The sequence below is a fragment of the Aureimonas ureilytica DSM 18598 = NBRC 106430 genome (assembly GCF_000382705.1).
In the GTDB taxonomy this organism is placed as follows: domain Bacteria; phylum Pseudomonadota; class Alphaproteobacteria; order Rhizobiales; family Rhizobiaceae; genus Aureimonas; species Aureimonas ureilytica.
The window spans coordinates 399416-511008 of sequence record NZ_ARQE01000003.1 but is presented as its reverse complement, the minus strand read 5'-3'; the positions used below and the strand labels follow the sequence as shown (position 1 = coordinate 511008).

General features: G+C 69.1%; 109 protein-coding genes and 1 tRNA gene (2 of these 110 running past the window's edge). 53 read left to right on the top strand and 57 right to left on the bottom strand.

The features are described from left to right. The 4 genes in view from cbiE to cobM are tightly spaced (each overlapping or abutting the next) and all read left to right on the top strand, a layout consistent with a single transcriptional unit that may run on beyond the window. Window positions 1-668, top strand: the 3' portion of a protein-coding gene (gene cbiE / locus B146_RS0109580; RefSeq protein ID WP_019996219.1) for a precorrin-6y C5,15-methyltransferase (decarboxylating) subunit CbiE. It extends 550 nt beyond the left edge of the window; 668 of the gene's 1218 nt are visible here — the last part of the coding sequence; its start codon lies beyond the left edge, outside the window; it ends in the stop codon at window positions 666-668. Beyond that, window positions 665-1381, top strand: coding sequence for a precorrin-2 C(20)-methyltransferase (cobI, locus tag B146_RS0109575; RefSeq protein ID WP_019996218.1), 717 nt, complete (start codon window positions 665-667; stop codon window positions 1379-1381). Before cbiE ends, cobI begins: the two co-directional genes overlap by 4 nt. Continuing rightward, the gene (cobJ, locus tag B146_RS0109570) at window positions 1378-3192 is read left to right on the top strand and encodes a precorrin-3B C(17)-methyltransferase (RefSeq protein ID WP_019996217.1); all 1815 of its coding nucleotides are present in this window, start codon (window positions 1378-1380) and stop codon (window positions 3190-3192) included. The genes cobI and cobJ overlap by 4 nt, the downstream gene beginning before the upstream one ends. After that, window positions 3189-3971 carry a precorrin-4 C(11)-methyltransferase gene (gene cobM, locus B146_RS0109565; RefSeq protein WP_019996216.1) on the top strand — a complete coding sequence of 261 codons (783 nt, stop codon included), beginning with the start codon at window positions 3189-3191 and terminating at the stop codon, window positions 3969-3971. Before cobJ ends, cobM begins: the two co-directional genes overlap by 4 nt. Here the strand turns inward: cobM and B146_RS0109560 are convergent. Then, entirely contained in the window at window positions 3946-4695 is a 750-nt protein-coding gene (locus B146_RS0109560; protein WP_019996215.1) for a cobalt-precorrin-6A reductase, read from the bottom strand. The genes cobM and B146_RS0109560 overlap by 26 nt on opposite strands. A gap of 1 nt (window position 4696) precedes the next feature. Continuing rightward, window positions 4697-5812 carry a cobalt-precorrin-5B (C(1))-methyltransferase gene (locus tag B146_RS0109555; protein WP_019996214.1) on the bottom strand — a complete coding sequence of 372 codons (1116 nt, stop codon included), beginning with the start codon at window positions 5810-5812 and terminating at the stop codon, window positions 4697-4699. 296 nt (window positions 5813-6108) lie between these two features. On the opposite strand from B146_RS0109555, the gene B146_RS0109550 reads away from it, so the two are divergent. Genes B146_RS0109550 through cbiB form a run of 3 tightly spaced genes read left to right on the top strand, consistent with a single transcriptional unit; the run spans window position 6109 to window position 9411 of the window. After that, window positions 6109-7434 (top strand): cobyrinate a,c-diamide synthase, encoded by a 1326-nt coding sequence (locus B146_RS0109550; protein ID WP_051091539.1) that lies wholly within the window; start codon window positions 6109-6111, stop codon window positions 7432-7434. After that, window positions 7431-8447, top strand: coding sequence for a threonine-phosphate decarboxylase CobD (cobD, locus tag B146_RS0109545; protein WP_040408372.1), 1017 nt, complete (start codon window positions 7431-7433; stop codon window positions 8445-8447). Before B146_RS0109550 ends, cobD begins: the two co-directional genes overlap by 4 nt. Before the next feature lie 4 nt (window positions 8448-8451). Then, window positions 8452-9411 (top strand): adenosylcobinamide-phosphate synthase CbiB, encoded by a 960-nt coding sequence (cbiB, locus tag B146_RS0109540; protein ID WP_019996211.1) that lies wholly within the window; start codon window positions 8452-8454, stop codon window positions 9409-9411. Between the two features lie 7 nt (window positions 9412-9418). Here cbiB and B146_RS28975 read toward each other — a convergent pair whose 3' ends face one another. From B146_RS28975 to B146_RS0109520, 4 genes are all read right to left on the bottom strand, one after another. Beyond that, entirely contained in the window at window positions 9419-9580 is a 162-nt protein-coding gene (locus B146_RS28975) for a hypothetical protein (RefSeq protein ID WP_019996210.1), read from the bottom strand. Window positions 9581-9676: 96 nt separating this feature from the next. Continuing rightward, window positions 9677-9859, bottom strand: a complete 183-nt coding sequence (locus tag B146_RS0109530; protein WP_019996209.1) for a hypothetical protein — start codon at window positions 9857-9859, stop codon at window positions 9677-9679. Next, window positions 9856-10053 (bottom strand): CsbD family protein, encoded by a 198-nt coding sequence (locus B146_RS0109525; protein WP_019996208.1) that lies wholly within the window; start codon window positions 10051-10053, stop codon window positions 9856-9858. Before B146_RS0109525 ends, B146_RS0109530 begins: the two co-directional genes overlap by 4 nt. Before the next feature lie 71 nt (window positions 10054-10124). Further along, window positions 10125-10748 carry a ribonuclease D gene (locus B146_RS0109520; RefSeq protein WP_019996207.1) on the bottom strand — a complete coding sequence of 208 codons (624 nt, stop codon included), beginning with the start codon at window positions 10746-10748 and terminating at the stop codon, window positions 10125-10127. A gap of 220 nt (window positions 10749-10968) precedes the next feature. On the opposite strand from B146_RS0109520, the gene B146_RS0109515 reads away from it, so the two are divergent. Both B146_RS0109515 and B146_RS0109510 read left to right on the top strand, forming a co-directional pair. After that, a complete protein-coding gene (locus tag B146_RS0109515; protein ID WP_019996206.1) occupies window positions 10969-12012 on the top strand; it encodes a zinc-dependent alcohol dehydrogenase family protein in 1044 nt (347 codons plus the stop codon). An 8-nt stretch (window positions 12013-12020) separates the two neighbouring features. After that, window positions 12021-12719, top strand: a complete 699-nt coding sequence (locus B146_RS0109510; protein WP_019996205.1) for a CHASE3 domain-containing protein — start codon at window positions 12021-12023, stop codon at window positions 12717-12719. Window positions 12720-12881: 162 nt separating this feature from the next. On the opposite strand, the gene B146_RS25605 is transcribed toward B146_RS0109510, so the two are convergent. The 6 genes from B146_RS25605 to treS all read right to left on the bottom strand — a co-directional run bounded on the left by B146_RS25605 (window position 12882) and on the right by treS (window position 18971). Beyond that, complete coding sequence (locus tag B146_RS25605) at window positions 12882-13541, bottom strand: endonuclease III domain-containing protein (protein WP_019996204.1); 660 nt, start codon at window positions 13539-13541, stop codon at window positions 12882-12884. 421 nt (window positions 13542-13962) lie between these two features. After that, window positions 13963-14325, bottom strand: a complete 363-nt coding sequence (locus B146_RS0109500; protein ID WP_019996203.1) for a hypothetical protein — start codon at window positions 14323-14325, stop codon at window positions 13963-13965. Between the two features lie 216 nt (window positions 14326-14541). Next, window positions 14542-15270, bottom strand: coding sequence for an LrgB family protein (locus B146_RS0109495; protein WP_019996202.1), 729 nt, complete (start codon window positions 15268-15270; stop codon window positions 14542-14544). After that, entirely contained in the window at window positions 15267-15641 is a 375-nt protein-coding gene (locus B146_RS0109490; protein ID WP_019996201.1) for a CidA/LrgA family protein, read from the bottom strand. Before B146_RS0109490 ends, B146_RS0109495 begins: the two co-directional genes overlap by 4 nt. Window positions 15642-15786: 145 nt before the next feature. Next, window positions 15787-16800 carry a DUF4424 domain-containing protein gene (locus tag B146_RS0109485; protein WP_019996200.1) on the bottom strand — a complete coding sequence of 338 codons (1014 nt, stop codon included), beginning with the start codon at window positions 16798-16800 and terminating at the stop codon, window positions 15787-15789. A gap of 104 nt (window positions 16801-16904) precedes the next feature. After that, a complete protein-coding gene (treS, locus tag B146_RS0109480) occupies window positions 16905-18971 on the bottom strand; it encodes a maltose alpha-D-glucosyltransferase (RefSeq protein ID WP_019996199.1) in 2067 nt (688 codons plus the stop codon). A gap of 217 nt (window positions 18972-19188) precedes the next feature. Between treS and B146_RS25600 the strand changes: the two genes are divergently transcribed. Continuing rightward, window positions 19189-21141, top strand: a complete 1953-nt coding sequence (locus B146_RS25600) for a putative bifunctional diguanylate cyclase/phosphodiesterase (RefSeq protein ID WP_019996198.1) — start codon at window positions 19189-19191, stop codon at window positions 21139-21141. Between the two features lie 46 nt (window positions 21142-21187). Here the strand turns inward: B146_RS25600 and B146_RS25595 are convergent, their stop codons facing one another. Together B146_RS25595 and B146_RS0109465 are read right to left on the bottom strand one after the other, a co-directional pair. Beyond that, on the bottom strand, window positions 21188-22225 hold the full coding sequence (locus tag B146_RS25595) for an HD-GYP domain-containing protein (protein WP_019996197.1): 1038 nt from the start codon (window positions 22223-22225) through the stop codon (window positions 21188-21190). A gap of 303 nt (window positions 22226-22528) precedes the next feature. Further along, entirely contained in the window at window positions 22529-22717 is a 189-nt protein-coding gene (locus tag B146_RS0109465; protein WP_019996196.1) for a helix-turn-helix domain-containing protein, read from the bottom strand. 368 nt (window positions 22718-23085) lie between these two features. Between B146_RS0109465 and B146_RS0109460 the strand changes: the two genes are divergently transcribed. Further along, on the top strand, window positions 23086-24219 hold the full coding sequence (locus B146_RS0109460; protein ID WP_019996195.1) for a site-specific DNA-methyltransferase: 1134 nt from the start codon (window positions 23086-23088) through the stop codon (window positions 24217-24219). A gap of 101 nt (window positions 24220-24320) precedes the next feature. On the opposite strand, the gene B146_RS29360 is transcribed toward B146_RS0109460, so the two are convergent. Genes B146_RS29360 through B146_RS0109445 form a run of 3 tightly spaced genes read right to left on the bottom strand, consistent with a single transcriptional unit; the run spans window position 24321 to window position 26273 of the window. After that, window positions 24321-24917, bottom strand: coding sequence for a DUF1007 family protein (locus tag B146_RS29360; protein ID WP_019996194.1), 597 nt, complete (start codon window positions 24915-24917; stop codon window positions 24321-24323). Then, window positions 24914-25687 (bottom strand): hypothetical protein, encoded by a 774-nt coding sequence (locus B146_RS29355; RefSeq protein WP_019996193.1) that lies wholly within the window; start codon window positions 25685-25687, stop codon window positions 24914-24916. Before B146_RS29355 ends, B146_RS29360 begins: the two co-directional genes overlap by 4 nt. Then, window positions 25674-26273 carry a HupE/UreJ family protein gene (locus B146_RS0109445; RefSeq protein WP_019996192.1) on the bottom strand — a complete coding sequence of 200 codons (600 nt, stop codon included), beginning with the start codon at window positions 26271-26273 and terminating at the stop codon, window positions 25674-25676. Before B146_RS0109445 ends, B146_RS29355 begins: the two co-directional genes overlap by 14 nt. A 565-nt stretch (window positions 26274-26838) precedes the next feature. On the opposite strand from B146_RS0109445, the gene B146_RS0109440 reads away from it, so the two are divergent. Beyond that, window positions 26839-27987 carry a M24 family metallopeptidase gene (locus B146_RS0109440; RefSeq protein WP_026358482.1) on the top strand — a complete coding sequence of 383 codons (1149 nt, stop codon included), beginning with the start codon at window positions 26839-26841 and terminating at the stop codon, window positions 27985-27987. 37 nt (window positions 27988-28024) lie between these two features. Here B146_RS0109440 and B146_RS0109435 read toward each other — a convergent pair whose 3' ends face one another. From B146_RS0109435 to B146_RS0109420, 4 genes are all read right to left on the bottom strand, one after another. Then, the gene (locus tag B146_RS0109435; protein ID WP_019996190.1) at window positions 28025-28795 is read right to left on the bottom strand and encodes an inositol monophosphatase family protein; all 771 of its coding nucleotides are present in this window, start codon (window positions 28793-28795) and stop codon (window positions 28025-28027) included. Window positions 28796-29053: 258 nt separating this feature from the next. Continuing rightward, window positions 29054-31306, bottom strand: a complete 2253-nt coding sequence (locus tag B146_RS0109430) for a xanthine dehydrogenase family protein molybdopterin-binding subunit (protein ID WP_019996189.1) — start codon at window positions 31304-31306, stop codon at window positions 29054-29056. A 7-nt stretch (window positions 31307-31313) separates the two neighbouring features. Then, the gene (locus B146_RS0109425) at window positions 31314-32372 is read right to left on the bottom strand and encodes an FAD binding domain-containing protein (protein WP_019996188.1); all 1059 of its coding nucleotides are present in this window, start codon (window positions 32370-32372) and stop codon (window positions 31314-31316) included. Next, window positions 32369-32881: a (2Fe-2S)-binding protein gene (locus tag B146_RS0109420; protein WP_019996187.1), complete on the bottom strand. Its 513-nt coding sequence runs from the start codon at window positions 32879-32881 to the stop codon at window positions 32369-32371. Before B146_RS0109420 ends, B146_RS0109425 begins: the two co-directional genes overlap by 4 nt. Window positions 32882-33051: 170 nt before the next feature. Here B146_RS0109420 and B146_RS0109415 point away from each other — a divergent pair, with 170 nt between their 5' ends. The 9 genes from B146_RS0109415 to B146_RS25585 all read left to right on the top strand — a co-directional run bounded on the left by B146_RS0109415 (window position 33052) and on the right by B146_RS25585 (window position 41994). Next, a complete protein-coding gene (locus tag B146_RS0109415; RefSeq protein ID WP_019996186.1) occupies window positions 33052-33639 on the top strand; it encodes a TetR/AcrR family transcriptional regulator in 588 nt (195 codons plus the stop codon). 323 nt (window positions 33640-33962) lie between these two features. After that, window positions 33963-35012, top strand: a complete 1050-nt coding sequence (locus B146_RS0109410; RefSeq protein WP_026358481.1) for a LacI family DNA-binding transcriptional regulator — start codon at window positions 33963-33965, stop codon at window positions 35010-35012. Between the two features lie 91 nt (window positions 35013-35103). Continuing rightward, window positions 35104-36159 carry a sugar phosphate isomerase/epimerase family protein gene (locus B146_RS0109405; RefSeq protein ID WP_019996184.1) on the top strand — a complete coding sequence of 352 codons (1056 nt, stop codon included), beginning with the start codon at window positions 35104-35106 and terminating at the stop codon, window positions 36157-36159. After that, window positions 36159-37301, top strand: coding sequence for a Gfo/Idh/MocA family protein (locus tag B146_RS0109400; RefSeq protein ID WP_019996183.1), 1143 nt, complete (start codon window positions 36159-36161; stop codon window positions 37299-37301). The genes B146_RS0109405 and B146_RS0109400 overlap by 1 nt, the downstream gene beginning before the upstream one ends. Continuing rightward, on the top strand, window positions 37286-38803 hold the full coding sequence (locus B146_RS0109395; protein WP_040408371.1) for a sugar ABC transporter ATP-binding protein: 1518 nt from the start codon (window positions 37286-37288) through the stop codon (window positions 38801-38803). The genes B146_RS0109400 and B146_RS0109395 overlap by 16 nt, the downstream gene beginning before the upstream one ends. Then, complete coding sequence (locus B146_RS0109390; RefSeq protein WP_019996181.1) at window positions 38800-39786, top strand: ABC transporter permease; 987 nt, start codon at window positions 38800-38802, stop codon at window positions 39784-39786. The genes B146_RS0109395 and B146_RS0109390 overlap by 4 nt, the downstream gene beginning before the upstream one ends. A 25-nt stretch (window positions 39787-39811) precedes the next feature. Further along, window positions 39812-40759, top strand: a complete 948-nt coding sequence (locus B146_RS0109385; RefSeq protein ID WP_019996180.1) for an ABC transporter substrate-binding protein — start codon at window positions 39812-39814, stop codon at window positions 40757-40759. Between the two features lie 80 nt (window positions 40760-40839). Next, entirely contained in the window at window positions 40840-41337 is a 498-nt protein-coding gene (locus B146_RS0109380) for a ribonuclease H family protein (protein ID WP_019996179.1), read from the top strand. 234 nt (window positions 41338-41571) lie between these two features. Continuing rightward, entirely contained in the window at window positions 41572-41994 is a 423-nt protein-coding gene (locus tag B146_RS25585; protein WP_081630949.1) for a DUF4267 domain-containing protein, read from the top strand. A gap of 274 nt (window positions 41995-42268) precedes the next feature. On the opposite strand, the gene B146_RS0109370 is transcribed toward B146_RS25585, so the two are convergent. Then, complete coding sequence (locus B146_RS0109370; protein ID WP_019996177.1) at window positions 42269-42526, bottom strand: hypothetical protein; 258 nt, start codon at window positions 42524-42526, stop codon at window positions 42269-42271. A 266-nt stretch (window positions 42527-42792) separates the two neighbouring features. On the opposite strand from B146_RS0109370, the gene B146_RS0109360 reads away from it, so the two are divergent. After that, complete coding sequence (locus B146_RS0109360; RefSeq protein ID WP_244498172.1) at window positions 42793-43734, top strand: cation diffusion facilitator family transporter; 942 nt, start codon at window positions 42793-42795, stop codon at window positions 43732-43734. A 237-nt stretch (window positions 43735-43971) separates the two neighbouring features. On the opposite strand, the gene B146_RS0109355 is transcribed toward B146_RS0109360, so the two are convergent. From B146_RS0109355 to B146_RS0109330, 6 genes are all read right to left on the bottom strand, one after another. Beyond that, complete coding sequence (locus B146_RS0109355; protein ID WP_019996175.1) at window positions 43972-44736, bottom strand: inositol monophosphatase family protein; 765 nt, start codon at window positions 44734-44736, stop codon at window positions 43972-43974. Continuing rightward, the gene (locus B146_RS0109350; RefSeq protein WP_019996174.1) at window positions 44733-45608 is read right to left on the bottom strand and encodes a glycerophosphodiester phosphodiesterase family protein; all 876 of its coding nucleotides are present in this window, start codon (window positions 45606-45608) and stop codon (window positions 44733-44735) included. Before B146_RS0109350 ends, B146_RS0109355 begins: the two co-directional genes overlap by 4 nt. A 57-nt stretch (window positions 45609-45665) precedes the next feature. Then, the gene (locus tag B146_RS25580; protein ID WP_019996173.1) at window positions 45666-46619 is read right to left on the bottom strand and encodes an ABC transporter permease; all 954 of its coding nucleotides are present in this window, start codon (window positions 46617-46619) and stop codon (window positions 45666-45668) included. Next, on the bottom strand, window positions 46616-47473 hold the full coding sequence (locus tag B146_RS0109340; protein ID WP_019996172.1) for an ABC transporter permease: 858 nt from the start codon (window positions 47471-47473) through the stop codon (window positions 46616-46618). Before B146_RS0109340 ends, B146_RS25580 begins: the two co-directional genes overlap by 4 nt. Next, window positions 47470-48534, bottom strand: coding sequence for an ABC transporter ATP-binding protein (locus tag B146_RS0109335; protein WP_019996171.1), 1065 nt, complete (start codon window positions 48532-48534; stop codon window positions 47470-47472). Before B146_RS0109335 ends, B146_RS0109340 begins: the two co-directional genes overlap by 4 nt. A gap of 78 nt (window positions 48535-48612) precedes the next feature. Beyond that, entirely contained in the window at window positions 48613-49863 is a 1251-nt protein-coding gene (locus B146_RS0109330; protein ID WP_019996170.1) for an extracellular solute-binding protein, read from the bottom strand. A 161-nt stretch (window positions 49864-50024) separates the two neighbouring features. Here B146_RS0109330 and B146_RS0109325 point away from each other — a divergent pair, with 161 nt between their 5' ends. Both B146_RS0109325 and B146_RS27690 read left to right on the top strand, forming a co-directional pair. Beyond that, window positions 50025-51185, top strand: a complete 1161-nt coding sequence (locus tag B146_RS0109325; RefSeq protein ID WP_244498173.1) for an ROK family transcriptional regulator — start codon at window positions 50025-50027, stop codon at window positions 51183-51185. Between the two features lie 379 nt (window positions 51186-51564). After that, window positions 51565-53556: a methyl-accepting chemotaxis protein gene (locus B146_RS27690; RefSeq protein ID WP_162141935.1), complete on the top strand. Its 1992-nt coding sequence runs from the start codon at window positions 51565-51567 to the stop codon at window positions 53554-53556. Window positions 53557-53652: 96 nt separating this feature from the next. On the opposite strand, the gene amaB is transcribed toward B146_RS27690, so the two are convergent. The 3 genes from amaB to hglS all read right to left on the bottom strand — a co-directional run bounded on the left by amaB (window position 53653) and on the right by hglS (window position 58046). Next, window positions 53653-55200, bottom strand: a complete 1548-nt coding sequence (gene amaB, locus B146_RS0109315) for an L-piperidine-6-carboxylate dehydrogenase (RefSeq protein WP_019996167.1) — start codon at window positions 55198-55200, stop codon at window positions 53653-53655. Between the two features lie 41 nt (window positions 55201-55241). Next, window positions 55242-56525, bottom strand: a complete 1284-nt coding sequence (locus tag B146_RS0109310; protein ID WP_019996166.1) for an NAD(P)/FAD-dependent oxidoreductase — start codon at window positions 56523-56525, stop codon at window positions 55242-55244. 120 nt (window positions 56526-56645) lie between these two features. Further along, a complete protein-coding gene (gene hglS / locus B146_RS0109305) occupies window positions 56646-58046 on the bottom strand; it encodes a 2-oxoadipate dioxygenase/decarboxylase HglS (RefSeq protein WP_019996165.1) in 1401 nt (466 codons plus the stop codon). Between the two features lie 171 nt (window positions 58047-58217). Here hglS and B146_RS0109300 point away from each other — a divergent pair, with 171 nt between their 5' ends. From B146_RS0109300 to B146_RS0109285, 4 genes are all read left to right on the top strand, one after another. After that, a complete protein-coding gene (locus B146_RS0109300; RefSeq protein ID WP_019996164.1) occupies window positions 58218-59111 on the top strand; it encodes a LysR family transcriptional regulator in 894 nt (297 codons plus the stop codon). Between the two features lie 311 nt (window positions 59112-59422). Continuing rightward, a complete protein-coding gene (locus B146_RS0109295) occupies window positions 59423-59824 on the top strand; it encodes a VOC family protein (protein WP_019996163.1) in 402 nt (133 codons plus the stop codon). Between the two features lie 159 nt (window positions 59825-59983). Beyond that, window positions 59984-61606, top strand: coding sequence for an ABC-F family ATP-binding cassette domain-containing protein (locus tag B146_RS0109290; protein ID WP_019996162.1), 1623 nt, complete (start codon window positions 59984-59986; stop codon window positions 61604-61606). 122 nt (window positions 61607-61728) lie between these two features. Further along, complete coding sequence (locus tag B146_RS0109285) at window positions 61729-62061, top strand: hypothetical protein (protein WP_019996161.1); 333 nt, start codon at window positions 61729-61731, stop codon at window positions 62059-62061. Between the two features lie 41 nt (window positions 62062-62102). Here B146_RS0109285 and B146_RS0109280 read toward each other — a convergent pair whose 3' ends face one another. The 8 genes from B146_RS0109280 to B146_RS0109245 all read right to left on the bottom strand — a co-directional run bounded on the left by B146_RS0109280 (window position 62103) and on the right by B146_RS0109245 (window position 71515). Next, window positions 62103-63041, bottom strand: a complete 939-nt coding sequence (locus B146_RS0109280) for a phosphatidate cytidylyltransferase (RefSeq protein ID WP_026358477.1) — start codon at window positions 63039-63041, stop codon at window positions 62103-62105. Between the two features lie 8 nt (window positions 63042-63049). Next, window positions 63050-63646 carry a lysophospholipid acyltransferase family protein gene (locus tag B146_RS0109275; RefSeq protein WP_020665175.1) on the bottom strand — a complete coding sequence of 199 codons (597 nt, stop codon included), beginning with the start codon at window positions 63644-63646 and terminating at the stop codon, window positions 63050-63052. Next, on the bottom strand, window positions 63643-64185 hold the full coding sequence (locus tag B146_RS0109270; protein WP_019996159.1) for a CDP-alcohol phosphatidyltransferase family protein: 543 nt from the start codon (window positions 64183-64185) through the stop codon (window positions 63643-63645). Before B146_RS0109270 ends, B146_RS0109275 begins: the two co-directional genes overlap by 4 nt. A 748-nt stretch (window positions 64186-64933) precedes the next feature. Beyond that, the gene (locus tag B146_RS0109265; RefSeq protein ID WP_019996158.1) at window positions 64934-66379 is read right to left on the bottom strand and encodes a D-alanyl-D-alanine carboxypeptidase; all 1446 of its coding nucleotides are present in this window, start codon (window positions 66377-66379) and stop codon (window positions 64934-64936) included. A 397-nt stretch (window positions 66380-66776) separates the two neighbouring features. Then, entirely contained in the window at window positions 66777-67220 is a 444-nt protein-coding gene (locus tag B146_RS25570) for a Zn-ribbon domain-containing OB-fold protein (RefSeq protein ID WP_019996157.1), read from the bottom strand. Next, window positions 67217-68395 (bottom strand): thiolase family protein, encoded by a 1179-nt coding sequence (locus B146_RS0109255; protein ID WP_019996156.1) that lies wholly within the window; start codon window positions 68393-68395, stop codon window positions 67217-67219. The genes B146_RS25570 and B146_RS0109255 overlap by 4 nt, the downstream gene beginning before the upstream one ends. A 94-nt stretch (window positions 68396-68489) precedes the next feature. Beyond that, the gene (locus B146_RS0109250) at window positions 68490-69830 is read right to left on the bottom strand and encodes an MFS transporter (protein WP_026358474.1); all 1341 of its coding nucleotides are present in this window, start codon (window positions 69828-69830) and stop codon (window positions 68490-68492) included. Between the two features lie 50 nt (window positions 69831-69880). After that, entirely contained in the window at window positions 69881-71515 is a 1635-nt protein-coding gene (locus B146_RS0109245) for an ATP-dependent acyl-CoA ligase (RefSeq protein WP_019996154.1), read from the bottom strand. A 227-nt stretch (window positions 71516-71742) separates the two neighbouring features. On the opposite strand from B146_RS0109245, the gene B146_RS0109240 reads away from it, so the two are divergent. From B146_RS0109240 to B146_RS28965, 4 genes are all read left to right on the top strand, one after another. Then, window positions 71743-72660: a LysR family transcriptional regulator gene (locus B146_RS0109240; protein WP_019996153.1), complete on the top strand. Its 918-nt coding sequence runs from the start codon at window positions 71743-71745 to the stop codon at window positions 72658-72660. Window positions 72661-72818: 158 nt separating this feature from the next. Continuing rightward, window positions 72819-73301 (top strand): GNAT family N-acetyltransferase, encoded by a 483-nt coding sequence (locus B146_RS0109235; RefSeq protein WP_019996152.1) that lies wholly within the window; start codon window positions 72819-72821, stop codon window positions 73299-73301. A 420-nt stretch (window positions 73302-73721) separates the two neighbouring features. Continuing rightward, a complete protein-coding gene (locus tag B146_RS0109230; protein WP_019996151.1) occupies window positions 73722-74849 on the top strand; it encodes a gluconeogenesis factor YvcK family protein in 1128 nt (375 codons plus the stop codon). Window positions 74850-75151: 302 nt separating this feature from the next. Further along, the gene (locus B146_RS28965) at window positions 75152-75301 is read left to right on the top strand and encodes a lmo0937 family membrane protein (protein WP_019996150.1); all 150 of its coding nucleotides are present in this window, start codon (window positions 75152-75154) and stop codon (window positions 75299-75301) included. A gap of 259 nt (window positions 75302-75560) precedes the next feature. Here the strand turns inward: B146_RS28965 and B146_RS0109220 are convergent, their stop codons facing one another. From B146_RS0109220 to B146_RS0109195, 6 genes are all read right to left on the bottom strand, one after another. Beyond that, on the bottom strand, window positions 75561-77066 hold the full coding sequence (locus tag B146_RS0109220) for a tripartite tricarboxylate transporter permease (protein WP_019996149.1): 1506 nt from the start codon (window positions 77064-77066) through the stop codon (window positions 75561-75563). A gap of 11 nt (window positions 77067-77077) precedes the next feature. Further along, window positions 77078-77545, bottom strand: coding sequence for a tripartite tricarboxylate transporter TctB family protein (locus tag B146_RS0109215; RefSeq protein ID WP_019996148.1), 468 nt, complete (start codon window positions 77543-77545; stop codon window positions 77078-77080). 89 nt (window positions 77546-77634) lie between these two features. Further along, window positions 77635-78612 carry a tripartite tricarboxylate transporter substrate-binding protein gene (locus B146_RS0109210; protein ID WP_019996147.1) on the bottom strand — a complete coding sequence of 326 codons (978 nt, stop codon included), beginning with the start codon at window positions 78610-78612 and terminating at the stop codon, window positions 77635-77637. 423 nt (window positions 78613-79035) lie between these two features. Continuing rightward, a complete protein-coding gene (locus B146_RS0109205; RefSeq protein ID WP_019996146.1) occupies window positions 79036-80406 on the bottom strand; it encodes a sigma-54-dependent transcriptional regulator in 1371 nt (456 codons plus the stop codon). Next, window positions 80403-82244 carry a sensor histidine kinase gene (locus B146_RS0109200; protein ID WP_019996145.1) on the bottom strand — a complete coding sequence of 614 codons (1842 nt, stop codon included), beginning with the start codon at window positions 82242-82244 and terminating at the stop codon, window positions 80403-80405. The genes B146_RS0109205 and B146_RS0109200 overlap by 4 nt, the downstream gene beginning before the upstream one ends. Window positions 82245-82799: 555 nt before the next feature. Then, a complete protein-coding gene (locus B146_RS0109195) occupies window positions 82800-83759 on the bottom strand; it encodes a LysR family transcriptional regulator (RefSeq protein ID WP_019996144.1) in 960 nt (319 codons plus the stop codon). Window positions 83760-84070: 311 nt separating this feature from the next. Between B146_RS0109195 and B146_RS0109190 the strand changes: the two genes are divergently transcribed. The 6 genes from B146_RS0109190 to B146_RS0109165 all read left to right on the top strand — a co-directional run bounded on the left by B146_RS0109190 (window position 84071) and on the right by B146_RS0109165 (window position 91110). After that, window positions 84071-85651, top strand: a complete 1581-nt coding sequence (locus B146_RS0109190) for an ABC transporter substrate-binding protein (protein WP_019996143.1) — start codon at window positions 84071-84073, stop codon at window positions 85649-85651. A 61-nt stretch (window positions 85652-85712) separates the two neighbouring features. Then, window positions 85713-86687, top strand: coding sequence for an ABC transporter permease (locus B146_RS0109185; protein WP_019996142.1), 975 nt, complete (start codon window positions 85713-85715; stop codon window positions 86685-86687). Continuing rightward, window positions 86687-87604, top strand: a complete 918-nt coding sequence (locus tag B146_RS0109180) for an ABC transporter permease (RefSeq protein WP_019996141.1) — start codon at window positions 86687-86689, stop codon at window positions 87602-87604. The genes B146_RS0109185 and B146_RS0109180 overlap by 1 nt, the downstream gene beginning before the upstream one ends. Further along, the gene (locus B146_RS0109175) at window positions 87601-88590 is read left to right on the top strand and encodes an ABC transporter ATP-binding protein (RefSeq protein ID WP_019996140.1); all 990 of its coding nucleotides are present in this window, start codon (window positions 87601-87603) and stop codon (window positions 88588-88590) included. Before B146_RS0109180 ends, B146_RS0109175 begins: the two co-directional genes overlap by 4 nt. Continuing rightward, window positions 88587-89594 (top strand): ABC transporter ATP-binding protein, encoded by a 1008-nt coding sequence (locus tag B146_RS0109170; RefSeq protein WP_019996139.1) that lies wholly within the window; start codon window positions 88587-88589, stop codon window positions 89592-89594. Before B146_RS0109175 ends, B146_RS0109170 begins: the two co-directional genes overlap by 4 nt. Window positions 89595-89631: 37 nt before the next feature. Continuing rightward, window positions 89632-91110, top strand: a complete 1479-nt coding sequence (locus B146_RS0109165) for a M20 family metallopeptidase (protein ID WP_019996138.1) — start codon at window positions 89632-89634, stop codon at window positions 91108-91110. Window positions 91111-91695: 585 nt separating this feature from the next. Here the strand turns inward: B146_RS0109165 and B146_RS0109160 are convergent. Then, window positions 91696-91785, bottom strand: a tRNA-Ser gene (locus tag B146_RS0109160). Between the two features lie 655 nt (window positions 91786-92440). On the opposite strand from B146_RS0109160, the gene B146_RS28310 reads away from it, so the two are divergent. The 4 genes from B146_RS28310 to B146_RS0109140 all read left to right on the top strand — a co-directional run bounded on the left by B146_RS28310 (window position 92441) and on the right by B146_RS0109140 (window position 95865). Then, entirely contained in the window at window positions 92441-92776 is a 336-nt protein-coding gene (locus B146_RS28310) for a hypothetical protein (protein ID WP_040408369.1), read from the top strand. Window positions 92777-92779: 3 nt separating this feature from the next. Continuing rightward, entirely contained in the window at window positions 92780-93448 is a 669-nt protein-coding gene (gene msrA, locus B146_RS0109150; RefSeq protein ID WP_019996136.1) for a peptide-methionine (S)-S-oxide reductase MsrA, read from the top strand. Window positions 93449-93784: 336 nt separating this feature from the next. Beyond that, window positions 93785-94783, top strand: a complete 999-nt coding sequence (locus B146_RS0109145) for a BMP family lipoprotein (RefSeq protein ID WP_019996135.1) — start codon at window positions 93785-93787, stop codon at window positions 94781-94783. A gap of 143 nt (window positions 94784-94926) precedes the next feature. Continuing rightward, window positions 94927-95865, top strand: coding sequence for a nucleoside hydrolase (locus B146_RS0109140; protein WP_019996134.1), 939 nt, complete (start codon window positions 94927-94929; stop codon window positions 95863-95865). 16 nt (window positions 95866-95881) lie between these two features. On the opposite strand, the gene B146_RS0109135 is transcribed toward B146_RS0109140, so the two are convergent. Continuing rightward, complete coding sequence (locus B146_RS0109135; protein ID WP_019996133.1) at window positions 95882-96091, bottom strand: SlyX family protein; 210 nt, start codon at window positions 96089-96091, stop codon at window positions 95882-95884. After that, window positions 96088-96540, bottom strand: a complete 453-nt coding sequence (locus B146_RS0109130) for an acyl-CoA thioesterase (RefSeq protein WP_019996132.1) — start codon at window positions 96538-96540, stop codon at window positions 96088-96090. The genes B146_RS0109135 and B146_RS0109130 overlap by 4 nt, the downstream gene beginning before the upstream one ends. A gap of 161 nt (window positions 96541-96701) precedes the next feature. On the opposite strand from B146_RS0109130, the gene B146_RS0109125 reads away from it, so the two are divergent. The 8 genes from B146_RS0109125 to deoA are packed head-to-tail and all read left to right on the top strand — an operon-like array spanning window position 96702 to window position 104032. Next, window positions 96702-98231: an ABC transporter ATP-binding protein gene (locus B146_RS0109125; RefSeq protein WP_019996131.1), complete on the top strand. Its 1530-nt coding sequence runs from the start codon at window positions 96702-96704 to the stop codon at window positions 98229-98231. Beyond that, a complete protein-coding gene (locus tag B146_RS0109120) occupies window positions 98228-98677 on the top strand; it encodes a VOC family protein (RefSeq protein ID WP_019996130.1) in 450 nt (149 codons plus the stop codon). Before B146_RS0109125 ends, B146_RS0109120 begins: the two co-directional genes overlap by 4 nt. Beyond that, a complete protein-coding gene (locus B146_RS0109115) occupies window positions 98674-99810 on the top strand; it encodes an ABC transporter permease (RefSeq protein WP_019996129.1) in 1137 nt (378 codons plus the stop codon). The genes B146_RS0109120 and B146_RS0109115 overlap by 4 nt, the downstream gene beginning before the upstream one ends. Further along, a complete protein-coding gene (locus B146_RS0109110) occupies window positions 99810-100778 on the top strand; it encodes an ABC transporter permease (protein WP_019996128.1) in 969 nt (322 codons plus the stop codon). Before B146_RS0109115 ends, B146_RS0109110 begins: the two co-directional genes overlap by 1 nt. Further along, entirely contained in the window at window positions 100778-101173 is a 396-nt protein-coding gene (locus B146_RS0109105) for a cytidine deaminase (RefSeq protein ID WP_019996127.1), read from the top strand. Before B146_RS0109110 ends, B146_RS0109105 begins: the two co-directional genes overlap by 1 nt. Continuing rightward, window positions 101170-101970, top strand: a complete 801-nt coding sequence (locus B146_RS0109100) for a purine-nucleoside phosphorylase (protein WP_019996126.1) — start codon at window positions 101170-101172, stop codon at window positions 101968-101970. Before B146_RS0109105 ends, B146_RS0109100 begins: the two co-directional genes overlap by 4 nt. Continuing rightward, the gene (gene deoC, locus B146_RS0109095) at window positions 101967-102722 is read left to right on the top strand and encodes a deoxyribose-phosphate aldolase (RefSeq protein WP_019996125.1); all 756 of its coding nucleotides are present in this window, start codon (window positions 101967-101969) and stop codon (window positions 102720-102722) included. Before B146_RS0109100 ends, deoC begins: the two co-directional genes overlap by 4 nt. Next, complete coding sequence (gene deoA / locus B146_RS0109090) at window positions 102722-104032, top strand: thymidine phosphorylase (RefSeq protein ID WP_019996124.1); 1311 nt, start codon at window positions 102722-102724, stop codon at window positions 104030-104032. Before deoC ends, deoA begins: the two co-directional genes overlap by 1 nt. A gap of 3 nt (window positions 104033-104035) precedes the next feature. Here deoA and B146_RS0109085 read toward each other — a convergent pair whose 3' ends face one another. The 9 genes from B146_RS0109085 to B146_RS25545 form a co-directional block, all read right to left on the bottom strand. Continuing rightward, complete coding sequence (locus B146_RS0109085; protein ID WP_019996123.1) at window positions 104036-104566, bottom strand: retropepsin-like aspartic protease family protein; 531 nt, start codon at window positions 104564-104566, stop codon at window positions 104036-104038. Window positions 104567-104915: 349 nt separating this feature from the next. Continuing rightward, window positions 104916-105116, bottom strand: a complete 201-nt coding sequence (locus B146_RS0109080; protein ID WP_019996122.1) for a hypothetical protein — start codon at window positions 105114-105116, stop codon at window positions 104916-104918. Window positions 105117-105118: 2 nt separating this feature from the next. Beyond that, window positions 105119-105307, bottom strand: a complete 189-nt coding sequence (locus tag B146_RS0109075; protein ID WP_019996121.1) for a hypothetical protein — start codon at window positions 105305-105307, stop codon at window positions 105119-105121. Between the two features lie 180 nt (window positions 105308-105487). Next, a complete protein-coding gene (upp, locus tag B146_RS0109070; protein WP_019996120.1) occupies window positions 105488-106117 on the bottom strand; it encodes a uracil phosphoribosyltransferase in 630 nt (209 codons plus the stop codon). 38 nt (window positions 106118-106155) lie between these two features. After that, a complete protein-coding gene (gene add / locus B146_RS0109065; RefSeq protein WP_019996119.1) occupies window positions 106156-107172 on the bottom strand; it encodes an adenosine deaminase in 1017 nt (338 codons plus the stop codon). Further along, window positions 107169-108362: a phosphopentomutase gene (locus B146_RS0109060; protein ID WP_019996118.1), complete on the bottom strand. Its 1194-nt coding sequence runs from the start codon at window positions 108360-108362 to the stop codon at window positions 107169-107171. Before B146_RS0109060 ends, add begins: the two co-directional genes overlap by 4 nt. A gap of 274 nt (window positions 108363-108636) precedes the next feature. Beyond that, entirely contained in the window at window positions 108637-109188 is a 552-nt protein-coding gene (locus tag B146_RS27680) for a TadE/TadG family type IV pilus assembly protein (protein ID WP_019996117.1), read from the bottom strand. Then, the gene (locus B146_RS27675) at window positions 109188-109634 is read right to left on the bottom strand and encodes a TadE/TadG family type IV pilus assembly protein (protein ID WP_019996116.1); all 447 of its coding nucleotides are present in this window, start codon (window positions 109632-109634) and stop codon (window positions 109188-109190) included. The genes B146_RS27680 and B146_RS27675 overlap by 1 nt, the downstream gene beginning before the upstream one ends. A 232-nt stretch (window positions 109635-109866) precedes the next feature. Beyond that, a complete protein-coding gene (locus tag B146_RS25545) occupies window positions 109867-110322 on the bottom strand; it encodes a pilus assembly protein N-terminal domain-containing protein (RefSeq protein ID WP_019996115.1) in 456 nt (151 codons plus the stop codon). A gap of 256 nt (window positions 110323-110578) precedes the next feature. On the opposite strand from B146_RS25545, the gene B146_RS0109040 reads away from it, so the two are divergent. The 3 genes from B146_RS0109040 to cpaB form a co-directional block, all read left to right on the top strand. Next, the gene (locus B146_RS0109040) at window positions 110579-110761 is read left to right on the top strand and encodes a Flp family type IVb pilin (RefSeq protein WP_019996114.1); all 183 of its coding nucleotides are present in this window, start codon (window positions 110579-110581) and stop codon (window positions 110759-110761) included. A 47-nt stretch (window positions 110762-110808) separates the two neighbouring features. Then, window positions 110809-111318: an A24 family peptidase gene (locus B146_RS0109035; RefSeq protein ID WP_019996113.1), complete on the top strand. Its 510-nt coding sequence runs from the start codon at window positions 110809-110811 to the stop codon at window positions 111316-111318. 145 nt (window positions 111319-111463) lie between these two features. After that, window positions 111464-111593, top strand: partial view of a Flp pilus assembly protein CpaB gene (cpaB, locus tag B146_RS0109030; protein ID WP_244498174.1) — the 5' portion only. 668 nt of this gene lie beyond the right edge of the window; only the first 130 of its 798 coding nucleotides appear in the window; it begins with the start codon at window positions 111464-111466; its stop codon lies beyond the right edge, outside the window.

The window sequence follows — 111593 nt, the reverse complement described above, 5'->3', positions numbered from 1 at the left end:
GCATCAGCGAGGCGCGGGCCGAGACCTTCGACCTCTCGAACGTTGCCGCGCTCAACACCGTCGCCGTGGAATGCATGGCCTCTGAAGGTGTTGAAGTCTGGCCGCCCGGCCCCGGTCTGCCGGACGAGGCCTTTCGCCACGATGGCAAGATGACCAAGCGCGTCCTTCGCGCGCTGGCTCTTTCCGCACTGTCACCCCGCGCGGGTGAACTCCTGTGGGATGTCGGCTCGGGCTCGGGGGCCATTGCCGTTGAATGGTGCCGCGCGGCACCCGGCGCGCGAGCGCTCGCCATCGAGCCGAACCCGGAGCGCCTCGCCTTCATCCGGGAGAACCGCATCCGTCTCGCCGCGCCCGGCATCACCATCATCCCCGCGCGCGCGCCGGAGGCCTTCGACGGGCTCGCCGCGCCGGACGCCGTGTTCATCGGCGGCGGGCTGACGGAGGGCGTCTTCGCGCCGGCTTACCACGCTTTGAAGCCCGGCGGCCGGCTGGTGGCCCATGCCGTGACATTGGAATCCGAGGCCCTACTCCTGGCCCTTCACGCCGAGCACGGCGGCGATCTCCTGCGCGTCTCGGTGGACCATGCCGCGCCGGTCGGCCCGTTTCGGGGCTGGCGGCCCTCCATGCCCGTTCTCCATTGGCACCTGACGAAGGAGGCGGGCGCATGAGCGGCACGCTCTATGGCATCGGCCTCGGCCCGGGCGACCCCGAGCTTCTGACGCTGAAGGCCCATCGCATCCTGCAAACCGTGCCCGTCATTGCCTATCCCGCGCCCGATGGTTCGCCCTCGCTCGCCCGCGCCATCGCCGCGCCGCATCTGCCGGGTGGCCAGGTCGAACTGCCGATCGGCCTTTGCATGGCGGTGGATCGCGCGCCGGGGCAGGGCGGCTATGACGCCGCCGCGCCCGAGATCGCCGCGCATCTGGAAGCGGGGCGGGACGTCGCTGTCCTCTGCGAAGGCGATCCGTTCTTCTACGGCTCCTTCCTGCATCTCTTCGCGCGGCTGGGCGCCGACTTCCCGGCCGAGATCGTGCCGGGCGTCTCCTCCGTCATGGCCGCCGCCGCCTGCGCCAAGCGCCCTCTCGTGGTGCGAAACGACCGTTTCGCGGTTCTGCCCGCGACCCTGCCCGACGCGGCGCTGCGCGCCGGGATCGAGGCGGCGGAGAGCGTCGCCATCCTCAAGCTCGGCCGCCATTTCGCTCGCGTCAAAAGCCTGATCGCGGAGATGGGGCTGACCGACAGCGCCCTTTATGCCGAGCGCGTGACGCAGGCCGGCGAGCGGGTGCTGCCGCTGGCCGAGACCGGCGACACGGCCCCCTATTTCGCGCTCATCCTTCTCTACAAGGGCCAGGAGGCCGCCATTCTTGGGCATCATCTATGAGTGAGCCGGCTTACCTTTGCCTCACGCCCGCCTCCCTCGCGCTGGCCGAGCGTCTGCGCGATGCGCTGGGCGGCGAGACCCATGGCTTCGCGCCGCGCGTTTCCAACGCCGACCAGAGCTTCGGGGATGTCGGCGCGCATCTCGGCACCCTCTTCGCCGAGGGGCGGCCGATCCTGGCGCTGATGGCGACGGGCGCGCTGATCCGCCTTCTCGCCCCCCATCTTGCCGACAAGCACGCCGAGCCGCCGGTTCTCGCCATCGCGGAGGACGGCTCGGCCGTCGTGCCGCTCCTCGGCGGCCACCATGGCGCGAACGACTGGGCGCGGCGGGTGGCGGCGATCACGGGCGGTTTCGCGGCCGTCACCACGGCCGGCGATCTTCGCTTCGGCGTAGCGCTGGACGCGCCGCCGGCAGGCTATGTCCTCGAAAATCCCGGCGATGCCAAAGCCGTCATGGCCGATCTCGTCGCGGGCGACTTCGCCTGGATCGAGGGCGACGCGCCCTGGCTCGCAAACTCCTCCATCCCCGTGTCGGATGACGCGCGCATCGCGCTGACCGTGTCGAACGCCGCGCGCGAACCGGCTGCGGCCGAACTGCTTTATCGCCCCAAAACCCTCGTTCTCGGCATCGGGGCCGAACGCGGCGCGCCCGCCGAGGAAGCCTTGGCGCTGGCGGAAGCGGCCTTGGCGGAAGCCGGCGTCTCGCCCCTTTCGCTCGCAGCGGTCGCCTCACTGGACCTGAAAGCCGACGAGCCGGCGGTTCATGCCGTGGCCGAGCGCTTCGGCGTTCCCGCCCGCTTCTTCGACGCCGCGACGCTGGAGGCACAAGCGCCTCGCCTTGCCAACCCGTCCGACATCGTGTTTCGCGAAACGGGCTGTCATGGCGTCGCCGAGGGCGCAGCGCTCGCTGGAGCGGGCGAAGGGGGCGAGTTGATCCTTCCCAAGCGCAAATCCGCCCGCACTACGGCCGCGCTCGCCCGCGCGCCGCAGCCGTTGGATGCCAATGGCATTGGCCGGGGGCGAGGCACGCTTTTCGTGGTCGGCATCGGGCCGGGCGCGGAAGGCTGGCGTTCGCCGGAGGTCTCGCGCATGGTGCAAGCCGCGACCGATCTCGTCGGCTATTCGCTCTATCTCGATCTCCTCGGGCCGCTCGCGCGCGGCAAGGCGCGGCATGATTTCGACCTCGGCGCGGAAGAAGCGCGGGTGCGTCATGCCATGGAACTCGCCGCCGAGGGCCGCCACGTCGCGCTCGTTTGTTCGGGCGATGCCGGCATCTATGCCATGGCGACGCTGGTGTTCGAGCTGATGGACCGGGGCGGCGTGTCGGACGCGGCGCGCCGGATCGAGGTTCAGGTCTCGCCCGGCATCTCGGCACTCCAGGCCGCCGCGGCGCGGGCCGGCGCGCCGCTCGGCCACGACTTCTGCACCATCTCGCTCTCCGACCTCCTGACGCCGTGGGAGGACATCCAGCGCCGCGTGAAGGCGGCGGCCGAGGGCGATTTCGTGATCGCCTTCTACAATCCCGTCTCCAAGCGCCGGCGCACGCAGCTGGCTCATGCGCGCGACGTGCTGCTTCAGCACCGCCCGGCCGATACGCCCGTCGTGCTCGCCACCAATCTCGGCCGCCCCGGCGAGAGCGTGCGCATCGTGGATCTGGCCCAGCTCGACGTGGACGAGGTGGACATGCTGACCGTCGTCGTGGTCGGCTCGTCCAACACGCGCGCCTTCACCTCGGGCGAAGGGCGCCGCTTCGCCTATACGCCGCGCGGCTATGCCGCCAAGCCCGGCACCAGCATTTCGGAAACACCATGACCGTTCATTTCATCGGGGCCGGCCCCGGCGCGGCCGATCTCATCACGCTGCGCGGCTTGAGGCTGATCGAGCGCTGCCCGGTCTGCCTTTATGCCGGCTCGCTCGTGCCGGAAGAGATCGTGAAATCCGCGCCGGAGGGCGCGCGCGTTCTCGACACCGCGCCCATGCATCTCGACGAGATCATCGCGGAAATGCAGGCCGCGCACGCTCGGGGCGAGGACGTGGCGCGTGTCCATTCCGGCGATCCGTCGATCTATGGCGCGACGGCCGAGCAGATGCGCAGGCTCGACGCGCTCGGCATTCCCTATGACGTGACGCCGGGCGTGCCGGCCTTCGCAGCGGCGGCCGCCGCGCTCAAGACCGAACTCACGGTGCCCGAAGTCTGCCAGACCATCGTCGTCACCCGCACGGCGATGAAGTCCTCCGCCATGCCCGAGGGCGAAGACCTGGCGACGCTCGGCAAAAGCGGCGCGACGCTGGCGATCCACCTTTCCATCCGCAACCTCGCCCATATCGAGCGCGAGCTGGGGCCGATCCCGGCTTACGGGCCGGACTGCCCCGTCATCGTCGCCTATCGCGTCGGCTGGCCGGACGAGCAGTTCATCCGCGCGACGCTCTCCACCGTTGCCCGCGCGGTGCGCGAGGCCAAGCTCACCCGCACCGCGCTCGTCTTCGTCGGGCGAGCGCTCGGGGCGAAGGATTTCGTGGATTCCAAGCTCTACGACGCCAGCCATCCGCATATCCTGCGCCCGGTCAGGAAGGCGAAATCAGCCAGCTAAGCGCGGCGTCAAGCGAGCGCAGGATCGGCCCGTCCGGTTCGGGCGGGCGGCGGATCAGGATGACGGGCAGTTGCAGCTTCCGCGCCGCCGCGATCTTGGCGTAACCCCGCGCGCCGCCCGAATTCCGGCAGACGAGATGGGTGACGCCGTGCTCGCGCAACAGCGCGGCTTCCTCGACGACGTCCTCCGAAGGCTTGCCGGTGACGAGCGTCGCCGCGAAAGGCAGCGGTTCGGCGGGCGCATCCACCTGCCGCAACACAGGGCGAAGGTCCGGGCGGTGGCGGAACGGGGCGATATGCTGGCTGCCCAGCGCCAGAAACGGCCGCGCCCCCAGGGGCAGCGCATCGCGCGCGGTGCGCAGGCAGGCGACCTCCTGCCAGAGGTCGCCGTCGGTCTGCTCCCAAGGGGGACGCAGGAATGTCGCTCGGGGAATGCCGGCTAAGCGTGCGGCCTCGGCCGCGTTGCGCGACATGCCGACGGCATAGGGATGGGTGGCGTCCAGGAGGCATGTGACGCCGTGCTCGCGGATGAAGCGGGCCAAGCCGTCCGCGCCGCCAAAGCCGCCGATCCGCGTTTCCACGCCCTCCGGCAGAGTGGGAGCTTTGGTGCGCCCCGCCAGCGAGAGGAGGAGCCGGATGTCCGGCCTGATCGTCCGCAACTGCCGCGCCAGAGCCGAGGCTTCCGCCGTGCCGCCGAGAAGGAGTGCGAAAGGCGCTTGCGCCATCTCAGCCACCGATCCGCGCGATCACCGCGCCCGCCCGGTCCACCACCAGCACCTCGACCGCGACCGGAGCCTCGCCCAGCGTGTCGCGGATGGTCGCGAGGGCGCGGTGCGCCACGGCCTCGGCCAGATCGATGCCGACTTGCCTCGTGAGGTCGAGCACTTCCTTGGCCGTGTTGGCGGCGAGGATACGCGGCGTCAGGGCCGGGGTGGCGGCCAGTTCCGCCAGAAAGGCGAAGTCCACCTGGCTGCGGCCGGAATGAAGGTCGAGCGAGCCCTGAGCGAGCTTGGTGAGCTTGGCGAAGCCGCCCGCCAGCGTCAGATGGGGCACGGGATGGCGGCGCAGATATTTGAGAACGCCGCCGGCAAAGTCGCCCATGTCGAGACAGGCGATGTCGGGCAGTTCGGGATGGAGCCGGCGCGCGGCGTCCTCGCTGGCCGAACCCGTCGCGGCGATGACGCGGGAGAGGTTGGCCGCGCGCGCGACGTCGATGCCGCGATGGATCGAGTGAATCCAGGCCGAGCAGGAAAAGGGATGGACGATGCCGGTCGTGCCGAGGATCGACAGCCCGCCGAGAATGCCGAGCCGCCCGTTCCAGGTCTTCTCCGCCAGCGCCGCTCCGTTGGTGACGGAAATCGTGATCTCGACATCACCTGTGCGCCCATGCGCCGCGCAGAGCGCCTCCACCACCTCGGCCATCATTCGGCGCGGCACGGGGTTGATCGCCGGCTCGCCGGGCGGGATCGGCAGGCCCGGCCGCGTCACCGTGCCGACGCCCTCGCCCGCGCGAAACACGAGGCCGGAGCCGGCGGAGCCGAGGCGAACGGTGGAGACGATTTCGGCCAGATGCGTCACATCTGGGTCGTCGCCCGCGTCCTTGACGATGCTCGCCGTGGCGGACGCCGCATCGAGGCGCGTGCGGGCGAGGGCGAAGCCGGGCCGCTCGCCCTTCGGCAGGGTGATCTCGACGGGATCGGGAAACTGGCCGGTCAGGAGCGCTTCCAGCGCGGCCTTGGTCGCGGCCGTGGCGCAGGCCCCCGTCGTCCAGCCGCGCCGGAGCGCCGCGCCGTCCCGCCGGGGCGCGCCCGTCTCCCGCCGCTTGCCGAGATTGAAGCCCATGGGAGGGCTTATAGGCCCGCCACGTTGCCGCGCAAGGCGAGGGCCAGCGCGGGTCGCCTCATCCCGCCGCGCCGTTCCGGCCGACGCCGCGATGGTTCGGCCTTGCCCTGCAACCCGGCCTTTCTTCTCGTTAGCCGGCGAAAGGGACCGGCGCCTTCGATCCTTCGAGTTTGGCAAGCCGAATCCATCGCCAGCGCGCGGCCGCGCGGTTGAAGGGGCGGCGGGAAGGTTGGTAGACCGGGCGCGACACGGTGCGGGTGGCGAGGCGACGAGTGAACGAGGGAGAGGGCGGCCAGATCGAACGCGAAGGGCTTCCAAATGGAGGCCAGAACAAGAGCGCCGGCTTCCTTCTCGCCGCGCCGCAATCGGGCAGCGGCAAGACGCTGGCGACGCTGGCGTTGCTGCGGCATCTCACGCGCGAGGGCGTCGCGCTGCGCTCGGCCAAGGCGGGGCCGGATTACATCGACCCGGCCTTCCACGCGGCCGCCACCGGCCAGCCATCCGTCAATCTCGACCCGTTCGCTATGCGCTTAGGTCTCCTGCACGCCCTAGCCTTCGCCGACACGCGTCCGCTCGTGGTGGAGGCCATGATGGGCCTTTACGACGGCGCGGCCGATGGGTCCGGCTCGGCGGCCGACTTGGCCGAGATGCTGGGCCTGCCGGTCGTGCTTCTGGTGGATTGCGCCAAACAATCCCATTCCGTCGCGGCCCTCGTGCGCGGCTTTCGCGACCACCGCCCGACTCTCCGCTTTGCCGGCTTGATGCTGAACCGCGTCGGCTCTTCCCGCCACGAGACGCTTCTGCGAGACGCGCTCGAACCGCTCGGCCTGCCCATCCTCGCGGTCCTGCTCGCCGACCCCGCGCTGACCTTGCCCGAGCGCCATCTCGGCCTCGTGCAAGCCGGCGAGCGGGCGGACCTTGCGGGCTTTCTCGACCGCGCCGCCGACTGGATGGCGAGCGGGCTTCGGCCCGGCGCATTGGAGGGCTTGCTCGGCAAAGCCTCGCCAGACCGGACGCCCGCCAAGCCGCTGGCGCCGCTTGGCGCTCATATCGCGGTGGCGCGCGACACCGCCTTCGCCTTCAGCTACCCGCATCTTCTGGACGGCTGGCGGCGGGCGGGGGCGGCGCTGTCCTTCTTCTCGCCACTGGCGGACGAGGGGCCGGCTGACGAAGCCGACGCCGTGTTCCTGCCGGGCGGCTATCCCGAACTTCATGCGGGGCGGCTGGCGGCGGCGAGCCGGTTTCATGAGGGGATGCAGGCGGCGGCGATGCGCGGCGCGCTGATCTATGGCGAATGCGGGGGCTTTATGGCGCTGGGCGAGGGGCTGGTGGATGCGGATGGTATCCGGCACGCAATGCTCGGCCTTCTGCCGGTCGAGACCTCCTTCGCGCAGCGAAAGCGCCATCTCGGCTATCGCCGCCTCCGCCCGCTGCCCGGCGCGCCCTGGGCCCATGCGCTGACGGGGCACGAGTTTCATTACGCGACGATCGTCTCCGAAGGGGCGGCCGATCGCCTGTTCGAGGCGCGCGATGCCGTGGGCACCGATCTCGGCGCGATGGGCTTGAGGCGCGGGCGCGTCATGGGCTCGTTCGCCCATGTGATCGACGGGATCGTGCCGTGAGGGAGGCGTTGCACCACGGCGGCGCGCTGGACGCGGCGCTCGCGCGCTATGGCGGCGCGCGAGCGGATTGGCTGGACCTCTCCACCGGCATCAATCCCGCGCCCCCGCCCTTGCCGGAGATCGACCCCGCGCTCTGGGCGCGCCTGCCCGAGCACGCCCTGGAAGAGCGGGCGCGCCGCGCGCTCCGGCGCTTCACGGGCGCTGGCGAGGGGGCGGGGATCGCGCTCGCGCCCGGCACGCAGGCGCTGATCGCGCTTCTGCCCCATCTCCTGCCGCCCGGCCCGGCGGCAGTGCTGTTTCCGAGCTACGAGGAGCATGGCCGCGCGCTGGCGCAGGCCGGGCATCAGGTGGCGCGCTTTGCGGACCTAAGCAACGTTCCAGCCGAGGCCAGGCTCGTCACGCTCGTCTCGCCCAACAACCCGGACGGGCGGCGCTTCGACCGCTCGGCGGTTCTGGCGCTGGCGGATCGGCTGGCGGCGCAGGGCGGGTTTCTCGTCCTCGACGAGGCTTTCGCCGATGCCGAGACGGGAACGAGCCTTGTCGCCGAGGCCGGGCGGCCGGGGCTTCTCATCCTGCGCTCCTTCGGCAAGTTCTTTGGGTTAGCCGGCTTGCGCTTCGGCGCGGCGCTGGGCGAGCGGGCGCTGACCGCGCGGATCGCGGCGCGCTTCGGCCCCTGGGCCGTGTCCGGCCCGGCGCTCGCCATCGCGAGCGCCCTGATGGAGGACGAGGCGGGCGTCGCCGCGCTGCGCGAGGGAATCAGGCAACGCGCGGGCCTGACGCGGCAGGCGCTCGCCGCAGCGGGTCTTCAGCCGGTCGGCGGCACGGCGCTCTTTTCGCTTCTGTCCGTGCCCGATGCCTCCGGGCTGTTCGAAGGGCTTGCGCGCCGGCACATTCTCACCCGGCCCTTCGCCTATCGGCCGGACTGGCTGCGCCTCGGCACGGTGCGAAACGCGCACGAGGCCGCGCGGCTGACGGCGGCTCTGCGTGCGGCTTTGGCCGAGGCGAGTGGCTGATCCGATGGTGCTTCTTCTTGCGACCCTGATCGACCGGATCGTCGGCGACCCGGACTGGCTCTGGCGGCGTTGGCCGCATCCCGTCGTCTGGTTCGGCGCGCTGATCGGCGCGGCGGATCGGGGGCTCAACCGATCTTCGTTTTCGTTCGCCGGGCGGCGCGCGCTCGGTGTCCTGTCCATTCTCCTGCTGGCGGGTCTCGCGCTCGGGGCCGGGCTCCTGATCCAGCGCGCGCTGGCTCCGCTCGGCTGGGCCGGGGTGCTGGCGCAAGCCGTGATCGCCTCGGTGTTTCTGGCGCAGAAGAGCTTGCGGGATCATGTCGAGGCGGTGCGCGCTGCCTTGGACAAGGAGGGGCTGGAGAGCGGGCGGCGGGCCGTGTCCATGATCGTCGGGCGCGATCCGAACGAACTCGATGAAGCCGGCGTCAGCCGCGCGGCGATCGAGAGTCTGGCCGAAAACGCCTCGGACGGCGTCGTCGCGCCCTGGCTGGCGCTCGCCCTGTTCGGCCTGCCGGGGCTCTTCGTCTACAAGATGGTAAACACGGCCGATTCCATGATCGGCCATCGCTCCGAGCGCCATTTCGCCTTCGGCTGGGGCGCGGCGCGGCTGGACGATCTCCTGAACCTCGTGCCCGCTCGCCTCACCGCCGCCCTCTTCGCGCTCGCCGCCGCCTGGCGCTTGCGATCCGGCCGGCGGGCGATGGCGACGGCCTGGCGCGACGCCGCGACCCATCGCTCGCCCAATGCCGGCTGGCCGGAAGCGGCCATGGCGGGGGCGCTCGCGCTTTCGCTCGGCGGTCCGCGCCGCTACGGCACGGAGGTCGTGGACGCCCCATGCCTTGGCGCGGAAGGCCGGCGCGAGGCGGGGCCCGCCGACATCGCGGCGGCGCTCGATCTCTTCCGCCTCGCCATGAACGGGCTTCTCGGCGCGGCGCTCATTGCCGCGCTTCTTGGCCTGTCGCTCTGACCTCCGGTCAAGGACGGTCGGGCCGTTCCGGCGTCGAGGCGGGGGCGGGCTGGTCCGTCTCGTTCTGCTCGTCCGGCTCGCGGGGCTGAACGAACCCGTCCTCGCCGATCGGCTCGGGCAGGATCGGGTCGGGCGCGTTGCGCTCGGGACTATCGGGAATGTTCGACATGGCCGGTTCTGCCTCCTTCAAGGGATTTGCGAAGCCGGGCCCCAAGGGATGAGGGCCGGGCGCGACCTGCAAAGGATCGGGTAAGGCGCGTTGGCGTCAGGGGCCGCCGGCGAGCGAGCCCATGACCACCATCACCAGTTCGTCGAGATCGACCGGCCCCTTGATCACGACGCGCTCCTCGCCGGGCTCGATCGTGAGCGCGCCCTCGCTGATCGCGGCCTGTCGGCCGAGTTCGTCCAGAAGCGCCTGACGGACGGTCTCTTCGGCCCCCGCGCTCATCGCTTGAGGCCTTCCTGCGTCGGGCGCGGGGCGGCGCGGAGGTCAGGCCGCGTGTCCAGGGCGGGGCTGCGCCCGTCCGCGATGTCGCGGCGGCCGTCTTCCTGAAGCCGGGCGTCGCCGGTGATCTCGGCGACGACTTCCTTGGCGGTGCCGCCGATGCGCTTGCCGAGCGCGGCGATCGGGTTCTCGCTCATGGTTTTTCTCCCTTTGTCCAAAGAGAGGAACGAGTGAGACGCCGATCGGTTCGGCGTGGGGCGGCCCGTTCCTAGCGGGCGACCGAATGCGAGAAGATGTCTTCCTCGTCCCAGCCCAGGAGATCGAGCTTGGCGCGGGTGGGCAGGAAGTCGAAGGCGGCCTTGGCGAGCTCGGTGCGGCCCTCGCGCTCCAGGCGCTGCATCAGGACGCCCATCAGGTCGTGGAGATAGAGGACGTCCGAGGCGGCGTAGTCGAGCTGCGCGGGGGTCAGCGTTTCGGCCGCCCAGTCCGAGGACTGCTGCTGCTTCGACAGGTCGACGCCGATCAGCTCCTTGGCGAGATCCTTCAGCCCGTGCCGGTCGGTATAGGTGCGCACGAGGCGCGAGGCGATCTTGGTGCAGAAGACCGGCTGCGTCATGACGCCGAACGCATGGTAGAGCGCGGCGATGTCGAAGCGGGCATAGTGGAAGATCTTGACCTTCGACGTGTCGGCCAGGAGCTTGCAGAGATTGGGCGCCTCGCGCTGGCCCTTGGCGATCTGCACGATGTCGGCCGTGCCGTCGCCGGGCGAAAGCTGCACCACGCAGAGCCGGTCGCGACGCGTGTCGAGGCCGAGCGTTTCGGTGTCGATGGCGACCGCGCCGGTGTAGCGGGACAGATCGGGCAGGTCGCCCTTGTGAACGCGAAGGGTCATGGCGCGGGAGCACTCCGAAGGCGAAGAAGCCCCGGGGCGGCCGGGGCGGGATGTCATCGGTCCGTCGCCTACAGCATCGGGACGCGAATCGGAATGGATTTTCCCGTGCGGCCTGGCATGGTTTTTCCCGTGCCGCCTGGCACAAGGCGCGGGGCTCGCGCGTTGTGCCGGCCGCGGCGCCGGGCTAATCCGGTCTGGACTCCCGCGAAAGGACCGATCGATGAAAGCCATGATCTTCGAGCGCTTCGGAACCGAGCCGACCGTGCGTCAGGTGCCCGACCCCGCGCCCGCGCCCGACGGCGTGGTGATCGAGGTCGTGGCGACGGGCCTGTGCCGCAGCGACTGGCACGGCTGGAAGGGCCATGACAGCGACATCACCCTGCCGCATGTGCCCGGCCATGAATTCGCGGGGACGATCGCCGCCGTCGGGCGCGACGTGAAGCGTTTTCGCGTCGGCGAGCGCGTCACCGTGCCCTTCATCGCCGCCTGCGGCCATTGCGGCGAATGCCGCGCCGGGCAGCAGCAGGTCTGCGAGGCGCAGTTCCAGCCGGGCTTCACCCATTGGGGCTCGTTCGCGGAATGCGTCGCCATCGAGCGCGCCGACGAGAATCTGGTGCGCCTGCCCGAAAGCCTGGATTTCGCGACCGCCGCGAGCCTCGGCTGCCGCTTCGCCACGTCCTTCCGCGCCGTGGTGGATCAGGCAAGGGTGCGCGGCGGCGAATGGGTCGCGGTTCACGGCAGCGGCGGCGTCGGCCTGTCGGCCGTCATGATCGCGGCCGCGCTCGGCGCGCGGGTCGTGGCGGTGGACGTCGCCGAGTCCAAGCTCGCGCTCGCCCGCGCCATGGGGGCGGAGGCGACGGTGAACGCGCAAGAGGTGCCCGACGTGGTGGAGGCCGTCCGCGAGATTACCGGCGGCGGCGCGCATGTCTCGCTCGACGCGCTCGGCCATTCGCAAACCTGCTTCAACTCGATCCGGAATCTGCGCCGGCGCGGCCGCCACGTGCAGGTCGGGCTGATGCTCGGCGAGCACACGACCCCCGCCATTCCGATGGCGCAGGTGATCGCGCACGAATTGGAAATCTACGGTAGCCACGGGATGCAGTCCTGGCGCTACGACGCCATGCTCGCGATGATCCTCGCCGGCACGCTCCAGCCGCAAAGGCTGATCGGCGAGCGGCTGACGCTGGAAGACGCGGTGCCCGCGCTCATGGCCATGGACGGTCGGGCGCCCGACGGCATCGCCATCATCGACCCGCGCGCCTGAGGAGGCCCATGCGCGCGCTCCTTTCCTGGCGCCACCTGCGCCGCACCTATCTGACGACGCCGACGCTGCTGCGCGTCGTGCCGACCGGAGCGGTGCTGCTCGTGGGCATCCTCGCCACGGTCTGGACGCACAGCCTTCTCAACGAGCAGCGCGATCTCGTGGTCCACACCTACGAGGTGATCGACACGACCAAGGACGTCCTGATCGGCCTCGACGACGCCGAAACCGGCCAGCGCGGCTATCTCATCAGCGGCGACCGGCGCTATCTCGCCCCCTATAACGGCGCGCTGGAACGGCTCGATTCCCTGCGCGCTCGGCTCGCCACGCAGATTTCCGACAATGCGGCGCAGGTGGCGCGGGTCGGCACCCTCTCGACGCTGATCGACGGCAAGCTCGGCGAGCTGAAGGATTCGATCGCGCTCTACGACGAGGCCGGCGCGGAAGCGGCGAGGCGGCGCGAGATCGCCATGATGGAACGCGCGACGATGGATCAGATCCGCGTCGTGATCGGCGCCATCACCGATGGCGAGAAGCAGCTCCTCAGCGAGCGCAGCGCGGAGGTGGACAGCGACGAGAACCGCGTGCGCCTCGTCGCCATCCTGATCGGCCTCGCCTCGCTCCTGACGCGCACCGGCGTCGAATTCTATCTCGCCCGAAAGGGCCTCGACGTGCGCGTCGTCACACGGCACCCCAACGCGGCGGACTGACCCGCCGTCGTCCGGCGACAGGTCGAAGGACGGCCTTGCCCCTCCGCTGGCCATTCCCCCGCAGGACGAACCCGCCCGCGATGTCCTTGCGTCTCGGCCGACCACAGGGTTCGAGAGGGACGAGCCGGGGCGCGCCGCTTTTCGCCTCAAACGGCAGATGCGTCAGAGCGTGAAGGCGCTCGGGCAGAGGTCGGTGAGGGGGCAGCGGTCGCAGGCCGGGCGGCGGAAATGGCAGATCTTCTGCCCGTGCAGCATGAGGATTTCGTGATTGTCATAGAGCGCCTGCGCGCTCCAATCCTCGGGCAACTGCGCGCGCAGGATCGGGTGCGAGGGGCCGACATCCACTTTCGGGCCGATCAGGGCGAGACGCTGGGCGACGCGGTGGTGATGGCTGTTTACCGGCAGGGCCGGCATGCGCAGGACGGAAAAGGACAGAACCGCCGCGCTGGTCTTCGGCCCGACGCCGGGCAGTGCCTCCAGCCAGCGCCGCGCCGCCTCGACTTCCATGGCGGCGAGGAAATCCAACGTCAGCGCGCCGTCCTGGCGGTCACGCAAGGCGCGCAAGACCTCCTGCAGGCGCGGGGCCTTGAGTTCGGGCCAGCGGACACCGTGAATGAGCGCCTCGACCTCGCCGGTCTCGGCCTCGATCATCGCGCTCCAGTCGGGAAAGCGGGCGCGCAGCGCCTTGAAGGCGCGGCCGGAATCGGCGTTGCGCGTCCGGTGCGACAGAAGCGAGGAGATGAGTTCGCTGACCGGGTCGAGATCGTGGAAATAGCCGATCGGGCATTCGTAGGTCCGGCACAGGCGGCGGTGGACCTCCATCGCCTTCGCGCGCAGGGCCTCGTCGGCTGGCTTGGTCTCGGCTTTGGGAGCCTTCGCGGACGGGGCCTCCGCCGCCTCCTCAGACGCGGGCGTCCGCGGGGTCGTGCGCCGCCGTCGTGTCGGCGGGGCAACGGGGAGAGGGGCGGACGGGTCTGGAGGGCGCGGGCGCATGAAGGGCGAAGGCGTGGGATGGCTCTCGCGTTCCACAGTGGCCCCCGCGTCCTTTTGACTCGGCCGTGCTGCGAAGCTCGGGCAGGCGGCGCGCCGCCTTCGAGGACGGGGCAAACCGCGCTCAATCGCGCCGCGCGCTTTCTCCTGAATGCCGAGCCCTGCCGCCGGCAGTCCCGACGCTTCGGCCGATCGAACCGGGCTCCCCGACCCTCTTCCGGCTGGGGAACCCGTCAGCCCCCGTCAGCCCCCGTCAGTTCGGCTGGGCCGGCTGGGCGGGCACGGTGCCGGGCGGGATCACCGGCGTCGTGCCGGGGTCGGCGTCGGGCACCGGCGCGTCCATCTCGGGGTCGCCGTCGGTCTGGGGCACGAGAATGCTTTCGCAGTCTTCGAGCTGATCGGTCAGCATCTGCGTGTCGCTTCCGCTCGCCCGCTCGTCGCCGGGATTGACGGCGCAATTGTCGTCCACCGGCGGGGCGGCGTCCGGCGCGGGGGCGGTCTGAGGCGCCGTCTGGGGCATGGTCTGGGCGGGCGGCGTCTGGGCCACCGCCGATCCGACCAGAAGGGCGAGCGCCGCGCAGGCGGCGAACAAAGGCTGGGTGAAGCGCGCGGTCATGGGCGAATCTCCTTCGCGAGGGGCCGAGGCGGTCTTGCGTCCGATCCGCTCCAAATTGCGGCGAAAGCGGGCGGGCCGAGCCGGGGGCGGGACTATTTCGACTGGCCCCGGCCGAGCGAGCCGCTTGTCGCGCGGCCCCGTTCGCTCAGGGAAACGAACCAGCGCGCGATCCGCTCCCCGATCGCATGAACCAGCCCGATCCTACGGATCAGGCGGTCACACGAACCAGGCGATCACCACCGGCGCGAGCACGGCGGTGACGAGCCCGTTCAGCGCCATGGCGAGGCCCGCGAAGGCGCCGGCCACGTTGTCCACCTGAAAGGCGCGCGCCGTGCCGATCCCGTGCGAGGCGAGGCCGGCGGCAAAGCCGCGTGCCGCGAAATCGCGGATGCGAAGCGCGTTCATGAGCGGCGTGACGAGGATCGCCCCGATCACGCCCGTCGCGATCACGAAGACGGCGGTGAGCGTCGGATCGGCGCCCAGCCCTTGCGAAATGCCCATGGCGATGCCGGCCGTGACGGATTTGGGCGCCAGCGCCAGCACGAGCGAATGGGGCAGATGCAGGAGAAGCGCGACCGAAACCGTGGAGGCGATGCCCGCCGCCGAGCCGACGAACAGCGCGGCCAGAACCGGCAGAAGCGTTTCGCGCACCACCTGCCGGTTGCGATAAAGCGGCACGCCGAGCGCGACCGTGGCCGGGCCGAGCGCGAAATGGATGAACTGCGCGCCAGCGAAATAGGTCGCATAGGGCGTGTCGCTGAGTTCGAGGATCGCCACCACGAAGATGATCGCCAGAAGCACGGGATTGACGAGCGGATGGAAGCCCGTCACCTCCGCCAGCCGCCGCGCCAGAAGAAAGGCGCCGAGCGTCACCGTCAGCCACAGAAGCGGGCTGGCCGACAGATAGACCCAAAGCTCGAACAGGGAATCGGCGGGACGGTTCACGAGCGGCGCTCCGACAGGAGGCGCACGAGCCGGAAGGCGGCGACCGTCGCGATCAGCGTGGCGAGCGTCGAGACGAGGAGCGTGACGAGAATGGCCGTGCCATTGTCGAGGATCAGCTCGAGCTTGCCGGCGACGCCGACGCCCGCCGGCACGAACATGACGCCGAGATAGGCCAGAAGCCCGTCGGCCGCCCCTTCCGTCGCGCGGGCGCGCTCGGTGACGCGCCTCGTCGCGAAGCGATCCGAGAGGGCCATATAGGCCACCAGAAACAGGATGCCGAGAACCGGGCCGGGCACCGGGCCGCCCGTGACATGGCGCACCGCCTCGCCCAGAAGCTGGCAGCACAGGAGAACGAAGAAGCCGTAGAGCATGATCCGCCTTCGCGAGAGGCGCCGTCGCGCCGGGTCCGGCGCGCAGGATCGAGCTTCGCGCGGGCCCGCACAAGAGCCGCCGCCCGCGCCTCACCTATGCGATATCTGCAGTTCTCCATGGTTCGATATGTGTGTCGCGCAGTCTTCAGGGGTCGCGCGGCTCCAGAAGGAGGATGTCGAGTTCCCGGCCGTAAGGGGGCGACCAGTCGGTGGCGCTCATCTGAAACGTGGTCGGCCCGATCTTGCGGACGTTCTCGCCGCAGAAGGACACGAGATTTTTCGACGAGCCCTTGTCGACCGTCAGGGTGAAGCGGCCGATCGTGCCGGCCCAGTTGGCGCCGGTGGACCAGATGTAGGAAATCCAGCTCTCGCGGAACGGGTAGTCCGTGTAATCGCCGTTCTTGATGGCCGAAGCCTTGACCCGCTTCACGATGTCGTCGTCCAGGCAGTATTTCTGGCGCACCTCCGCGAGGCGCTCGGGCGTGCCGCCGCCGTCGTTCATGAAGGTGACGCCCGTCGTGCCGCCGACGCTCGGCTTGTAGCGATGCTCGACGGTGACGGTCTTGCCGGCGGGGAAGCGCTCCTTCCATCCATAGGTCGAGCGCAGCGTCCAGATCGGAGTGTAGTCCGTCTTCGTCGCGCCGTTGTCGTCGTATTCCGTGGCCATGAGAAGGCCGAGCTGGCGCATCTCGCGCTTCGTCGCGTCGTCCAGCGCGTTCACCGCGTCCTGCGTGGCGGTGAGCTGGGGCGGCAGCGGAATCTCGTGCTGCCGCAGATAGTCCGTGCGCTCGATCCCGGCCGCGAAGGCGTAGGAATAAAGCTCGGCCTCGATCGCCTTGCCCTCGAACCGCGTCGAGAAGCCGAAGAGATTGTCCGGGTCCTCGGTCGGCACGCTGGTCATGAAATTCATGCTGCCTTCGATGTCGGGCATCGGAAAGGCCACCAGCACGTCTTCGTCGTCCTGGCCCGTGTTGCGGAACGTGTAGGTGATGCGGATCTCCTCGGGGGAGACGAACAGGTCCTCCGACTGCATCTCGATCCAGTCCGAGCGCACGAAGGAGAGCCCGCGCGTGCCGAACTCGGCCATCGTGTCGTTGCCCCAGGCGGGGGCGGCGAGGAGGAGGGCGAGAAGCCCCCCTGCGATAGGACACAAGCGCATGACCGTTCCCCTTGGCGGCGACACATTCCCTAGCGTCACCCTGCCTTCAGTTAACGGCGGGCGGCCCGTCCGCGCAAGCGGTAAACGGGCCTTCGTCTCTCCGGTCAGAGCGTCGGCAGCGCGCCGACGATGCGCAGCGACAGGCCTTCCAGCGGATCGAGCGAGATCTTCAGGCGCCCGTCTTCGCCCAGATCCCCTTCGATCGTCTCGGCGATCATGTCCACCACCGGGCCGGCGCGGACATTGGACAGTTCGATCACCTCCTCGATCGGCGTCTGGCCGAAATTCAGCGCCGTGACCTGCGTGCCGCGCCCGTCGGGAAGCTCATGCACCATGACGAGAAGACCGGGGCTCGCGACGTCGGGAATGGCGATCTGGCGCGCGGCGGCGATGCCATAGGCGTCGCGCACCTGCAGAAGGCGCTTGAGGCGCGAGGCGAAGGAGTCCGGGTTCTCCAGCTGTTCGCAGAGCGAGCCGTAGAGCGAGCGGGCGCGCGGCATGCCGCCCGCCGACAGGCGCGCGCCGGGCGCGGCGTCGGTCAGGTCGTAGGCGCCGCGCTCGATCCAGCGCGTGTCGCCGTCGCGCATCATGTCGGCCACCTGCTCGGGCTCGAGCGGCAAGGCGCCGACGAGGTCCCAGCCCGACAGGGCGAAGACGCCCGGCTGATAGGCATTGTACATGGCGAGGAGGAGATGGGCCTTCTGGATCTTCTCCAGCTCCTCGTCGCCGATCGCCGACAGGTCCGAAATGCCGAGCGCGGCGGTGACGACGCTCGCCGTGGTGCAGGCGACGCCATTGGTGACGAAGCGCAGATTGTAGGAGGCCGAGGCGCCGCTCAGCTTCTCGTACATGGTCTCGCGGATATGGGTGCGCAGCGTGCGGCCCTGCCAGGTCTGGCCCTGGAACGTGTAGATGTCGTTGGCGTGCAGGGTCCAGAAATGCACGAGCTCCAGCGTCAGCTCGTCGTGGTTCTGCAGGGCGTGGATCAGCGAGGCCGGGTCGATGCCGAACTCGTGGACCGTGCGCAGCATGAGGCGCAGGAACTCGGTGTCGCCGGTCAGGAGCGCGTGCTGATAGGCGGGGCGCGTGATGAAGTCGTAGGAGAGGTCGGCCCCGCCCTTCGACATGGCGGCGATGTCGTCCACCGTCAGGTTCAGCTCCTGGAAGGAGAAGCCGCCGGCCTTGCGGATCATGCCCGCCAGAAGCTGGTTGCCGACCACCGAAAGCGGATGGCCTTCCGACCAGGCCGGCCCGTCCGTGCGCTTTTCGACGCCCAGGAAGCCGTTGGCGTCGAGGCGCAGGCCCCGCGCGCCCATCTGGTCGATGGAGTGGAGCGCGTCGCCGATGATCATCTGCTGCGCGGCGAAGGACGGGTCGAGCCAGTTGAGGCTCGGCTGGCCTTCCTTGAAGTAGTGGAGATAGACCCAGCGGCGCGTCACGCCGTCGACGCCCGTAATCGGGCCGGTGGCGCTCCAGTCGGTTTCCTTGACGCCCGGCTCGAAGAAGATCACGCGCTGGAGCTGGCCGACGATATAGCCCTTCTCGCGCAGCGCATCGACATTGGAAGGCGGCAGGTTCACCGCGTCGCGGCCCTCGGGCACGTCGAGAAGAAGGCCCCAATCCTCCTCGGCCACTTCCACCATGTGGTAGAGGCCGGGATATTCGCCGTGCTTCATCTCGGCGAGGCGGAAGTCGGCGCCCTTGCCGGTATGGGCAGGCACGACGTCGTCGATCACCACGGCATTGTGGGCGGCGGCCATGCGGCTCAGCGCCACGAATTCCTCGCTCGTGCCGTAGGAGGGGTCGATGTCGAAGCTGATCCGGTCGAAATTGCCGTCGATCGTGGGCGAATAGCGCCCCTCCTTGTAGCCGCCGGCGCGCTTCATCGGCCCGGTGTGGATGCCGCGCACGCCGATCGAGGACAGGGCCGACCAGAGGCGCTGGTCGCCGAGCGTCGAGAGAACCGACTGCCCGTCGCGCGTGACGATGGAGGGGGGATAGGCGGTGAACCAGACGGGCGCGACGGCGGAGGCGACGCGCGGGCGCGTTTCGGCATAGGGGCGCTGCCAAAGCCGGCCCTGGCCGCCGTATTTCTCCGCCGCCATCTTGGCCTGACGCAGCATCGACATCTCGACCAGGGATTCGATCGTCTCGTTCATCGGCATCGACATGCGCTCTTGGCCCCTCGGGTTCTTTCTCGGTGCGAGGGCCAAACGTGGCCCGGACGGGAAGTTTCCGCGCGGGCGCGATCTTTCAAGGCCGGGACGCCGAGTTCGACGGCTCGGCGGAACCGCGCGAGACGCGGGTCTCCCCCAAACGAGGCGCGGACCGGAACGAAATTCCAATACTTCTTCCTTACGTTCGACCGACGTAATGGGCGGATGAATGATGGTGCGCTTTCCCTTCCTGGCGGTTCGCTCTCCGAGAAGCTCGGTTCTTCTCGCCAAGGCGCAATGCGTGGAACTCGGCAAGCAGGTGCCGCTGCTCTATGCCCTTCTCAGCCTCAACACGATCGCGGTCTCCTACACGCTGCGCCATTCGGCGCCGTTCTGGATGACGGTGATCTGTCCCGGTCTTCTCGTCTGCGTATCGATGATCCGTCTGGTCACCTGGCTGTCGTCCAAGCCGGCCACCGACGTCCGGGCCGCGCGCCGCATGCTGCGACGCGTCACCGCGCTCGCCTGCCTGATCACCTTCGCCTTCATGATCTGGGCCCTGCGCCTGCATACCTACGCGGTCGGCGAGGAGCGGGCCCATGTCTCGATGTTCCTGGCCGTCACGGTCATCGGCTGCATCTTCTGTCTGATGCACCTGCCGAGTGCCGCGCTGGCCGTGACCGGCCTCGTCGTCATTCCCTATCTCGTCTTCAGCATCTACCAGGGCGATGCGATCTACCTCGCCATCGCTCTCAATCTCACCTTCGTGACGCTGGTCCTGATCTGGGTGCTGAACACCAGCTTTCGCGGCTTCGAGGAGCGGATTCGCGCGCGCGAGCGGGCCGAGCGCCTCGGCCGCGAGAACATGCGCCTTGCCCATACGGACAAGCTGACCGACCTGCCGAACCGCCGCTTCTTCTTCGCCGAGCTGGCGCGGCGGCTGGAACGAGCCAAGCGCGACCACGCGCCGGTGGCCGTGGGCGTTCTCGACCTGGATCGCTTCAAGCCGATCAACGACACTTACGGCCATATCGTGGGCGACCATCTCCTGGAAGCCGTGGCCCGGCGCCTTCGCACGATCGCCGAAAGCGAGAACAGCGTCGTGATCGGTCGCCTGGGGGGCGACGAGTTCGGCTTCGTCGCCACGCTGGAGCCTGAGGCGGCGCTCGCCGTCGGCCGCCGCCTGTGCGGCGCCCTGTCGGCGCCCTTCGAGATCGAGGACCTCGTTCTGTCGCTCGGCATTTCCTGCGGCCTCGCCCTGTCGACGGACGGCGAGGTGGCCTCGGCGGATCTGTTCAAACGGGCCGACTATGCGCTCTACCAGTCCAAGCGCCACAGCCGCGGGCAGGTCTGCCTTTATTCCGACGACCACGAACGCGAGATCCGCTCGGAAGAGGCGCTGGAACGGGCGCTCAGCACGGCCGACCTCGCGGCCGAGACCGAGCTGCAATTCCAGCCGATCGTGGAGTTCGACACGGGCCGGGTTCAGTTCGTGGAGGCGCTGGCGCGCTGGAACAGCCCGACGCTCGGGCAGGTGCGGCCGGATCTCTTCATCGCCACGGCCGAGCGGATGGGGCTCATCCACGACCTGACGCTGGTCCTGTTCCGCAAGGCGGTGGCGGCGCTGTTGCAGATGCCCGCCGACATCCGCCTGTCGTTCAACCTGTCGGCGCAGGACGTCACCAACCCGCCGACGGTGCTGCATCTCGTGTCGATCGTGCGCCAGTCGGGCATCGATCCCCGGCGCATCGTTCTGGAACTCACCGAAACCGCCGTGATGCGCGACTTCCAGCAGGCGGACGAATCGATCGCGCTTCTGCGCTCGCTCGGCATGGGCATCGCGCTCGACGATTTCGGCACGGGCTATTCCAGCTTGAGCTATCTGCACCGCCTGCCGATCGACAAGGTGAAGATCGACCGCAGCTTCGTGCGCGCCCTTCGCGACATGTCGGGGCACAATCTCCTGCGCTCGATGCTGGCGCTGTGCCGCAGCATGAAGCTCGAATGCGTCATCGAGGGCGTGGAAACGGTGGAGCAGCTCGCGACGCTCCAGTCGCTCGGCGCGAACGCCTTCCAGGGCTATCTCTTCGCGAGGCCCATGCCCTTGCCCGAGCTCTTGCGCTGGATGAACCGGGACGCGGCAGCGGGCGTCCTCCCCGCGCGGCCGGACGGCCGAGCCGTCTGACGGGCGTCAGGCGCGAGGGGGCTTGGGCCGCGCGAGGCCGCCCGCCTCAGGCGCCGGCGGGGCGCGGGTCGGAATAGCCGTTCACGGCACGGGCGGGGCTCGGTCCGGCCGGCCCGTCCGCGAGCTCCGTCGGAATCGTGTCCTCGTAGCCGAGGCAGCGGGCGAACTCGGCGAGAAGCGGCTGGTCGAGATGCCCCTTCCATTCGAACAGGCGCCGCAACGCTTCCTCTGGTGTCCAGGCCTTGCGATAGGGGCGCACCGAGGTCACGGCGTCGTAGACGTCGCAGATCGCCGCCAGGCGAACGGGGCGGCTCAGCTCTTCGCCGGTCAACCCATGGGGATAGCCGGTGCCGTCCAGCCGCTCGTGATGATGGAGGCAGATTTCCAGAACGAGGTCGGGCATGTTCGGATAGCCCGACAGGATGCGATGGCCTTCCACCGGATGCGTGCGGATGAGGTCCATCTCCTTGTCGGTGAGGCCGGAGGGTTTCAGGAGAACGGAGGAGGGGATCAGGATCTTGCCGATATCGTGCAGCAGCCCGGCCATGCCGAGCTGGTGCAGGTCCTCCTCGTCCATTTCCAGATGCCGCCCGAAGCGCAGCATCAGGGCGCTGACCGCGATCGAATGGAGATAGGTGTAGGAATCGGTGGACTTGATCCGGGTCAGGCCGATCAGCGCCGTCGTGCTTCCGGTGAGCGAGGCGAGAATCTCGCGCGTCACCGACAGGGCGAGTGCGGGATCGGGCGTGCGGCCCATGCGCGCTTCGCCGAACAGCCGGCTCATGGCCTTCTTGCAGGTGCGCACGGTGCGCTCGGCGCGGCGCAGCTGGTCGGCCGACAGCGTGTCCGGACGGGAGGGCGCACCGCGCAGGACGGGCGCCGCGCGCGCTGCTTCCGCTGCGCTCACCGACTTGCTTTCGTCGATCGTCACGCCGGCCACGGAGCTTGCCTGAAGGCGGGCAAGGTCGCTCGCTTTCGTCAGGAGAAAGTGGGTCCGCCAGAACGGGTGGTCGATCCAGCTTCCCTCGAAGCCGACGATATACATTCCCAAACGCGCGTCCTGCGGGCGAATGAGCTTCAACATGAGGCGCGACCGTCTTGGAAGAGAGCAGAGGCTCGGCCCCCAGTTCCGGTTCAGGAGTGAGAAACGGAGGGCCTGCCTACAAGCATATAGTCTTAATTTTATTTAAGTCAGCTGTATCGCCGTTTCGGAACTCCCTCAAGATCCGTACGGAGTTGACGTAGCGTTATGCGCCGGCGCTCCCTCCTGCATAGGCGCAGGGTGCCATGCGGCGTGCGATCTGTGGGACGACCAAGAAGCAGTGTTCATTCCCTGGTAAGAGAGTTGTGTTTCACGTGAAACACGCGCCGATTCGAGGTTTTGGGCTCAGGCCAGGAGGTCCTCCGGCTTGACGCGAAAATGCTGGGCCAGGCGCTGAAGCGCGCGGGGCGCGATCTCTTCGCGGCCATTCTCGATCGCCTGGATGAGGGGGATGGGGAGCCCCGTGGAACGCGCCACGGTTTCCACCGTGTCGCCATCTGTCGTGCGCAAGCGGCGGACATTCTCCGACAACATGGTTTGATCTCCTTTGGGGATCTGGCGTGGATGGGCCAGCGCTAAGTGCGGCCGCGCGAGACGCGAAGTGGGCGTGAGAGAGGGGCCCGCGCGATTTCGGGCAGAATGGCCCGGGATTTGGCGGGCCGCGCCCCGAACGTCAAGAACCGCTCCTGCATCCAGCCGAAACGCCGAGCGCGGAGCGGGTGTCCCGCGCAATCGATACCGATCCGGAACGAACTATTAACCCTCTTCGGTAACCATGTTGGGGAAAGGTCGCGGCTTGGGTTCGCGGCTTGTGTTGGGTGTTTGAGTGGGTGTGCGCCATGGCTGGAGCTGCAGCGGTCCGGGTCTCTCGTTCGGTGGCGCGCGGAGCGGGAAGCGCGTCAGTGCCGCTCGTCGCCCCCGGTGCCGCTGGCGAGGCGCAGGCCAAGCCCGAATGGCTCGACACGATCATCAAGGGCGACTGCGTGTCCCGCATGGCGATGCTGCCCGCCGGCAGCGTCGACGCGATCTTTGCCGACCCGCCCTATAATTTGCAGCTCGGCGGCGATCTCACCCGCCCCGACCAGTCGCGCGTCGATGCCGTCACCGAGGACTGGGACCGGTTCGAGAGCTTCGAGGCCTATGACGCCTTCACCCGCGCCTGGCTGCTGGCCGCCCGCCGGCTCCTGAAGCCCAATGGCACGATCTGGGTGATCGGCTCCTATCACAACATCTTCCGCGTCGGCGCGATCATGCAGGATCTCGGCTTCTGGATGCTGAACGACATCGTCTGGCGCAAGACCAACCCGATGCCGAACTTCCGGGGCCGTCGCTTCCAGAACGCGCACGAGACGATGATCTGGGCGTCCCGCTCGGCCGAGGCCAAGAGCTACACGTTCAACTACGACGCCATGAAGGCGGCCAACGACGACACGCAGATGCGCTCGGACTGGCTGTTTCCGATCTGCTCGGGCTCGGAGCGGCTGCGCGACGAGGACGGCGGCAAGGTGCACCCCACCCAGAAGCCCGAGGCGCTTCTGGCGCGGGTGATCCTGTCCTCCACCAAGCCGGGCGACACGATCCTCGATCCGTTCTTCGGCACCGGCACGACCGGCGCGGTGGCCAAGCGCCTCGGCCGGCACTTCGTCGGCATCGAGCGCGAGGACAGCTATATCGAGGCGGCGGCCGAGCGCATCCTGGAAGTGGAGCCCCTGTCGGCGGCAGCGCTCGCCTCCAACGGCGGCAAGCGGGCCGAGCCGCGCGTGCCCTTCGCCGCGCTTCTCGACATGGGCCTCGTGCAGCCGGGCGCGGAACTGACCTGCGCCAAGGGCCGGCACGTGGCGCATGTGCAGGCCGACGGGACGATCCGCTCGGGCGAGGGCGAGCCCGCCTCGATCCACAAGATCGGCGCGCGGGTGCAGGGGCTCGATGCCTGCAACGGCTGGACCTTCTGGTACTTGCGCGAGGGCGCGCGCCTCACCCCGATCGATGCTTTCCGCCAGACCGTGCGCGAGGCGATCGCCAAGGCCGGGCTCTGAGGCGGCGGGCGCTCATGCTGTTCGGCGTCTCGGCACGGTTTCGCCCCCGTTCGGAGATTTTCCCATTCGATAAGCCGGCTAATGGAGCCTTGCGACACGTTTCATGAACAGGTGACGCTCGCCTCTTGCGGGATCACCAACCCGTCGAAATAGGCTTCCGAGGGTTTCGAGGTGATCGTGCCGCGACAGGTCGCGGGCGGATCGCCGTGGAGATAGATCGCCTGTCCCGCCCCGAAGCGCGCGCCGACCGCGTAGTCCGGGTCCTTGATCTCGACGCCGAGCCGCGCCGTCTGCGGCGCGACGGGCTGCGCGAGGCGCAGGCCGAAGGAAAAGGTGACGCGCCCGCCGTCCGCTGCCGCCCTGAAGCCGAAGGGCTCGGGAACATCCAGAGGCTGCGCGTCGAGGCTCAGGAAGGTGAAATAGTGGATCGCGGCCAGCCGCGCGAAGGTCTCGTCGCGGATCGCCCCGCTTTCGCTCTCGCTGAAGGCCCCGTCGCCGTCCGCGTCGTAATCGGCCAGAAGCTGCGCGCTGAACGTTTCGTCGAAGGTCCAGCTTTCGCCGAGACCCGTGATGATCCCGTTCTCGAAATTGAACAGGAGATGGCATTCCATCGTGATGTCGGGATGCGCGCGCGCGGGCAGGGCCGCGAGCGACAGCGCGGCGACGAGCGCAAGGCGGAGCGGCAAGGCGCGGCTCATGGCGAAGCGCCCTCCCCGAAGGGCATGGCGCGGGCGGGCGCGCGGGGAAACAATTCGTCCGCCGCCGGCCCGGCGAGAGGGTTCGGCCCGGGCGGCGCGGCGATGGGTGGGGGCGTGGGCGGCGCGACCGGGAGCACGCGGCGCGGCGCGATCGAGGCCGCGCCATAAAGCAGGCCGATCGCCAGAAGCCAGCTTCCGATGATACGCGAGCCGATCTGCAGCCAGCGCGGGTGGAAGGCGCGAGCGGTCAGCGACACGGCCAGAAGCGCCCAGAGGGCGGCGCAAAAGCCGATCGGCGCGACGCGCGGATCGTGCAGCGTCGGGTCGGTGAGGCGCATTGCGACCATATGAAGAAAGCCGGCGAGCGCGGAGAAGCCGGGCGCGACTGCGGCGCCCAGGCGGCGCGGCAGGAGCAGGAGGAGGCCCGCGCCGACCGCCGCGATCGGCCCGGTCAGGAAGAGGTGTTCGGCGGCATGGGGCACGGGCGCCATCAGCGCGAGAAACACGGCCTGCCCCTCCCAGCCCGCAAGCGCCCCGGCGGCAAACAGGGCGAGCGAGACGAGAAAGCTCGGGCGGGCCAGAAACGACAGCGCGAGGCCGAGGCCGGCGAGCGGCAGAAGCCGCTCGAAGCCGAGCGGCCCGACCAGCGCCCATCGCGTCAGGATTTCGCCGCCGTCCCGGTTTTCGAGAAGGAGAAGCGCTGCGCCCGCCGCCCCGAGGGCGAGAAGCGAAGGGCCGGCCCAGCGAAGGGCGCGCTCAGGCGGATGCAAGGAAATAGCCGCCGCCGAGCGTGATGAGGAACCCCAGCGCACGGGCGATCCGGCCATGGAAGGGGCGGTGCAGCGCGAGGCCGACACCGATGCCGAGAAGATGGATGAGGCCGGTCGCCAGCACGAAGCCGATCGCGTAATCGGCCGGATCGGCCGCGCTCGGCAATTCCGCGCCATGGGCATAGCCATGGCAGATCGCGAAGACGGAGATCAGCGCGAGCGCGGCCCATTCGGGCGGCTTCCAGGCACAGGCGACGGCGAGCCCGAGGCCGACCAGCGACAGGGCAATGCCGATCTCGATGCCCGGCAGAAGAAAGCCGGAAATGCCGAGCACGCCGCCGAGCACCATGATGAGCGGGAAGGTGACGGGCAGCGTCCAGACCGAGCGCCCGCCCATCTGCGCGCCCCAAAGGCCGACCGCGAACATGGCGAGAAAATGGTCCGCGCCACTCAGCGGATGCTCGAAACCACTGCCGAACCCCCCGGCCGCGCCTTGCAGGATATGCGCCTGCGCCAGACCCGGCGCGACGAGCACTGAAGCCAGAAAGGCGAGGGGCAGGGCGGACAGGCGAAGCGACGCACGCATGAGAACTCGCTGGGTTGAACGCGACGGACAGGACGCGCGGACCGGACTCGTTGGTTGAGTCACTCTATCACGAAAACGCGAGCGGCTCGTGATCCCGATCCGCTTCGATCATGGCGGAAACAGGACGGAGCGGCGGAGGGGGGCGAGGCGGAGGGCGGGGAGACGAACGGGATCGCCTGAAACCGTCGCCGCCGAGGCTTGTGCTTGTCCGCACCGCGCGGTGGGGGGCGCTTCCGTCGCCGGCAGGTCGTTCGCCTTCGGGGGGCTTCGATGGGGTTCGCCCGCCGGGCGCATCGACGTTCGGCCTTCGTCGCCTCGGTCGAGGACCGCAGGTAAAACGCCGCGCGTTCGGCTGGTCGAAGTTCGGCCCATCCCGAAGGCCCGGCCCCGTCAATCTCACGCCGATCCCGTCCCGCGTATCGGGCCCGGCCGAAATCGCTCGGCCATCCCCTGCCCGAAGGTCTTCTCACGGCTCCACAGGCAAAAGCCGACTCGGCTTTCGCGGGAAATGGTCTAGACAGGCGGAAAGCGCCGCGTGCGCCGCCCCGATCATCGGACGTTTCTCATGACCTCTTCCGCTTCCTGGCCCCATCCCGTTCCCCGGATCAGCGAGGCCGAGCGCCGGGAGCGATTGGAGCGCCTGCGCGCGGCGATGGACGCGGCGGGCGTCGCCGGGCTTCTCCTCGGCTCGACCGAGAGCCTTCGCTATTTCACCGGCTTCGTCTGGCATGCGAGCGAGCGGCTGTGCGGCGCGCTCGTGACGCGCGACCGGCTCGTCTACATCGTGCCCGGCTTCGAAGTCTCGCGCTTCGAGACCCTGCCGCACCTGCCCGGCGAATGCGCCGCGTGGCAGGAGGACGAGGACCCGGCGGCGCTGGTCGCAAGCCTTCTCGGACTGGGCACCCTCGCGCTCGACGAGCAGCTGCCGCTCTTCGTCTATCACCGTCTGGCGACCCTTCTCGGCCTAGTGCGCCTTTGCGACGGCGGGCCGCTCGTGTCGGCGCAGCGCATCCGCAAGTCGCCCGCCGAGATCGCGCTGATCCGCCATGCGATGGGTCTGACGCGGCAGGTGCAGGCCACGGCCCAGGCCGCGATGCGCCCCGGCGTGCGCGCTTCCGAGATCGTCGCGCTGATCGATGCCGAGCATCGCCGGCTCGGCGCGGATGGGGGCTCGACCTTCGCCATCGTCTCCTTCGGCGCGGCGACGGCCCTGCCGCATGGCGCGGACGGCGATCAGGTGCTGGAAGCGGGCGACCTGATCCTCGTGGACACGGGCTGCCGCCTCGACGGCTATCATTCCGACCTCACCCGCACCTACTCGCTGGAGGCGCCGGAGGCCGAGATCGCGCGCATCTGGGCGATCGAGCGCGAAGCGCAGGACGCCGTCTTCGCCGCCGCGCGGCCGGGCGCGCCCTCTGCCGCGCTGGACGAGGCGGCGCGAGCCGTTCTCGCGCGCCACGGGCTCGGGCCGGATTACCGCCTGCCAGGCCTGCCGCACCGCGCCGGCCACGGGCTCGGCCTCGAAATCCACGAACAGCCCTATATCGTGCGCGGCAATGCGCGCGCGCTGGAGCCCGGCATGTGCTTCTCGGTGGAGCCGATGATCGTCCTGCCGGGCCGTTTCGGCATCCGGCTGGAGGATCATGTCGTCGTCACCGAGACGGGCGCGGAATGGTTTACCCGCCCGCAAGGGAGCGTGACCGATCTCGGCTGATCGCTGAACCGCCGTCCGGCCCGCCCGCGCGGGCGGGTCAGCCGGCGATCAGAGCCAGCGCCTCGGCATGGAGCGCCCGCGTCGCGGCGGCGAGGACGCGGCCCTCGGAGCGCAGCGTCAGCGCCTCGCCCGCCCAGTCGGTGACGATGCCGCCCGCCGCCTCGATCACGGGAACGATCGCGGCGAAGTCGTAGGGCTGGAGGCCGCATTCGACGACGAGATCGCAATGGCCGGACGCCAGAAGGCCATAGATGTAGCAGTCGCCGCCATAGCGGCGGATCGCGGTTCGCTCCGTGAAGCGGCGCAAGATCGCCTCGTCCGCGCCCCGGAAGGCTTCGGGCGATGTCGTGAAGAAGCCCGCTTCGCCGAGCCTCTCGCAGCGGCTCGCGCGAGCCGGCGCGCCGTTGAACGTCGCGCCCGACGGCCCGCCCGTCCAGCGCTCACCGAGCGCCGGCATGTCGATCGCGCCGAGAACCGGCCGGTCGTCCTCGCACAGGGCGATCAGCGTGCCGAAGAGCGGCAGGCCGGTGACGAAGCTCTTGGTGCCGTCGATCGGGTCGATCACCCAGGTCGTGCCGCTGCCGGGCTTCATGCCCATCTCCTCGCCGAACACGCCATGCTCGGGAAAGCGCGCCTCGATCTCGGCCCGCAGCGCCGCCTCGATCGCGCGGTCGGCCACCGTCACCGGGCTCTCGTCCGCCTTGGTGACGATGTCGAGCGCGGTGCGGAAATGCCGGAGCGCGATCGGCCGGGCGAGATCGCAAAGCGCCTCGGCAAAGCGCAGGAGCGCGTCGGGGGAGGGGGACATGGCGGCGATCGCTCCTGAAAAAACGAAACGGGAGCTTTGTGCCGCAGGGGCGCACATCCGCGCAAGGCAGCCATGGGCGGCGATGGGCGGCGCCGCTATCGCTCGACAGGACGGTGGGGTCGACTGGCCGGAACTCGGTGTCTCGGTGTCTCGGTGTCTCGCCGATGCCGAGCGCCCGCCTTGGTCCGGCAGGAACTCGGCGCCTTCCCGGCGTGGAAAATCCCCCCGCCGGCCTTCTCGCCGGCGAGGGGGCTCGTCTCAAAGAAGGTCCGCGAGCGTGATCGGGAAGCGGCGGATGCGGCGGCCCGTGGCGTGCCAGACTGCGTTGGCGACCGCGCCGCCCGTGCCGGTGATGCCGATCTCGCCGACGCCCTTGATGCCGAGCGCGTTCACATGCGGGTCGTCCTCATGCACGAGGATCGTCTCCAGCGAGGGCACGTCGGCGTTCACGGGGATCGCATATTCGGCAAGGTCGGCATTCATCACCCGGCCCGAGCGGCGATCGACCACCGCGTGCTCGTGCAGGGCGAAGGACACGCCCCAGATCATGCCGCCGAAAAGCTGGCTCTGCACGAGCTTGGGGTTGATGACCCGGCCCGCCGCGAAGGCGCCGACGAGGCGCGTCGCGCGGATCTGGCCGAGTTCGGGATCGACCTTCACCTCGGCGAAGACCGCGCCATGCGCGTGCATGGCATAGGCCTCCTGTGCCGCGCCGTCGGCCGACGCCTGGCCCTCGGCCTCGATCTTGTCGAGCCCCGCCCGCTCCAGGATCGCCGTGAAGCTCTCGGTGCGCGAGGCGTCGTCGCGCCGCACGAGCTGCCCGCCCTGCGCGATGAAGCCGACATTGCCCGCGCCGAACAGGGGCGAGCGCTCGTCCCGCGCGGCGAGTTCGCCGAGCTTGGCGATCACGGCGACACCCGCCTGATGCAGCGCCATGCCGGCGGTCGCCGTGTGGCCCGAACCGCCGGCGATGCCGGCGTCCGGCAGGTCCGACGTGCCGGCGCGGAACTCCACCTCGTCCATGCTCAGACCGATCGCGTCCGCGCCGATCTGGGCGAGCGCCGTCCAGGCGCCCTGGCCCATGTCGTGCGCGCCGGTCTCGATCAGCCCGGTGCCGTCGCGCCGGATCGTGGCGCGCGCCTTGGCCTGGAACATCAGCGCCGGGAAGGTCGCCGTGCCCATGCCCCAGCCGACGAGCAGCCCCTGTTCGTCGCGCATGGCGCGCGGCGCCAGCGGCCGGCGCGACCAGCCGAAGCGCTCCGCCCCCTGCCGGTAGCATTCGCGCAGGGCCTTGGAGGAGAACGGCTTGCCCGAGATCGGCTCGACCTCGGCATAGTTCCGGAGGCGGAAGGCGAGCGGGTCGAGCCCCGCCGCCTCGGCGGCCTCGTCGATGGCGCTTTCCAGGGCGATCGAGCCGGTGGCCTCGCCGGGCGCCCGCATGAAGAGCGGCGTGCCCGTGTCGAGCCGCACCGCCTCGTAGCTCGTGCGGATCGAAGGCGCGGCATAGAGCGTGTGCGCGACGTCGGCGGCGGGCTCGAAGAAGTCGTCGAACGTGCTGGAGGTCGTGCGCGTGTGGTTCTCGATCGAGCGCAGCGCGCCGTCGCCGGACACGCCGATGCGGATGCGCTGGCGGGTCGGCGCGCGGTGGCCGACCGGCCCGAACATCTGCTCGCGGCGCAGGACGAGCTTCACCGGGCGGCCGGTCATCCTGGCCGCGAGAATGCCGAGGACCTGCGGCCCGGCGGGAACGCCCTTGGAGCCGAAGCCGCCGCCGAGAAACGGGCTGCGGATATGGATCTTCTCGGGCGCGATCCCGAACAGGCCGGCGAGCCGCCCTTGCGCGATGGCGAGACCCTGGCTCGGCATGTCCAGAGACAGCTGGTCGCCGTCCCAGCTGGCGACGACGCTGTGGGGCTCCATGGCGTTGTGATATTGCGCCGGCGTCTCGTAGGTCGCCTCGATCCGATGATCGGCCTCGGCAAAGCCCGCTTCCACGTCGCCGGTTTCGGCAAAGGCCGGGTTGCCGACGCCGACCGAAGGGGGCGTGAAGACCTCCGCCCCGTCGAGCCCGGTGCGGGCCGGCTCGGCCTCGTAGCGGGGCTCCAGCAGCATCGCGCCTTCGCTCGCCGCTTCCAGCGTCTGCGCAATCACCACGGCGATGGGCTGGGTCGGATAGCGCACGCGGTCGTTCTGCAGGAGATCGAGCCGGAACATGAAGGGGTTGGACTTCTCGTCCGGGTCGCTGGCGAGCGCCGGGCGGTTGGCGGCCGTCATCACCTCCACGACGCCCGGATGGGCGCGCGCGGCGGCCTCGTTCAGCGAGACGACGCGCCCGCGCGCGATGGTGGCCGTCGCGACCACCGCATAGAGCATCCCGTCCGGGTGGTTGTCGGCGGCATAGGTCGCCGCGCCCGTCACCTTCAGGACGCCGTCCCGCCGGGTCAGCGGCTGGCCGATATTGGAGCCGTGTCGGGCGCGCCGGCCGTTCTCGCTCAAACCGATCTCAGACATACCGATCTCAGACATGGAGGACACCTGCGGGGAGAGGGGCGAAGGGCGAGGCGGGAAGCGCGGGCAGGCGCTCCGGCGTGCCCTGCGCGGCCATCAGAAGCGCGCGGATGACGATGCGCCGCGCCAGCTCGATCTTGTGGGCGTTGTCGCCGGAGGGCCGCGCCTCGCCGAGCGCGGCTTGCGCGACGCGCGCGAAAAGCTCGCGCCCCGGCGCCTCGCCGGCGAGCAACGCTTCCGCCGCCTCGGCCCGCCAGGGTTTCAGCGCGACGCCGCCGAGCGCGAGGCGGCCGGCGCGGATCACGCCGCCATCCATCTCCAGCATCGCCGCGGCCGAGACCAGGGCAAAGGCATAGGACGTGCGCTCGCGAACTTTGAGATAGCGCGAGTGTGCGGCGAAGCGCTCGGCCCCGGCCGGAAGGATCACGGCCAGAATCATCTCAGCCGGCGCGAGAGCGGTTTCGCGCTCCGGCGTGTCGCCGGGCAGGAGATGGAACGCGGTGAAGGGCACGGTGCGCCGCCCGGCCGGGCCCTCGATCTCGACGAGGGCCCCGAGGGCCGCGAGCGGCACGCAGAAGTCGGACGGGTGCGTCGCGATGCAGCGCTCGCTCCAGCCGAGCACGGCATGGGCGCGGTTCTCGCCCTCGATCGCGTCGCAGCCCGTGCCGGGCTCGCGCTTGTTGCAGGCGCTGGCCGTGTCGTAGAAGTAGCGGCAGCGCGTGCGCTGGAGGAGATTGCCCCCGGTGGTCGCCGCATTGCGCAGCTGCGCCGAGGCGCCCGACAGAAGCGCTTCCGCGACGGCCGGATAGCGCGCGGCAAAGCTGGTGTCATGGGCGAGATCGGCATTGCGCACGAGCGCGCCGATGCGCGTCGCGCCGTCCGGCAGCGTCTCGATGCGGGACAGGTCCGGCAGATGCGTGATGTCGACGAGGCGCCCGGGCCGCGCCACGCCGCCCTTCATCAGGTCGAGAAGATTGGTGCCGGCCGCGAGATAGGCCGCGCCCGGCTCGGCGGCGGCCGCCACGGCCTCGGCGACGCTCGCTGGCTTGACGTATTCGAACCGGTTCATGCCGCCGTCTCCGTAAGCGTGTCCGCGCTCGTGCCGGCGATCCGCGCCTGCGCGTCCAGAACGGCCTGTGTGATCCCCGCATAGGCGGCGCAGCGGCAGAGATTGCCGCTCATGCCCTCGCGCACCCGCTCCGGATCGTCGCCCGCCTGCCCCTCGGACAGGAGGCCGACCGCGCTCATGATCTGGCCGGGCGTGCAGTAGCCGCACTGGAACCCGTCATGCTCGATGAAGGCCGCCTGCACGGGATGCAGCGTGCCGTCCGGGCCGGCCAGTCCCTCGATCGTGGTGATCGCCGCGCCGTCGAAGCTCAGTGCCAGCGCCAGGCAGGAATTGATCCGCCGCCCGTCCGCCAGCACCGTGCAGGCGCCGCATTGGCCTCGATCGCAGCCCTTCTTGGTGCCGGTGAGATCGAGGCGCTCGCGCAGGAGGTCGAGCAGCGTCACGCGCGGATCGTCGATCGCGATCGCCCGCCTTTCGCCGTTGATCGTCAGATGGATCGTCGGGTTCATGCGGTCCCCCGTTCAGTATATGTCGAATGGAATGGCGAGCGCCGCGCCCCCTGGCGAACGGCGGAGTCGTCGAGCATTGCGCGGGCGGGACGAACCAGGTCCCAAGCCTTGCATATAAATATACGGAGGGCCCCTCCGTTTACAAGTGTCGAGGAGTTCTAAACAGGAAGATGGCACCGGAGGCGACCAAGGCAACGCGCAAGCCACGCGCCGATTCCCTGAAGAACCGCGAGCGGCTTCTCGTGGCGGCGGCGGACGTGTTCCGCGCCGGCGGGGAGGGGGCGAGCCTGGAAGCGGTGGCGCGGCGCGCGGGCGTCGGCATCGGGACGCTGTATCGCCATTTTCCGACGCGCGAGGCGCTGTTCGAGGCGGTCTATCGCCGCGAGGTGGACCAGCTGACGGATCTCGCCCGGCAACTCACGGATGCCGAGGAGCCGGTCGCGGCCCTGCGGCAATGGCTTCACGCCGGGGTCGGCATGGTGGCGACGAAGCGGGGCATGTTGAGCGCGCTCGCGATCGCGATGGACGGCGCCTCCGACCTCCAGGCCTATTCGCTGCGCCATCTCACCGCCGCGATCGACCTTCTCCTGGGCCGCGCGGTCGCGAGCGGCGCGATCCGCCCCGATATCGGGCCGGACGATCTCCTCCAGACGCTGATCGGCCTCTGCCTCATGGGCCGCCAGCCCGGCTGGGAAGCCGGCACGATGCGCCTCATCGACGTGTTCGTGGACGGGCTGCGCTTGCCGAACGCCGGCTAAGAGCCGGGGACAAAACCCTTCGGGTCGATCCGCCGGGTCTTTCCGTCCCCGATCATCGTTGCCGATGCTCGCCGATGCGCTGCATCGCCTCCGCTCGGCGCCTTGCCGGGAACGAAAATCCCTCGCCGGCTCTCCGCCGCAGGGTTCTATCCTCGGCTCTAAGAGGCCTTCGGGAGCGCGCTTTCGATCAAAGCCGCGTGAGACGCCGGCGCAATCTGGTCGCGTCACCTCATTTTGGACGGGCGCGGACCGGGCCTCCTCCGCGATCATGATTGACGTCTGTCAGTCTGCCTTCGATAGTCGGCGCCGGGAGGAAATCATCCATGCGAAGCCCCACGTTGCACGACGTGGCGCGGACCGCTGGTGTCAGCTATTCGACCGCCGATCGCGTTCTGAACGGGCGTGGCGGCGTAGCGGAGAAGTCTGTCCTGCGCGTCCAGCACGCCATTCACGAACTGGGCTACATCCGGGACATCCATGCCGCGAACCTGTCGCGGCGGCGGAGCTATCGCTTTCATTTCTTCCTGCCGCGCGGCGAGCACGGCTTCTTTTCGGTCCTGCGCGAAACGCTCCTTGGCGAGGCGGCGGGGCGCGCGACGGATCGCTTTCTCGTCACCTGTCGCGACGTGCCGGCCTTCGACGCCGAACGGCTGGCGGCCGAGTTGAACCGGCTGGAGCCGGGCGAATGCGACTGCGCGGCCGTGGTCGGCGCGGATTCGCCCGCGCTGACGGCGGCCATCGCCCGGCTCGCCGCGCTTCGAATTCCGGTGGTGACGCTCGTGTCCGACACGGCGAGCGACGCGCGCAGCCTCTATGTCGGGATCGACAACCGCGTGGCCGGGCGCACCGCCGGCCGGCTCATGCGCATGGCGCATCGCGGCCGCACGGGCCGCGTTCTCCTCGTGCTCGGCACGATGGGCGTGCGCGATCACCGCGAGCGGCTGGAAGGCGCGCGCGAGGTCATGGGCGCGCCGGAAGCGGGGCTGGACCTTCTTCCGCCGATCGAGGTGCAGGACCAGCCCGACACGATGCGCGAGCGCTTGGGCGAAGCGCTGCGAAGCGACGGGGCGATTTCGGGCGTTTACTCGATCGGCGCCGGCAATCGCGCGCTGATCGATCTCGTCGGCACGCTGCCGGGGCCGCGCCCCTTCGCCATTCTGCACGAACTCACGCCCTATAGCCGGGCGGCGCTGGAAAAGGGGCTGATCGACGCCGTGATCGACCAGAAGCCGGCCGAGGAGATCGCCCGGGCGCTCGACGCGATGCGCGCGCTCGCCGACGGGCAGGCCCCGCCCGCGACCGAGATCGTGCCGACCATCTATCTCAAGGACAACCTGCCCGGCGCCGGCCGGGCGGCGGAGAAGGCCTCGTGAGCGGCGCCCGCAAGGCGCGCCCGGCGCAGGGCTCACGCGCGGCCGGATCGCTCCGGCGCGCGCTCATCATCCATCTTGCGGGGAGGACGCATTGAAGACGATCAAGGGACCGGCGCTGTTTCTGGCGCAGTTCGCGGGCGACGCCGCTCCGTTCAACTCCTGGGACGCGATCACGAAATGGGCGGCCGATTGCGGCTATGCCGGCGTTCAGGTGCCGAGCTGGGACGCGCGGCTGATCGATCTGGCGAAAGCCGCCGAAAGCCGCGACTATTGCGACGAGTTCAAGGGTGTCGCCAAGGCCAACGGCGTCGAGGTCACGGAACTCTCCACCCATCTTCAGGGCCAGCTCGTCGCCGTTCACCCGGCCTATGACGAGGCCTTCGACGGGTTCGCGGCGCCGGAAGTTCGCGGCAATCCGAAGGCCCGGCAGGAATGGGCCGTGGATCAGGTCAAACAAGCGCTCACCGCCTCGCGCAACATGGGCATCGGCGCGCATGCGACCTTCTCGGGCGCGCTCGCCTGGCCCTTCGTCTACCCCTGGCCGCAGCGCCCGGCCGGCCTCGTGGAAACCGCCTTCGACGAACTGGCGCGCCGCTGGCGGCCGATCCTCGACCATGCCGAGGCGTGCGGCGTGGACGTCTGCTACGAGATCCATCCGGGCGAGGACCTGCACGACGGCGACAGCTACGAGATGTTCTGGGAGCGGACGGGCCGCCACGCGCGGGCCTGCATGCTCTACGACCCCTCGCACTACGTGCTCCAGTGCCTCGACTATCTCGACCATATCGACATCTACAAGGACCGGATTCGGATGTTCCATGTGAAGGACGCCGAGTTCAATCCGACCGGGCGCAAGGGCGTCTATGGCGGGTTCCAGCCCTGGGTGAACCGGGCCGGACGCTTCCGGAGCCTGGGCGACGGGCAGGTCGATTTCGGCGCGATCTTCTCCAAGATGGCGGCCAATGATTTCGACGGCTGGGCCGTGGTGGAATGGGAATGCTGCCTGAAGCATCCCGAGGACGGCGCGCGCGAAGGCGCCGCCTTCGTCCGTGACCACATCATCCGCGTCACCGAACGCGCCTTCGACGATTTCGCCGATGGCGGCACGGACGACGTCGCCAACCGCCGCATGCTGGGGATCTCGTGATGGCGCGCATCAGACTGGGAATGGTCGGCGGCGGCAAGGACGCCTTTATCGGCGCGGTGCACCGCATCGCCGCGCGCATCGACGGCGAGTTCGAGCTGGTGGCGGGCGCCTTGTCCTCCACCCCCGAACGCGCGCGCGAAAGCGGCGAGGCGCTCGGGCTCGACCCCGCGCGTTCCTATGAGAGTTTCGAGGCGATGGCGGAAGCCGAGGCCGCGCGCCCCGACGGGATCGAGGCCGTGTCGATCGTCACGCCCAACCATGTCCACGGCGCGGCGGCGGCGGCCTTCCTGAAGCGCGGCATCCATGTGATCTGCGACAAGCCGCTGACGGCCACCATGGCGCAGGCGGCCGAGCTCGAAGCCGCCGTGCGCGCCTCCAAGGCCCTCTTCATCCTCACGCACAATTACACCGGCTATCCGATGATCCGGCAGGCGCGCGAGATGGTGGCGGCCGGCGATCTTGGCACGATCCGCGTCGTGCAGGTGGAATATGCGCAGGACTGGCTGACCGAGGCGAGCGAAGAGACCGGCACCAACAAGCAGGCCGAATGGCGCACCGACCCCGAGCGCTCCGGCGCGGGCGGCTCGATCGGCGATATCGGCACGCATGCCCACAATCTCGCCTGCTTCGTCACCGGCCTCACGGTGGAAAAGCTCTCGGCCGACCTGCAAAGCTTCGTGCCCGGCCGGCGGGTGGACGACAACGCCCATGTCATGCTGCGCTTTGCGGGCGGGGCACGCGGGATGCTCTGGTGCAGCCAGGTCGCGCCCGGCTGCGAGAACGGGCTGCGGCTTCGCGTCTTCGGGGAAAAGGGCGGCCTCGAATGGGCGCAGGAGGACCCGAACTATCTCTGGTTCACCCCCTTCGGCGAGCCCAAGCGCTTGCTGACGCGGCGCGGCGCGGGCGCGTCGGAGGCCGCCAACGCGGTCAGCCGCACGCCGGGCGGCCACCCGGAGGGTTATCTCGAGGGCTTTGCCAATCTCTATGCGGGCGCTGCCGCGGCGATCCGCGCGGCGCAAGGGGGCGGGCGCGATCCGGTGCTGGACGTGTTGCCGGGCCTCGAGGAAGGGCTTGCGGGCATGCGCTTCATCGACGCCTGCGTGCGATCGTCGGGAGGCGACGCGGCATGGGTGACGCTCTAGCCGCTCCGGTGCTGGAGCTGCGGCAGGTCAGCCGCAGCTTCGGCCCGATCGAGGTCCTGCACAAGGTGGACATCCAGCTTCGGCCGGGCCGCGTCCATGCGCTGATCGGCGAAAACGGGGCCGGCAAGTCCACCACGATGAAGATCCTGGCGGGCTACCAGTCCGCCTCGTCGGGCGAGGTGCGTCTCGACGGCCGGCCGGTCGCCTTCGCTTCCATGGGCGAGGCGGAGGCGCAGGGCATCTCCATGATCCACCAGGAGTTCAACCTCGCCGAACAGCTGAGCGTCGAGGAGAACATCTTTCTCGGCCGCGAGCTGAAGCGCGGCTGGCTTCTCGACAAGCCGGCCATGCGCCGGCGCGCCCGCGAACTGCTCGACCGGCTCGACTGCCGCGCCGACACGGAGCGGCGCGTCGCCACGCTCTCCAATTCCGACAAGCAGATGGTGGAGATCGCCAAGGCCCTGCTGCGCGACACGCGCGTCCTCGTCATGGACGAGCCGACGGCGGTGCTGACGCGGGCCGAGACGGCGGTTCTCCTGCGGCAGGTCCGCGCCCTGCGCGAGGCGGGAACCGCCGTGCTCTTCACCTCCCACAAGCTGGACGAGGTGGAGGAGATCGCCGACGACCTCACCATCATGCGCGACGGGCGCGTGGTCTGGACCGGGCCGGCGGCCGAGCTCGACCAGCACGCCATGGCCAATGCCATGGTCGGGCGCGAGATGTCGGACCTCTTTCCGCCCAAGCGCGGCACGCCGGGCGATCTGGCGCTGGAGGTCTCGGGCTTTTCCGTGCCCGGCTTCTCTGATGATGTCGGCTTCACGCTGCGGCGGGGCGAGATTCTCGGCGTCGCCGGCCTCATCGGTTCGGGCCGCACCGAGACGTTCGAGGGCCTGTGCGGCCTTCGCCCCGCGAGCGGCACGGTGCGCGTCTTCGACAGACCCGCGCGCATCGAGCATCCCTGGCAGGCGCAGGCGCTCGGCCTCTGCTACCTGACGGAGGACCGCAAGACGCGCGGCCTTCTCCTGTCCAAGGGGATGCGCGAGAACCTGACGCTGCAGGCGCTGGAGAAGTTCGGCCGGGGCCTCATCGACACCCGCGCCGAGGAGCGGGCGCTGACGCAGGCCATCGCAGATTTCGACATTCGCGGCCATCGCGGGGCGCTCGTCGGCAATCTGTCGGGCGGCAATCAGCAGAAGCTGCTCTTTGCCAAGCTGCTGCTCGCCGACCCGCGCATTCTCGTCATCGACGAGCCGACGCGCGGCATCGACATCGGCACCAAGCAGCAGATGTACGAGTTCATCCGGCGCCTCGCGGCCGAAGGCCGGGCCATCGTCGTGATCTCGTCGGAAATGCAGGAGGTGATCGGCCTTGCCGACCGTGTCCTCGTGATGCGCCACGGGCGGATCGTCGGGGAACTCGGGGCCGACGCCACCGAAGACAGCATCGTGCGGCTGGCCATGGGGGTGGCGCCGCTGACAACGGGAGGAGAGACCACCGCATGACCGAGCCCGCCAAGGCGCAGCGCCGCATCGCCATGAGCGTCGTCGGGCCGATCCTCGCCCTCGTCCTCCTCGTGGTGGCGGGCGCGCTCCTCAACCCGAACTTCCTGAGCTTCGACAACGTCACCAACGTTCTCGCCCGCTCGGCCTTCATCGGCATCATCGCGGTCGGCATGACCTTCGTCATCACCGCCGGCGGGCTCGACCTGTCGGTCGGCTCCATGGCGGCCTTCATCGCCGGGCTGATGATCCTCGTCATGAACAAGGCGCTGCCCGAACTCGGCGTGGGCGTGCCCATCGTGCTTCTCGGCATGGGCGTGGCGCTTCTGGCGGGTCTGGCGGCGGGGCTTCTGAACGGGCTTCTCATCACCCGGCTCGGCATCGAGGCCTTCATCGTCACGCTCGGCTCGATGGGCATCTATCGAAGCCTCGTCACCTGGCTCGCCAATGGCGGCACGCTGTCGCTCGACTTCAGCCTGCGCTCCTTCTACCAGCCGGTCTATTACGGCGGCGTCTTCGGGGTGAGCTGGCCGATCATCGTTTTCGCGGTCGTGGTGATCGTCGGCGAGATCGTCATGCGCTCCACGGCCTTCGGCCGCCATTGCGCGGCGATCGGCTCCAACGACCAGGTCGCCAGATACGCCTCGGTGCGCGTCGCCCGCGTGCGCCTCGCCACCTATGCCGCGCTCGGCCTTCTCGTCGGCGTCGCCACCATCATGTACGTGCCGCGCCTCGGCTCGGCCTCGTCGGCCACCGGCCTTCTCTGGGAGCTGGAGGCGATCGCCGCCGTGATCATCGGCGGCACGGTGCTGAAAGGCGGCTTCGGCCGGGTCTGGGGCACGGTGATCGGCGTCCTGATCCTGTCCTTGATCGGCAATCTCCTCAATCTCACGGACTTCGTCTCGCCCTATCTCAACGGCGCGATTCAGGGGGCCATCATCGTTCTCGCTGTGGTGCTGCAGCGTGAAAGCAAAGCCGGCCGATAAGCCGGCATCCTCGGGAGGAACCACCATGAAACATCTTCTGCCCGCGCTTGCGCTCACCCTTGCCCTGTCCGTGCCCGCCTGGGCGCAGGACGCGGCCAAGAAGGTGGTCGGCGTGTCCATTCCCGCCGCGACCCATGGCTGGGCCGGCGGCATGAACTACTTCGCGCAAAGCTCGATCGAGCAGATGAAGGCGACCTATCCCCAGCTCGATTTCGTGCTGGCCACCGCCTCCGACCCGGCCAAGCAGGTCAACGACATCGAGGACATGCTGGCCACCCGCAAGATCGACGCGCTGGTGGTGCTGCCCTTCGAGTCCGAGCCGCTGACCGGCCCGGTGCAGAACGTGAAGGCCTCCGGCGCCTGGGTGACGGTGGTGGATCGCGGCCTGTCGGTTCCCGGCATCGAGAATCTCTATGTCGCCGGCGACAATCCGGGCTTCGGCCGCGTGTCGGGCGAGTTCATGGCCTCGAAACTGCCCGAGGGCGGCAAGATCGTCGTCCTGCGCGGTATTCCGACCACGATCGACAACGAGCGCGTCGAGGGCTTCCAGAAGGCCGTCGAGGGCAAGAATGTCGAAATCCTCGGCATGGAGCACGGCAACTGGAACCGCGACACCGCCTTCACGGTGATGCAGGACTTCCTGTCGAAATACCCGCAGATCGACGCGGTCTGGGCGTCGGACGACGACATGGCCGTCGGCGTTCTCGCCGCGATCGAGGCGGCGGGCCGCAAGGACGTCAAGTTCGTGCTCGGCGGCGCGGGCATGAAGGAGATGATCAAGCGCACGATGGACGGCGACGCGATGATCCCCGCCAACGTCACCTATCCGCCGGCCATGATCGCCACCGCGATCGAGGTCACGGCGCTCGGCCTCGTGTCCAAGGCGCCGGTCTCCGGCAAGTTCGTGATCGGCTCGACGCTGGTGACGCCCGACAACGCCAAGACCTTCTACTATCCCGACAGCCCGTTCTGATCGGGAAGAACGACCATGGCCGGATGCGTCCGGCCATGGCATGGGGGAGGGCGCGCCCTTTTCCCATGCCGGATGACCCCATGCCAGATCCCGCCTCCGCCGCCGCTCCGGGGCGCACCGTGATCCACACGGACGGCTCCTGCGAGGGCGCGCTCGGCCGGGGCGGCTGGGCCGCCGTGATCCGCCGGACGGGGGAGGACGGGAGCAAGGGCGAGCCGGTGATCCTGACCGGCACCGAGCCCCGCACCACCAACAACCGCATGGAGATGCAGGCCGCCATCGCCGGCCTGAGAGCCGTTCCCGACGGGCCGGTCACGATCGTCAGCGACAGCCAGTATCTCGTGCGCGGCATCACCGAATGGGCAAAGCCCTGGAAGTCCCACGGCTGGAAGAACCCGGCCGGCCGCAAGGTGCGCAACCGCGATCTCTGGATCGAGCTCGACGCGCTGGTCGGCGATCGCGACATCGCGTGGACCTGGGTCAAGGGCCATGGCGGAGACGCGGGCAACGAGGAAGCGGACGGTCTGGCGCGGCTCGCCGCGAAGGCCGGGCCGAAATTGGTGAAGCCGGCGACGTGAGGAGGCCAGGGCACAGGCTGTCTCACGCCTTCGCAGAACGCCCGGCCCGACCCTTTTCGAGGGCAAGGGCAGCCCGCCCCGTAGCCGCCGAAACGCTTCGCGCTCGACCTTCGGGCCCCGCGCGGCAGGTCCCTCCCTTGGGCCGTGTGCCCGCAGGCAGAAAGGGGAAGGCGGACATGCGCGGCAGGTCCTTTTTCTGAGCCATGTGCCGGCAGGCGAAAAGAGAGGGCGGACATGCAGCGATCCGAACGAATGCGGGCGAGCGAGATCGAGACGTGGCTCGTTTTGGCGCTGGCGCTCGTCTTCGCCGGGCTCGCCTTCGCCTTCTGGGCGTTCCCGGCGGGCGGCGCGGCCTTGTTCGGCCTCGCGGCCGAGACCGAGGGCGCCCGGGCCTATCTGCGCGCGGTCGCCATTCGCGATCTGGCGCTGGCGGGCTACATGATCGCGCTCCTGCGCTTTTCCACCCGCCGCGCCCTCGCCCTTCTCGCGGCGGTGACGGTGGTCATCCCCGTCTGCGACCTCGCGCTCCTGGCGATCGAGACCGGCGGGCTGACGCTGTTCCACGCGCTCGTTCACGGCGCGAGCGCCCTGGTCTTCGCCGCCCTGTCATGGCGATTGTTCGCGATCGATCGAGCCGCGCGGCGGCTGGAGGTGTGAGGCCTCGCCGCCCTATCCGTTCGACGGAGGCGTTTCCTTCAAAAGCGCGGGAGCGAGCCTGTGTGCTGCACCCGCAAGAGCGATCCCGGCCTCCGGGGAGTGATCAGCGCCCCCAGGTGCGATCCGTCACTTCGGACACGACCCGCAACCTTACAACGATCCGCAACCTCGGAGCGATCGGCAAGCCCGGGTCCGTTCGGCAACCGCGAAAGCAATCGGCGCTCCCGCGAACTGCATGAACTCCTGCCGAGGCGTTCCGGCTCTTGCCCGCCGATCAGTTGCCCGGCCGGCCATGATCGAGCGGCGCCTCGCCGTTCACGATGCGCTGGCGCGCCGCCTCGTGGCGCTCGTGCAGGGCCTGATAGCGCAGGTCGGCGCTCATCTCCTCGCCGGCCTCGTTGCGCCGCGTCAGATCGAGAAACGCCACGCTCTCCTCCGCCGACAAGCCGACGAACACCTGCCGCCCCTCGCCATCCAGCGTGATCGCCCGCATCCCGCGCAAAAACTCCTCTTCCGCCGCCGTCAGGTCCATCGCTCGATCTCCGTTTCGTGCCGTGCCCTTCGCTTCCGGCGCAGGGCGAACCAAAGGGGTCTCCTGCCGGGAAAATGACGAAGCGATGAAAGGCGTTCCCTCGCGCGGCGGACGCGCTTCGGGTCCTCGCGATCGCATGGGCGTTCCGACGTTCGCCCTGTCGAAGATGTGACGACGGTCTCGTGCGGGCGGCAAGCCCCCCTCTTGCTGCGAAGGCGGTCTTGCGCCAAGTGGCCGGCTAACGTCCCAATCAACCGCAGGTCCCCTTGAGCGCCATCGCCAAACCATCGGAACAGGTCGTGTTGCGAAACTCGATCGTGGTCACGGCCTGTCTCGCCCTGATCGGCATCGGTTTCGGCCTGGCGGCGGGGTCGTCGGCGATCGTGTTCGACGGGTTCTATTCCCTGACCGACGCGAGCATGACCGTTCTGGCGCTGGTGGTGTCCCGGCTCATCGTGTCCTCGGGGATGACGGGCCGGCCGCCCGGGCGCTTCGCCCAGCGCTTCACGGTCGGCTTCTGGCATCTGGAGCCCATGGTGCTCGGACTGAACGGGGCGCTTCTGACCGGAGCGGCGGTGTTCGCCTTCGTGTCGGCGGTGGGCGACATTCTGGCCGGCGGGCGCGACCTCGCCTTCGGATACGGGATCGCCTATGCCGCGATCACCGTCGCGGTGGCGCTGGGAATGGTGGCCTATGTCCTGCGCGCCAACCGCGCGATCGGCTCGGCCTTCCTCACGCTCGACGCCCGCGCCTGGATGATGTCGGCGGGCCTCACCGCCGCGCTCCTCGTCGCCTTCATCGTGGGCGCGCTGATCCAGGGGACGCGCTACGCCTGGGCGACGCCCTATGTCGATCCGGCGGTTCTGATCGTCGTCTGCGTCGTGATCCTGCCGATCCCGCTCGGAACGCTGCGCCATGCGATCTCGGACATTCTCCTCGTCACCCCGCCCGATATCCTCGCCGAGGTGACGCGCGTGGCGGACGAGGTCGTGGCGCGGCACGGCTTCCTGTCCTACCGCGCCTATGTCGCGCGGATCGGGCGGGCCAAGCAGATCGAGCTTCACTTCATCGTGCCCGAAAACCTTCCGCCCCGGCGGCTGGAGGAATGGGACCATCTGCGAAACGAGATCGGCGAGGCGATCGGCGGGGAAGGGCCGGACCGCTGGCTGACCATCGCCTTCACAACCGACCCGGAATGGGCCGAATAGCGGCTTGGCACTGCGCGACGCCTCTGCGTTCAGGCCGCGAAAGGTCTCTCGATGGGCGCGGCGGGGAAGGGCCTTTCGGCCCGGACGAAGCCGTTCCGCCCGCGTTGCTCGGCGCAGTAAAGGGCGCGGCAAAGGGCGTGGTCGGCGGCGGTGGGACGGTCGGCGAGCGAGCCGGGGACACCGGCCGCGCCGTCGCCGCGCGGGGCGGCTCCTGCCTTTCGCCCCTCGCCTCTCCCGTCAGACACCGGCCGGCAGGCAGGCGTCCAGAACGGCCTTCGTGCCCGCCCAGACGCCATGGTTGCCGTTGCCCCGATCCAGCGTGCGCACGGCGAGGCCGGCTTCGCGGCAGATCGCGACGCCGCCGGCCATGTCCCAGAGGGTGGTGCGCGGCTGGAGATGGCCGTCGAGGCGGCCGAGCGCGGCGAACATCATCGAGACGCTCGTGCAATGATAGGAATGGGCGTACCAGCCGGCATGGCGCAGGCGCGAGTAGAGGGCCACCATCTCGCCGAGATCGTCGTCCGCGCCGTCGCCGAGCGAGACGACGCCAAGGCTCGGCGCGCGGGGCTCCGGCGCGAACGGCGCGCCGTTGAAGAGGAGGCCGCAGCCCGTGGCCCCCGCGAGAGACTCGCGCAGGACCGGCGCGTCCACCGCGCCGACCACGGGCTCGCCGTCCACGACATAGCCGAGCGACACGCCCCAGAGCGGCGAGCCGGCGAGGAAGTTCGAGGTGCCGTCGATCGGATCGACGATCCAGAAACGGGAGGCCGGCTCGCCGCCTTCCTCCTCGCCGAGCACCGCTTCGCCCGGAAACAGCGCGGCGAGGCGGGCCCGGACATGACGCTCCACCGTCCGGTCGGCCGCCGTCACGAAGTCGCGCGGGCGCTTGGTCTCGATGGCAAGACGCCCCCGGTCGCGGAAGAAGCCGAGCGCCATTTCTGCGGCGTCGGCCACGACGGAGGCGGCCGTCGCGCGACGGGCGACGAGATCGGCCGGGCTCATCGGGCGATCGCGCCCCGCGCGCGGGCAAAGGCGATCAGCGCTTCGGCCTGATCGGTCTGGATCGCGCCGACCCCGGCGTCCAGCAGCACGCCCCAGACGCTTTCGGGGTCCCGCAGGGCGCGGGTGTCGTTGAAGTCGAGGCTGTGCGAGCAGTCGAGACTGTTGGTCCAGTGCCGGATGCCGGCGGCCTCGCGCGCGGGGCGGGCCTCGGCCAGCGCCCGCAGACTGTCGAAATGACACTCGACGACATCGGGAGCGAGGCGCGCGATGCCCTCTACCTGCGCGCGCGACAGGCCGTCGCGAAGGCGGAAGAGCGGCATGAAGGGCACGGTGCCGAAGCCCGGCATGTCCTCCACCGGCAGGCGGGCGGCGAGCGGATCGACGCTCGCCTTGACGAGAACCTCGCCCGCCATGCCCCTGTCGAGGACGAGCTTCATGACGGCGGGCAGGTCGCGCACGTATTTGGTGTCGATGTTGAGAAGGATGCGCCCGCGCGCCGCCTCCAGCATCTCGGCCAGAAGCGGCAGCGGCTCGTCGGTGACGGGCGCCTCCTCGCCGCCCTCGCCCGCGCGAAGCCGCAGGGCCGGGCGCATGGCGTCGCGCAGCGCGGCCACCGGCCCGGTTCCCGTCGTGGTGCGGTCCAGCGTGTCGTCGTGGATCGTCACCAGCGTGCCGTCGGCATTGGACTGGGTGTCGAGCTCCATCATGTCGACGCCGAGCGCCACCGCGCGCTCCAGCGCGGCGAGCGAGTTTTCCGGCGCCCGGTCGAAGACGCCGCGATGGGCGATCACCACGAGATCCTGGTTCGCGCGGGAGAAGGTCGCCTGGACGGGGGAGGAGGCGTCGGACGCAAGGGCGCGCTGGAGGGACATGGGGCGGGCTCTATTCTTTTGGCGGGAGGAAGGGAGAGGCGAGGAAAGGGCAGGCCGTCAGACCTTGCCCATCCCCGCCGACAGGAGGTCGTCGCGCATGATCCGCCCGGCGAGAACGAAGATCACGAGCACGGGAACGAGGAGAACGAGCGCCACCACCGCGGCGGTCGGGAACTGGAGCGAGTAGGGGTCGAGAAACGTGTAGAGCTTGATCGGCAGGGTCTCCACGACGGGCGCGCCGACGATGAAGGACTTGTCGAACTCCTCGAAGGACCCGACGAAGGACAGGAGCCCGCCCGCCAGGAGGCCGGGCACGGCGAGCGGCAGGACGACGTGGAGGAGGATGCGGTGCGGCCGCGCGCCGAGCGCCCGCGCGGCATGGATGAGATCGTCCGGGATGGCCGAGAAGGCCGCCGCCATCAGGCGGATCATGAAGGGCAGCGTGCCGACGAGCTGCACCAGGATGACGCCCGTCACCGAATAGGCGAGGCCCAGAAACAGGAAGACCTGCCCGACGCCCACCGCCACGATCAGGCCCGGCACGATCACCGGCGCGAGCACCAGGATCTCCACCAGCCGCTTGAGGCGGAAGGGAAAGCGCGCGAGCGCCCAGGCCGTGGGCAGGGCGATGACGCTGGTCAGCGCCGTCACCGCGACCGCGATCAGCGTGCTGTTGAGAAGCGCGCGGAAGATGCCGGCATCGTCCGTCACCTTGTGCCAATGGGCCATCGTGTAGCTCTGGGGCACGAGATCGGGCGGCGCCCAGCGCTCGGCGACGCTCCACAGCGCCATGAGGAGCGCGGGCACCACCACCACGAGGAAGAAGCCGAGAAACAGGCCGCCGGCGACGAGCGGGCGGTCGGCCTGCGTGAAGGGGCGCCGGCGGGGCTGGTCGCTCGACGTGACGGCAGGTGCGGCGGCGGCAGGGGCGGGGGCAGCGGCGGTGGCAAGAACGGCAGCGGCGCCGCCGGGTGGCGCGGGCAGCGCCGGGGTGAGGCCGGTGGTGCTCATCGCGCGGCCTCCGAGGTGAGCTGGCCGAAGCGCGACGTCATCATGTCGTAGGCGAGGAGCACGGCGACGGCGAAGCCGGCCAGAACCATTCCCATGGCGAAGACCTCCGGAAAATTCCCCTGGTTGAAGGCCTGAACCATCAGAACCGACAGGGGGCGCGGATTGGCGGGGCCGACGAGATCGGGGATCGCGTAGGAGCCCATGGAGCCGATGAAGGTGAGAAGCACGGCGGCGGTGATGCCGGGCATGGCGAGCGGGATTTCCACGAAGAGCACGGTCCGCCAGCGCGAGGCGCCGAGCGCCCGGGCGGCGTGGGAGACTTCCTCAGGGATCGCGGCGAAGGCGCCGGTGATCACCAGCGTCATGAAGGGCACCTGCTTCCAGGTGGAGGCGAGAATGACGCCGACGCCCCATTCGTCGCGCACGAGGCGCGGGGCCGAAAACCCGATCGGGGCGAGAAGGCGCGAAAGGATGCCGCCCTGCTCGCCGACGGTCAGCAGCATCAGGGCGACGATGATGCCGGGCACCGCCATCGGGATCTTGTAGAGGCCGTTGAACCAGGCCCGCCCGACGAAGGAGCGGCGCAGGAGAAGCGCCAGCGGCAGCGAGACCGCGAGCGTCAGGAGAACCGGCATCACGCCGTAATAGATCGAGGTCGAGAGGCCGCGCTGGAGCGTCGGGCGCGTGAAGACCTCGGCATAGTTCGCCAGCGTGAAGCGGCCGGCCTCGTCGAGAAAGCTGCCATAGAGGACGTTGAGAAGCGGCCCCGCGAAGAACAGCATGAGATAGCCGAGGCCCGGCAGGAGCAGCGCTCCGATCAGGAGGCCGCGCCGGAGGGCGGGGGAGGCGCTCATGCCGCGAGCCTCCCGGCCTCGACGGGCGCGGCCTCGACCGTCTCCTTGAGGGCGTGGGGCGCCGACAGGAACCGGAGCGCGACGCGCGTGCCCGTCTCGATCAGCGCCTCGCCGCCCGGCCGCAGCACGGCGACCGATGTCGGGCCGGCGACAACCGTGTAGAGCGTGCCCGAACCGAGAAACGACACGGCCGACACCACGCCTTCGCCCTGCGGATCGGGGGCGAGGTCGAGCGTTTCGGGCCGGGCCGAGATCGTGGCGCGGCCGGGCTGGAGCTGGCGGTCGGCAGGCACGCTCGCGCCCCAGGGCAGGCGCAGATGCCCGTCCACGGTCTCGCCCTCGAAAAGGTTGGTCTGCCCGAGGAAGGTCGCGGTGAAACGCGTTTGCGGCGTGCGGTAGAGGGCGGCGGGAGTGCCGGTTTCCACGATGCGCCCGCCGTTCATCACCACGATCCGGTCCGACATGGCCATGGCCTCGGACTGGTCGTGGGTGACGTAGAGGCTGGTCGCCCCGCTTTCGCGGTGGAGCGCCACGAGGTCGGCGCGCAGGCTGTCGCGCAGCTTGGCGTCGAGATTGGACAGGGGCTCGTCGAACAGGAGAAGGCGCGGGCGCATGACGATGGCGCGGGCGAGCGCCACGCGCTGCTGCTGGCCGCCCGAAAGCTCGCGCGGCATCCGGCCGACATAGGGGCCGAGATTGCAGATGGAGACCGCATGGTCGATGCGCGCGGCGCGCTCGGCCTTCGGCACCTTCTTCATGCGCAGGCCGAAGGCGAGATTCTCGCGCACGCTCATATGCGGAAAGAGCGCGTAGGTCTGGAACACCATGGAAATGTCGCGGCGCTCGGGCGGCAGCGTGTCGATCCGCTCGCCGCCGAGATGGATCGTGCCGGCGCTCGGGCTCATGATGCCCATGAGAAGGCGCAGAAGCGTCGACTTTCCGCAGCCCGAGGGGCCGAGCACGGTGACGAATTCGGCCCGCTCGACATCGAGGTCGAGCGGATGGAGGGTGCGCGTGGAGCCGTGGTCCTTGGCCAGGCCCCGGATGGACAGTTCGATCATGACGGGTCGCGTCCTTGTCGATCGGAAGGGGAAAGCGGACGGCTCGGCGCGGGGCCGGCCGTCCGGCGGGGCGGCGCCCTACTTGTTCAGAACCTTGTCGTCCAGCGCTTCGCCGAGCGCGGTGGACATCTCCCAGAAGACCGGGCCGGCCCGGGCGGGAAGCTGGTCGGCGGGCACGAGATGGGCCTTGGCGGCCTCCGGCAGATCGGCGGTGGAGACATCCGTGCGCGGCGAGCGCGAGGCCTTGTGCTCCAGCTTCCAGAGCTGGAAGTCGCGGTCCATCGCCATGTCGATCAGGAGCAGGGCGGCGGCGACGTGCTTGGCGTTGGTGGGGATGATGAAGGCATCGCCCGAACTCGCCTCGCCCGGCTTCAGGAGCGTCAGGCGGATCGTCTCTGGAAGCTGCTTGCCGGCCAGCGCCGCCGCGACGCCGTCCTCCCAGACGGTGCCCATGGTGATCTGCTGGTTGTTCAGGAGGTTCAGCGTGTCGGCATTGCCGTTGGTGAGTTCCACCACCTTGAACAGCTTGCCCATATAGTCCCAGAGCGGCTGGAGGCAGGACGCGCCCTGCGCGAAGTCGCGCGCCTGATCGAGCGTCTGCGAATAGTCGTTCAGCGGCTTGCGGCAGGCGTCGTCGGTGAGCGCCAGCGCGGCGGAGTAGAGGAAGCCGCCGCCCGAGCCGCCCTTGGCCGGCAGCGTCACGCCGACCTTGCCGGGATGCTTCTGTGCATAATCGAGGAAGCCGGGAAAGTCCTGCGGCACCTCGTCCGGCGTCACGAAGGCGCTGTCGTAGCCGATCGCCGTCTGGTTGCGATGGACGAGGGCGAACGTGCCGCCGTGCCGGCGGCCGAAGATCTCGTCGGTGAAGCGCGGGTCCATCTTCGAGAAGTTCGGGAGGATGTGGGTCAGCGGCACGTCGCCGATGACGCCGGACTTGGACAGGAGCGGAAAGCCGCCGCCGCCGGTGAAATAGGCGTCGACCGGCGAATCCTGGCCGGCCCGGTGAACGGCGATGAGCTGCTGGTTCGCCTGGTCCCCCTTCACGTCGCTATAGGTGACCTTGATCCCGTATTTCGCCTCGAAACGGCGGATCAGCTCGGCCCAGGTGGGGCCGAAGCTGCCGGCGAAATTGTAGAAGACGACCTCGCCCTCCTTCTTCGCCGCCGGCACGACGCGCTCGTAGAACGTCTCGCGCGTCAGCTGGGACAGGTCGATGTCGCCGGCGTTCTTGAGCGGGCGCGGGTCCGCCGAGGCGGCGGCCCCTTGAGCGAGGAGAGCGAGACCTGCGGCCAGGGCCAGACAGGACGCGCGAAACCGGGAGATCGGCATGAACGGGTTCCTTTCCGTGGTCGGCTGAAGAGCCGCTTTCTCTGCGAACCCTTAATACTACGCATTGAGTGTAATATTTATGACGCCCATAGGCAGACCGGTCAAGCGGCCCGTCCGGGGCCGGATCGGGGCCGGAGCGGGGCCGGATGGGGATCGTGGCGATGGCGAGCGAGGGGATGGGCGGCGAGCCGGAACGGAGCGGAGCGGCGCGCACACCCGCCGAGGAGCGCAGCCTCAACGAGCGCGTGATCCTCGACACGGTGCGCCGCACCGGCGGCCTCGCGCGCTCCGAGATCACCGCCTTCACCGCGCTTACCCAGCAATCGGTGCATCGGCTGGTGGACGGGCTGATCGAAGAAGGGCTCCTGCGCGCCGGGAGCCCCCGGCGCGGCGGGCGCGGCCAGCCGAGCCCGCAGATCGAGCTGGTGCCGGAGGCGCGCGTATCGCTCGGCGTTTCCGTCAACACGGATTCGATCGACCTGTGCCTGTCCGACCTGTCCTGCCGCATCCTGTTTCAGGAGCGTCTGGCGATCCTGCCGACGTCCCGCGAGGCTTCGCTCGCGGCGATCGCCGCGCGCTTCGAGGAAATTCTCGACGCCCGTGCCGTGCCGCGCGCGCATGTCATCGGGCTCGGGCTCGGCATCAGCGGCTATCTTCTGGCCGACGGTCGGCGCATGAACGCGCCCGAGCCCCTGCGCGACTGGTCGCTGATGGATCTCGCCGCCAGCGTCGAGGGGCATGTGCCCTATCCCGTGCAGATCGCCAACAACGCCACGACGGGCGCCATCGGCGAAAGCCTGCAAGGGTTCGGCCGGCGCTTTCGCACCTTCGCCTATCTGTCCTTCAACGAGGGCTTCGGCGGCGGCCTCGTGATCGACGGAACGCCCTGGTTCGGCGCGTGGCGCAACGCGGGCGAGTTCAGCGCCCTGTTCTCGGAGGAGGACGGCCGCGACCGGCCGGCGCTGGGCTCGCTCGTCGAGACCCTGAACCGGCACGGCGTCGAGGTCGCCTCGGTGGCCGACCTGCGCCGCCGCTTCGATCCGGACTGGCCGGGCGTCGAGGAATGGCTCGGGCGCGTGCGCGCCATGACCGACCGCATCATCAACGCCCTGTCCGGCATTCTCGACCCCGAGGCCATCGTCTTCGGCGGCCAGATCCCGCCGGCGCTCGCCGAACGCCTGATCGCCAACGTCACCTTCTACGGCAAGGGCCGTTACGGCGAGCCGCTGCCGCGCCCGGCGCTTCTCGTGTCGCAGATGAGCAGCGAGGCGCCGGCGCTCGGCGCGGCGCTCCTGCCGATGAAGGGCCGATACCTGCCCTGAACGGATCAGAGCCAAGGCCGAGCCGGGTGCCCTCGGCCCGCTTCCTTCCCCGCTCGCTTTGAAGGACCGAACCCGTTCGGCGTTGAAACGACCGGGTTCGATCGAGTCTCCCAATACTTCCGGTCACTATTGGCGAGCGAATTTTGCCGGGAAAATTCTTTCCGTCTATTCAAATTGATTCATTCAGCCCGATCGAGAGCGGTCCATCCTTAAAATCGCATTCACGATCCCGTCATAACCATTGCCCTATCTCGGATGGGGGTCATTTATGCGCGTTTCTGTGAAAGCCAAGATTGGCGTTTCATTCGCAGCTGTTCTGGCGATGCTGGGCGGGGCCGGGTATCTTGGAGTTTCGCGCCTCGGCTATGCCAACGAAGCGATGAAGCACTTTGCGTCCGGCCCCTATGAAGCGTCCGTCAATCTCGGTCAGGCGGCGCAGATGATACAGGGCATGGGGCGCAGCCTGAATGCGCTCGTCATGGTCGATGACATCGCGCTGAAACAGGACCGCGAACAGTCCATCCAGTCGGCCTATGACACGATCGTCCCGATCCTGACGGCCTATCGGACGAAGGTCCCGCCGCAAGCGAAAGACGATGTCGCGCGGGTCGATCAAGCCCTGTCGCGTCTCGAAACCTGGTATGCCACGGCCCGCACCACGATCGACCTGTCGATGCAGAACTCGAGACCGAAAGCGCTCGATCTGGAGGCGGAGCGGGGCCGCGCGATGGGCGACGGGCTGGTCCGGTCGCTCGACAAGGCCGAAGGGGCGATGGCGGCGGCGCGATATGACGGGCCGGCGCGTGCCGTTCTGTCCGATCTCCAGCCCGCCCTGGAGCGTCTGCGCTTCCTCATGATGTCGGTCGTCGCCGAATCCGACGCCGATCGCCTCCGCGCCCTGCAGGCCGAGTTCGAGGACGGGCTCGCCCGGTTCGACGAGAGAATGAACGGGTTCGCCACCCTTGCCGGCAGCACGACCTACGGGGCCGAGGCCAAGGCGACCCTCGATCTGTGGCGCGGATTTGCCCCGGTGATGAAGGATATCTTCGCGCTCGGGACGGCCAGTGCCGACAGCAAGGCCGTGGAAATCGCGATCGATCAGGTCCGGCCCCAGACCCTGGACCTCGTCCAGAACGTTCAGGATCTGATCGGGTCCCAGAGCAAGAGGGCCGAAGCCATGAGGGGCGACATCGAGGACACCTATCTGTCCACGCGAACGCTTCTGACGGAGCTCGTTCTCGCGGCCCTTCTGGTCGGGGCGGGCGCCGCGAGCTGGATGGCGCTGTCGATCAGCCGGGGGCTTCGACGGGCGGTCGACCTGTCCGAGGCGATCAGCGCCGGCGACATTTCCCGGACGGTCGATGCGAAGGGCTCGGACGAGGTCGGCGAACTCCTGCGCTCCATGAACCGGATGAGCGCCAAGCTCTCGGCGATCGTCGGAGACATTCGCGCCTCGGCCTCCCAGGTCGCGGCCGGCTCCACGCAGTCCGCCGCGACGGCGGAGCAATTGTCGGCGGGCTCGACCGAACAGGCCGCCGCTTCCGAACAGGCGTCGGCCGCCGTCGAGCAGATGACGGCCAATATCCGCCAGAACGCCGACAACGCCGCGCAAACGGAAAAGATGGCCAATCTGTCGTCCGCCAGCGCGCAGAAGAGCCGCGAGGCGATCGCGGGCTCGCTCCTTGCGATGGAGACGATCGCCGAAAAGGTGCGCGTGGTGCAGGAAATCGCTCGCCAGACCGACCTTCTGGCGCTGAACGCCGCCATCGAGGCGGCCCGCGCCGGCCCGCACGGCAAGGGGTTCGCGGTCGTGGCCAGCGAGGTCCGAAAGCTCGCCGAGCGGAGCCAGGCGGCGGCCGCCGAAATCAGCGACCTGTCCTCCGGGACGCTTCAGGTGGCTCAGGAAGCCGGCCGCATGTTCAATGAACTCGTGCCCGACATCCAGCGCACCGCCGACCTCGTGTCGGAGATTTCCGCCGCCTGCCGCGAGCAGTCGATCGGGATCGAGCAGATCAACCAGGCGATCCAGCAGCTCGATCAGGTGACGCAGACGAATGCCGGCGCGGCGAACGAGATGGCCGCCACCGCCCATCAGCTCTCCACGGAAGCGGGGCGGCTGGGCGATGGCGTCGGCTATTTCACGGTCTCGGCCCGGCCCCCCGGGCCGAGACGGGCGACGCCTCCCGTGCCGAGGCCGGCGACGCCCAAGGCCTCGCGCGAGGAATCGGTGCGCGCCTTGCGCCAGCGGGTGCGCGAGTTCGGGCAATCCCACGCCGCCCCGACGCCACCTGAGGAAGCCGACGCGCGCCCGCGCGCGGGCTATGCGCTGGACATGGGGGACGAAGGCGGCTTCGAGCGGATGAGCGCCTGACCTCGCCGGCTCGGCCGGGCGGGCGCTCCGTCGGCGAGGGCGAGCCGTGCGGCTCGCCCGCCTGCCAGGATCATCGCGAAGGCTCGGCCCTGCCGCCTATGCCTCCGACGAACCCCCGTCCACGTCGAACTTCACGCCCTGCGCCAGCGGCAGCGACCGGCCGTAATTGATGGCGTTGGTCTGGCGGCGCATATAGGCCTTCCAGGCGTCCGAGCCGCTTTCGCGGCCGCCGCCGGTCTCCTTTTCGCCGCCGAAGGCCCCGCCGATCTCGGCGCCGGACGTGCCCATGTTGACATTGGCGATGCCGCAATCCGAGCCCGCCGCCGAGAGGAAGCGCTCGACCTCTCTGATGTCGGTGGCGAAGATCGAGGAGGACAGACCCTGCGGCACGCCGTTCTGCAGCGCGATGGCCTCGTCGAGATCGCGATACTTCAGCACGTAGAGGATCGGCGCGAAGGTCTCCTCCACCACTGGCCCGGTCTGCGCGGGCATCTCGACCAGCGCCGGGCGCACGTAGAACGACTTGTCGCCATTCACGTCGACGCGGCTTCCCCCATGCACCGTGCCGCCGGCGGCCTTGGCCGCCTCCAGCGCGCGGCCCATGCCCTCGAAGGCGGCGCGGTCGATCAGCGGTCCCACCAGCGCGTCCGAGGTCAGCGGGTTGCCGACGGAAATGGAGGCGTAGACCTTGGCGAGCTTGGGGACGAGCGCGTCGTAGACGCTCTCATGCACGATCAGGCGGCGCATCGTGGTGCAGCGCTGGCCGGCCGTGCCCATGGCGCCGAAGGCGACGGCGCGCAGCGTCAGGTCGAGATCGGCGGAAGGGGTGACGATCGAGGCGTTGTTGCCGCCGAGCTCCAGGATGGCGCGGGCGAAGCGGCGGGCGAGCCGCTCGCCGACCGCCCTGCCCATGCGGGTGGAGCCGGTGGCCGAGACGACGGGCACACGGGCGTCGTCCACCAGCGCCTCGCCGACATCGCTGCCGCCGACGAGAAGCGTCGAGAGCCCGTCCGGCGCCTCACCGCCGAAGCGGGCGGCGGCCTTTTCGAAGATCGCCTGCGTGGCGAGCGCCGTCAGCGGCGCCTTTTCCGAGGGCTTCCAGACCACGGCATCGCCGCAGACGAAGGCGAGCGCGGCGTTCCACGACCAGACGGCGACGGGAAAGTTGAAGGCCGAGATGACGCCGACGACGCCGATCGGGTGCCACTGCTCGGTGATCTTGTGGTCGGCGCGCTCGGAGGGGATCACGAGGCCGTAGAGCTGGCGCGACAGGCCGACGGCGAAGTCGCAGATGTCGATCATCTCCTGCACTTCGCCGAGACCCTCGGAGGGCGCCTTGCCGACCTCGAGAGAGACGAGGCGGCCGAGCGCCTCCTTGTGGGTGCGCAGCTCCTCGCCGAGAAGGCGCACCAGTTCGCCGCGCCGGGGCGCGGGCACGGAGCGCCACTTGAGGAACGCGGCATGCGCGCGGGCGATCGCGTCCTTCGCATCCGCCGGGCCGGCGAGCGGAACCGAGGCCAGAACCGCCCCGTCCACCGGCGAGACGACCTCGTGCGACCCGCCGCCGAACCGGCTGGCGGCAACGCCGAGGCTGGCGAGGAGGGCGCGGGTTTCGTCGGCGGGCGAAAGGTCGGTGCGGGACATGAAATGTCGTCTTTCAAGCGTTCGGTGAAGGGTCGAAAGGGTCAGAAGCGGGCGCCGGCAAGATGGGCGGCCTGCGCCCCCGCCTCGTAATAGGCCTCGCGCAGCACACGGCGCGGCGCGGCCTCGACGGCCGTGACGGGCAGCGGAAGCGCGTCCTCCCCGATCCGGCCGAGCAGGAGGTCGGCGAGGCAGCGGCCGAACACGGTGCCGGGCGCGATGCCCCGCCCGTTATAGCCGCAGAAGGCGATCACGTCGCGCCCGAGCCGGTGAAAGCGCGGCAGGCTGTTCTCGGTCATGCCGATCTGGCCGTACCACTGGTATTCGAAATTGACGCCTTCGAGCTGCGGGAAGAGCTTGGCCAGCGCCCGCCGCCCCCAGTCGCGATGGACGGCCTGGCCGCCCCGGCGCAGCGCGCCGACCGAGCCGAACACGAGCCGCCCCGCCCGGTCGAAGCGGAAGGAGGAGAGGATATCCTTCGTGTCCCAGACACCCTGGCGCTCGGGCAGGATGGAGCGGCTGACATTGTCCGACAGCGGCGGGGTGGCCATGTTGAAGTAGGGAAGATGCACCTGCTCGCGGCGAATCTCGGGCCAGACGCTTGACGCATAGGCGTCGGTCGCGACGATGACGCGGCGGGCGCGCAGCGAGCCGTTCGGCGTGCACAGAACCCAGGCGCCGCCCTCGTCCGTTGCCGAGACGACCGGGCTTGCGGTGAAGAGCCGGGCGCCGGCCCCGATCGCGGCGCGGGCGAGGCCCCGGACATAGGCGAGCGGCTGGATCGTGCCGGCGCGCTCATCCAGAAGCGCCCCGGCATAGGCCGTGGTGCCGACCTTGGCGGCGGTCTCGGCGGCGTCCAGCAAGCGCACCGGCGCGCCGCGCATGCGCCATTGCCGCTCGCGCTCCTTGAGTTCCGCAAGGCCCTTCGCGCCCACCGCGCAATGGAGCGTGCCCTGCCGCTCCGCCTCGCAGGCGATGCCATGCCGCTCGATCAGGTCGAACACGGCGCGCGGACCCTCGCCGAGAAGCCGCAGCAGGCGCTCGCCATGCACTTCGCCGAGCGCCCCCGGCAGGTCGTCCGGCATGACCCACATGCCGGCATTGACGAGGCCGACATTGCGGCCCGAACCGCCGAAGCCGATCTCCTCGGCCTCCAGCACCGCGACATCCGCGCCGCCTTCCGCCAGATGCAGCGCCGCCGAGCACCCCGTGAAGCCGCCGCCGACCACGACGACATCGACGGCCAGCTCGCCGGCCAGCGCCGTGGTCGCGGGCGCTGGCGGGGCCGAGGCCTCCCAGAGACCGTGGCTGCGCGGATCATCTCTCATCGCAGGAGGCTCCCGAGGCGGTCACTGATCGCGGCGACGGGACCGCCGTGCTCCCGACTGCCGCGCGCCGGATGCCGGACCCGAGCCTTGCAGGCGAACAGGCCGATCGGCCGCATCGCGTCAGGCCGCCGACGACTGGCGGGTCTGCCGCAGGGCCGCTCGAACCGCTTCGATCGAGCGCGCTTGCGCGGCTTCGTAGACCTCGAACTCGTCCGCCACGGGCGCGCCGAGCGCCGCCACGAAAGCGTCCTTCCGGGCATTGGCCGCATAGCTGCGCTGTTCCTGCCCGCCGAGATTGGATTGGAAGATGCCGGCGGCCGACACGGGGAGGAAGTCCTCGTAGACGATCGGATAGGCCGCGACATGGCCGTCCCGAACGAGCGTCTCGAGATCGAGGGAGGCAGGGCCCGTCGATGCCGCGTCCTCTCCCTTGCGCGTCAGCGCGTAGCGGAAGAAGCCGAGGCCCTCGCGGCGCAGCGTGTCGTAATCGTCGGGAAAGGCCTCGAAGGCCGTCGCCAGCCGCTCGGCATAACTCCCGCCGGCATTGCCCGCCCCGCCTTCGTCGCGAACGCTCGCGAGACGCTCGTCGTAGAGGGCGCGGCCCTTGCGCGTCAGCGCGAGGCCGCGCTGCTCGATCTCGCCGAAGCGGGCCGTGTGGGTTCCCGCCTCCTCGCCCGTTTCGCCCCGGAAGACGATCGCTTCCTCCAGCGCCTTGAAGCTCGTCTGGCGAAGGAGGATCGGGCAGCGGCGCGTCGGCGGGCCTTCGATCACGTCCTTGGCTGCGATGCCGCGCCCGGGCATAGCCGCCTGCACGGCGTCGATGTCGAGCGTGCGCGGCGTCAGATGGTTGATATGCGGGCCCTTGAAAGACACGACGTCGGCGATCAGCCGGTGCGCGGCGTTGAGACGGCGATAGGTCGCCGCATCCACCGTCGCCTCGCGGTGCCAGCGGAAGGTCTCGACGGCCTCGCACACGAACGTGTCGGCTTCTGCGTCCGTCAGCCCGCCGTTCCGCTCGAAGGTCTCGATCAGCGCGAGGGCTCGGTCCGTGAAGATGCGCCGGCGCGACAGGATCTCGGCCGCCTCGGCCCGCAGCGCCTCGTCCTCGATCAGGTCGAGGCGCAGGAGCGAGGTGAAGACGCGGAACGGGTTGCGGGCGAGATTCTCCTCGCGCACCGGGCGGAAGGCCGTGGAATGGACGGGAACGCCCGCGACCGACAGGTCGTAATAGCCGACCGGCACCATGCCCATGACCGCGAAGAGCCGGCGCATGGTGGAAAGCTCCTCCGCCGTGCCCAGGCGGATGGCGCCGTGGCGCTCCAGATCGATGCGCGAGAGATCGTCCGTGCGCTCGAGGTCCGCCTTCAAGGCCGGGTCGGCCGAAAGCGTCGACGCGTTCACCTCGGCGACGAGTTCCATCAGCGTGCCGTATTGCGGCACTTCGGAGCGGTACATGTCCGACATCGTCCGCGAGAAGCGGGTGCGGATCTCGTCGGCGGAGGTGAATGCGCTCTGGTCCATGGTCTCGCCCTTCGCCGGTCCTGAAGGCCGCGCGAGCGCGGCCGGTCTTTGCGGTCAATGTGGCCGAAGCCTCGTTCCGGTTCAAATGATGATGCGGTATCATGTCATGCATCGAGCGAATGACCTCGCCTCGAAAGACGCGATCGCAAATGGGCTGAGACGGGCGGCACGATGAGTTTTTCGCGGCGCTTCCTTCCTTCCATGTCGCTTCTGTGCGCCTTCGAGGCGGCGGCCCGGCATCAGAGCTTCACGGCGGCGGCGCAGGAGCTGAACCTCACGCAAAGCGCCATCAGCCGTCAGGTGAGGGCGCTGGAGGAGGCGGTCGGCTCCAGCCTCTTCGTGCGCGACAAGCAGACCGTGCGGCTGACGCTCGCCGGCGAAGCCTATGCGCAGGAGGTCCGCGACGCCTTGAAGCGCATTTCCCAGGCCACGCTGAACTTCAAGGCCAACCCGGCCGGCGGCACCCTGAAGCTCGGCATCCTGCCGACCTTCGGAACGCGCTGGCTGGCCCCGCGCCTGTCGCAATTCGTCGAGGCCCATCCCGGCATCACGCTCAATCTCTCGACGCGCCTTGCCCCCTTCGAGTTCGGCGAGGATCAGCTCGACGCCGCGATCCATTTCGGCGCGGCGCATTGGCCGGGCGCCGAACTCGACCTCCTGATGAGCGAGACCGTCGTTCCCGCCTGCAGCCCGGCCTTGGCGAAGAAGCACGACCTGAGCCGCCCGGCCTCGCTTCTCGACGTGCCCCTGATCCATCTGGAAAGCCGCCCGGATGCCTGGGAGCGCTGGTTCCGGGCGAACGGCATCGCCTTTCCCTCGCTATCGGGCATGTTGATCGACCAGTTCGCGGTCGCGTCCCAGGCCGCGATCGGCGGGCTCGGCGTCGCGCTCCTGCCGCGCTTCCTGATCGAAACCGAACTGGCGCGCGGCGACCTGATCGAGCCCCTGGACGCGCCGATGGAAAGCGCCGAGCGCTACTATCTCGCCTGGCCGGTGAGGCGCGCCGCCTTCCCGCCTTTGCAGGCCTTTCGCGCCTGGTTGAAGTCCGTCGCCCCGGCGGCGTGATCCCGGCTGGGCTCGGCTTTCTCGCGCCCATGTCGGATGCGCGCTGGCGCGTGTCGCTCCGGTGAGGGCGCGGCGGGCCGCCCATCGTGTATCGACATCAGACCTGCCGCGATCGCCTCGCGGGACGGCCGCCACCTCGGACAGCGCGCCCGCGACGGCGCGTCCGGGCCGAGGGCAGGGGAGGGCGGGCGCGCCGGGTCGGTCGCCGGCGGGAGGCCGGTTCGCCGAGCGAGTGGACGGCAGGCAGGAGGTCCGACGATCCGTGCCGTTCGGGTCCGCGGGCGCGATGAAACAGGATAGGGAGAGCCGCGATGGCCGTGATTTCGGGAAATGATGTCTTCTCTCATGTGATGATCGGCGCCAGGGACGTCGCCAGCTCGACCGCGTTCTACGACGCGGCCCTTGGCGCCCTCGCCATCCGGAACATGGGACCCTTCGGCAATGGCTGGGTTCTCTACGGCCGCGACAAGCCGGCCTTCATCGTCGCGCGCCCCGGCAATGGCGAGGCCCCGGCGAGCAACGGCGTGACGATCGGCTTTGCGGCCGCGACGACCGCGGAGGTCGACGCCTTCCACGCGGCGGGTCTTTCGGCCGGCGGCACGGACGAGGGCGCGCCCGGTCCGCGCGGCCACCTGCCCGGCGCCTATGCCGCCTATCTGCGCGATCCCGCCGGCAACAAGATCTGCTCCTACGCCTTCACCGACGGCAACTGACGCCGCTTGCGAAGTGCTCCCGGCGGGCCTCGTCCTGCCGGGAGCGCGAGGGCGTCGGGAGCGGGTATTGCGGGTCTTGTTGCGCCGCACCCCTTGCGCCGGGCGGAGGGGGATGGTTTGAGGCGGCTTGCCTCCCGCATCGACCCTTGGAATTCCCCCATGATCCGCCTCGAAAACATCGGCAAGCAGAACGGCAAGCAGATCGTCTTCATCGAGGCGTCGGCCGCGCTCCAGCGTGGCGAGAAGATCGGCCTCGTCGGTCCGAACGGCGCGGGCAAGACGACGCTGTTTCGCATGATCACCGGCCAGGAACTGCCCGACGAGGGCCAGGTCTCGGTCGATCGCGGCGTCACCATCGGCTATTTCAGCCAGGATGTCGGCGACATGGAAGGCCGCAGCGCGGTGGCTGAGGTCATGGATGGCGTCGGCCCGGTCAGCGCGCTCGCCGCCGAGATGGCCGCGCTGGAGGCGGCCATGGCCGACCCGACCCAAGCCGACGAGATGGACGCGATCATCGCGCGCTACGGCGAGGTGCAGGGCAGTTTCGACGAACTCGACGGCTATGCGTTGGACGGGCGCGCCCGCGAGGTGCTGGACGGTCTCGGCTTCAGCCAGTCGATGATGGACGGCGACGTGGCCAAGCTCTCGGGCGGCTGGAAGATGCGCGTCGCGCTCGCCAAGATCCTGCTGATGCGCCCCGACATCATGCTTCTCGACGAGCCCTCGAACCATCTCGACATCGAAAGCCTGATCTGGCTGGAAAACTTCCTGAAGGGCTTCGATGGCGCCATTCTGATGACCTCGCACGACCGCGAGTTCATGAACCGCATCGTCAACAAGATCATCGAGATCGATGCCGGCGCGCTGACGACCTATTCGGGCGACTACGAGTTCTATCGCGGGCAGCGCGCCATCGCCGAGGTTCAGCAGCAGGCGCAGTTCGAGCGCCAGCAGGCGATGCTGGCCAAGGAAGTCGCCTTCATCGAGCGCTTCAAGGCGCGCGCCAGCCACGCCGCGCAGGTGCAGAGCCGCGTCAAGAAGCTCGACAAGATCGAGCGCGTCGAGCCGCCCAAGCGCCAGCAGACCGTGCGCTTCGAGTTTCAGCCGGCGCCGCGCTCGGGCGAGGACGTCGCCACCGTCAAGGGCGTCCACAAGCGCTATGGCGAGCGCACCATCTACGACGGGCTCGACTTCCAGGTGCGCCGGCGCGAGCGCTGGTGCGTCATGGGCGTGAACGGGGCCGGAAAGTCGACGCTCCTGAAGCTCATCGCCGGCACGTCGGAGCCCGATTCCGGCACGGTGACGCGGGGGCCGAGCGTCAAGATGGGCTATTTCGCCCAGCATTCGATGGAACTCCTCGACGGCGATCGCACCGTGCTGCAATGGCTGGAGGACAGCTTTCCGCAGGCGGGCCAGGCCCCCTTGCGCGCGCTCGCCGGCTGCTTCGGCTTCACCGGCGACGAAGTCGAGAAGAAGTGCCGCGTGCTCTCTGGCGGCGAGAAGGCGCGCCTCGTCATGGCCCGGATGCTGTTCGACCCGCCGAACTTCCTCGTGCTGGACGAGCCGACCAACCATCTGGACATCGCGACCAAGCAGATGCTGGTGGAGGCGCTGTCGCGCTTCGAGGGCGCGATGCTCTTCGTCAGCCACGACCGCCATTTCCTGGCGGCCCTGTCCAACCGCGTCCTGGAACTGACGCCGGAGGGCCCGCATCTCTACGGCGGCGGCTATTCCGAATATGTCGAGCGCACGGGCCAGGAAGCGCCGGGCCTGCGGGCCTGAGCCCGCCGCCGCTGGCTTGACCCGACGGACGGGCCCGACCGGGCGGGCTGGCTCGCCCAATCAATCGCCGCCAAGCGAGACCGCCTCGACCCGAGGCAGTCCAGAAGGCCGGGAGCTATCGGATGGCACGCAAGAATCGGGACGCGGACTGGCTCGACCAGGAAGCGGCGGCACAGGAAAGCCAGCCGGCGGAGCCCTGCTGGCTCTGCGGGCGCCCGCTCGGAAAGACCGTGGACCGCTTTCACCCGATCCCCAAAAGCCGGGGCGGGCGCGACACGGTGCCGGTGCATCCGATCTGCCGGGAAACGATCGACGCCAATTTCTCGGCGAGCGAACTCGTGCGCCACGCGCAGATGGGCATTCCGCTGACCGACAACGAAACCGTCGCGCGCTTCGTCAAATGGGTCGCCAACAAGCCCGCCGACTTCCATTCCGCCACCAAGGGCGGCCGGTAGCACGCGGCCTCTCCCTAAGGCTTTGGGGGAAAGCGGCGTTCCTAGACCCCGAAATAATAGTTCACGAGGTGGAAGAAGAGCGGCGCGGCGTAGGTGACGGAATCCATCCGGTCGAGCGCCCCGCCATGGCCCGAGATCATCGCGCCCCAGTCCTTGGCGCCCATCGAGCGCTTGACGGCCGAGAGAACGAGGCCGCCGCAGAAGCCGGAAATGACGATGGCGAAGGCCATGCCGGCCGCCTGGAGCGGGGTGAAGGGCGTCGCGAAGGACAGGGCCGCGCCGAGGAGCACCGCCGAGGCGCCGCCGCCCAGAAACCCTTCCCAGGTCTTGTTGGGGCTCACCACCGGCGCGATCTTGCGCCGCCCGAACAGCTTGCCGAAAATATACTGCAGGACGTCGCTCGCCTGAACCACCGTGACGAGGAAGAACAGGAGCAGGACGTTGCGGCCCTCGAAGCCGGGAATGTCCAGCATCAGGAGCGCCGGCGCGTGGCTGATGCAGTAGACCGTCAGCATCAGCGCCCATTGCACCTTGGCCGTGCGGGCGAGGAACTCGCTCGTCTCGTGCCGGAGCACCGCCAGAACGGGCAGCAGCAAAAAGGCGTAGACGGGAATCGCGATCGAGAAGAGCGACAGCCAGTCCACCCAGATCAGGACGTATTGCAGCGGCAGGAAGACGTAGAAGGCGAAGGCCAGCGCCCGGTGGTCGGCCGCGCGCGTCGGCGTCAGCGACACGAACTCGCGCAGGCAGTAGAACGAGGTCAGCGCGAAGAGAACCAGCGTCACCACCGGCCCGAAGGCGAAGGCGGCCGCGAAGATCGCGACCATCAGCCACCAGGCGCGGATGCGCGCGTTCAGGTTCTCGACCGTCGCCAGGCCCTCGGCCGAGCGCACGCGCCCTTTCAGGATACGGCCGATCACCGAAGCGAGCGTCAGAATGGCGACGAGGCCGGAAAACAGGATCAGAAGTTGCGGGTCCATCCAGGGCCTCATGCGAGCGCGGCGACGGCGCTGCGAGCGCGTTCGAGAAACGCGCCCTTGTCCTCTCCGTCTTCGAGCTGGAGCGGCGCGCCGAAGCGCACATGGCAGGAGATCGGCACCGGAAGATAGGCGCCGCGCGGAAAGGCGCGCGCGAGATTGCCGAGATAGACCGGCACGAGCTCGGCCTCCGGATGCGCCAGCGCCAGCCAGTAGAGCCCAGACTTGAACGGGCCGGGCAGCAGTCCGTCGCCTCGCGTGCCCTCGGGGAAGATCACCAGCGAATGACCCCGCGCGAGCTCCGCCTTCAGCGGCTCCAGAAGGTCCTGTTTGGGCGCCGTGCCGGACCGATCCACGAGAACCGAATTGAGGAGGCCGAGCGAGACGGCGCGCTTCAGCCGGCCGCGCCCCCAGTAATCGGCGGCGGCGACGGGATGCGTGGTGGCGCGCAGCGGCTTGGGCAGCGCCGCCCAGATCAGGATCGTGTCGAGATGGCTGCCGTGATTGGCGAAATAGATGCGCTGGCGCCGGGAGGGCCGGGAGCCGACCCATTCCGGCCGTCCGCCCACCAGAAACCGCACGAGGCCGGTCAGAAGATGGTCGATCATGATCCGGCCTTCAGCCGCGCGGCCATGCGGGAGATGCGGGCGGCCGCCGTCCAGGCGGCGCCGAGGGCGACGACCCAGAGCACGATGATCGGGCTCCAGAGCGAGCCGAAGACGAGCGCCTCGAGGAGCGCGAGCACGGCCCCGATCGTCACCGCCGCCATGCGCTGGGGTTTGGCCATCGGGCCGGCGAAGTCCTGTCCCTGGCCGAGCGAGGCGCCCATGGCCCGCAGATAGGCGGTGAAGACGGCGAGGATCGCGGCCACGAAGCCGAGTTCGGGAAGGCCCGCCCCATAGCCGAAGCCGATCAGGATCACGCTGTCCTCGAAGCGGTCGGGGATTTCGTTGAAAAGAACGCCGGTCGGCCCGCCGCGCCCGCCTTCCACCGCCACCATCCCGTCGAAGAGGTTGCACAGGAGGCGCAGCTGCACGAGGAGCGCGCCGAGGAGAAAGAGCCAGAGCCGCTCCGGCGCGAAGGCGAAGGCAAGGCCGGCCAGGGCCGCGAAGGGCATGCCGATGGCGGAGATCGCGTTGGGCGTCATGCCTATTCGGGTCAGCGCCTGCGCGGCCCGGCGCGCCCATCCGGTGTCGCGCGATGAAAGGGGGCGTCGATCCGCCAAACGCGTCTCCCGAGATTGTCCTCTTGCCTTAGGGCTAACCTGTCAGACCCGTCCCAGCCTGTCACGTCAAGTGAGCGGGCAAAATCCGCCGCGTGCGGGAGGGGCCGAAGCCGCGTTTGTCGTCTGGCCTCCGGTGCGGCGGCTCTCGGCGCCTTGGCCGGCCGCCCCGCTCTTCAAACGCTCGGGGGAGGGGAGGGGCGAAACGCGGCGGAGGGAGCCGGCGCATCGATCCGAGTGCTGTCGCCGAGGCGGCGAGATATGGGCAAAGGCGGGCCTCTGGAGCTTTCCGAGGCGGCCATGGTGCCGGGGGCTTCACGCCGATCTCGCCGCCGCCCTGCCGGCCATGGTGCGGGTCGGCCTTCACTGCGAGCCGGACCCAAGGGTCCCGTTCCGAACGAGGTGGGCTACGCGCCTTTCCCGCTCTTCAGGGCACCGCGCGCCATTCGCGGGGATGGCGCGCCCGCCTTTGCCACCTATCCGATGCCGTATTCCGGTAGAGGGATCATCGGCGTGGGGGAGGAGAGACGGGGGAGGCGGCGCCGGGAGCCTTGTTTGTCGAGCGGGGCGGGCGACAGTTCCTGCCGAAGCCGCGCCTCCGCCCTGAACCCGTCTCGGCCGCTTCCCGCTCCCCCCTGCCCCGGAGGAGGGGCCTATGCCGTCGGGGCCGCGCTCAGTCCGTCGAGGCGAGCGTGTAGCAGGTATAGGCGGCGCGCTTGATGGCCGCGCAGGCCTCGTCGGCGAGATCCTTCGACGCGAAGCCCGTGAAGCGGGCGCGGAAGAGCGATCGGCCGTTGTTGCGCATTTCCTGCGCGTCGGGCCGCGCCGTTCCGAGCGTCGCCGTCTTCAGGCGCGACTGCACGTCGGCCAGCAGCTGGCGCGCCGTCGCCTCGGACGGTGTCGCCGCGATCTGCACGTCGAAGCTTTCGGACAGCGAGGCGACCGAGGTCCCCGGCATATGGGCGGGGCGCTGCAACTCGGCCTGCGCCATGGCCTTCATCGCCGGGGTCGAAGCGAGGAGGCTGCGCGAACGTGGCTCCTCGCGCAGCGCCTGCAGGATGGCGGAGCGAACCTTGTCCTGCGAGGCCGCGCCGCCCGAGACGTCCGCGACGGTGCGGGCCGCGCCATCCTCGAAGGCCTGCGCGATGCGGCTTGCCGCAAGGTCCGGCTTGGCCTTCGGGTAGGGAACGTCGGACGGAAGCGAGGCCACGTGCGTGCGCACCGCCGGTCCCTTGAAGCGCGGCGAGAAGGCCGCGACGAGCGGGCCGGACTGCTCGGTGCTGGCCTTCGGCAGATAGGCCGCGACGAGGTTGGCGACATAGTCGTCGCGCGAGCGCGCCGTGCGCCCGCCGAACACCACGACCAGAAGCCGCTTTCCTTCCGAACTCACCGAGGTCACGATGTTGAAGCCGGACGCGTTGGTGTAGCCGGTCTTGATGCCGTCGTAGATCTCGCTGCGCTTCAGGAGATTGTTGTGCGTCGGGATCGTCGTTCCGCGAAACGAGAACGACTTGATCTGGAAGTAGCTGTAGCGCTTTGGGAAATGCTCGCGCAGCGCCAGCCCGAGCTTGGCGATGTCGGACGCGGTGGTGACGTTGTTCGGGTTCGGAAGGCCGTGCGGATTGGCGAAGTTCGTCTGCGACATGCCGAGCTGGTGCGCCTTGGCGGTCATCATCTCGGCGAAGCGCGCTTCGGAGCCGCCGAGCTGTTCGGCGATCACTGCGGCGGCGTCGTTGGCCGAGCGGGTGATGAGGGCGGGGATCGCCTCGCGCACGGCGAGCGTCGTGCCTGCCTTGACGCCGAGCTTGGTGGGCGGGCGCGAGGCCGCGAAGGCGGACACCTTCATGCGCGTGTCGAGCGTGAGCGATCCGGTCTCCAGCGCCTCGAACACGAGGTAGAGCGTCATCATCTTGGTCAGCGAGGCGGGAAAGCGCTGCGCGTCGGCGTCCTTGGCGAGGAGAACCTCGCCGGTGTTCGCGTCCAGCACCAGCGTCGATCCGACATTCGCCGCGCGGGCGGGGGCTGCGTTGGCGCCGGCCATCGCCAGAAGCGCCAGACCCACGACGATCCACTTGGCGGCGAAGCGGCCCTGGAGCCGGTGGCTCAACCCATGCGTCATCAAAAATGTCCGTTGCTGGCCCCGTGCGCGATGCAGGCGGGGACCGTTCCCGTGTGGCTCCGGCAAAGCCGGCGACATTCCTGAAAACTGCAACTTAACCCATAAGATTACATTAAGCAGTCCACACGATGCACGCAGGATGCATGGTGAGCGCCGCCGGGCCAGCCGATCGATGCCAGGAAGGGCGACACCTGGAAGCGGCCCCGCCGCAATCAACCCCCATGGAGCGCGAGGCACAGGCCGAATTCTTCGCGAATCGGCAGGCATGCCGGCGCGGCGGGACAGGGCGTGCGCCGCGAAACCGCCCTGCCGATTCGCGCACGCTCCGGCCGGCAGGACGAGACGGTGCGGTTGTGCGGGGCGGTGGAACGGCGGAGTGGAACGCCTTTCCGGCGTATCAGCCGCCGGCTGCCGGATCGCCCGGACGGCCGGCGGGGCTGGCGGGTTCGGTCGGGGCGGGGGCGGCGTGGAGGGCGGCGCGGTCGCCGGCGCCGAGTTCGAGGCGCAGGGAGACGCGGCCGCCGGCCGGGCTATCGACATCGAGGAACGACACGAGCTGTGGGCCGCAGTCGAGATGGACGAGGCCGATGGCGATCGGCAGCCGCTCGCCGAACCAGGGCTCGGCGCTGCTGCGCAGGACGGTTCGCGCCAGAACCGTGCCCTCGCTCGGCACGCAGCGCCATTCCAGCGCCTCCGACAGGCAGCGGACGCAGGCGTCGCGGCAGGGATATTGAACGGTTCCGCAATCGGCGCAGACCTGAAGCTCGAAGCGGCCGCGCCGGGCCGCCGCGTCGAGGCCGGCCGCCGCGCGGCTGCGGGTGCTCTGGGGAAGTGAGATCATGGCGCGTCTCCCTCGAGGATCGCCGCGCCCGAGCACAGGCCGCGATCGTAATTGATCATCCCGAAGCCGGACACGAGCGCCCGCCGGGCGCCCGCGACCTGGCTTCCGAGCGCGCGGCCCGTCACCTGGCGCAGCGCCTCGACGATGCCGAGATGGCCACCTGCCGCGCCCGCCTGGCCGACCGAAAGCTGGCCGCCCGACGTGTTGTGCGGGAACGTGCCGCCGGTGGTGAGGTCGTGCGCGCGCAGGAAGTCCCGCGCCTCGCCCTTGGCGCAGAAGCCGAGATCCTCGATCTGCATCAGGACGATCACCGGATAGTCGTCATAGGTCTCGACGAGGTCGATCGCGTCCGGCGTGGTGGCGGCCATGGCCCAGAGCTCGTCCCGGTCCACCGCCCAGCCGCCACGCTCCTGGATCGGGTCGTCGGGAAAGGCGTTGTGGCGCTCGATCGCCGCGCGCAGATGGGCGAAGGGCAGGCCCTGGGCGCGCGCGTCCTCCTCGCGCATGACGAGAAAACCCTCGGCGCCCGCGCAGGGCATGACGCAGTCGAAAAGGCCGATCGGATCGCTGATCATCCGCGCGCCGAGATAATCCTCGAGCGAGAGCGGCTTCTTCATGAGGGCGTGAGGGTAGGCGAGCGCGTTCGCCCGCTGCGCGACGCAGATGCGGCCGAAATCCTCGCGGGTGACGCCGAAGCGGCGCATGTAATGATCGGTCAGGAACGCGAAACTGCCGTTCGGCCCGGCCGCGCCATAGGGATAGACGGCATCCTGCGAGAAGCGGGAGAAGCCGGCCAGAAGATCGCGAAAGGCGCCCGGCGCGTTGGTGTCGCCGGCAATGCAGGCGACGATGTCGGCATCGCCCGCCTGAACGGCGCGCGCGGCGCGGCGAAGGCTCACGATGCCCGACGCCCCGCCCATCGGCACATGGTCGAGCCAGCGGGGCGACAGGCCGAGATGCTGCGTCAGGCCGACGGCGCTGTCGGGGGCAAGGGTGAAGCTCGCGACGCTGAGCCCGTCGATGGCCCCCTTGTCCAGGCGGGCGTCGCGCAGAAGGGCGGCGAGCGCGCGGGCGAGCCAGCCTTGCGCGCTCCGCTCGGAATGGCGCTCGTAGGGGATGGTCGTCGGGGCGGCGAGGACGACGCCGTCATATCCGGTCCTGCGGCGGCTGGTCATCTCGTTTGCGTCTCCCTTGGGCGGGCCATGAAGAAACCGCCGGCGCCCGGAGGAAGGAGGTCCCCCCGAGCGCCGGCGGCCGGTTTCGCGTGTGTCAGGCGGCCGCGCCGACCTGCCGGCGGGCGAGGGCGTTGACGGCGGTCTCCCGGGCGCTGAGCACGGCGATGATCGACATGAGGCCGAGCCCGGCGAGATAGAGCGAGACCGGCCAGGAGGACTGGAAGCTCGCCAGAAGCGCGGTCGCGATCAGCGGCGACAGGCCGCCCGCAAAGACCGAGGCGATCTCGTGGCCGAGGGCGACGCCGGTGTAGCGCACGTCGGGATCGAAGAGTTCGGTGAAGAAGGCCGGCATCGTGCCGACCATCGCCCCGTGGCACAGCGCGTTGCCGAGCAGGAAGGCGAGCAGGATCAGCGGCGTCTGATGCGTGTCGATCATCCAGAAGAAGGGGAAGGCGACGACCACCAGCCCGATCGCGCCGAACAGGAAGACCGGCTTGCGCCCGATCCGGTCGGAGAGATGGCCGAAGAAGACGATGCTGGCGAGTTCCACCGTCATCGACAGCATGACGCCGAGCAGCATCACGTCGCTGGCGACGCCGACGAACTTGCCATAGGCGAGGGCGAAGGCGAGAAAGATGTAGGAGCCGCCGTTTTCCGCCACGCGCAGGCCCATGGCGAGCAGAACCTCGCGCGGGTGCCGGCGCAGGACCTCGAAGAGCGGCATGCTGTGCTTGGCGTCGGCGCCCTCCTTCTGCACCGCCTCGAAGGCGGCCGTGTCGGGCAGCTTGGCGCGGATATAGATGCCGAGCGCGAAGATCGCGATCGAGCCGAGGAAGGGCAGGCGCCAGCCCCAGGACATGAACGCGTCGTCCGGCAGGAGCTGGGCGAGATAGAAGGCCCCCGCCGAGAGAACGAAGCCGCCCGCGACGCCCACCTGGCTCCAGGCCGAGAAGAAGCCCCGGCGCTCCGGTGGCGCGTTCTCGCTGATGATGAGGACGCCGCCGCCCCATTCGCCGCCCGCCGCGATGCCCTGCACGAGGCGCAGCGCGACGAGAAGCACGGGCGCCCAGAGGCCGACCTGCTCGTAGGTCGGCAGCAGGCCCATGGCGAAGGTCGCCCCGCCCATGATGGTCAGCGTCAGCACGAGGGCGCGCTTGCGGCCGAGGCGGTCGCCGATATGGCCGAAGAGGATGCCGCCGACGGGCCGTGCGGCAAAGCCCACCGCAAAGCCGGCGAAGGCGGCGAGCGTGCCGGTCAGCGGATCGGTGCCGGTGGGAAAGAACAGCTTGCTGAAGACGAGCGCGGCCGCCGTCCCGTAGAGGAAGAAGTCGTACCATTGCAGCGCGTTGCCCGCGATGGACGCGGCGACGATGCGCTGGAGCTGGCGTTTCGGCGGCAGGCGCCCCGAACCGGACGTCATGGATGCGGTCGTCATGGCATGTCCTTCCCCGTTCGAATGATGCTGGTCGATGTCTGTGGGATCGCTCATTTGAGGACCTCGTAGCCTTCGGCTTCCCGGTCCCAGGTCGTGTCCGTCACGCCGCTCTCGCGCAGCTTGAACTTCTGCACCTTGCCGTTCTCGGTCTTGGGCAGCGCCGCCACGATGTCGACGAAGCGCGGCAGCGCGAAATAGGGCAGGCGCGGCTGGCAGAAGTCGAGAAGCTCGCGCGGGCTGAGATCCGCCGCTTCGTCGAGGACGACGGCGACCATCACCTCGTCCTCGGCAAGCTCCGACTGCACGGGAAAGACCGCCGCGTGCGAGACGGCGGGGTGGCTGTTCACCACCTGCTCCACCTCGAAGGACGAGATGTTCTCGCCCCGCCGCCGGATCGCGTCCTTCATGCGGTCGAGGAAGCGGAAGCGGCCGTCGGGCTCGCGCACCACCCGGTCGCCGGTGTGGAACCAGAGATTGCGCGTGGCGGCGAGCGTCTGCTCCGGCGCGCCGAAATAGCCGGTGGCGAAGGCATAGGGCTCGTCGGCCCGCAGCACGAGTTCCCCGGCCGTGCCGTCGGGAAGCTCCTCGTCCTGCGGATCGAAGACCCGCGCGTCGAAGCCCGGCCGCACGCGGCCCATGAAGCCCGGCACCTGATCGGCGAGGCGGTCGCCGATGACGAAATTCGTCTCGGTCGAGCCATAGCCGTCGATGAGGCCGATGCCGAAGCGCTCGCGGAAGGGGGCGTGGAACTGCGCGGGAACGCCGGGCGCGAGCGCGATGCGGGTGCGATGGGCGCGCTCGTCGACCGACGGCGGGCGGGACAGCAGCATCGGCACCATGGCGCCGAGGAGATAGGTGACGTCGGCGCCGGTTCGCTGGAGCGTCGCGGCGAAGCCGGACACCGAGAAGCGCGTGCCGACATGCAGCGTCGAGCCGGTGATCAGCGCCTGGTAGAAGCTGTTCAGCGCGTTGGTGTGGAAGAGCGGCAGCGAGGTGTGGAGCGTGTCGCCCTCCTCGATGCCGAGAAGTTCGGCCGTGTGCACGCCCCACCAGTAATATTGCGCGTGCGGGCAGCAGACCCCCTTGGACGGCCCGGTCGTGCCGGACGTGTAGAGGATCGTGGCCGTGTCGCCGGGGAGGCTCGGATGGGGTTCGATCCCCCGATCCGCTTGCGAGAGTCTCTCGACGGAAAGGCCCGGCAGATCCACCGAGGCGGCCTCGCCGACGATCCAGGCGGTGCGGAGCGGCAAGGCGGCGAGCTGAAGGGCGGCGAGGCGCGGGGCGAGCGCCGCTTCGGCGACGAGGAGCTTCGCGCCGCAATTGCGCAGGATGTGTTCGAGCTGGTCGCCGCGCGAGGCGACGTTGATCGGCACCGCGACGGCGCCCGCCCAGGCGCAGCCGAGCACGGTCTCGATGAATTCGATCCGGTTCGAGCACATGAGCGCGACCCGGTCTCCCGGCTCGACGCCGGCTTGCCCAAGCGCCGCCGCCGAACGCGCGGCCCGATCCACCGCGCCCGCGAAGGTCAGCTTGTCCTCGTCGAAGCAGATGAGATCGCGCGAGCCGTAGCGGGCGGCCTGTCGGCGCAGAAGCGCGGCGAGCGTGCGCTCGGCAAAGGCGACGTGCCGCGCTTGCAGGGGCTGGACGCGCGCGTCCGAAAGGGGCGGATGGACCAGGCCCAACATGAGGAATTCTCCCTGTCTATAGGGCGAAGTTATGCCTGAAGAAGTGGCAGCGCTGCTGCCGAAACGGGCATGTCGCCTTTTGTCCTGTCACTGGACAACTCAATGAATGCTGCGCCGCACCAAGAAGACTCTTGCGGGTGCTTGCGGATTGACTGAAACGATAGAACTGCTCCAAGTGGGGCGCAAACAACTCTGGCAGTTCCTGCCATTTCTTTTGGTTATGGGGTATGGCGTTCGAAATCCGGCAGCTCAGGCATTTCGTGACGGTGATCCGGCTCGCCAGCATCAGCGCGGCGGCGCGCGAGCTGAACCTCACCCAGCCGGCGCTCAGCAAAAGCATCCGCCTCATGGAGCAGTCCATGGGCGTGCCGCTTCTGGAGCGGGGGCCGAGCGGCGTCAGCCCGACCGAGTTCGGCACGCGGCTGAAGACCTATGCCGATCTCGTGCTCACCTTGTCGAACGAGGCGGTGGAGGAGATCGACGCCCTGCGCGGCGTCCGGCGCGGGGCGCTGCGCATCGGCTGCGTGGCCTCGACGCTGCGCAGCCTGATGCCGAGCGCCATCACGGGCTTTCTGGAACGCCATCCCGACATGCAGATCACCGTCAGCGAGGGGCTGAACGACACGCTGCTCGATCTTCTCCACGCCGGCAGGCTGGATCTCGTCGTGACCTCGCGGCCCGCCGACGCCACCAATCCCGATCTCGAATATCTGCCGCTCATGGAAGAGCCGCTGCGCATCGTCGCCTCGCCGAGCCATCCGCTGGCCGGCGTCGAGGCGCTGGAGATCGCCGATCTCGTGCCCTATCCGTGGGTCGTGCCGCCGCGCCCCGACCCGGATCGGCTGCGGCTCGAAGCGCTCTTCGCAGGAGCCGGCCTGCCCCGGCCGCGCGTGTCGGTCGAGACGACGTCGGTGGTCTTCCTGTCGGGCATGCTGCGCGGGTCGCACAGTCTCAGCTATTCCACGGCGGGCTCGGTCGAGGATCAGGCCTCCTCGCCCTCCTCTCTCGTCGCGCTGCGGCTCGGCTCGCCCACCTGGATGCGCACGACCTGCGCCGCCTACCGGCGCACGGGCTCGCTGCGGCCAAGGGTCGTCGCCTTCGTGCGACATCTCGCCGGCGTCTGCGCGGCGCGGCGGCCCGGCTGAGGTTTCGGCGGCGCCTTGGTCGGGAACACGGCGGCCCCGCCGCGAAACGCCGGGGCCGGAGACGGCGGACACGCGCCGCTGCCGCAGGGCGCGATGCATCAAGGCCGGGTGCGCGGGCGGGCCTTCCGCGCGGCGCGCGAAGCCTTTATGCGTCCCCCATGCAGATTCGATCCGCCCGCCCAGACGACGCTCCCGCCATCCTTGCGGCGATCCGCCCCGTGATGTCGGCCGGCGAAACCTATGCGCTCGACCCCGACATGGAGGACGACGCCCTGGTCGCCTACTGGATGGGGCCCGACAAGCGCACCTTCGTGGCGGAGGAGGACGGCGCGGTCCTCGGCACCTACTATATCCGCACGAATCAGGCGGGCGGCGGGAGCCATGTCTGCAACTGCGGCTATGTCACGACCGCCACGGCCACGGGGCGCGGCGTCGCGCGGCGGATGTGCGCCGACTCGCTCGATCGGGCCCGCGCGCTCGGCTACCGGGCCATGCAGTTCAACTTCGTCGTCAGCACCAACGCCCGCGCCGTCGCACTGTGGCACGCGATGGGCTTCGCGACGGTCGGCCGGCTGCCGGGCGCCTTCCGGCACCCCTCGCTCGGCCATGTCGACGCGCTCGTCATGTACCGGGAGCTTTAGCGATCGGCAGGGACCGGGCAGACCGAGGTCGAGGAGGGCCCGCTATGCCATGGACCCGCTGCGGGAGACCCAAGGGCCAGGAGCGGACCGAGACGCGAGCGGAAAGACGCGGGTGCGTGCAGGGGCAGTCGTGGGACATGCCATTTCCTGGACGGCTCGAAAGCGGATCGACCGCTGCCGGGTGTGCGGGTCTTTGATCTCGGTCGGCTCGGCCGGTTGGAAACCGATCCGTCCTCCGTGGGTCGCGGTTGGAGGAATGCCGGCGTCGGCCGGATGCCGTCGACGGCGCTTCGTTCACGCTTGTGGGGCGGTCGGCGTTGAACGTGATGGAGCCAGTGTTGCATTTCCAGGCGAACCGCTGGCCATGATCCATCGATGGCGCGGAGGCGGTTCTCCGCGCAAGCGTCCATTGGATTGCCGATGCCCCATATCGTGCTGTTCTCCGGCGGCACCGCCTGTCGCAGCATCAACCTGGCCCTGTCGCGCAAAGGCGTCGAGCTGACGCGGGTGGTTCCGAGCTGGGACAGCGGCGGCAGTTCCAAGGGAATTCGCGATGCGCTCGACGTCCTCTCCGTCGGCGATGTCCGGCAGGCTCTGATGACCATGGCCTATGGCGAGGGTCGCGTCGGCGATGTCGTCAAAATCTGCAACGCCCGCGTTTCGCTCCAGGCCGACCATGAAGGTGCGAAAGCCGAATTCGAATTCTATGCCTCGGGCCGGCACCCCTCGCTCCTTCGGCTGGACGCCGGGCTGCGGGGCGCGATCCTGACCTATCTGCAGACGTTCGAGACCGCCGTGGGCGCGGCGTTCGACTACCGCAACTGCAGCATCGGGAATGCGATCCTGACGGGGGCCTATCTCGCGCACAACAGGGACGTGAACACGGCCATCTTCGTGTTCCGCAAGATCTGCGACATTGCCGGCAATGTCTGGCCCTCGTCGCTCGACGACGATGCCGTTCTTTCCGCGCAGCTGAAGAACGGATGCATCCTGACGGCCCAGGACGCGGTCACGAACCTGTCGCCGGAAGACGCGGAGATTGGCATCCGGTCCGTATCGCTGCGCAACGCGTCGGCTGCGCCGGTTCGAGCCAACCCGGCCGTCATCGAGGCCATCAAGAGCGCCGATCTCATCGTGTTCGGACCGGGAAGCCCCTATACGAGCATCCTGCCTCACCTTCTCGTCGAGGGCATCGCGAGCGCGGTCGAGGCACGGCCCTGCGGCAAGGTCTTCATCGGCAACATCCTCCAGTGCCGGGAATCCGCCGGGTCGGATCTGGGGGAGATCGTCGCTGCCGCCGACGACCTCTGCCGGGTGGCGCGGCCGGGGGCCTCCGACGCCGGCTCGATCTTCACCCATGTGCTCGCCAACCGCGTTCTGTTCCCGTTCGCGAAGACGGTCGGCTCGTTCCCTTATCTCGGAAGCGAGACCATCGACGGGGATGCGGACAGGATCGTGCTGCGCGGCGAGTTCGAGGACGCCTGGAACCGTGGGCAGCACGACGGCGACCAGATCGCCGAGCGCCTTCTCAGCTTGGCCGGCCCCTGAACCCCGCCCGACGGCACCGCGGCCGTCCATCCACCCGTCTCACCGCCTCGCGCCCAGAGCCCGATCCATACCGCCTTCACGGATGACGCTCGCCGGTCGCGTCCCGACCTCACCATCCCCGAACGCGAGGAACTGGCACGGCGAGGCACCGCCATTTTCGATGCGTTCAGCCTCCTCCTATCGACGCGCATCGCGCTCGACATGGCCTTATGGTTTTCGGCCATTCGCGAGGGTGGGCGGGAACGTTTCCAGGTCACCTCTCGTTTTCGTGAGTGTGTTGGGTGCCAAGTGGGAGAGCTTCCATGTTGTGGACGATCGCGGTCATTCTTTTTATTCTTTGGATCCTCGGAGGCTTCGTTTTCCACGTCGCCGGAGGACTGATCCATCTTCTGCTCGTGATCGCGGTAATCGTCGTGGTGTTCCAGCTGATCTCCGGCCGTCGGCGTATCTGAGGAGAGCGCTCGCGGAGCGCGCCTGTTCGCGGACGCCCGTACTGGTGCGCCGGCACAGGCATGAGCCGTGACATCCGGACACTGATCTGTCCTGGCCCGACTTGTCGACTTGCCGGTGCGGCGGATGATGTCGCTCATCCGTCCCGTGCGGCCGGCAGGATACCGGCCCAAGATCCATGACAGCCTCTGGACGTGCGTCGGTTCCGGCGCGGGGTCAACCCGCGCCGGAACCGGTGCTGCCATGCGATGCGGGTCTGGCTCAATCGTCCTCGACGAAGACCTCCTTGCGCTTGGCGCGGATGGAGGGGAGGAGCGCGACGATCACGGCGGCGAGGCCCAGCGCCAGCAGCGTCGCGGAGATCGGCCGCGAGAGGAAGACGGTCGGGTCGCCGCGCGAGATGATCATGGCGCGGCGCAGGTGCTCTTCCAGAAGCGGGCCGAGCACGAAGCCGAGAAGCAACGGCGCCGGCTCGCAGCCGAGGCGGATCAGGACATAGCCGAGGAGGCCGAACACGCCGATCGCGTAGACGTCGAACGGGTTGTTGTTGATCGAGTAGCAGCCGATCGCGGCAAACAGGACGATGGCCGGGAAGAGGACGCGGTAGGGAATGGTCAGCATCTTCACCCACAGCCCGATCAGGGGCAGGTTGAGGATGACGAGGAGCACGTTGCCGATCCACATCGAGGCGATGATGCCCCAGAAGAGCGCGGGCTGCGTGTTGATGACGTTCGGGCCGGGCGTGATGCCCTGGAGGATGAAGGCGCCGACGATCAGCGCCATGACCGGATGGGCGGGAATGCCGAGCGTCAGGAGCGGGATGAAGGAGGTCTGGGCGGCCGCGTTGTTGGCGCTTTCGGGCCCTGCGACGCCCTGGATCGCGCCATGGCCGAACTCGGACTTGTCCTTGGCGAGGTTCTTCTCCAGCGAATAGGAGGCGAAGGAGGACAGGACGTGGCCGCCGCCCGGCAGGACGCCGAGGATCGAGCCGAGCACCGTGCCGCGCACGACAGGCGCTGCGATGCGCTTGAAGTCGTCCCTTGTGAGCCAGAGGCCCGAGACCTTCTTCACGCCGACCTCTCGCGTCGTCTCGTTCTCGAGATTGCGGAAGATCTCGGCGACGCCGAAGACGCCGACCGCGATCGAGACGAAGTTGATGCCCTGGTAGAGTTCGAGCTGGCCGAAGGTGAAGCGCGGGGTGCCGGTGTAGATGTCCTGGCCGACGGTTCCGAGCAGGAGGCCGAGCACGATCATGGCGAGCGCCTTGATGACCGAGCCGTGGGCGAGCGAGATCGAGACGAGGAGGCCGAGCACGATCAGCGCGAAATATTCGGGCGCGCCGAACTGGAGGGCGACGCGCGAGAGCGGCGGGGCGGCGACGGCCAGAAGCAGGGTTGCCACCGAGCCGGCGAAGAAGGAGCCGAGCGCGGCGGTGGCGAGCGCCTTTCCGGCATGGCCCTTGCGGGCCATCTGGTAGCCGTCGATGGCGGTGACGGCGGAGGAGCTTTCGCCGGGCAGGTTGATCAGGATGGCTGTGGTGGAGCCGCCGTACTGCGCGCCGTAGTAGATGCCCGAGAGCATGATGAGGGCGGTGACGGGCGAGAAGGTGAAGGTGATCGGCAGGAGCATGGCGATGGTCGCCGTCGGGCCGATGCCGGGCAGGACGCCGACGAGGGTTCCGAGCAGGACGCCGATGAAGCACCAGAAGATGTTGGTGACGGTAAAGGCGGTCTCGAAGCCGAGCGCGAGATTGGAGAGGAGTTCCATGCGCGGCTCCGTCAGGAAAAGAGGGGGCCGAAGGTCGGCAGGGTGATGCCGAGCCCGACCTTGAACACGAGCCAGCAGAGCGCCGACATGCAGAGCGCGATGGCGAGCGCGGAGAGGATCGTGTTGCGCGCCGAGGCCAGCGCCACGATGGCGGTGCCCACGAACACCACGGGCACGAGGCCGAGCGTCGCGCCGAACTCGCCGAAGATCACCAGCGCCAGCACCACCAGCGCCATGCCCTTCCACGGGATCGGCGAGGGCTCGATCGTCTCGTGCTTGCGAAAGCCCGTGAAGCCCACGATCGCGCCGAGAATGGCCAGCAGGATCGCGAGCGTCATCGGGATGAAGCCGGGTCCCATGCGGATCGCCCGGCCCATGTCGTAGTTCGAGGCCTCGACGCCGAAGCCGATCGCGACCGCGATGAAGATCAGTCCGGCAAAAACGTCGCGGCGCGACTTAACGCCCTCGATTGCGTGCATATGATTTGCCCCCACGGCCAGCACGATGGAACGAACCGGCCGGTCGCAGTCTGCTCCGGCCGGTCACGGCGTCGAACGGGATGCGCCGGTCAGTCGGCGAAGGTACCGGCGGCCTGGATGATCGGGCGCCAGAGTTCGATCTGCGAGGCGAGCTGGGTCTCGAGCGACTTCGGGGTCGCGTCCGCCGCCGTGGCCGGGGCGGTGCCGAGCTCGGCGAAGCGCGACTTCACGGTCTCGTCGGCCAGGGCCTTCTGCAGGGCGGCCTCGAGCTTGGCGATGATCGCGGGATCGGTGCCGGCCGGCGCGTAGAGACCGTGCCAGACGCCGATCTGCAGCTTGTCGAGGCCGACGTCCTTCGTGGTCGGCAGGTCCGGCAGCGAGGCGACGCGCTCGGGCGTCGTCACCGCATAGGCCTTCACTTCGCCGGCCTTGATCTGGTTGGTCGTGTTGGTGGTCTGATCGCAGAGAAGATCGACCTGGCCGCCGACGATGTCGGTCATGGCCGGCGCCGCGCCCTGGTAGGGCACCGTCACCATCTGCACGCCCAGCGCTTCCTGCAGGAGCATGCCGCAAAGATGCGAGGCCGAGCCGATGCCGGCATGGGCGTAGGTCGTGTCCGCGCCGTTTTCCTTCAGGTAGCTGATGAGGCCGGCCGCATCGGCGGGCTCGAGATCCTTGCGCGCGACGATCGTCATGGGAACGGACGTGACCTGTCCGATCGGGGCGAAATCCTTGAGCGGATCGAAGGCGAGCTGGCGGTAGAGCGTGGGGGCCGTCGACATGCCGATATGGTGGAGAAGCAGCGTGTAGCCGTCGGGCTTGGCCTTGGCGACCTGACCGGCGCCGAGCGTGCCGCCCGCGCCGCCGACATTCTGCACGAGAACCTGCTGTCCGAGTTCGCTGGTCATGGTCTGCGCGATGAGGCGCGTCACCGTGTCGGTCGGGCCGCCGGCGGAGAAGGGCACGACGACCGTGATCGGCTGCGTCGGATAGTTCGACTGCGCGAAAGCCGAAGTGGCGGACAAAGCGACGCCGATGGACAGCATGGCGAGATGTTTCAGAAGCATGGTGGTTCCTCCCGGAGAAAAAAGGCAAGCGGCATCGACGCCCCGTTTTTCAGGTGGCGAACGGGCTGAAGGCGGATGGGGGCGGCAGCGGACGGACGGAAGCTGCGAGCCGACGCAGACCGGTCGGTCGTTGCAGGGGCGCCCGATCAGAGACGCTGAAGCATCATGTGTGTCCTCCCAGACAAGCTTCGCGCCGCGTCCCATCTCCCAACACGATGCGGCTCAGCGATGAGAGCGCCACGGCGTGTGTGACGCAACAGAAAACGATGTCGTGGGCTCGGTGAGATTTCGCCGATCCCCTGCGATGGGTGGATTGCGACCCATTTTGCCGTTTCGCATGGGTGGAGATCGACACATCGTTGGGGAACGCGCGGCGCGCAAGGGGGAGCGCGCGAAGCCGGGCGCGCATCGGTCCGGCGCGGGTCAGGCCGTCTCGTCGCCGGCCTCGTCCTCGTCGAAGTCGCGCTTGTCGAGGCCGAACTTCTGCATCTTCTCGTAGAGCGTCTTGCGCGAGACGCCGAGGCTTTCATAGACCGCCTTCAGGCTTCCGCCCGACGTCGCGAGCGCCCCGGCGATCAGCGAGCGCTCGTAATCGGCCACCCGGTCGGCGAGCCTGCGTGCGGTCGGCTCCTCGCGCGGGTCGTCGGGCGCAGCAAGGCCGAGGCCGAGGACGTATCGCTCCGCCGCGTTGCGCACCTCGCGCACATTGCCGGGCCACGAGCGGCGCGCGATGTCGGCCAGCACCGCCGGCGGCACGCTCGTCTCGTCGCGACCGAGCCGGACGGAGGCTTCCGATACGAACTGCAGGAACAGGAGCGCCACGTCCTCGCGCCGCTCGGCGAGCGGGGGCAGGCGCAGGGTCACGACGTTGAGCCGGTAGAGGAGGTCGGCCCGCAGCCGCCCGGCCGCGACCTCCTCCTGCGGGTCGTTCTTCATGGTCGCGACGATGCGCAGATCGATCGAGATCGGGACATGCGAGCCGATCCGGGTGACGGTCCGGTCCTGGATGACACGCAGGAGCTTGCCCTGCAGGTCGAGCGGCAGGGATACAATCTCGTCGAGCAGCAGCGTGCCGCCATGCGCCTGCTCGAACTTTCCGAAGCGCGCCCGCACCGCGCCCGGAAAGGCGCCGACCTCGTGTCCGAACAGCTCGTCCTCGGCGAGATTGGTGGGCAGGGCGGCGCAGTCCACCACGACGAAGGAGCGGGCCTTGCGCGCGCTGACGTCGTGGAGCGCGCGCGCCACCACCTCCTTGCCGGTGCCCGTGGCGCCGGTCACGAGAACGTCGGCATCGGCGGCGGCCAGCGCGCGGATGCGGTAGCGCAGGTCGACCATGGCGCTGGCGCGCCCGATCAGGCGCAGCTCCAGGTCGTCGCGACGGCCGTCGGCGAGCGTGCGGAGGCGCCGGTTCTCCAGGACCAGCCGGCGTCGGTCGAGGGCGCGGGTGACGACGTCCACGAGCTGGCGGGGCGGGCAGGGCTTCTCGATGAAGTCGTAGGCGCCCTCCCGCATGGCCGAGACCGCGAGCGCCGTATCGGCATGGCCGGTGACGAGGACGACCGGAATGTCGGGATCGATCGCGCGGACCCGGCCGAGCAGCGTCATCCCGTCCATGCCGGCGGCGAGGCGGATGTCGGTGACGACGATGCCGGACAGGTCATGGCCGACAAGTTCGAGCGCCCCGTCCGCGCTGGAGAAGGCGCGGACGCGGAAGCCCGCCAGATCGAGCGCCTGCGCATAGGACAGGCGCACCTCTTTTTCGTCCTCGACGAGGAGGACCGTCGCATCCTTCACGGGGCAGCCTCGATGTTCGCCAGGGCAGGGGTGCGAAGCGTCAGGGCGAAGACCGCGCCGCCGCCCGCCCGCTTCTCGCACGAAAGGCTTCCGCCGAAGTCGCGCATGATGTTGTAGGAGATGGACAGGCCGAGACCAAGCCCCTTGCCGACGCCCTTGGTGGTGAAGAACGGGTCGAAGATGCGCGCCAGGATGGCGTCGGGCACGCCCGGCCCGCGGTCGGCGACGGCGATGCGCACCTGCCCGTCGGGCTGGGGGCTCGCCGAGACCACCACCGTCCGGCGCTCGGCGCCCTCCACCGCGTCGGCGGCGTTCGAGACGAGGTTGACGATGACCTGCTGCAGGCGCACGGGCACCGCCGAGACATGGGTGATCTCGGGATCGATCTCCGTCTCCACCTCGGCCTGGGCGGCCTTGAGGCGCCATTCCGCGATGGCCAGCGCATCGGCGACCACGCTGCGGACATCGACGGCCTCCAGCTGCTCCTCCGGCCGGCGGGCGAAGTTGCGCAGGTGACGCGAGATCTTCGACAGGCGGTCCATCAGGCTGGCGATCCGCTCGACGTTCTCGCGCGCCTCCTCGATGCGTCCGCGCTGCAGAAGGACGCCGGTGCTGTCGGCATAGGCGCTGGCGGCGGCGAGCGGCTGATTGAACTCGTGGCTGAGAGCCGCCGACATCTGCCCGAGCGCGGCGAGCTTGCCGGCTTCCACCAGATCGGACTGCGTGCGGCGCAGGAGTTCCTCGGTGGTCCGCCGTTCGGCGACCTCGCGCTGAAGGCGCTTGTTGACGCTGGCGAGCGCGGCCGTCCGCTCGCCGACGCGCCGCTCCAGCTCGACATGCGCCTGGGCCTGCGCGCGGGCGCGCTCGGCCAGCCGATGCCGGCGCTGCTGAAAGGCGGCGAAGGCGAAGCCCGCGATGCCGAGAAGGAAGAGGGCGGCAAAGCCCACCGCCACTCCGAGGAACCTCGCGGGCGCCCGGTCCACCAGCACCCGCACCGTCCAGCCCGCCGCGGGCATCGGTTCGGACAGCGCCACGAAGCTGCGCAGCTCGCCGTCGGCCGGAATGTCGACGATCGCTCGCTCGCCGGCGCTCGAGCGTATGACGCCGAGATCGGGCAGCGGCTCGTCGTCGTAGCGTCGGCTTTCCTCCGTGCGCGACAGGGCGTTCGGCACGCCGCGCTCGAAGATGTGGTAGCGCCAGTTCGGCCGGCCGGACATGAAGATGATGCCCTCCGGGTCGGTCACGATGATCTCGAACTCGCCGCTCGCCCAGGCGGCCTCCAGCGGGTCGAGATCCACCTTGATGACGACGATGCCGATGACCGTGCCGTTGTCGCGGACCGGCGCGGAGAAGTAGTAGCCGCGTTTGCCCGACGTCGTTCCAAGACCGTAGAATCGTCCCGTCCGTCCCTCGGCCGCATCCTGGAAATAGGGACGATAGCGGAAGTTCGATCCGACGAAGCTGGTCGGGCCGTCAAAGTTGCTGGCGGCGATCGTCTCGCCGTCGGTCAGCATGAGGTAGACGTCGGAGGAGGACAGCAGCGCGTTGACCGACTTCAGGTAGAGATCGGCCTCCCGGCGCGCCGCCTCGTCGCGGGGTCGAGCCAGGAGATCGCGCACCTCCGGCCGTTCGGCCACCAGAATCGGCAGCGCTTCGTAGCGCGCCAGATGGCCCGACAAAGCGGCGGAGGCCAGCCTGAGCGTTCCCGATCCGACGGCCACCGACTGATCGAGGGCGCGAGAATAGGAGTAGATGCCGACGGCCGATGATAGCGCGCTCGCGACCACGACCAAGGCGAGGGGTAACGACAGGTTCGAGAAACGCTTGGATCGGCGCATGGCTTGGCTGCTGTTCCTCCGCGACGTTCAGCGAACCGCACCCGGTTCATAGCGTCTCTCGGCCTGGGTGGCGAACGACACGCTGAACCAAAACCGTGGAAACGCGGAATGCGTCATTCCATCGCTTCGGGACCCCTTCTCTCGAAGTCACCGTGCGGTCACAGGAGGCAGGGCGAGCCAGATCGGCCTCGGATCATGACCATGCTATGTCCGCTCCGGAGTGCAATCAACCGTCCGGTCAACGACCGGATCGGGTCGTGAGCGGACGCTCTGCTTCTCGGCGGACCTGGCGATAGGGCGCCGTTCGCGATCGCAGCGAGCTGTCGTTCGGGCGGGGATCGGCTGGAGCCATTGCCGGTCGGCGCGGCGTTCCGCGCTTGCCCGCACCGCTGAGGCCTGCGTGCCGCGTGGTGGTTCTCGATGTTCGAGGCTCCGGTCCCAAAACGATGCGGGGCAACGGAATCGTCACCGCTCTCGTCCTCGCAGGGTCATGACCCGCTATTCCCTTGGCAGAGTTCGCGGCATCCCTTTGAGATGGCGGAACGCTCCTCGCGCCTATGACCGAGCGCGAGGAATGGTCATCGGGGCGCCACCCAAAGCCGCTCCCGTGCCGAGTTTCAGATCCGAGCAGACGCTTTCGATTTCCGAGATGAAGCTGAGGAGAAGGGGGCGGCGCACGCGAAGGCGGCGGCATGCGATGCCGATCTTGCGGGTCCAGCTCGGCATGTCGATGTTCAGGCGGACCAACCGGGCGTCCGGCCCGCGCGCGAAGGCGCTGGTGCTCGAAAGGTAGCTCAGCCAGGGGCTGTCGGCCAGCATCGAGAGCTGAAACGTCGAGGACGACGTCTCGCAGACCGCCTGGGGCAGCGGCAGGCGCGCCGCGGTGAAGATCGCATCCAGCGCCGTTCGATCCGGGTCGGGGCGGGCGGGAATGATCCAGGACCATTCGGTCAGATCCGCCAGGCTCACATGGTCCCGCCCGGCGAGGACATGATGGCGGTCGGCCACGATCTCGATGGGAACCTCCAGGAGATCGCGATATTCGAGCTCCTCGTTCGGAAAGTCCCTCGGCCGGCCCATGAGGGCGATGTCGATCGTTCCGTTGAGGAGTTGCGCCTGGAGCGACGGGCTCAGTTCCTCATGGAGGGTGAGGTTCACGCCGGGATGCCGGGACAGGAACCGCCGCGAGGCGAGCGGCAGGATCGAGCGCGCCATGGTCGCGCTGCCGCCCACGCGCAGCCGGCCGCGCTGCGCGCCTTGCTGGGTGTCGAATTCGTCCTGCGCTTCTTCGCTGAGAGCGAGGATCACCTCGGCGTATTCGAGCAGGCGTTCGCCGGCTTCCGTCGCACGAACGCCCCACGGCCCACGGTCGAGTATCCGAACGCCGGTCGTCTGCTCCAGCGCGCGGATGCTCTTGCTCAAGGCGGGTTGCGTCACGTTCAGCTTGCCCGCCGCCACGCCGAAGCTCGAATAGCGCACGACATAGACGAAGTTTCTGAGCTGCTTGAAGTCCACGGGAACGGCGCCTCCAGTCCTCGATAACACCTGCTTATCGGCGCGCTGCCGCAAGGAGCCGCAGCGACGGATGCTTGGCTCCGAAGGGCGATAACCAGAATTCATGATGGCGGCCGCGCAAGTTCGTTGCAAGAGCGCGGCGCAGGCCGCAGGTTTCCTCTCGTCGTCACGGATCATCACCATCCCGCCGGGCCAAGGTCCGAACGCGGGAGCCGGGAGCGGAGCATCCGGCCGCCCCGAATGCCGCCTCGGAAATCGACCGCAACGCCCCCGAACCCGCGCGCGCCGCCCATCGGCCCCAAGGAGACGCCATGCGCCTGTACTGCAAGTCCCTCACGGCCGCCGCGATGCTCGCGCTTCTCGCCGCAGCGCCGGCCATGGCGGCCGATCTCACGATCGGCACCAAGTCGGAGCCCTCGTCCCTCGATCCGCAGTTCCACGTCCTGTCGCCCAACATGCAGGTCGCGCTGTCGATCTTCGACGCGCTGACGATCCAGGACGCGCAGGGCAAGGTCGGCCCCAAACTCGCGGAAAGCTGGCAACTGGCGAGCCCCACCGAGTGGGTCTTCAAGCTGCGCCAGGGGGTGAGCTTCTCGGACGGAACGCCCCTGACCGCCGACGACGTGGTCTTCACCTTCGACCGGGTCGCGAAAGTGCCCAACAGCCCGACCGCCTTCACGCTCTTCACGCGCAAGATCGCGAAGGTCGAGGCGTCGGACCCGTCCACCGTGCGGATCACCACGACCGAACCCTATCCGCTGCTCCTCGTCGATGTCGCCAACCTTCCCATCATGTCGAAGGCTGCCGCCTCCGGCGCAGCGCCCGAAGGCAAGACGACGACGGAACTCAATCGCGGCGAGGGGCTGATCGGCAGCGGGCCGTTCAAGTTCGTGTCGTGGCAGAAGGGCGGCGACCTCGTTCTGGAGCGGAACGACCGCTATTGGGGCCCGCGCCCGGACTGGGACCGCGTCGTGATGCGGCCGATGACCAATCCGGCCGCTCGCGCCGCCGCGCTTCTGGCTGGCGATATCGACCTGATGGAAGACCTGCCGACGGCCAGCGTCGAGGAATTCCGCGCGAACCCGGCCGTGTCCGTCGTCGCCGCGCCCCCCGCCCGAATCCTCTACATCGCCCTCGACCAGGATCGGGACGCGAGCCCCGGCATCGGCGGAACGGATGGCCGCAACCCCTTGAAGGACCGGCGCGTGCGCGAGGCCCTGTCGCTCGCCGTCGATCGGCGCGGCATCGTCTCGCGGATCATGAGCGGCGCGGCCGAGCCGGCCGGCAGTCTCGGAACGCCCACCATGTTCGGCACGAGCCCCGAGCACGCCCAAGCCCCTGCGGCCGATCCGGCGCGGGCCAAAGCGCTCCTCGCCGAGGCCGGGTGGCCGGACGGCTTCACCATCACCCTCGGCTCGCCGAGCGGACGCTATGTCAACGACATCCGGGTCAGCCAGACGGTCGCCGCGATGTGGAGCCGGATCGGCGTGCGCACCGAGGTCGAGGCGTCCGCCCCGCCGGTCTTCTTCAAGAACCGCGACGCGCGCACCTACAGCGCCTATCTCGGCTCCTGGGGCAACAACACGGCCGAGATCGGCACGACCCTGACCGCGCAGCTCGCCACGTTCGACCGCGAGCGCGGCCAGGGGGCGGCCAACGGCGGACGCTACGCCAATCCCGAACTCGACGCCCTCCTGGCGCAGGCGAGCGGCACGCTGGACGACGCGGCCCGGCAATCCCTGCTGGAGAAGGCCGACGACCTCGCCATGGACGATTATGCGGTCGTGCCGCTCCATTTCGAGATCCCGTCCTGGGGTCTGCGAAAGGGGATCGCCTTCGAGGCGCGGGCCGACCAGTTCACGCTGCCCCAGGGCGCCACCCTCGCCAAGTGATGCCGTCCGCCGCGCCGCCGGCCGCAAGGCGGCGCGGCGCCCCGACCAAAGGAGCCTCGTCGTGCTCGTCTTCGTCATCAACCGCCTTTTCCAGGCCGTCGGCGTGCTTCTGGCCATGTCGGTGCTGGTCTTCGTCGGGATCTATCTCGTCGGCGATCCGACGGCGATGCTCGTCAGCCCGGAGGCGACCGAGCTGGAGCGTCAGGCCGTCCGCACCGCCCTCGGCCTCGACCAGTCCGTTTTCACGCAATATGTCGCCTTCCTCGGCAACGCGCTCCAGGGCGATTTCGGCCGCAGCTTCCTGACCGGCCAGCCGGCGCTGAAGCTGATCGTCGAGCGCATGCCCGCGACGTTCGAACTCGTGATCGTCGCCATGGGCTTTGCGGTTCTCGTCGGCGTGCCGCTCGGCATCGCGGCCGGGCTTCGGCCGGCGGCGCCCGCCTCGCGCGCGATCATGACCGCCTCGATCCTCGGCTTCAGCCTGCCGACCTTCTGGATCGGACTGGTGATGATCATGCTCTTCGCCGTCCAGCTCGGTTGGCTTCCCGCGTCCGGCCGGGGTCCGGTGGTGAGCCTGGGTCCCCTGCAGCTCAGCCTCTTCACGCTGGACGGATGGCGGCATGTCGCGCTTCCCGCGCTGACGCTCGGCATCGCCAAGGCCGCCCTCCTGATCCGCGTCACCCGCGCCGCCACGCGCGAGGTTCTGCCGATGGACTACATCAAGTTCGCCCGCGCGAAGGGACTGCCGACCGGCCGCATCCTGCGCGTCCATCTCCTGAAGAACATCACCATCCCGATCCTCACGGTGACGGGGCTGGAATTCGGTCAGGCCGTCGCCTTCGCGGTCGTCACGGAGACGATCTTCGCCTGGCCCGGAATGGGCAAGCTCCTGATCGACTCGATCCTCACGCTCGATCGGCCCGTCGTCGTCGCCTACGTCCTCGTCATGGTCTGCTTCCTCGTCGCCCTGAACCTCTTCGTGGACGTGTTCTGCATGGCGATCGATCCGAGCTCGCGCGAAAGGGTCCGCGACTGATGAGCGTCCAAACCCCCGCCGCACCACCGACCACGGCCGGCGCCGAGACGCCCTGGCGCCGGAACGTCGCGAGCTTCTGCCGCAGCCCCGTCGCGGTGCTCGGCCTGGTGCTTCTTCTCGCGCTGACGATCCCGGCTCTCTTCGCGCCCTGGGTGGCGCCGCAGAACCCCTACGATATCGGGGCTCTCGATATCTTCGAGTCCGAACTGCCGCCGGGTTCGGTGTCCGAGAGCACCGGCATGACCTATTGGCTCGGCACGGACGGGCAGGCGCGCGACATCCTCTCGGCCATTCTCTACGGAATGCGCACGAGCCTTCTCGTCGCCTTCACCTCGGTTTCGGCCGCGCTCGCCATCGGCGCGCTGGTCGGCCTCGCCGCCGCCTATTTCGGCGGGGTCTTGGATGCGGTGCTGATGCGCATCGTCGATATCCAGCTCTCGTTTCCCGCGATCCTCGTCGCGCTCGTCATGCTGTCCGTCCTCGGCCAGGGCGTCGACAAGGTGATCCTCGCGCTGATCGTCGTGCAATGGGCCTATTTCGCCCGGACGGCCCGCAGCGCCGCGATCGTCGAGCGCAACCGCGAATATGTCCAGGCGGCGCGGTGCCTGTCGCTCGGGCCCGGGCGGATCATCCTGCGCCACGTCCTGCCCAACTGCCTGCCGCCGCTGATCGTGATCGCCACCATCGATCTCGCGCATGCGATCGGCGCCGAGGCCACGCTCTCCTTCCTCGGCATCGGCGTGCCCGTGACCGAGCCCTCGCTCGGCATGCTGATCGCCAACGGGTTCGAGTTCATGTTCTCCGGCCAGTACTGGATCTCCTTCTTTCCCGGCATCGCGCTCGCTCTCCTGATCCTGGCGATCAACCTCGTCGGCGACCAGCTGCGCGACGTTCTCAACCCACGGAATGCGTCATGAGCGAAACCGGACAGGCCGCACCGCTGCTTTCGGTGCGCAATCTCAGGACCCATTTCCACACCCGTTCGGGAACGGCGAAGGCGGTGGACGGGGTCGACATCACGCTCGCGCGCGGCGAAATCCTCGGTCTCGTCGGCGAGTCGGGCTCCGGCAAGTCGATCAGCGGCTTCTCGATCATGGGTCTCGTCGATCCGCCGGGACGGGTCGTCGGAGGGCGGATCGAGTTCGACGGACGCGATCTCCTGGGGCTGTCCGACGCCGAGTGGCGGCGCCTTCGCGGCAACGAGATCGCGATGATCTTCCAGGACCCCTCGATGACGCTGAACCCGGTTCTGCGCGTCGACACGCAGATGGTCGAAACGGTGCTCGCCCATGCCGATGTCGGCCGCGAGGAGGCCCTGAGGCGCGCTCGCGAGGCGCTGGTCATGGTCGGCATCCCGTCGCCCGACGAGCGCCTGCGGGCCTATCCGTTCGAATTGTCGGGCGGCATGCGCCAGCGCGTGGCCATCGCCATCGCCCTGATCAACGATCCCCGCCTCGTCATCGCCGACGAACCGACGACGGCGCTCGACGTGTCGATCCAGGGGCAGATCATCCACGAGATGAAGAAGCTGTGCCGCCGCAAGGGGACGGCGCTGATCTGGGTCACGCACGATCTCGCCGTGGTGGCGGGCCTCGCGGACCGGATCGCCGTCATGTACGCCGGCCGGGTCGTGGAGTTCGGGCCGACGGCCGACATCATCCGCCGGCCGCTGCATCCCTATACGGGCGGGCTCATCGCCTCCGTGCCGTCGCGGGCGACGCGCGGCCGCCGGCTCCACCAGATTCCCGGCATGACGCCGTCGCTGTCCGATCTCGACGGCGGCTGCGCCTTCCGCACCCGCTGCGAGCGCGCGAGCGCCGCCTGCGCCGTGGCGCCCGAGGAAAGCGTGCCGGAGCCGGGTCGCACCTTTCGCTGCTGGCATCCTTTGGGAGGACGGGCATGAGCGCGCAACCGATCCTGACCGTGAAGGGTCTGGCGAAGACCTTCGTGAAGCCGGTCGGTCTCGCCGGCCGCATCGCCAATCTCTTCGGGGCGAACGAGAAGCGGCTGGAGATCCGGGCGGTGTCCGACGTCGATCTCTCGGTCGCGCCGGGAGAGGTCGTCGGCATCGTCGGCGAGTCGGGATGCGGCAAGTCCACGGTGGCGCGCATCCTCGCCGGGATCAGCCCCCGGTCGGCCGGCGAGGTCGCGTGGCAGGGCGTGTCCCTCGATGCCATGTCGCCGGCGCAGCGGCGCGACCACGCGCTGAGCGTCCAGATGATCTTTCAGGACCCCTTCGCCTCGCTGAACCCGCGCATGCGCGTCGTCGATATCGTCGGCGAGGCGCCCGTCGCCCATGGCCTCATCAAGCCTTCCGAGCGGCGCGGCTACGTCGCCGGGCTGATGGAGAAGGTCGGGCTGTCGGCCGCCTATCTCGACCGTTTTCCGCACCAGTTCTCCGGCGGTCAGCGCCAGCGCATCGGCATCGCCCGGGCCCTCGCCGTCCGGCCCAAGCTCATCATCTGCGACGAGGCCGTCGCCGCGCTCGACGTCTCGATCCAGGCGCAGGTCCTCAACCTCTTCATGGATCTGCGCGACGATCTGGGGCTCACCTACCTCTTCATCTCGCACAATCTGGGCGTCGTCGAGCATATCTCCGACCGCGTGGTCATCATGTATCTTGGGCGCGTGGTGGAGGTCGCCGCGACCGAAGACCTCTTCACCGACCCCAACCATCCCTACACCAAGCTGCTCCTGGAGCAGCTTCCCGTGCTCGAACCGGGGGAGCGGGACTACCAGCCGATCCGGGGCGAACTGCCCTCGCCACTCGCGCCGCCTTCCGGCTGCCCCTTCAATCCGCGCTGCCCGCACGCCATGCCCCGCTGCCGGTCCGACGTTCCGGCCCTGCGCCCGATCGGACCGGGCCGGCTCTCGGCCTGCCACCTGAACGATCGCGCGGCGGCCTGAGCCGCCACGCGTCTGCCCTTCTTCTGGAGACCGCCCCATGGACTTGCCCTCTTCGCCGACGCGCGAGACGCATTTTGGAACCGACTCGATCGTCGCCTGCATCGCCCGGAAGTCCGAGACCTTCATCGATCTCAGCGACCGCATCTGGGGCATGCCGGAGCTGCGATACGAAGAGGTCCGCTCGGCAGAGGAGCACATCGCCGCGCTGGAGGCGGAAGGCTTCGCCGTCACGCGCAACATCGCCGGCATCGCCACGGCCTTCATGGCCGAGGCCGGCAGGGGAAACGTGACGATCGGCTTTCTCGGCGAGTTCGACGCGCTGGCGGGCCTGTCGCAGGAAGCGGGCGCGACCGAGCACCGGCCGATCGAGGCGGGCGGCAACGGCCATGGCTGCCATCACAATCTTCTCGGCGCGGCCTCTCTGCTGGCGGCCGTCGCCCTGCGCGATGCGCTCGACGAGGCCGGGATCGAAGCGCGGGTCCGCTACTTCGGCTGCCCGGCGGAGGAGGGCGGCTCGGGCAAGACCTACATGGCGCGCGCCGGCGCGTTCGACGGACTGGACGCCGCCTTCTGCTGGCACCCGGCCGACTACAATCACGTCATGTCCTCGGCGACGCTGGCCAACATCCAGGCCTATTTCCGCTTCGCGGGGCGCGCCTCGCATGCGGCGGTCAGCCCGCAGGTCGGCCGCAGCGCGCTCGACGCGCTGGAGCTGATGAATGTCGGGGTCAATTTCATGCGCGAGCACATGCCGCCCGAGGCCCGCGTCCACTACGCGATCACCCAGACCGGCGGCGTGTCGCCCAATGTCGTCCAGGCGAGCGCCGAGGGCCTCTATCTCGTCCGCGCGCCCCGGATGGAGGATGCGGCGGAGCTCTTCGAGCGGGTGAGAAAGATCGCCGAGGGCGCGGCCCTCATGACGGAGACCGGCGTCGAGATGGTCTTCGACCGGGCGACGTCGGCGATCATCCCCAACCGCGCGCTGGAGGAGGTCATGCAGGAGGAGTTCGAGCGCGTCGGCCCGCCGCCCTTCGACGCCGACGACCACGCCTTCGCGGACAAGCTCGCCGCAGCCGCCCTCACGGACGCCGATCGCCGGGCCAGCGCCCGCGCGTTCAACGCGCCGGATCGCTTTCCGCGCAATCTCCACGACGAGATCCTGCCCCTGCCGCCGGAGCCGCGTCTCTTCTTCGGCTCGACCGATGTCGGCGACGTGAGCTGCCTCGTGCCGACCGCCCAGTGCCTGACCGCGACCGCCGTGCTCGGGACGCCGTTCCACACCTGGCAGACGGTGACGCAGGGCAAGATGCCCCATGCCCACAAGGCCATGGTCACGGCCGCCAAGGTCATGGCCGCGACGGCCGGGCGGGTGGTGCAGGACGAAGAACTTCGCGCGCGAGCCAAGGAGGAACTCCGCCGGCGTCGCGGATCGGACACCTACCGCTCGCCGCTCCCCGACGGCATCTTGCCGCCTCGCGACTCGTCGTCCCACCGGACGCCAGCCCGGCCTGCCTGAGGCGGGGGAGGCGCTGGTCGGGTCGCTCCGACCGCGCCCGTCCATCTTCGTCGGGTCGAGCCGTCGGTCGGCCAAAGCGGAGCCGCGCGAAGCACGGCGCGCCCGCCCGCTTCGAGATCGAGACGAAGCGGACCGCGCGCGCCCGTCCCGCGATGATGCCCGAGCCCGAACACGGCCCCCGATCGTATTCGATCGTCGTCCGGCTCCCTTTTCTGTTCCGGCGTTCAGCACGGCTCGCAACCGGTCCAAACCGAGCCCGAAGATCAATCGGCCTTCAGGCGCCGCCGCCTCGCTCGTCCCCCCGCATCTCGCGGCACGTCATCGGTCCGAAGCCGGCGCGTACGAAGTTTGCCGCGGGCTGCGGAGCCGAATGCGCGGCCAGGATACGACGCATGGCGGATGGCAAGCGCAGGGCGAAGCGCGAGCCCTGATGTAACGCGCGCCATGTGCGATATGCGGGACGGCTCGCGAGCGGGAACATTCGCTGGAACAGTGGCCACGGGATTCGATCCTGCGGGATCGAGGATCGGCCAGAAGACGGATGAAATCAGCGGATCGGCATCTCTGCCGCGAAACAGCGAAGCATGGCGGAGGGAGGGGGATTCGAACCCCCGATACGGTTTCCCGTATACACACTTTCCAGGCGTGCGCCTTCAACCACTCGGCCACCCCTCCAGATCGAACATGCCGGCTTTTTCGAAGCGGCGGGGCGAGGCCTTGGGAGGCGTCGCCGATCCGATGGGGCGCACTATCATCGCAAGGGGAAGGGTGGCAAGCCCTTTTCATGAAGATCGGATGATCCCGCCGGGTTGGCGCAAGGTTCGGCGCCGAAAGGCGCGGGCGCGGGGCCAACGGGGAGGCGGGGCACTGGACGCGCGGCGGGCGGCGAACAGGCTTCCAGAGCCAGAGCCAGAGCCAGAGCCAGAGCCAGAGCCAGAGCCAGAGCCAGAGCCAGAGCCAGAGCCAGAGCCAGAGCCAGAGCCAGAGCCGGGGCTGATGACGAGGGACGGAGGGCGAAGGGTGGGCGCGCCGAGACGAACCAGGGGCGCGACCAGAAGCAAACGGAGGATTGCGGGGCGAAGCCGCCTTTTTCCTGAGCGAACCGCCTTCCCCGAAAAACCACCATCATGGCTCCACGCAGGCTCTCTTCGCTCGACCTCGGCCGTCCCCCGTCCTGCGGCGGATCGGCCGGGCCGCCATTGCGGGACGCGGGGTCGGGCACCATATTCACGCCATCGAGACGCAGCCGGACGACAGGGCGCGCCGGTGGGGCCGGGCCGCTTCGGCGCGGGCCGGGGCGCCGCGGTCCGATGACGGGGAGGTCGGGTCCTTGCGGTTTCTTGCCTGGTGCCTTCGCGCCTTGGGGCTTCTGATCCTGGCGGCCGGAGCGGTTCTGGCGGTGGGCGATGCGGCCCGCTCGCTCGCGTCCAACAGCGTGCGCCTGATGACCATCTCCGAGACCCTGGCGCTGGCGGGCTGGAACACGCCGCTTGCCCAGCCCACCTCCGCCAACCCGGTCTTCACCGGGGGCGAGCGGGCGCAGTTGATGACCGAGATCGGGCGTCAGCCCGCCTGCGTGGTGCTGGGGATCGCCGGTTTCGTCTTTCTTGCCGCCGGGCGCGCGCCGCGCGCCGCCCGCTCCGGCGACCCTACTCGAAGGATTTGAGCAATGTTCGGTTTGAACCTCCTGAAGAAGACCCGGATGCCGAGCGCCGAGGAGGCGCTGCCGGGCCGCCCGACGCCGCTCGCCACGGCCGAGACGCATTTCGTCAACGGCGCGCCCTTGAAGGCCCCCTTCGGCGAGGGCGTCGAGACGGTGATCTTCGGCCTCGGCTGCTTCTGGGGCGCGGAGCGCAAGTTCTGGCAGGTGCCGGGCGTCGTCTCGACGGCGGTCGGCTATGCCGCCGGGCTGACGCCCAACCCGACCTACGAGGAAGTCTGCTCCGGCCAGACCGGGCACAACGAGGTCGTGCTCGTGGCCTATGACCCCGGCCGCGTCTCGTTCGAGGAATTGCTGCGCGTCTTCTTCGAATCGCACGACCCGACGCAAGGCATGCGCCAGGGCAACGATGTCGGCACGCAGTATCGCTCCGGCATCTATGTCACGGGCGAGGCGCAGCGCGAGGCCGCCGAAGCCGCCAAGCGCGCCTATGGCGAGGCGCTGCGCGAGGCCGGCCACGCGCAGCCGATCACGACCGAAATCCTCGACGCGCCGGACTTCTTCTACGCCGAGACCTATCACCAGCAATATCTCGCCAAGAACCCGCGCGGCTATTGCGGCCTCGGCGGCACGGGCGTGAGCTGCCCGGTGGGCCTTGGCGCCGTCGCCGCCGAGTGACGTCGGCGGGCGTCCGGCGCCCGCTCGCTGTGGGATCGGACCGAACGGGAAGGGCGGGGCATGCGACCCCGCCCTTTTTTCGTCCGCGCGCCGAAAAGGCGGCGAAGGCCTTCACGGTCTCGCGTTGAGGATAAGTGCGGATTTTAGGTGCGCGCGCGAAGGCTTCGTGCCAGTTTCCGGATCGGAAAGAGCCTGGCGGCCACAAGCCGGGCCGCAGCCGATCGGGGCTCTCGCCCCGCCTCAGCAACAGAGCCGATCGGGGCGTCAGCCCCGCCTCAGCAACAGGGCCGATCGGGGCGTCAGCCCCGTCTCAGCAACAGGGATTGCGCGAAACCCATGAAGTCCATCCTCGCCGGCCTCTTCGCCGCCTGCCTCGCCTCCGTCGCCGGCCCCGCGCTCGCGGCCGACCTCAAGCCCGCCGTGATCTTCGACCTCGGCGGCAAGTTCGACAAATCCTTCAACGAAGCCGCCTTCAATGGCGCCGAGCGCTTCAAGAAGGAGTCGGGCACCGCCTATCGCGAATTCGAGATGCAGAACGAGACGCAGCGCGAGCAGGTGCTGCGCCGCTTCGCGCGCGACGGCAACTCGCCCATCATCGCCGTCGGCTTCGCCCAGCAGGCGGCCGTGACGAATGTCGCCAAGGAATATCCGAACCTCCAGTTCGCCATCATCGACACGGTCGTGGACCTGCCGAACGTGCGCTCCATCCTCTTCAAGGAAGAGGAAGGCTCTTATCTCGTCGGCATGCTCGCGGCCATGAAGTCGCAGACCGGCACGGTCGGCTTCGTCGGCGGCATGGACATTCCGCTGATCCGCAACTTCGCCTGCGGCTACAAGGGCGGCGTCATGGCGGCCAAGAAGGACGCCAAGTATCTCGAGAACATGACGGGCACGACGGCTGCCGCCTGGAACGACCCGGTGCGCGGCGGCGAGCTTGCCCGCTCGCAGATGTCGCAGGGCGCCGACGTGATCTTCCACGCCGCCGGCGCGACCGGCATCGGCGTGCTGCAGGCCGCGGCGGATGCCGGCAAGTTCGGGATCGGCGTCGATTCCAACCAGAACATGCTGCATCCCGGCAAGGTGCTGACCTCCATGGTGAAGCGCGTCGACAACGCCGTGTACCAGACCTTCGAAGACGCTAAGAAGGGCGAGTTCAAGGGTGGCACGGTGACGCTCGGCCTGAAAGAGGATGGCGTCGGCTATGCCGTGGACGACAACAACAAGGCGCTCCTGACGCCCGAGATGACGGCGGCCGTCGAGAAGGCCAAGGCCGATATCATCGCCGGCACGGTCAAGGTCCACAACTACAACACGGACAACACCTGCCCCTATTGAGGCCAAGGTTCTCGGAAAGGCTTGTGCGGCTCGGAACCGAAAGGTTCCGGGCCGTTTTCGTGTCCCCGCGCATGGCCTTTCTGGCCAAGCGGGAGGGGGAGTGTTAGACGCCCGGCCCGAAGACGAACGAAAGGGAGCGCGCCATGCGCAAGGTGATTTTCGACACCGATCCGGGGCAGGACGATGCGGTGGCCATTCTCGCCGCGCTGGGCTCGCCGGGTGAGATCGAGGTGCTCGGCATCGCGGCGGTCGCCGGCAACATCCCGCTCCATCACACGGTCAACAACGCGCTGCGCCTCGTGGAACTCGCCGGGCGGCCGGATATCCCGGTCTATGCCGGCGCGGACCGCCCCTTCGCCCATCGCCTCGTCACCGCCGAGCACGTGCATGGCGCGACCGGGCTCGACGGGCCGGACCTGCCCCAGCCCGTGATGAAGCCGCGCGAAGGCCATGCGGCGGATTTCATCATCGACACGGTGCGCCGCCTGCCGGAAAAGACCGTGACGATCGCAGCTCTCGGGCCGCTCACCAATGTCGCCCTCGCGCTTCTGAAAGCCCCCGACATCGCCGAGCGATTGGCGGGCATCGTCCTCATGGGCGGGGCCTATTTCGAGGTCGGCAACATCACGCCGACCGCCGAGTTCAACATCTATGTGGACCCGGACGCGGCCAAGATCGTGTTCCGCTCGGGCGCCGACATCACGGTCCTGCCGCTCGACGTGACGCATCAGATGCATTCGACGCCGCCGCGCATCGAGGCCTTCCGGCGGATCGGCAACAAGGCGGGCGCGGCGGTCGCGGCCATGCTGACCTTCTCCGAGACCTACGATCTCCAGAAGTTCGGCTGGGACGGCGCGCCGCTGCACGACCCTTGCGTCACCGCCTTCCTCATTCGCCCCGAGCTCTTCGAAGGGCGGCGGGTGAATGTCGAGGTCGAGACCGGCAGCGCGCTGACGCGCGGCATGACGGTGGTGGACTTCTGGCGCGTGACCGACCGCGAGCCCAACGCCTTCTATGTGCGCTCGGGCGATGCGGACGGTTTCTTCGCGCTGTTGGCCGAGCGGGTGGCGCGCCTGCCCTGAGGCGCGCGCGACAGGATCAATAATGCGGCGGCTTGGTGATTTCCGGCCGGGGCGTCGCGACCTCCTCCAGCGCCAGGAAACGCTCGGCCAGCGCCTTCGTCGCCTTCTGCAGGCGCGCGAGGTCCTGGCCCTGCCGGGCGATTTCGCCCGAGAGATCCTCGATGATCTGGTTCTGATGCGCGATCTGGATTTCCAGCTCGACCAGCCGTTCCTCCGCGCCGCTCATCGCACGATCCGCTCCAGAACGGCCCGCAGCTCGGCGGGGATCGGCGCGGGCCGGCGCGTCGCCCTGCTCACATGCACATGCACGAAGATGCCTTCGGCCGAGGCCACGTCCTCGTCGTTGCGGAACAGCGCGATGTCGTAGGCGATGGAGGAGGAGCCGAGGCGCGAGATGGCGAGCCCCACCGTCACCCGGTCGGGAAAGCCGATCTCCGAGAGATAGCGGCAGCCGGTTTCGGCGACGAAGAGCAGCGTTTCGCCGGGCGTCGTCGGCAGGCCTTGCTGAAGAAGCCAGGTCGTCACCGCCGTGTCGAAGAACGTGTAATAGGCCGCGTTGTTCATGTGCCCATAGGCGTCGTTGTCCGACCAGCGGGTGGTGACGGGCACGAAGGCGGCGAAGTCGGCGCGGCGGCGGGGCTGGGGGCGGGACGGGCTCGGCGCGGGCGAGGACATGGCGGATCGGGTCTCCGGTAAGGGCTGGGTCAGGAGGTGGCCTGCAACGGCTTCGGGTTCAAGCCGTTTTTGCTCCACGCCTCGTTTGGGCGGCCCGCTGGCAATCGGGCGCGACGGCCTTTAAGCTTGCGCGCAACAGGAATTTCGAGATCGGGAACGGCATGGCGCCAGCGATCGAACTGATCGGCATTTCTAAGAACTTCGGCCCCGTGAAGGCCAATCGCGACATCAACATGCGCGTGGAAAAGGGCACGATCCACGGCATCGTCGGCGAAAACGGCGCGGGCAAGTCGACGCTCATGTCGATCCTCTACGGCTTCTATCAGGCCGACGAGGGCGAGATTCGCGTCAACGGCGCGCCGGTTTCCATCCCCGATTCGAACGCGGCGATCGCGGCGGGCATCGGCATGGTGCACCAGCATTTCATGCTGGTGGAGAATTTCACGGTCGTGGAAAACGTCATGCTCGGGGCCGAGCAGTCGGGCCTTCTCTCGCCCGGCATCCGCCGCGTGCGGGCCGAGCTTCTTCGTCTGGAGCGCGAGCATGGCCTCGCGATCGATCCGGACGCGGTGGTGGAAACGCTGCCCGTCGGCCTTCAGCAGCGCGTCGAGATCCTGAAGGCGCTCTATCGCGGCGCGGAAATCCTGATCCTCGACGAGCCGACCGGCGTCCTGACGCCGGCCGAGGCCGACCAGCTCTTTTCCGTGCTGCGCCACCTGCGCGACGAGGGAAAGACCGTCATCCTCATCACGCACAAGCTGCGCGAAATCCTGGCCGTCACGGACAATGTCTCCGTCATGCGGCGCGGCGAGATCGTCGCGACGGTGAAGACATCGCAGACCAGCGCGGCGGAACTCGCCGAGCTCATGGTCGGCCGCCGCGTGCTCCTGCGCGTCGAAAAGGGCGAGGCCGCGCCCAAAGCTCCGCTTCTGGAGGTGCGCAATCTCACCGTGCGGGACGGGCGCGGCGTCACCATGGTGGACGACGTGTCGTTCAGCCTGCGCGCGGGCGAGATCGTCGGCATCGCGGGTGTCGCGGGCAACGGCCAGTCGGAACTTCTGGAAGCGCTGTCGGGCATTCGCGCGGCGGAAAGCGGCACGCTGCGCCTCAACGGCGAGGCGCTGGACCTCAAGCGCGACATGGACCCCGCCGCGCTTCGCGCGCGGGGCCTCGCCCATGTGCCTGAAGATCGGCACCATATGGGCCTCGTCCTGCCCTTCAAGGAATACGAGAACGCCATTCTCGGCTATCACCGCGACCCCGCCTATGCGAAGGGGCCGTTCCTGAGCGTTTCGGCCATGCGCGCGGAAGCCAAGGAAAAGATCGCGGCCTATGACATCCGCCCGCCCTCGGCCGATCTGAAGACCGCCAATTTCTCCGGCGGCAACCAGCAGAAGGTCGTTCTGGCGCGCGAGATGGAGCGCGACCCGGCCGTTCTTCTCATCGGCCAGCCGACGCGCGGCGTCGATGTCGGCGCCATCGAATTCATCCACAAGCGCATCATCGAGATGCGCGACGCCGGCAAGGCGGTGCTGCTCGTCTCGGTCGAACTCGACGAAATCCGCGCCCTGTCCGACCGCATCCTCGTCATGTGCGCCGGCCGCGTGGTCGGCGAGCGCAGCCCCGACACGTCCGAAGGCGAACTCGGCCTGATGATGGCCGGCGAGACGGCGGCGGAGGCGGCGGAATGAGGGACGCGCGCGTCACGCTCGTCACCTTGGGCGTCGCTGATCTCGCCCGCGCCGCCCGCTTCTACGAGACGCTCGGCTGGGAGAGGACGGATCAGGGCAACGACAAGGTCGTCTTCCTGCAAGGGGAGGGGCTCGTTCTCTCGCTCTTCGGCTTGCAGGATCTTGCCGACGATGCCTCGCTGCCGCTGGAAGCGCTGCCGCGCTTTCGGGGCATGACGCTGGCGATCAATCTTCCCGGCGAGGCGGAGACCGATCGGCTCTTCGCGCTCGCCTGCGAAGCCGGCGGCGTGCCCGTGAAGGCCCCGCACAAGGTTTTCTGGGGCGGGTATTCCGGCTATTTCGCCGATCCCGACGGGCATCTCTGGGAGATCGCCCACAATCCCTTCTTCGCGCTCGACGCCGCCGGGCGGCTCGACCTTCTGAATCAGCCGAAGGACCCGGCATGAGCCGACCCTATACCAAGCTTCCCGCCTGGATCGACCATGGCGTCATTCCGCTCGTCAATGTCGTGGTGGCCTTTCTGGTCGCCGGGCTCGTGGTTCTGGCCGTCGGTGAAAGCCCGGTCGAGGCCGCGCGCCTCATGCTGCGCGGCGCCTTCGGCTATGGCGAGGGCTTCGGCTTCACGCTCTACTACACGACCAATTTCATCCTGACCGGCCTTGCCGTCGCGGTCGCCTTTCACGGCGGCCTGTTCAATATCGGCGGCGAGGGGCAGGCCTATGTCGGCGGCCTCGGCGTCGCGCTGGTGGCGCTCAATCTCGGCACCGTCCTGCCCTGGTGGGTGAACCTGCCGCTGGCGGTGGTCGCGGCCGGCGCGTTCGGCGCGGCCTGGGCCTTCCTGCCGGGCTATCTTCAGGCCAAGCGCGGCAGCCATGTCGTCATCACGACGATCATGTTCAACTTCATCGCCTCGGCGCTGATGGTCTATCTCCTCGTCGGCCCCTTGCGCCCGCTCGGCACGATGCAGCCCGAAACGCGCCAGTTCGACGCGGGCGGGCAATTGCCCAAGCTCGGCGGGCTGTTCGAGAGTCTGGGCATGAGTCTCGGCGGCGCGCCGCTCAACATGACCTTCTTCGTCGCGCTCGCCGCTGCGCTCTTCGTCTGGGTGCTGATCTGGCGCACGCGGCTCGGCTATGAAATCCGCACGCTCGGCTTCTCGCCCGCCGCCGCGCGCTATGCCGGCATGAAGGAAACGCGCCTCGTCGTCACCATCATGCTGATCTCCGGCGCGCTCGCCGGCATCATGGCGCTGAACTCGGTGATGGGCGATCAGTACCGGCTCCAGCTCAACTTCCCGGCCGGCGCAGGCTTCGTCGGCATCGCCGTCGCGCTCATGGGAAGGGGCCATCCACTCGGCATCCTGCCGGCCGCGCTTCTCTTCGGCGTTCTCTACCAGGGCGGAGCGGAACTCGCCTTCGACATGCCCTCGATCTCGCGCGACATGATCGTCATCATCCAGGGCCTCGTGATCCTCTTCGCCGGCGCTTTGGAAAACATGCTGCGGCCGGGCGTCGGCCGGCTCTACGGCTTCGTGCGCCTGCCGCTGACGAAATCCGTGCCCACTGATGAGGCCCGCTGATGGACACGCTCGGCCTTCTCAACCTCCTGGATTCCACCATCCGCCTGTCCACGCCGCTGCTCTTCGCGGCGCTGGCCGGCCTTTATTCCGAGCGCTCGGGCGTCTTCGACATCGGGCTGGAAGGCAAGATGCTGGCGGCGGCCTTCGCGTCCGCCGCCGTCGCGGCGCTGTCGCAGAACGCCTTTGCGGGCCTCGCGGCCGGCATCGGTGTCGCCGTCGTCTTCTCGCTCGTCCATGGCCTCGCCTCGATCACCTATCGCGGCAACCAGATCGTCTCGGGCGTGGCGCTGAACTTCATCGCCTCCGGCCTCACCATCATTCTCGGCGCGGCCTGGTTCGGGCAGGGCGGCAACACGCCGACGCTCAGCCAGAGCGGGCGCTTCCTCGACATCGCGCTGCCGGGCGCGGAGGCGGTGCGGGACGTGCCGGTTCTGGGCTTTCTCTATTCCGGCCTCCTGTCGGGGCAGAACCTTCTCGTCTATCTCGCCTTCCTCGCCGTGCCCTTCACCTGGTGGGTGCTCTATCGCACGCGCTTCGGCCTGCGGCTTCGCGCGGTCGGCGAAAATCCGGGCGCGGTGGATACGGCCGGCATCTCGGTCACATGGCTGCGCTACCGCGCCGTGATCATCTGCGGCGTTCTCACCGGCATGGCCGGCACCTATCTCGCCATCGCGCAGTCGGCGGGCTTCGCGCGCGAGATGACGGCGGGGCGCGGCTATATCGCGCTGGCGGCGCTGATCTTCGCCAACTGGAAGCCGGTGCCCGTCATGTTCGCCTGCCTCCTGTTCGGCTTTCTGGATGCGGCCTCCATCCGCCTCCAGACGACGGAACTGCCGCTCATCGGCCAGATCCCGCCGCAGCTCGTCCAGGCGCTGCCCTATATCCTGACCGTGATCCTGCTCGCCGGCTTCGTCGGCAAGTCGCACCCGCCCAAAGCCGGCGGCGTGCCTTATGTGAAAGAGCGCTGATGTCGGAAGACCTGTTCCTCAAGGCGCGCTCGGCCATGCGGAAGTGCCACGCGCCCTATTCCAACTTTCCCGTCGGCGCGGCCCTGCGCACCGAGGACGGGCGCATCTATAGCGGCTGCAATATCGAGGTCGTGAGCTTTCCCGAAGGCTGGTGCGCCGAGACGACGGCCATCGCCCATATGGTGATGGACGGCGGCGGGCGGATCGCCGAGATCGCGGTCGTCGCCGAGCGGCTGCGCGCCTGCTCGCCCTGCGGGGGCTGCCGCCAGCGCATCGCGGAGTTCGCCAGCGCCGAAACGCGCGTCTTCCTCTGCGACGCGGCGGAGGGTGTCGTGGAAACCATGCTGATGGGCGAACTCCTGCCCAAGGCCTTTCCGACGGATGCCGTCTCGTGAGCGCGGCCGGCGAAGCCCTGCGGGATCGGCTCGGCGCGCGCCGGCCGCGTGTCGCGCTGGTTCTCGGCTCCGGCCTCGGCGCGCTCGTGCGCGAGGTCGAGGACGCCCATCACATCCCCTATCGCGACCTGCCGGGCTTTCCCGTCTCGGCCGTGTCGGGCCATGCGGGCGAGGTGGTCTCGGGCTGGCTGGCGGGCGTCGATGTCCTGATCCTGTCGGGCCGCATTCATTACTACGAGGCCGGCAACGCGGCCGCCATGCGCCCGGCGCTCGAAGCCCTGAAGGCGGTCGGCGTCGAGATCCTGTGCCTCACCAACGCCGCCGGCTCGGTGAACCCCGCGATCGCGCCGGGCGAGGTCATGCTGATCGACGATCACATCGCCTTTTCCGGGGCCAATCCGCTGATCGGGGAGCCGACCGACGCGCGCTTCGTCGGCATGACCTCGGCCTATGATCCGCAGCTGCGCGAGGCCATGCTGCGCGGCGCCATCAAGGCGGAGGAAGCGCTGCACCGCGGCGTCTATATGTGGTTCTCCGGCCCCTCCTTCGAGACGCCGGCCGAAATCCGCATGGCGCGGGTCCTGGGCGCGGATGCGGTGGGCATGTCCACCGTGCCGGAAACCATCCTCGGACGCTTTCTGGGCCTGCGCGTCGTCGGCGCCTCCGTCGTCACCAATTTCGGCGCGGGCATGACGGGCGCGGAACTCAGCCACACGGAAACCAAGGACATGGCGCCGATCGGCGGCGCCAAGCTCGCCCGCATCCTCGCCCACGCCCTGCCGGAGTTCGCCCTATGAGGGATCGCGCAGACGACGCACGCCGGCTGATCGCCTCGCTCGACCTCACCAATCTCAACGAGGACTGCACCTCGGCCGATATCGAGGCGCTGGTGAAGCGAGCGCGGACGCCTGAAGGCGATGTCGCGGCCATCTGCATCTGGCCGCGCTTCGTGGCTGAGGCGCGCGCGATTCTGCCCGAAAGCATCCACCTCGCGACGGTCGTGAACTTTCCGGCCGGGGGCGAGGACGTGGAAGCGACACTGGCCGAGACGCGCCAAGCCGTAACTGACGGAGCGGACGAGATCGATCTCGTGATCGCCTATCGCCGCGTGGCCGCCGACCCGGCCTTCGTGGAAGATCAGGTGCGCGCGGTGAAGGCGGCAGCCGGTTCGGCTCGGCTGAAGGCCATTCTGGAGACGGGGGAACTCGTCGACCCCGACCTGATCCTTTCAGCCTGCGAAGCCGCGCTCAAGGGCGGAGCGGATTTCCTGAAGACCTCGACCGGCAAGGTGCCGGTCAGCGCCACCCCCGAGGCCGCCCGCATCCTGCTTCAGGCCATCGCCGACCACGGCGGCACGGTCGGCTTCAAGCCGTCCGGCGGTATCAAGACGTTCGAGGACGCCAAGCTCTATCGCGACATGGCGGAGGAAGTCTGCGGCGCGGGATGGGCGGTGCCTGACCGCTTCCGGCTCGGCGCGTCCGGCGTCCTGACCGACCTTCTGGCGGTCGCCGGCGGTGCCGGGCGGGGCGGCGAGACGAGCGGCTATTGATGCGCCTGCCTGCCGAGATCATTCGCGCCAAACGCGACGGGCTGGCGCTGGACGCTGCCGACATCGCGGATTTCGTGCGCGGTATCGGTGAGGGCGCGATTCCCGACGCGCAGATTGCCGCGCTTTGCATGGCGATCTTCCTGCGCGACATGGAGCGGGCGGAGACGGTCGCGCTGACGCTCGCCATGCGCGATTCCGGCGATGTGCTCGACTGGCGCTTTCTGGAGCGCCCGCTCGCCGACAAGCATTCCACCGGCGGCGTCGGCGACAATGTCTCGCTCATGCTGGCGCCGATCCTGGCCGCCTGCGGCGCGGCGGTGCCGATGATCTCCGGCCGAGCCCTCGGCCATACCGGCGGCACGCTGGACAAGCTGGAAGCCATTCCGGGCTACACGGTGACGCCCGAGCCGGAGCGCTTCCGCGCCGTGGTCAGGCAAGTCGGCTGCGCGATCGTCGGCCAGACGGCGCGCCTCGCCCCGGCGGACGGGCGCATCTATGCCGTGCGCGACACGACGGCCACCGTGGAATCGACGCCGCTCATCGTCGCCTCCATCCTGTCGAAGAAGCTCGCGGCCGGCCTCCAGAGCCTCGTTCTCGACGTGAAGACGGGCTCGGGCGCCTTCATGGCGGATGAGGCGGATGCGCGTGCGCTCGCCCAAGCGCTGGTGGATGTCGCCAACGGGGCTGGCCTGCCATGCAGCGCGCTGCTCACCGATATGAGCCAGCCGCTGGCGGCTGAGGCCGGCAATGCGCTGGAAGTCGCCAACGCCGTTCGCTTCCTGAAGGGCGAAAGCGCCGGCACGCGGCTGCACCGGGTCACGTTGGCGCTTTGCGCCGAGGCTTTGGTCCAAGCGGGGCTTGCCGGAAGCGCCGATGAGGGCGAGGCTCTGGCGACCCGCGCGCTGGCGAGCGGCGCGGCGCTGGAGCGCTTCGGCGCGATGGTGGCCGGACTGGGTGGTCCCGTTGATTTCGTGGAGCGCATGAACGCCTATCTGCCGGCCGCGCCCGTCCTGCGCCCGGTTCCCGCGCCCTCGGCCGGCACGGTTGCGGCGATGGACACGCGCGCGCTGGGGCTCGCCGTGGTGCAACTCGGCGGCGGGCGCAGCGTGCCGGGCGAGGCGATCGACCCGGCCGTCGGCCTGTCCGCCATCGCGCCGCTCGGAACTTCAGTTCAGGCGGGCGATCCGCTCGGCTTCGTTCATGCCCGCAGCGAGGCTGCGGCCGAGCGCGCCGTGGCGCAGGTTCTCGCCAGTGTCACGATCGGGGACGCGGCGCCGGATCGCCGTGACGTGATCGACCGGATCGGCTAGCGCTCAGGGCACCAGCGTCAGCGTGTCGCCGGTGACCGAAAAGCTCTTCAGGCGACCGAGAAAGCTCATGCCGAGAAGCGTGGAGGACAGGGCCTCGCCCTTGGCGACCACCACGTCCACATCGCGCAGTTCCACCGGGCCGATCGCGATGCGCGAGGCCTTGGCGCGGGCGACGGGCATGGGCCCGTTGGCGGTCTGCGCGACGCTCGTGAAGGCGTCCGGCGCGACGCGGATGCCGAGCCGGCGCGCCGTGCGCTCGCTGAGCGCCACATAGGTCGCGCCCGTATCCACGAGCACGGGTTCGCTCCGCCCCTCGAAACGGGCCTCGGTGCGGAAATGCCCGTCCGGGCCGGCGCGAAGCTGCAGGCTGCGCCCGGTGGCCGGCGCGGGGAGGGCGGCCTCCACCACCCTGGCCGGCGGCGTCACCTGCTCGCTTTCGCCCGTCTGCAGGGCCGTGCGGTATTTCTCGAACACGGAGGGAAAGGCCAGCGCGACGATCGAGGCGAAGACGGCGAAGCCGAGGAGCCGGGTCATGAAGCAAAGGTCCTGGACGGCGAACGGAAGACGCGTCGCGCCAGCTTGGCGGCAAATGGTGAACGAAGGCTTGGGGTGGCCGGGCCTGCTCGGCGTGATGGTTAAGGGGTGGGCGGGAGTCTGCCCGTGAGCGGCTTTCGTCCGTCCGCCGCTCGCCTCGGCGCAAGCCAGTGTGGCGCCGCGCGTCCGCGAGGACCGGCGCGAAGGCTCGGCTGATGACGACCGCACATCGACGGAGCTTTGCGCCTCGCGCGTTCCAAAGCGCGGAGGCCGCCGATCTCGTGCGTTCGCCCGCAAACGAAAAAGGCCCGCGCGAGGCGGGCCTTTTCCTTTCGACCGCGAGCGGCCGCTATTTCAGCTTGGCGTCGTGCGTGTGGTGGCTGTCCTGTTCGCCGCCCCCGCCCGACACCCGTGCCTGCGGGCCGTTGGTCGGCTCGCCGGGCTTGGGGCCGCGCCCTTCTGTCGGGTCCGGCCGGTCGGAGCGCTGGTGGCTGGAGCCGGGGCCGCCATGGTGGCGGTTGGCGCTGTCCGTCTTGGAGGAACTGGACATGGCTAGCGGTCCTGCTGGTGACCCTGATGGGTCGTGTTCTGGTGGATGTTGCCCTGGCGGCCTTGCGTGTCGAGATTGCCGGGCGAGGCATGGGCGCCCTTGGCGCTCGCGTCGCCCTTGTGGGTCTCGTGGTCGCCCGGTCCCTTCGGGCTCAGATTCTCGGCCGGGATCGGCGGGGATTTGGAGGACATGGGATCGCTCCTTTTCGTTGATCGAAAAGGTTAATCCCGCCTCGCCCCGCCGGTTCCCGAGGTGTTTTGCTGGCCAAGGATCGCCACGCCAGCCTTGCTGGCCATCAAACGCGGAACGGCCCGGACGGGCGCGCCATCCGGGCCGTTCCGATCCTGTTCGCGCCTTGGGCGCGGGGTCGCTTATTTCGTGCCGTACATGCGGTCGCCCGCGTCGCCGAGGCCCGGCATGATGTAGCCCTTCTCGTTCAGCCCCTCGTCGATCGAGGCGGTGAAGACGGGAATGTCGGGGTGGGCGTCGCGGAAGCGCTGGATGCCTTCCGGCGAGGCGAGGAGGCAGAGGAAGCGGATGTTCTTCGCCCCGCGCTCCTTCAGCTTCTCCATGGCGGCGGTGGCGGAATTGGCGGTCGCGAGCATCGGGTCCACCACGATGATCAGGCGGTTGGCGAGGTCTTCGGGCGCCTTGAAATAGTATTCCACTGGCTGCAGCGTGTCGTGGTCCCGGTACATGCCGATATGGGCGACGCGGGCGGCCGGCACGAGGTCGAGCATCCCTTCCAGAAGCCCGTTGCCGGCGCGCAGGATGGAGGCGAAGACGAGCTTCTTGCCCTCCAGGATCGGCGCGTCCATTTCCTGCATCGGCGTTTCGATGCGGGTCGTGGTCAGGTCGAGATCGCGCGTCACCTCGTAGCACAGAAGCGTCGAGATCTCGCGCAGGAGCCGGCGGAAGCTCGCCGTCGAGGTCTCCTTCTTGCGCATCAGGGTCAGCTTGTGCTGCACGAGCGGATGGTCGATGACGGTGACGCCGTCCATGCGGAAACCTCTTATGGCTGTTCGTTCGTGGAACAGGTCTATTGCGTCGAGGCCGGCGCGCCAAGCGCGAGGGCGCGAACCGTCAACAGATCGAACAAGCGCCGGCGCGTCGCCTCGTCCACGAAGGCCGCCTCGATCGCATTGCGCGTCAGCGCCAGCCGCTCCGCCGGACCGAAGCCGGCTGCGGCCGCAAAGGCGTATTCGCGGGCAAGATCGGTGCCGAAAAAGGGCGGATCGTCGGAATTGACCGTCAGCCGCAGCCCGGCCTCGCGCAGGCGCTTGAGGGGATGGGACGCCGCATCGGGATAGACGCCGAGCGAGAGGTTGGAGCCGGGGCAGACCTCGAGCGTGATCGCCTCGTCGCGCAGGCGCTTCAGGAGGTCCGCGTCCTCGATCGACCGCACGCCATGTCCGATGCGCGTGACCTTCAGCTCATCCAGCGTCTCACGCACGCCTTCGGCGCCCGCGAACTCGCCGGCATGGGCGGTGAGGCCGAGCCCGGCCTCGGCGGCGATGCGAAAGGCGCGGGCAAAATCGCGCGGCCGGTGCAGCCGTTCGTCCCCGGCCATGCCGAAGCCGGTGACGCCGGCCGCACCAGCGGCAAAGCGCGCGGCGTCCTCCACCGCCTCGGGGCCGAGATGGCGCACGCCGACCACGAGAAAGCGGCAGGTGATGCCGCTCGCCTGTTCCGCGTCCTTCGCGCCTTGGGCGAGGGCATCGAGATAGGTCTCAGGCGACAGGCCGCTTGCCCGCGCATGGTCGGGCGAGATGGTCAGCTCGCTGTAGATCGCGCCATCGGCCGCGATGCGCGTCAGGTAATCGCGGGCGAGGCGGCGGTAATCCTCCGGCCGGCGCAGAAGCGCGGCCGCTCGGTCATAGGCCGCGAGAAAGCCGGAAAAGCCCTCCCAGCGATAGGTCTCACCTTCCGCAAAAGTGCCGAGATCGACGCCCTCGCGCTGCGCCAGTTCGCGCGCGAAACCCGGCTCCAGCGTGCCCTCGACATGGGCGTGAAGCTCGGCCAGCGGGAAGCGGGCATCGGTGGAGGATGCGATCACAGGAAGCTCCTTCCATGCGGGCCGGCGGCAAGGCCGAGATGGGCGGCGACGCTTTCGCCGATATCGGCAAAGCTCGATCGAAGGCCGATGGCGCGGGGCTCAAGGCCCGGCCCGAAGCCGAGGATCGGCACATGCTCGCGCGTGTGGTCGGTGCCGGGATAGGTCGGATCGCAGCCATGGTCGGCGGTGAGGATCGCGAGATCGCCCGGCCGCAGCGCGGCTTCCAGCTCGGGCAGGCGCGCGTCGAAGGCCTCCAGCGCCGCCGCATAGCCCGGCACGTCGCGGCGGTGGCCGTAGATCATGTCGAAATCGACGAAATTGGCGAAGACGAGATCGCCGTCGCGGGCATCGCGAACCGCGCCGAGCATCGCGTCGAACAGGGCCATGTTGCCGTCGCCCTTGCGTACCTCGCTGACGCCCTGATGGGCGAAGATGTCGCCGATCTTGCCGATGCCGATGACGCGGCGGTCGGCGGCCACGGCGCGGTCGAGCACGGTCGCTTCGGGCGGCGGCACGGAATAGTCGCGCCGGTTGGCCGTGCGGCGGAAGCTCTCCCGCGTCTCGCCCGTGAAGGGCCGCGCGATGACGCGGCCGATATTCAGGGGATCGACATGGCGGCGCGCGGCCAAGCAAAGTTCATAAAGCCGGTCTAGGCCGAAATGCGTCTCGTGGGCTGCGATCTGCAACACGCTGTCGCTCGACGTGTAGACGATCGGCTTGCCCGAGCGAAGGCTCTCCTCGCCCAGGCGCTCGATGATCTCGGTGCCCGACGCGTGGCAATCGCCCAGAATGCCGGGAATGCCCGTGTCGTCGACGATCTCTGCGATCAGCTCGGGCGGGAAACAAGGGATCGTTCGGGGGAAATAGCCCCAGTCGAAGAGAACCGGAACGCCCGCGATTTCCCAGTGACCCGACGGCGTGTCCTTGCCCCGGCTGACCTCGGCGGCCGATCCCCAGAGGCCCGCCGGCTCGCCGGCTCGCGCCCGCCCGGCCGCGTGGAACAGGCCGAGCCGTTCCATGTGCGGCAGGCGCAGCGGCCCCGCGCGCAGGCCGGCCCGGTCGGCCTCGCCGCGCTCGGCGGCCTCCAGGATATGGCCGAACGTGTCGGCGCCCTCGTCGCCGAAGGCGCTCGCGTCCGCGGCGCCTCCGATGCCGAAGGAATCCAGAACGATCAGAACGGCGCGGGTCATGGCAGATCTCCTTGCCGGACTTGTCGCACGAGGAAGCGGCGCGCGAAAGCGCGGGGGCTTATCTGCCTGGTGACCGGACGCGCGGGTGAGGGAGCGGTCCCGTCGGGATCGGTCGACCCGATCGGTCCGCCGATCGCCGCGTCGCGAAGACTTCGGCTTGGAGGACCACGGATCGCCCGCTCGCCGCTTCCAGCGATAGGCCGAAACGCTCCTGGCCCTTCTCCACCCGGGGTTTCGATCCCGGTGTGAGCTGGCCGCAGTGCCGCGCGTGGCGTCAGTTGCAGTCCGTGCAGGGCACGCCGGCATTGGCGACGCGGGGGCTGTAATGCGCGGTTTCGTTCATCGTCATGCTCGGCAGGATGCCCGTCGAGACGAGCGGCGTGTAATCGTAGGTTCCCTCCACGGCCACGAAGGCCCGCGAGGTCTGGCCGATCAGCGGGGGCGGCAGCGGGTAGGTCGAGTTCTTGGAGCGCGCGGTCGCTCCGTTCGCCGCCTGCGACCAGTCCACCTTCGCCTGTCCCTTGTCGTCGATCAGGATGGAGGACACGACGAGCTTCACCTTGCCCGAATCCAGCGGCTGCATCAGCGCCCGCGCGATCTCGAGTTCGGCGGCGAGTTCGGACTTGTTGGTGCTGGAATCCTGCGCCACCAGATCGGCCGTGGCGTTGACGGTCGCCTTCAGCTTGCGGGACGCGGTGATGGCGAGCGTCGCCTCCGAGGCGCCGAGATAAAGAAGCAGCATGAGCGGGGCGACGAGCGCGAACTCCACCGCCGCCACGCCGCCCTTGTCCCGGCCGAAGCGCTGTCGGAGCGTGTCGAGGCCCATCAGTAGGGCTCCGTGCGGAAGGCGGTGACGCTGGCGAGCGTCACCTTGCCGTTCGTCGCGTTCAGGCGGCTGAGGACGTCGGCGATCGGCTCCCAAGGGTAGTAGACCCGCAGCGCCATGATGGTCTTGGCCGCGCCCGTCTGCGTGCGCGTCGTGTTGAGTTCTGCGGCTGTGGGCTGGGACAGGTCGATCCCTTCGAACGTGTCGTAGCTGCGCAGGTCGATCGTCAGCTTGTCGCAGGACAGGAACACCTTCACCTTGTCGCAGATCAGCTTGCGGAATGGCTCGGGCTTCATCTGATCGGCGTCGAGCTGTCCGGTGCGCACCAGCCGCGCCACCTGCTCGACGCCGCCATCCAGCGTCAGTTGGCCCATGAACATGAGGCCGGTCTCGACCGTGGCGAACAGGAGGAACAGGAACGGGACCGCGAGAATCGCAAATTCCACGGCCGTCGCGCCGGACCTGTCGCGCCCGAAACGCCTTGCGATCCGAAGCCTCGCGCCGTCACGCGCTCCCTCCGGCCCCTGTCTCGTGGTTTTGCCTCGGATCATCTTCGCTCCGCTTGGCGCCCCGATGCGCGGCGCAGGCGCGAGTACGCCGTTTGCCCCACGCGCTTTTCCGGCACGGTAGACGGGCTTGGTTGCGGACGAATTAAGCTTGAAAGGAGTTTTCGAACCGTCACTGCTGTCCGGTCGTCACCATCGCCTCGTGGCTTTGGAACTGGCCGAGCGCCTGCGAGAAGCTGCCGTCCTCGTCGCCCACCGTGACCTTCGGCTCGCATTGGGGTGAGCAGGAATAGGTCGTTCGCGCCGCCTGCCGGTAGACGCGCACGGAGCGGTCCTCGCGGCTGGTCACGGTGACGTCGTCGTCCAGAACCACCTCGCCGCCGGCATCGAGCACGACGACATTGGTCATGCCGAAGGAGCGGCCGGTCAGAACCAGCGTTTCGGCGTCGTGGATCGCGACGTCCACGATCGAGGGATTGCCGATGATAATCGTGCCCGCGGCGCGTGGGATCTTGAGGATGCGCGCATGATCCACCGCCACGTCGAGGCCGCCGGCCTTCTCGGCGAAAGCCGGGGCGGCGCCCAGCGCCAGCGCGGCGACGATCAGGAGGGAGGCGAACCGGCGCATGAACACACGAACTCCAGCGGGCGGACCCGGCGGTCCCGATGCGCCATCATGGTTCGATCGACGTTAAGGATAAGTTTCGGGTCTCTGTTTCGGGTCTGTTCAGCATGGTGCTAACGGGCCCCTGCATTAAGGCCTTGTTAAGGATCAATTTTAAGCGAGCCGCAATCGACGCTGCCTAGTCTGACCTCAACCGAACGAGACCAGGGCCGTCCTGATCGTCGGGACCAGATCGCAAACCTCTCGGAGGAGACCTCCCATGACGAAGCTTCTCGCTCGCTTCAAGAAGAACGAATCCGGCGCCACCGCCATCGAGTACGGCCTTCTCGCCGCGCTGATCTCGGTCGCCGTCATCGCTGGCGCCTCGACGCTCGGCCCGAACCTCAAGCAGAAGTTCCTAGATATCAGCACGGCCGTGCAGGGTGCGAAGGTAAGTAATTAATAGTTCTAACTGCTGACTTGTGAGGCCACTCAGGCGGAGGGTTTGGGATGCTCGTTCTGAGCTTGGCTCTCTTCGCCTTTCTGGTCTCCATGGCGGCCGCTATCGTGACCGACCTGTCGACGATGACCATCCCCAACCGTCTGGTTGGGGTGGTCGTCGTCGCCTATGCTTGTCTGGCCCTGGCCTCGGACGCTTCGCTCAGCCTGATCGGCCTGCACGTGCTGACAGGACTCTTCGTCCTTCTTCTCACCTTCGGCGCCTTCGCGCTCGGCTGGATGGGGGGAGGGGACGCCAAGCTGATCGCCGCGACCGCGCTCTGGTTCGGCCCGACGCTCGCCCTGTGGGACTATCTCTTCTTCGCCAGCCTCCTCGGCGGAGCATTAACGCTCACCATTATCCTCGCGCGCGCCTGCCTGCGCCCGACCACCGGCAACACGTCCGTCGATCGGCTTCTCGATCCCGCCGCCGGCGTGCCCTATGGCGTGGCGCTGGGAGCCGCCGGCATTCTCGTGGCCCTGCGCCTGCCCGCGATGCAGTCTGTCCTCGGACTGATCTGACCCCGTGCCAGCTCGATCGTTTGCCACTCGTTAACCATGTCTTGAGAGTTTCCCGCCGATAAAGGGCCAAAGGAGCGGCTGACCGCTCGAAATGGCACGATGTCGGGGGAACGCAATGCGTGTGTCGCGTCTGGCGATTTTTGGAGTGGCGGGTGTCGCTGCCGCCGGCGCCGGCCTCCTGGCGGTCAACCTGGCCGCCCCCCCTCCGCCCGAGCCCGTTCTCATCACCGCCCAGCCGGCCGAACCGCCGATCCGGCTGGTGGAGGTCCTCGCCG

Bases quoted from the DNA above. Each gene is read 5' to 3' on its own strand.
- B146_RS0109200 (WP_019996145.1), bottom strand. From the start codon at position 82,244: ATGCGCCGATCCAAGCGTTTCTCGAACCTGTCGTTACCCCTCGCCTTG.
- B146_RS0109165 (WP_019996138.1), top strand. From the start codon at position 89,632: ATGGACTTGCCCTCTTCGCCGACGCGCGAGACGCATTTTGGAACCGAC.
- B146_RS0109215 (WP_019996148.1), bottom strand. From the start codon at position 77,545: ATGCACGCAATCGAGGGCGTTAAGTCGCGCCGCGACGTTTTTGCCGGA.
- B146_RS0109085 (WP_019996123.1), bottom strand. From the start codon at position 104,566: ATGACCCGGCTCCTCGGCTTCGCCGTCTTCGCCTCGATCGTCGCGCTG.
- B146_RS0109170 (WP_019996139.1), top strand. From the start codon at position 88,587: ATGAGCGCGCAACCGATCCTGACCGTGAAGGGTCTGGCGAAGACCTTC.
- B146_RS0109560 (WP_019996215.1), bottom strand. From the start codon at position 4,695: ATGGCGCAAGCGCCTTTCGCACTCCTTCTCGGCGGCACGGCGGAAGCC.
- B146_RS0109430 (WP_019996189.1), bottom strand. From the start codon at position 31,306: ATGTCTGAGATCGGTTTGAGCGAGAACGGCCGGCGCGCCCGACACGGC.
- B146_RS25605 (WP_019996204.1), bottom strand. From the start codon at position 13,541: ATGGAGGTCCACCGCCGCCTGTGCCGGACCTACGAATGCCCGATCGGC.
- B146_RS0109530 (WP_019996209.1), bottom strand. From the start codon at position 9,859: ATGAGCGCGGGGGCCGAAGAGACCGTCCGTCAGGCGCTTCTGGACGAA.
- B146_RS0109280 (WP_026358477.1), bottom strand. From the start codon at position 63,041: ATGGACCCGCAACTTCTGATCCTGTTTTCCGGCCTCGTCGCCATTCTG.
- B146_RS0109120 (WP_019996130.1), top strand. From the start codon at position 98,228: ATGAGGGACGCGCGCGTCACGCTCGTCACCTTGGGCGTCGCTGATCTC.
- B146_RS0109240 (WP_019996153.1), top strand. From the start codon at position 71,743: ATGGCGTTCGAAATCCGGCAGCTCAGGCATTTCGTGACGGTGATCCGG.
- B146_RS0109105 (WP_019996127.1), top strand. From the start codon at position 100,778: ATGTCGGAAGACCTGTTCCTCAAGGCGCGCTCGGCCATGCGGAAGTGC.
- B146_RS25570 (WP_019996157.1), bottom strand. From the start codon at position 67,220: ATGATCTCACTTCCCCAGAGCACCCGCAGCCGCGCGGCGGCCGGCCTC.
- B146_RS0109140 (WP_019996134.1), top strand. From the start codon at position 94,927: ATGCGCAAGGTGATTTTCGACACCGATCCGGGGCAGGACGATGCGGTG.
- B146_RS0109060 (WP_019996118.1), bottom strand. From the start codon at position 108,362: ATGACCCGCGCCGTTCTGATCGTTCTGGATTCCTTCGGCATCGGAGGC.
- B146_RS0109355 (WP_019996175.1), bottom strand. From the start codon at position 44,736: ATGAGCCCGGCCGATCTCGTCGCCCGTCGCGCGACGGCCGCCTCCGTC.
- B146_RS0109490 (WP_019996201.1), bottom strand. From the start codon at position 15,641: ATGCTCTACGGCTTCTTCGTTCTCCTGTGCTGCCAGCTTCTGGGCGAG.
- B146_RS0109175 (WP_019996140.1), top strand. From the start codon at position 87,601: ATGAGCGAAACCGGACAGGCCGCACCGCTGCTTTCGGTGCGCAATCTC.
- upp (WP_019996120.1), bottom strand. From the start codon at position 106,117: ATGGACGGCGTCACCGTCATCGACCATCCGCTCGTGCAGCACAAGCTG.
- B146_RS0109415 (WP_019996186.1), top strand. From the start codon at position 33,052: ATGGCACCGGAGGCGACCAAGGCAACGCGCAAGCCACGCGCCGATTCC.
- B146_RS0109245 (WP_019996154.1), bottom strand. From the start codon at position 71,515: ATGTTGGGCCTGGTCCATCCGCCCCTTTCGGACGCGCGCGTCCAGCCC.
- B146_RS0109425 (WP_019996188.1), bottom strand. From the start codon at position 32,372: ATGAACCGGTTCGAATACGTCAAGCCAGCGAGCGTCGCCGAGGCCGTG.
- B146_RS0109300 (WP_019996164.1), top strand. From the start codon at position 58,218: ATGAGTTTTTCGCGGCGCTTCCTTCCTTCCATGTCGCTTCTGTGCGCC.
- B146_RS0109125 (WP_019996131.1), top strand. From the start codon at position 96,702: ATGGCGCCAGCGATCGAACTGATCGGCATTTCTAAGAACTTCGGCCCC.
- B146_RS0109255 (WP_019996156.1), bottom strand. From the start codon at position 68,395: ATGACCAGCCGCCGCAGGACCGGATATGACGGCGTCGTCCTCGCCGCC.
- msrA (WP_019996136.1), top strand. From the start codon at position 92,780: ATGTTCGGTTTGAACCTCCTGAAGAAGACCCGGATGCCGAGCGCCGAG.
- B146_RS25545 (WP_019996115.1), bottom strand. From the start codon at position 110,322: ATGCGCCGGTTCGCCTCCCTCCTGATCGTCGCCGCGCTGGCGCTGGGC.
- B146_RS0109275 (WP_020665175.1), bottom strand. From the start codon at position 63,646: ATGATCGACCATCTTCTGACCGGCCTCGTGCGGTTTCTGGTGGGCGGA.
- B146_RS0109410 (WP_026358481.1), top strand. From the start codon at position 33,963: ATGCGAAGCCCCACGTTGCACGACGTGGCGCGGACCGCTGGTGTCAGC.
- B146_RS25600 (WP_019996198.1), top strand. From the start codon at position 19,189: ATGGTGCGCTTTCCCTTCCTGGCGGTTCGCTCTCCGAGAAGCTCGGTT.
- B146_RS0109180 (WP_019996141.1), top strand. From the start codon at position 86,687: ATGAGCGTCCAAACCCCCGCCGCACCACCGACCACGGCCGGCGCCGAG.
- B146_RS0109510 (WP_019996205.1), top strand. From the start codon at position 12,021: ATGCGCGCGCTCCTTTCCTGGCGCCACCTGCGCCGCACCTATCTGACG.
- B146_RS0109210 (WP_019996147.1), bottom strand. From the start codon at position 78,612: ATGCTTCTGAAACATCTCGCCATGCTGTCCATCGGCGTCGCTTTGTCC.
- B146_RS0109265 (WP_019996158.1), bottom strand. From the start codon at position 66,379: ATGACGCATGGGTTGAGCCACCGGCTCCAGGGCCGCTTCGCCGCCAAG.
- B146_RS0109130 (WP_019996132.1), bottom strand. From the start codon at position 96,540: ATGTCCTCGCCCGCGCCGAGCCCGTCCCGCCCCCAGCCCCGCCGCCGC.
- B146_RS0109295 (WP_019996163.1), top strand. From the start codon at position 59,423: ATGGCCGTGATTTCGGGAAATGATGTCTTCTCTCATGTGATGATCGGC.
- B146_RS0109330 (WP_019996170.1), bottom strand. From the start codon at position 49,863: ATGCCGATCTCCCGGTTTCGCGCGTCCTGTCTGGCCCTGGCCGCAGGT.
- B146_RS0109555 (WP_019996214.1), bottom strand. From the start codon at position 5,812: ATGGGCTTCAATCTCGGCAAGCGGCGGGAGACGGGCGCGCCCCGGCGG.
- B146_RS0109075 (WP_019996121.1), bottom strand. From the start codon at position 105,307: ATGTCCTCCAAATCCCCGCCGATCCCGGCCGAGAATCTGAGCCCGAAG.
- B146_RS27690 (WP_162141935.1), top strand. From the start codon at position 51,565: ATGAAGCACTTTGCGTCCGGCCCCTATGAAGCGTCCGTCAATCTCGGT.
- B146_RS0109400 (WP_019996183.1), top strand. From the start codon at position 36,159: ATGGCGCGCATCAGACTGGGAATGGTCGGCGGCGGCAAGGACGCCTTT.
- B146_RS0109395 (WP_040408371.1), top strand. From the start codon at position 37,286: ATGGGTGACGCTCTAGCCGCTCCGGTGCTGGAGCTGCGGCAGGTCAGC.
- B146_RS0109190 (WP_019996143.1), top strand. From the start codon at position 84,071: ATGCGCCTGTACTGCAAGTCCCTCACGGCCGCCGCGATGCTCGCGCTT.
- B146_RS0109440 (WP_026358482.1), top strand. From the start codon at position 26,839: ATGACCTCTTCCGCTTCCTGGCCCCATCCCGTTCCCCGGATCAGCGAG.
- cobM (WP_019996216.1), top strand. From the start codon at position 3,189: ATGACCGTTCATTTCATCGGGGCCGGCCCCGGCGCGGCCGATCTCATC.
- B146_RS0109500 (WP_019996203.1), bottom strand. From the start codon at position 14,325: ATGACCGCGCGCTTCACCCAGCCTTTGTTCGCCGCCTGCGCGGCGCTC.
- deoA (WP_019996124.1), top strand. From the start codon at position 102,722: ATGCGCCTGCCTGCCGAGATCATTCGCGCCAAACGCGACGGGCTGGCG.
- B146_RS25595 (WP_019996197.1), bottom strand. From the start codon at position 22,225: ATGTTGAAGCTCATTCGCCCGCAGGACGCGCGTTTGGGAATGTATATC.
- B146_RS0109485 (WP_019996200.1), bottom strand. From the start codon at position 16,800: ATGCGCTTGTGTCCTATCGCAGGGGGGCTTCTCGCCCTCCTCCTCGCC.
- B146_RS0109115 (WP_019996129.1), top strand. From the start codon at position 98,674: ATGAGCCGACCCTATACCAAGCTTCCCGCCTGGATCGACCATGGCGTC.
- B146_RS0109250 (WP_026358474.1), bottom strand. From the start codon at position 69,830: ATGACGACCGCATCCATGACGTCCGGTTCGGGGCGCCTGCCGCCGAAA.
- B146_RS0109235 (WP_019996152.1), top strand. From the start codon at position 72,819: ATGCAGATTCGATCCGCCCGCCCAGACGACGCTCCCGCCATCCTTGCG.
- B146_RS0109040 (WP_019996114.1), top strand. From the start codon at position 110,579: ATGACGAAGCTTCTCGCTCGCTTCAAGAAGAACGAATCCGGCGCCACC.
- B146_RS0109525 (WP_019996208.1), bottom strand. From the start codon at position 10,053: ATGAGCGAGAACCCGATCGCCGCGCTCGGCAAGCGCATCGGCGGCACC.
- B146_RS0109290 (WP_019996162.1), top strand. From the start codon at position 59,984: ATGATCCGCCTCGAAAACATCGGCAAGCAGAACGGCAAGCAGATCGTC.
- cobI (WP_019996218.1), top strand. From the start codon at position 665: ATGAGCGGCACGCTCTATGGCATCGGCCTCGGCCCGGGCGACCCCGAG.
- treS (WP_019996199.1), bottom strand. From the start codon at position 18,971: ATGTCGATGCCGATGAACGAGACGATCGAATCCCTGGTCGAGATGTCG.
- B146_RS27680 (WP_019996117.1), bottom strand. From the start codon at position 109,188: ATGGGCCTCGACACGCTCCGACAGCGCTTCGGCCGGGACAAGGGCGGC.
- B146_RS28975 (WP_019996210.1), bottom strand. From the start codon at position 9,580: ATGTCGAACATTCCCGATAGTCCCGAGCGCAACGCGCCCGACCCGATC.
- hglS (WP_019996165.1), bottom strand. From the start codon at position 58,046: ATGGACCAGAGCGCATTCACCTCCGCCGACGAGATCCGCACCCGCTTC.
- amaB (WP_019996167.1), bottom strand. From the start codon at position 55,200: ATGTCCCGCACCGACCTTTCGCCCGCCGACGAAACCCGCGCCCTCCTC.
- deoC (WP_019996125.1), top strand. From the start codon at position 101,967: ATGAGGGATCGCGCAGACGACGCACGCCGGCTGATCGCCTCGCTCGAC.
- B146_RS0109325 (WP_244498173.1), top strand. From the start codon at position 50,025: ATGGCGAGCGAGGGGATGGGCGGCGAGCCGGAACGGAGCGGAGCGGCG.
- B146_RS0109445 (WP_019996192.1), bottom strand. From the start codon at position 26,273: ATGCGTGCGTCGCTTCGCCTGTCCGCCCTGCCCCTCGCCTTTCTGGCT.
- B146_RS25585 (WP_081630949.1), top strand. From the start codon at position 41,572: ATGCAGCGATCCGAACGAATGCGGGCGAGCGAGATCGAGACGTGGCTC.
- B146_RS0109035 (WP_019996113.1), top strand. From the start codon at position 110,809: ATGCTCGTTCTGAGCTTGGCTCTCTTCGCCTTTCTGGTCTCCATGGCG.
- B146_RS0109370 (WP_019996177.1), bottom strand. From the start codon at position 42,526: ATGGACCTGACGGCGGCGGAAGAGGAGTTTTTGCGCGGGATGCGGGCG.
- B146_RS0109515 (WP_019996206.1), top strand. From the start codon at position 10,969: ATGAAAGCCATGATCTTCGAGCGCTTCGGAACCGAGCCGACCGTGCGT.
- B146_RS0109340 (WP_019996172.1), bottom strand. From the start codon at position 47,473: ATGAGCGCCTCCCCCGCCCTCCGGCGCGGCCTCCTGATCGGAGCGCTG.
- B146_RS0109380 (WP_019996179.1), top strand. From the start codon at position 40,840: ATGCCAGATCCCGCCTCCGCCGCCGCTCCGGGGCGCACCGTGATCCAC.
- B146_RS29360 (WP_019996194.1), bottom strand. From the start codon at position 24,917: ATGAGCCGCGCCTTGCCGCTCCGCCTTGCGCTCGTCGCCGCGCTGTCG.
- B146_RS0109080 (WP_019996122.1), bottom strand. From the start codon at position 105,116: ATGTCCAGTTCCTCCAAGACGGACAGCGCCAACCGCCACCATGGCGGC.
- B146_RS25580 (WP_019996173.1), bottom strand. From the start codon at position 46,619: ATGAGCACCACCGGCCTCACCCCGGCGCTGCCCGCGCCACCCGGCGGC.
- cobJ (WP_019996217.1), top strand. From the start codon at position 1,378: ATGAGTGAGCCGGCTTACCTTTGCCTCACGCCCGCCTCCCTCGCGCTG.
- B146_RS0109465 (WP_019996196.1), bottom strand. From the start codon at position 22,717: ATGTTGTCGGAGAATGTCCGCCGCTTGCGCACGACAGATGGCGACACG.
- B146_RS0109135 (WP_019996133.1), bottom strand. From the start codon at position 96,091: ATGAGCGGCGCGGAGGAACGGCTGGTCGAGCTGGAAATCCAGATCGCG.
- B146_RS0109385 (WP_019996180.1), top strand. From the start codon at position 39,812: ATGAAACATCTTCTGCCCGCGCTTGCGCTCACCCTTGCCCTGTCCGTG.
- cbiB (WP_019996211.1), top strand. From the start codon at position 8,452: ATGGTGCTTCTTCTTGCGACCCTGATCGACCGGATCGTCGGCGACCCG.
- B146_RS0109285 (WP_019996161.1), top strand. From the start codon at position 61,729: ATGGCACGCAAGAATCGGGACGCGGACTGGCTCGACCAGGAAGCGGCG.
- B146_RS0109335 (WP_019996171.1), bottom strand. From the start codon at position 48,534: ATGATCGAACTGTCCATCCGGGGCCTGGCCAAGGACCACGGCTCCACG.
- B146_RS0109220 (WP_019996149.1), bottom strand. From the start codon at position 77,066: ATGGAACTCCTCTCCAATCTCGCGCTCGGCTTCGAGACCGCCTTTACC.
- B146_RS0109350 (WP_019996174.1), bottom strand. From the start codon at position 45,608: ATGTCCCTCCAGCGCGCCCTTGCGTCCGACGCCTCCTCCCCCGTCCAG.
- B146_RS28965 (WP_019996150.1), top strand. From the start codon at position 75,152: ATGTTGTGGACGATCGCGGTCATTCTTTTTATTCTTTGGATCCTCGGA.
- B146_RS0109520 (WP_019996207.1), bottom strand. From the start codon at position 10,748: ATGACCCTTCGCGTTCACAAGGGCGACCTGCCCGATCTGTCCCGCTAC.
- B146_RS0109420 (WP_019996187.1), bottom strand. From the start codon at position 32,881: ATGAACCCGACGATCCATCTGACGATCAACGGCGAAAGGCGGGCGATC.
- B146_RS0109390 (WP_019996181.1), top strand. From the start codon at position 38,800: ATGACCGAGCCCGCCAAGGCGCAGCGCCGCATCGCCATGAGCGTCGTC.
- B146_RS0109230 (WP_019996151.1), top strand. From the start codon at position 73,722: ATGCCCCATATCGTGCTGTTCTCCGGCGGCACCGCCTGTCGCAGCATC.
- B146_RS0109435 (WP_019996190.1), bottom strand. From the start codon at position 28,795: ATGTCCCCCTCCCCCGACGCGCTCCTGCGCTTTGCCGAGGCGCTTTGC.
- B146_RS0109270 (WP_019996159.1), bottom strand. From the start codon at position 64,185: ATGACGCCCAACGCGATCTCCGCCATCGGCATGCCCTTCGCGGCCCTG.
- B146_RS0109110 (WP_019996128.1), top strand. From the start codon at position 99,810: ATGGACACGCTCGGCCTTCTCAACCTCCTGGATTCCACCATCCGCCTG.
- B146_RS0109310 (WP_019996166.1), bottom strand. From the start codon at position 56,525: ATGAGAGATGATCCGCGCAGCCACGGTCTCTGGGAGGCCTCGGCCCCG.
- B146_RS0109145 (WP_019996135.1), top strand. From the start codon at position 93,785: ATGAAGTCCATCCTCGCCGGCCTCTTCGCCGCCTGCCTCGCCTCCGTC.